This window comes from Albibacillus kandeliae (genome assembly GCF_003116585.1).
Classification (GTDB): Bacteria; Pseudomonadota; Alphaproteobacteria; order Rhodobacterales; family Rhodobacteraceae; genus Albibacillus; species Albibacillus kandeliae.
In genome coordinates, this window is sequence record NZ_QEHM01000012.1 from 1 (window position 1) to 112,973 (window position 112,973).

The window sequence follows — 112,973 nt, forward strand, 5'->3', positions numbered from 1 at the left end:
CCCGCCGAGCGCTTGAGCAGCTTGAGGGCTCCGCGCCCGGCGAGCTTGCGCCAGATCGGGAACCAGAATACCCAAACCCAACCTGCAGACTCTCGTTATGAATGAGGGACCGGCAGGGGGCAGGTCAAGCTCAGCGTCAAAGCCATAACATGCGGCTAATCCAGCGATTGCTTGGCAGGCTTGGATTGGCAGGTGTCCCGCACTTGCGATTTGCGGGACACTTCTCCCATAAAAATATGGCCGAATAGCACAAACCGCACTTCAGGATCGCCCACCACTTCTCCTTCTGCAAGAGCGAATGACATCCCTCCGGTGCTTCCGGATTACGCGGTTTGCACCCCCGCCGCTACCGGGGCGCGAAGGCCATGACCTTGTTGCTGTAGGCCTTGTTTCCACTGACATCTTCGCCGAACCAGTCCGGCGCGACAAAGGCGTGGGCGGCGGCCTCGTCCTCGAACTCCACCTCGACCACGGTCAGCGGCGCATGCGGTGCCTCGAAGACATCGAGCTCGAACACGGTGCCATCGGCGAGGCGGCCGGTCCAGCGGGTCTTTTCGATGCGTCCGGTCGCGGCGGGCCAGAGCCGGTCGAAGGCTTCGCGCGGGACCTCGGTCTCGTATTCGCCGCGCACCATGCCCTCGCCGGTCTTGATGGTGACGAAGAAGGCCGCCCCCTTCTGCCGCAGACGGACCTCGATCGAATCTTCGGGGCGGGTCACGTAGCCCTGCCGAATCTCGGTGGCTTTGGCGTCGGTGAGGTCAGGCATCCGCGCGACCAGGAACTTGCGTTCGATTTCGGTGTTCTTGGCCATCAGATCCTCTTGATCACTTCGACCGCGAGCCGGTCATAGGCCCGGGCCGCGTCATGGGTTCCGGCGAAGACGCCGACCGGGGTGCGATGCACGCCCATCTTCTCGACATCGGTCGAGAACGGCACCACCACGTCGAGCATGCGCCGGGCATGGGTCTTGCGCATCCGCTTGATCGTCTCGCCGTGCAGCTTCTTGGTGGCCTGCGCCATCGAGAAGAACCCGAGGATCTTCTTTCGCGCCAGCCCGTGCTCCTTGAAGAACTCCCCGAGCTGTTCGAAGGTCCGCTCGGAGAGCGTTGTGGGGATCACCGGAACAACGACGGCGTCGGCCGACCGGAAGACGTTCTCGGACAGGGTCGAGATGTTGGGCGGGCAGTCCAGCACGATGTAGTCGTAATCGCCCTTCACGCTCTTCAGCGCCTTCTTGAGCCGTGACTGGCTGTTCTTCATGCGCGCGAGGAAGACGTCGAAGTCGCGGAAGGTCATGTTGGCCGGGAGGATGTCGAGATCGTCGAAATCGCTGCCCCGGATCGCATCGGTAAAGCGCGTGACGTCGGTGAAGAACCTGTCGCCCTTCAGCTTCTTCGAGGGTTTCACCCGGAAATAGAAACCCGATGCCCCCTGCGGGTCGAGATCGCAGAGCAGCACCCGGTGCCCCTGTTGCGCGAGGCAATAGGCGATGTTCACGGCGCTCGCGGTCTTTCCCACCCCGCCCTTGTTCGAATAGCTGGCGATGATCTTCATGCGTCGGGCTCCTCCGAGTGGAACAGCGCGCGGAAGCTCTCCCGGGTCTTCTCCGAGTCGAAACGGGCAAAGCTGGCCTCCACCCTTGCGCGTTCTTCCTGTTGTTTGCGGTCCAGCACGGTGACCAGCGCGCCGAGGCTCGTCGCGATCTCGAGCGCGTCGCGCGTGTTGGCCCTGAGCCCTGTCAGGAGGTCGCCCAGCGCCGCCTGCTGCACCGCGTAGTCGTTGAACTTGCCAAGGTTGTCCTGAAGCTTCTTCAGGCGCTTGATCAGGGCACCGACATCGGCCGCGTCGAAAAGCGGCGCGAAGAATTCCATCAGGTAGCGCAGCTTCTTGCACTGGATCCGCAGCGCGTGGACCTGCTCGTCGGGCGTTGTGCTGTCGATCCCGGCGGCGATCTTGCAGACCTTGCGGTACCGCTTCCAGATCACCCGGCGGGCATAGTCGAGCGCATGGCTTTCGGCGTCCGGGCCCTCGGCCAGTTGTCCCGGATCCTCGAAGAGCCGCAGCAGCGCCGCCATCTCCTGACGGTATCCGGGGCTCTGCAACCACGCTGCTAGGTCCCTGTGGGCGTCGCCCCTCTCGCGCGCCAGCCGGTCGAACAGCTTTTCCACGCCGCGCCGACGCGCGGGCGGCACCAGCGCCACGTAGTCCTCTCGCTCGATCAGGTAGACATCGAGATCGCGCAGCCTGCCGGTGGGTGACATGACCGCGTCGAACCGCTGTTTCAGCTCGTCGCTCTGCTCGGCCTCGAAAACGCCACGGAACAGCGAGATCACCGAACGGACACGGCGCAGGGCGACGCGGTACTCGTGCAGGAACTCGGAATCGAGATCGGCGAGAATGCCCGCCTCCTGCCGTACCGCGGCAGCGACCTGCGCCCGCACGAAGACGACCGTGGCCTCGAAGGCGGTTTCCTCGGCGGTCATCTCGATCTCGACCTTGCCGATGGTCCCGGGGTTCACGCCCCTGAGGTCCGCTCCGAGATCGAAGGCCGTCTCGCAGAGGCGCGCGCCGGTGGTGTCGATCTGATGCACGAGGCGCTGCAGGGCCTTGTCGTACCCCCGAAGCGGGTTCAGCCGCAGCACCGTGACCGGCGCCGCATTCCCCGACCTCAGCTGCCAGGACTCGCCGCGCACCTCGGTCTTGTCGAAGTCGTCGACCACCTTCCAGCGCTGGCGAACCAGTTCGCCCTTGGCCACGGGCATCAGCGTCCGCAGAGGCGAGACCACGCCGGCCAGCCAGTCGGTGACCCGCCCTTCCGGCATGTCCTGAACGAAGGCAGGCGCGCATCTGGACTGGTCGAGCACCTCCCCCTCCGACAGCAGGAACAGGCCCTCTTCCGTTTCCAGCAGAAGGCGGTCCTTGGCCGCGACCTGCCCGTCGAAGGTATCGACAAGGGCAAAGCTGCCGACGAAGCCGTCGCCGTCGCGGACCAACCGGCTCTTGCCGAGGTCCATTCCTCCGGCGCAGAGCTGTCCGCCCTCGCGGACAAAGATCATCTGGGCTTCAGGCCGGGTCATGGCCCGCTTTCGGAAAGGGTTGCAACCTGTGTCCTCTGTGTCCTTTTCCCGTGGCAAGCGTTCCACGGATGCGCGTCCACCGGAACCAGCCATTTGTCACAGGAACGCGACGTTCGACAAGATTTACGACGATTTCACGGGAAAGACATTGAGACAGGTCATGGTGTCCGTCCTCGCGGCACCATCCCGGCTCAGGCCCGGCGCGCCAGCCAGTCGACGATGTTGTCGCGGCTGCTGCCGTGGAACTCGGCGTGGTCCAGCATCTGCGAGCAGTCCTCGGCCTTTCGAATCATGCGCGGCCCCCGCTGGCCGGCCCGCCAGAGCCAGACCCATTCAATGCGCCCCGTTTCGTCGGTTTCCGCAACGAATACCTTCTTCACGTCTTACGTATCCCCATGGTCATCCCGAGTGATGTCACGACACAAAATCGACAACTCGCCGATTTGTCTAGCACGTCACCCATCATCCAGCCCGCCGTCATGGCGCCGGGTGCCCTACCCTGCCCCCTTGGCCGGATCAACAAGATGTCCAGGTTACGCCGGGTCGCTCAGTTTTGCGCGCGGCCGCCCCTGGCCTGGGCGCTGACCCAGGCGCGGATGTCGTCCTCGGCGGCGCCGTGGAACTGTGCGCGCGCCAGGTCGCTGGCCGAGATGCTGCGCGCGTCGGCCGGTCGCGCGGCCTTCCAGGCTGGCCGTTTGGCCCAGACCCAGGCCACCCGGCCCTGTGTATCCGTTTCCGCGATGAACGTGAGTTTTTGCATGTCAGACCCCCCGGTGCTGCAGGCAGAACCCTAGCAGACAACCCCGCCACGGGGAGAGCAGGTTTTGCACTTTCGCGCCCCGGAGCCGGGATCGCCGGGCAACTGCCCGAGTCCGAGGCATCGGGGCCGCCCCGGGCACCGGGCCTGCGGCACTGTCACACGGGCAAGCGGCTCGTCCCGGGTCGCCGGGAATGGTAACACCGGGGCCAAGGAAACCGGATTGCAGGCGGTGCGAGCCCCATGGATCAGGCCACAGACGCCCCGACGCGGCGGACAACCCACGCCACGCTGGCGCAGGCGCGGGTGATTGCCCCGGTCCGCCGGGAGCTGCGTCACGCCGGGGTGCTCTCCGTTCTCGCCGGGCTGCTCTGGCCGGTGCAGGCCGCCGCCATCGCCTGGTGCATCGCGGGCTGGGCCAATGGCGCCCCGGCGCTAGAGCGCGCCGCTGTGGCCGGGCTGGTCTTTGCCCTCTGCGCCGCTCTGCGGGCGCTGCTGGACCATCGGGCCGGTGCGCTGTTCTTCGCGGCAGCCGACCAAACCCTGTCACGCGAACGCGCGGCGCTGGTCCGGCGCGAGGCCCGCGCGCCCTCGGCCACCGGTTCTGCCGCCATCGCCGCGCTTGCAGTCCAGAAGCTGCCGCTGCTCCAGCCGTGGATCACCCGCTACCATGCGGCAATGATGCGGGTGGTGGTGCTGCCGCCCGTTCTGCTGATCCTCGCCTTTTCGCAGTCCTGGGTCGTGGGGCTGACCCTGCTTGTCGCCGGGCCACTGATCCCGGTGATGATGGCGCTGGTCGGGATGGCGGCGGAGGAGGCCTCGCGCCGCCAGATGGACGAAATCGGCGACATGAACCAGATGCTGATGGAGCGTCTCGCCGCCCTGCTCGACATCCGCCTGCTGGGCGCGGGCGAGGCATCGGCGGTGGCTTTCGGAGCAAGGGCCGAAGCGCTGCGCGAACGCAGCATGGCCGTGCTGCGCATCGCGTTCCTGTCGTCCACAGTGCTGGAGCTGTTCGCCGCGCTCGGTGTCGCCCTCGTGGCGGTCTTCGTCGGCTTCATGCTGCTGGGCGAGATCGGCTTTGGCACCTGGGGCACCCCGCTGACGCTGGGCCAGGGCGTGTTCCTGCTGCTGATCGCGCCCGAGTTCTTCCAGCCCCTGCGAGACCTTGCCGCCGCATGGCACGACCGCGCGGCGGGGTTCTCGGTGGTCGCAGAGCTTGACGAACTGGACCGGGCCGAGCGGGTCGAACCGCTGGGAACCGGCGCCGCCGCGGCCCCCCTGCCCGGGGCGCTGTCGGTGCAGGTACGGGGTGCGGAGGCCATGGTGCCGGGAGGCCGGGTGCCCCTTCCCGACGTCTCCCTCGCGGCCGGGGAAACGCTCGCCCTCACCGGGCCGAGCGGCTGCGGCAAGAGCACGATGCTGGCCGCGCTGGCCGGGCTGGCCCCTCTGGCCTCCGGGCGGATCGACGTCTGCGGCGAGCCGCTCGATGACCAAACGGCAGATGCATGGCGCGCGTGCATCGCGCTGGTGCCCCAGCGGCCGCACTTCGCCGACACCACGCTCGGCGACTGGCTCGACCCGAAGGGCGCCGGAACCGACCCCTGGCCCGCCTTGCACCTCGCCGATGCCGCGCGGGTGGTCGAAGGGCTGCCCGAGGGGCTTGCCACCCGCCTCGGCGCGACCGGGGGCGGGGTATCCGGCGGCGAGGCGCGGCGGCTGATGCTGGCCCGCGCGGTGCTGCAGCGAGGCGACCTCATTCTGGCGGACGAGCCGACCGCCGACCTAGACCCCGAAACGGCACAGCGGGTGATCGCCGCGCTGGAGCGGCTGCGCGCGAGCGGGCGGGCGGTGATCGTCGCCACCCACGACCCGGTGCTCGCCGCCGCCATGCAACGGCAGGTGGAGATCGGCGCATGAGGCCGGTCCTGCATATCCTGCGCCTGCTGCTGACCAGCGCCCCGGGTGCGATGGCGCGCGGCGCCGCGCTCTCGGTGCTCGTGCTGCTGATGGGGGCGGCTCTGCTCGGGCTCTCGGGCTGGTTCGTCACCGCGACCGGGCTTGCCGGGCTCGGCGGGATCGGCATCGCCTTCGACGTGTTCCGCCCCTCTGCGGGCGTCCGGTTCCTTGCGCTGGGGCGCACCGCCGCCCGCTATGGCGAGCGGCTGCTGACCCACGACGCCACACTGCGCGCCCTTGCCGCGCTGCGGGTCGATCTGCTGCGGCGGCTGGCGCGGCTCGACGGGCGGGCCCTGTCGCGGTTGCGGGGCGAGCAGGTGCTGACCCGCATCGTCGCCGACGTCGACGCGCTCGACGGGCTGGTGCTGCGGCTGCTGCTGCCGGGCACGGCGGCGCTCGCCGCGCACCTGCTGATCTTCGCCGCGCTGGCATGGCTGCTGGGCTGGCCGGTTGCACTCGCGATCCTCGCCGGAACCCTGCCCGCCGCCGCGCTGATCCTCTGGCGCCTTGCCCGGCGGGGGCTGCGGCCTTCGACCGATGCCGAGAACGAGGCCCAGGCCCTGCGGCGTGGGCTCATCGACACCATCCGCGACCGCGAGGCGGTGATCCTGTCGGGGCGGCTGTCAGAACAGGAGGAGCGTCTGCTGGCCCATGATGCCGCCGCGCGGGGGGCGATGGCCGCGCTCGACCGGGCCGAACGGGACGCCGGGCGCGCGCTCTCGCTCCTCGTGGCGCTGGTGGCGGCGGCCGCATTGGTGGCCGGGGGTTGGTTGCTGTCGCGCGGGGTGCTCGACCCGGCCAAGGCCGCCATCGGGTTCTTCGTGGCCGTCGCACTGGCCGAGGCGGTCTGGCCGCTCCGGCGCGGCGTTGCCGACCTCGGGCGCATGGTCGGGGCCGCCCGCCTCCTCGCTCCGGCCCCCGATGCTGCGCCCCGCCCTGCCCCGGTGGCATCCAATCCCGACGCCCCCTTGCTGCGGATTGCCGTTCCGGGGCTCGACCTGACGCTGGCCCCCGGCGAGGCCGTTGCGCTGACCGGACCCTCCGGCGCGGGCAAGACCGAGCTGCTGCTGCGGATCGCCGGGCTGGGGCCGGGTCAGGGGCTGGAACTCTACGGAAAACACCCCGACCGTTGGCAGGAGGACGCGCTGAGATCGGTCGTGTCCATGCTGCCGCAGCGCAGTGCCCTCGTCGCCGGAACGTTCCGCGACAACCTGTCGCTGAATGGCGAGGCGGACGAGGACACGCTCTGGGCCGCTCTGGAGGCCGTTGCCCTGGCCGATGTCGTCCGCGAGCGCGGCGGGCTGGAGGCGCGACTGGGCGAAGCCGGGGCCGGCCTCTCCGGCGGGCAGGCCCGGCGCCTTGCCCTTGCGCGCAACCTCCTGAAAAAGCCTGCGCTTCTGCTGCTGGACGAACCCACCGAGGGGCTGGATGCGGCAACCGCCGACAAGGTGCTGCGCGGCCTGCGCGCTTTCCTGCCCCGCGCGACGATCATTGCCGCCATGCATCGGGGCGCAACTCACGAAATCTTCAATCGAACCGCGACCTTAGGTGTCAGCCCTGCGGCGTTGTCACAGGGCGAGAGCAGTCTAGTATTGCGGTAGGGATAAGCCAGCCACGGGCGAGTCGCCCGCTGACGGTGCCTACAACCTGCAGGGGAACCGCGCATGGAACTCGATATCGTCGAGCTGTCACGTCTCCAGTTTGCCATGACAGCGCTTTACCACTTTCTCTTCGTGCCATTGACACTCGGCCTGTCGATCATCGTCGCGATCATGGAGACGGTCTACGTGATGACCGCCCGCCCGATCTGGCGGCAGATCACCAAGTTCTGGGCCACGCTCTTCGGCATCAACTTCGTTCTCGGCGTGGCGACGGGCATCACCATGGAATTCCAGTTCGGCATGAACTGGTCCTACTACTCGCACTACGTCGGCGATGTGTTCGGGGCGCCACTCGCCATCGAGGGGCTGATGGCCTTCTTCCTCGAAGCCACCTTTGTCGGGCTGTTCTTCTTCGGCTGGGAAAAACTCAGCCGGGTGCAGCACCTCGTGGTCGCCTGGCTGGTCGCCATCGGGTCGAACTTCTCGGCGCTCTGGATCCTCATCGCCAACGGCTGGATGCAGAACCCCGTGGGGGCCGAGTTCAACCCCGACACCATGCGGATGGAGATGACCTCGTTCTTCGAGGTGGTGTTCAACGGCGTGGCGCAGGCCAAGTTCGTGCATACGGTCTCGGCCGGTTATGTCACCGCCTCGGTCTTCGTTCTCGGCGTCTCCGCCTGGTACCTGCTCAAGGGGCGGCACATCGAACTGGCGCGGCGGTCGATCACCGTGGCGGCCTCCTTCGGGCTGGCCTCGGCGCTCTCGGTCGTGGTGTTGGGTGACGAGTCCGGCTACGAGACCTCGCACAACCAGAAAATGAAACTCGCCGCGATCGAGGGCATGTGGGAGACCGAACCCGCCCCCGCCTCCTTCACGCTGGTCGGCCTGCCGGACCAGGAGGCGCGCGAGACCCACTACGCGATCCGCATTCCCTGGGTGATGGGGCTGATCGGCACCCGGTCGCTGACCGAGGAGATCCCGGGCATCGACAAGCTGGTGGCCGAGGCCGAGACGCGGATCAAGAGCGGCATCATCGCCTATGACGCGCTGATGACCATCCGCGAACAGCGCGACGCGACCCCTGCAGAGGTACGCGCCACCTTCGAGAACCACGGCGGCGACCTCGGTTATGCCTTCCTGCTCAAGCGCTACGTCGACGATCCGCGCGACGCCGACGCGGAGCTGATCGCCTCGACCGCGTGGGACACCGTGCCAACCGTCTGGCCGCTGTTCTGGTCGTTCCGGATCATGGTCGGGCTGGGCTTCTCCTTCATCGCGCTGATGGCCTATTTCTTCTGGCGGTCGAGCTTCAAGGCACAGAGCTATCCGCGTTGGGCGCTGCGCCTTGCCGTGGTGATGATCCCTGCGCCGTGGATCGCGGCCGAACTGGGCTGGTTCGTCGCCGAGTTCGGGCGCCAGCCCTGGACGGTCGACGGCGTGCTGCCCACGGCCCTGTCGGTCAGCCACCTCAGCGTGCAGGACCTGCTGCTGACGCTGGCGGGCTTCGTCATCTTCTACACGGTCCTGTTCATCGTCGAGATCGGCCTGATGCTGAAGTACATCCGCAAGGGCCCGTTCCAGGATGTGGACCTCACCAATGACTGGGAGGCGCGCCACGAACGGCGGCTGCGCCGCCGCGAGGGCGAAAGCCCGTTTGCACCTGCGGAGTAAGCGACATGATCCTGTTCGAACTCTTCGACTACGGCCTGCTGCGGGTCATCTGGTGGCTGCTGCTGGGCGTCCTGCTGATTGCCTTCGCGATGACCGACGGCTTTGACATGGGCGTGGGTGCGCTGCTGCCCTTCGTCGGCAAGACCGACGTGGAGCGGCGGATCGCCATCAACACGGTCGGCCCGGTCTGGGAAGGTAACCAGGTGTGGTTCATCCTCGGGGGCGGCGCGATCTTCGCCGCATGGCCACCGCTCTACGCGGTGAGCTTCTCGGGTTTCTACCTTGCCATGTTCGTCATTCTTGCCGCGCTGATCCTGCGCCCCGTCGCGTTCAAGTACCGCTCCAAGCGCGACAGCGCGTCCTGGCGCAACGGCTGGGACTGGGCGCTGTTCGTAGGCGGCGCCGTGCCCGCGCTGATCTTTGGGGTGGCGGTCGGCAACGTGCTGCAGGGCGTGCCCTTCCGGCTCACGCCGGACCTGCTCTCGATCTACGAGGGCAGCTACTACGGCAAGTTCCTCGGCCTTCTGAACCCCTTTGCCCTGCTGACCGGTGTCGTCTCGCTGTCGATGCTGGTGACCCACGGCGCGGCGTGGCTGACGCTCAAGACCGAGGGGCCGGTGCAGCTGCGCGCGCGCAGCATCGGCTCGGTCACGGGGGCCATCGCCATCGTCGCCTATGCGCTGGCCGGTCTCTGGCTGGCCTTCGGGATCGACGGCTACGCCCTTGTTGCCGATCCGGTCAGGGATGGCCCGTCGAACCCGCTCTACTCCGAGGTCACCCGGGGCAGCAGCTGGCTGGCGGCCTATGGGCAGCGCCCGTGGATCGTCATCGCGCCGCTGATGGGATTTGCGGGGATGATCCTTGCCGTGCGCGGGCTGCGCGCGGGCCGCGAGGTCACGACCCTGCTGTGGTCGAAGCTCGGCATCCTCGGCACCATCTCGTCGGTCGGGCTGACGATGTTCCCCTTCATCCTGCCCTCCTCCATCGACCCAAACTCGTCGCTGACGGTCTGGGACAGCTCGTCCTCGCACCAGACGCTGTTCATCATGCTGGTGGCGACGATCATCTTCCTGCCGCTGATCCTTGCCTACACCGCCTGGGTCTACAAGGTGCTGTGGGGCAAGGTCACCGAGGACGGCGTCACCGGCCAGTCCGACACCGTGTATTGAGAAAGGAACAGGGACATGTGGTACTTTGCATGGCTGCTCGGACTTCCCCTCGCCGCGATCTTCGCCGTGGTCAACGCCATGTGGCTTGAACTGCAGCGCGACCGCAGGCTGGACGAAGAGGACGAGGCACTGGCGCGGGACGACCGGCAAGCGCGTTGACGCGGCACGGCCGGCAATGCATCTGTCGGCCGCGCACCCGTCGCACGACACTCAGGAGATTTCGCGGACGCATGGCGGTCGAGGAAGAAAGCTTTCGCACATCCATCCTGTACTGGGTGCGCGTGCTGGAGGAACGCAGCAACGTGGCCTTCGTGCAGGAAATGGGCGGCGGCAAGTCGCTGGTCGCGCGCTGGCGCACCCTGTCGATCCTGTCGGAACTGTCGGGTCTCTCGGTGAACCAGCTAACCGCCCATACACAGATCGAGCGGACGGCGCTCAGCCACCTGCTGACGCAGATGGAGCAGGAGGGACTGGTGCGGCGCGAGAGCTATCCCGGAGACCGCCGCACCATCGGGGTCTATCTGACCGACGCCGGCCGCGCGTTGTTCGAAGAGATGCTGCCGGTCCGCCGGCGCATCTTTCGCCAGGCCGCCGAGGGGCTGAGCGAGGCCGACCTGCAGGCGATGATGCGCATCACCCGGCACCTTGTCGACAACATCGGCGACCCCACGGAAGACGCGGGCAGCGGCTGAGGCGCGCGGTGGACCTGTCCGCCCTGCCCGCCCTTGCCGTCAGACCTTTTCGAGCGCCTTCTCGAAACTGAGGTCAGCATAGCCGCTGGCGGCGGCCGCCTCGCAATGCTCGCGGTACTTGTTGAAGCCGCCGACGAACATGGTCAGCCCCTCGGGCTTGCCCTTGACGTTCGACCCGACCCACCACGTCTTGGCCTTGCGCACCAGAGACCGTTCCGCAAGCGCGAGGACAAGGTTCATCCAGCGGTCCTCGGCCGCCTTGGTGACCTCTGCGCTGGCAAGGCCCTCGGCCTTCATGTGCTCGATCAGGTTGGCCACCCAGTCGACATCGTTCTCGGCGATGGTGATCAGGTTGGCAAGCGCGGCGGGCCCGTTGGGGCCGCTGGTGGCAAAGAGGTTCGGGAAACCTTCGACCATCATGCCAAGGAACGAGCGCGGACCGCTCGCCCACTTGTCGCGCAGCAGCCGCCCGTCGCGGCCCCGCAGGTCGATGGCCAGCAGCGCGCCGGTGAGCGCGTCGTAGCCCGTGGCGAGGATCAGCATGTCGAGTTCGGTCTCGCCCACCTCGGTGCGGATGCCGGTCTCGGTGATCTCGACGATCGGATCGGTCAGGCAGTCCATCAGGTGCACGTTGGGCAGGTTGTAGGTCTCGTAGTACTCGGTATCGAGGCAGGGACGGCGGGCGAAGATCGGGTAGCCGCGCGGCTTCAGCGCTTCCGCCGCCTTCGGATCCTCGACGATCTGCCCGATCTTGGCGCGCACGAAGTCGGCCACCTGGTCGTTGGCCTCCTGGTTCGAGAGCAGGTCCGAGAAACAGGCGAGGAAGGTATGACCGCCATCCTGCCACGCGTGTTCCATCACGTCCTGCCGCTGCGACGGCGGCAGCGAGAAGAAGGGCCGCGTCGAGACCGGCCGGGTGCCCCCGGTCGGGTTCATCCGCATCGCCTCGCGCATTGCCGGGTAGTGCTTCTTCATCTCGGCGATGTAATCGGGTTCGAGGTCGTGGTTGCGCATCGGCAGCGTCCAGCTGGGGGTGCGCTGGAACACGAAGAGCTCGCCCGCCTTGCGCCCGACCTCCTGCACGATCTGGATGCCGGTCGATCCGGTGCCGATGATGCCCACGCGCTTGCCCGCGAAGTCCACCGGCTCATGCGGCCATTTCTGGGCGCGCAGGAGTTGCCCCTTGAACCGGTCGAGCCCCGGGATGTCGGGATCCTTGGGGATCGACAGCGGGCCGGTCGACATCACGCAGAACGGCGCCTCGATTACCTCGCCCCGGTCGGTGGTGGCGCGCCAGAGCTTGCCTGCCTCGTCCCAGATCGCGCTGGTCACGCGGGTGTTGAAGCGGAAGCTTTTCCGCAGGTCCAGCCGGTCGGCCACGAAGTTGGCATAGGCCAGGATCTCGGGCTGTGCGGCGAACTGCTCGGACCAGCTCCATTCCTGCTGGATCTCGTCGGAGAAGCCATAGGAGTAGTCGACCGACATCAGGTCGCAGCGCGCGCCGGGGTAGCGGTTCCAGTACCACACGCCGCCGACGTCGCCGCCGGCCTCGATGCCCGTCACGTCATAGCCCATCTCGCGGAACTTGTAGACGGCGTACATGCCGCCAAAGCCCGCGCCGACGACGATCACGTCGAGCCGGGTCGGCTGGGAGGTAGTCTGCGGATTGCTCATATCAGGTCCTCACTGAAAGGTTGTTTCAAGCGGCGCGGTCTGCTCCGCGCCGGGCGCCTCATGGGCGGAAAGATCGAAGGCGTCGCCAGCGGCCCCAAAGGAGGTCCAGCCTCCATCGACGTAGAGAATGGCGCCGCTGACGTAGCTCGCCGCAGGGGAGGCGAGGTAATGGGCGGCCTGCGCGATGTCGTCCGGGCGACCCAGATCGCCCATCGGTATGCGGCGGCGGATCGCCACGGCATCGATCAGGCCCCGGGTTTCGAGGTCGGCGACGCCGGGGGTGCGGATGTAGCCCGGTGCCAGCGTCGCGGTACGAATGCCCTTGGGGCCAAGCTCGGCCGCCATGCAACGCGTCAGCATGTCGATGGCGGCCTTGGAGGCCCCGTAGGCATGGCGCGGGGCGAACGGCAGGAAGGTGTTGATCGAACCGAGGTTGATCACCACACCCTGCCCGTCGGCCATCAGCTTCAGTGCCTCGCGGGCACAGGAGAAGGCCCCGGCGAGGTTGACCGACAGCACGCGGTCCAAGTCGGCCGAGGTCTGCTCGGCCGCCGGTTTGAAGGTGTCGGAGATCGCCGCGTTGTTCACGAGGATGTCGAGATGCCCGAGATCGGCGGCGATCCGGGCAAAGCCCTCGGCCACCGAGGCATCGTCGGCCACGTCCATCGTCAGCGCGAGGTGATCCCCGCCCAGTTCGGCCGCTCGCGCGGCCAGCGAGTGCGAGTCGCGGTCGGCCAGCACGACCCGGTCGCCCCCGGCGGCAAAGCGGGCGGCGATGGCCGCGCCGATGCCGGTTCCGGCCCCGGTGACCAGCACGTTGCGGCGTCGCGCAGGCACCTCGGGGCGGGTCAGCTCATCGGCGGGCACGCCCGCGACGGGCGGATGCGCCTCGCCCGGTTGGTTGAAGGACATCCAGCCGCCATCGACCACCAGCACCGAGCCGGTGATGTAGCGCGCCTCGGGCGAGGCGAGGAACCCGATGGCCGAGGCGATTTCGTCCCCGCGGGCCAGACGCCCCATCGGGATGCGCTGCCGGACCCGGGCGAGGTCGACCTTGCCCGCCTCTTCGAGTCCCGCGACCATCGGCGTGCGCACATAGCCCGGCGCAACGGCGGTGACGCGGATGCCCCGCCCCGCCCACTCGCAGGCAAGCGACCGGGTCAGCGAGATCAACGCGGACTTGGAGGCGGCGTAGGCGTTGCGCGCCGGGTTCGAGATAATCCCGCCAAGGGACACGGTGTTGACGATGGCGCCCCCCGGTCCCATCCGCGCGGCGGCCTCGCGCGCCAGCGTGAAGGGCGCAAAGACGTTAGTGCGCAGGGCGGCGCGGATCTCGTCGGTCGGCGTCTCGGTGGTCGGGCGCATGGTCGGGCCGATGGCGGCGTTGTTGACCAGCACGTCCAGCCCCTGCCCCAGCCCGTCCACCTGCGCAAAGAGCGCCGCGATCTGGCCCTCGTCGGACAGGTCGCAGGGCAGCGCGAGGTGATCGCCGCCAAGCGCCGCCACCACCTCCTCCAGCCCGGTGCCCGGCAGGTCGACGGCCAGCACCCGGTCGCCCCGGCCCGCGAACTCGGCGACGAGGGCACGGCCGATCCCGCCGGCGGCGCCGGTGATCAGGGAGATACGTCTGCGGCTTTGGTCGGTCATCGTCTTACTCCGGGGCAATCCTGCGGAAGAATCCGTCGCGGTAGAGCAGCGCGTTGTCATCGCTGCTGGACAGGGCGACGACGCGGCCAAGGATGACCCGATGCGTGCCGCAGGGGATGTTGCTGGTCATCTCGCAGTCAAAGGCGCTGACGCAGTCGTTCAGCACCGGCGCGCCGGTCGCCAGCGTGGTCCAGGACCCAAGTTGGAGCCGGGTCTCGCCCGCCAGCCCCCGGGTCGAGAAGACGCGCGCCAGTTCGGACTGCTCGTCGCTGAGGAAGTTCACGGCAAAGCGCCCCGATTCCTCGATCAGCCGCAGCGCCCTCGCCTCGTTGTTGACGCAGACCAGCAGGGTCGGAGGCTCGGTGGTCGCCGAGCAGATCGCCGTGACCGTCAGGCCATTGCGTTCCGTGCCCGAGACCGAGGTGATCACTGCCACGGGCGAGATCACCCGGCGCATGGCCAGACGGTACTCGGCCTCCGAGACGCCGTCGGCGCCCGCCGGTGCGACCGCGCTGGCGGTCCGGCCCTGGTGTGGTGTTTCCCCCGTCATGCGGGCGGCCCGTCGGTGGAGTTGCCGATGCGATAGACCGGGTCATCGGGAAAGGCCCCGCCAATCGGCGTGCGCGGGCCGAAGCGTTCGGCCTCGCTGCCCTCCGGCACCTCCTGCGGATCGACCCAGTCGTAGGCGACGGTGCGGCTCGCCACGCGCCATTCGTCGCCGCGCTTTTCGAACAGGTCGCAGTAGCGCCCGGCCAGCATCACCTGCCGCTCCACCCCGTCCGGCCCCTTGCCGCGCTGCAACGCGAGGAAGTAGCTCTCGACCGCCGCACGGTCTGCGCCCCGGAACTCGATCAGGATATTGCTGACCGCGTGGACGTTGCGCGCCCCGCTGGCCCAGACCTTGCGGGCCATCTCGACAAAGCCCGAGACCGGACCGGCATAGGCACCGTGGTTGTCATAGGCGTCCGGCCAGTAGGACGAGACCAGCGCCGCCTCGTCGGCCCGGTCGATGCCCCGGCAATAGCGGTAGATGCAGTCGCGGATCGCCTCGCGGTCGAGCAGTTCCTGAAGCCTTGCGTCCACCATCACGCCTCCTCCTTCATCACCAGCAGCGCGTCGAGCGCCAGCACGCCCTCGCCCTCGGGCATCACCCGGACCGGGTTCAGGTCGATGCCCTCGATCCGGTCGGCATGGGCCGCCGCGAAACGCGAGAGGTCCGACAGGAGCTGCGCCAGCGCCTCGACGTCCGCGGGTTTCGCACCGCGAGCGCCTTCGAGCATGGCAAAGCCCCGGATCTCGCGGATCATGCGCCGCGCCTCGTCGACCCCGAAGGGCGCGGCGCGGAAGGTCACGTCCTTCAGCACCTCGACGAAGATTCCGCCGAGCCCGAACATCACCACGGGTCCGAAACTCGGGTCGTCGTGCACGCCGATGATGGTTTCGACCCCACCCGCGACCATCGGGGCGACGAGGACACCTTCGATCCGGGCGCCGGGCGCGGCGGCACGGACCTTCTCCAGCATCGCATCGGTCGCCTGCCGCGCCTCTTCGGGTGTGCGGATGTTCAGCGCCACGCCGCCGATCTCGGTCTTGTGCAGGATGTCGGGCGAACAGATCTTGAGGACGATGGGAAAGCCGATGCCCTCCGCTGCCGCAGCGGCCCCAGCGCCATCCGGGACACAGACCTCCCGGGGGAAGGGAACGCCCGCCCTGCCGAGGATCGCCTTGGCCGTGGCCTCGCTGACCGCGCCCTTGGGCAGGTCGACGGGTGTCATGGGCGCAGGCTGCGCCTCGGCCTGGTCGAACCCGTGGCGGATGCGGGCCAGCGCGCCAAAGGCATTGGCAAGCTGCGCACCGTCCTGAAACACCAGGAACCCCCGGCGTTCGTAGTCGCGGATCACGTCGGTCGGGGCCGACATGGTCAGGCCAAGCAGCCTGTCCTTCTGTCCGGCGAGCCCCGCATCGAGGGCTTCGAGCAGCGGTTCGGCAAAGCTGCGGCTGGCGGGTCCGGTGCCGAGGATGGCCGAGAACATGCCATAGCCGCCCTGCTCCATCATCGCCTTCACGTAGGCGGTGAGGATCGACATGTCGCTGACCGCCTGCGCCGTCGCATCGACCGGGTTCACCGGAGAGGCATAGGGCAGCAATGCCTTCAGCTCTGCCTGCGCGGCTTCCGGCATCGGCGCCACGTCGAGCCCCGCATCGGCACAGTCGTCCGCCAGCTGGATGCCGAACCCGCCGGACATGGTGAAGATGCCGATACGGTCGTTCTCGGGGTAAGTTCCGGAGGCTGCGGCATAGGCGACGTCAAGCTGTTCCGAGGTGGTGCGGGCCCGGTGCACGCCGTACTGGCGCAGCACCGCGTCGAACACGGCGTCGGAGCCGGCAAGAGAGGCGGTGTGCGAGGCCGCCGCCTGCGCGCCGATCTCGGTCCGGCCGGTCTTGATGAAGACCACGGCCTTGCCAAGCGTCCGCGCACGCTCCAGCGCCGCGCGGAACCGGTCGCCGTCGCCGACGCCCTCGGCATAGGCCATGACCACCCGGGTTTCCGGTTGCTCCACCACGTGGGCCAGCGCCTCGGCCAGCGAGATGTCCATCTCGTTCCCGGTGGTGATCCAGCGGCTGATGCCAAGGCCGCGCTCGCGCGCGAGGTGGGCGATATGCGACCCGTAGGCCCCGCTCTGCGAGACGATGCCGACCGGGCCCGGCGCGATCAGCGCGCCGTCGAGCACGACCGAGAAGGTGCCGTACCAGCCAAGGGCCGGGTTCATCACGCCAAGGCAGTTCGGCCCCAGCAGGCGCAGCCCGCCCTCGCGGGCGACGGCGGCGATCCGGGCCTGCATCGCCTGCCCCTCCGCCCCGGTCTCGGCGAAACCTGCCGAGAAGATCACCGCAGAGGGGATGCCCTTGGCCACGCAAGCCTCGACCGCAGCGAGGGTCGCGGCGGCAGGCACCGCGAGGATGGCGGTATCGGGAACCTCGGGCAGGCTGGCGAGGTCGGCATAGGCCTTGAGGCCCTGCACGGTGTCGCGCTTGGGATTGACCGGGTAGATCCGCCCCTTGAAGCCGCTTTCGCGCATGTAGCGCAGCGGCCGTCCGCCAATGCGGGTCACATCGTCCGAAGCGCCGACGATGGCGACGCTCGCGGGGGACAGCAGGGCCGAGAAGGCATCTGGCACAGGGGCGCGGTGGAGAGTGTCAGCCATAGAGCGGCTCCGGTATTCCTGTGACCCCGAGCCCTTCCAGCGCGAAGAGATACCCGCCGTAGGGATGGCGGGAGATCGCGCGGCCGGAGCCGGAATCCTTGATTGACGTCATGTAGAGGATCGACATGTCGGGCCCGCCGAAGGTGACGCAGCTGGGCATGTCGACAGGGGCCGAGATCACCCGGTCGAGCGAACCGTCGGGCGCAAAGCGTCCGATCTTGCCCGCCTGGACGAGGGACACCCAGATGAAACCCTCGGAATCCACGGTCGCCCCGTCCGGTCCCGAGTGATAGGGCCGCGTGTCCACGTGAATACGGGGTTCGGTCAGCGGTTCGGCATCGGCGGTGTAATGGTAGGCGCGGATCGCCCGGTCGAGGCTGTCGGCAAAGTAGAACGTGCCGCCATCCGGGCTGAAGCAGATAGAGTTGGAAATGCGGATACCCGTTGCGAGGCATTCGGCGCCGCCACCGGCGGACACCCGGACAAGTTGCCCCTCCGGCTCGGCAAAGACACCCATGGTGCCGCAGACGAAGCGGCCCTGCCGGTCCACCTTGCCATCGTTGAAGCGCACCCGCGCGTTCGCGGGTTCGGGAACGTAGACCGGGTCGAGCGCACCATCGGCGAGATTCACGAGGTAGATGCCATCCGCCAGACCCGCGATCAGCTGGCCGGAGTCGCGGCAGAGCGCGATCGAGCCGATCATCGAGGGCATTTCAAGCGACTGCACCTCGTCCTTGCCGTAGTCGAGAAAGCGGATCAGGCGCGAGAAGCTGTCGACCCAGTAGAGGCGACCCAGACGGTCGTCCCAGATCGGGCTCTCACCCAGCTTGTCGGGTGACGGCGAAATGCGCGTGGCGGTGATGGTAAGGGTCATGGCAGGCGATCCTGGCAGGCAGGGAAGATCGCGGCCCGGGGGATGAAGCCGGGCCGCGCAGTCACGGCGTCACTCGGTCAGCAGCGGACACTGGCTTTCCGAGGCGGGCCGCCACACATCCTCGGCCGGGAGTGTCCCGAGGATCTTGTAGTAATCCCAGTCGTACTGGCTTTCGCTCGGCGTCTTGACCTGCACCTGCAGCATGTCCCGCATCACCACACCGTCGGCGCGGATCTCGGCATCCTTGGTGAACAGGTCATTCACCGGCATGGAGCGCATGCTGGCCATCACGTCCGGCCCGGCGTCGGAACCTGCGGCCTCGATGGCCTTGAGGTAGTGGTTCACCGCCGAGTAGGTCACGGTCTGGGACTCGTTCGGGCGACGGTCGCTGCCCATTACCGCCTCGTAACGCTTGGTAAAGGCGCGGGTTTCGTCGTTCTCGTCCCAGTAGGCGGGCGCCGAGGCGATCAGCCCCTGCATCGCTTCGAGGCCGATGCCGTGAACGTTGTTCACCTGCATCCCCAGCGGCGCGAGCTTCTGCCCGGCCTCGGCGATCCCGAACTCGCGGGCCTGTTTGATGACGTTGGCGAGGTCAGACCCGGCGTTGGCGATACCGATCACCTTTGCCCCGCTGGCCTGTGCCTGCAGCAGCTGCGACGAGAAATCGTTGGCGCCCAGCGGGTGCAGGACCGAGCCCAGAACCTTGCCGCCGTTCTCCTCGATGAAGCGGGTGGCGTCCTCCTGCCACTGCTTGCCGAAGGTGTAGTCGACGGTGATGAAATACCAGGTGTCGAGCCCCTGGGCGAGCTGCGCCATCACCGAGCCCTTGGCGAGCGTATAGGTGTCGTAAGCCCAGTTGGTGCCCATCGGCGAGCACTTGGAGTTGGTGGTGTCCGAGGTCGCGGTGCCCGCGATCAGGTAGGGCTTTTCGTGCTCTTTCATCACGTCCTGCACGGCCAGCGCGATGGAGGAGGCGGAGCAGCCCACGATGGCATCGACGCCTTCGCTCTCGACCCATTTGAGGGCCTGGGCGACGCCGATGTCGGGCTTGTTCTGGTCGTCGGCGATGACGACCTCGACCGGCACCCCGTTGATCGAGCCGCCGTGGTCCTCGATGGCGAGCTTGACCGAGGTGACCGAGCCGGCGCCGCAGTTGTCGGCATAGGGACCGGACTGGTCGTTCATCACGCCGATCCGGATCACCCCGTCCGAGATGTCGGCATGGGCCTGGGGCGCGACGAGCGCGGTGGCGGCAAGCAGGCTGGCCAGGCAGCCGGACTTCCTGATGTAGTTCATGACTTCCTCCCTTGAATGGAGACGGCCTCCTCCGGCCGCCCCGTTATCCCCGCGTCACGAGAACGCGTAGGTGATGCCTCCGTCGACAAAGAGCATGTCGCCGGTGACGAATGACGCCTCGTCCGAGGCAAGGAACACGGCCGCGTTGGCCATGTCTTCGGGTTGGCCGAGACGGCGGATCGGCACGCGCTCGCGGCGCCGTTCCCAGCCGTCCTCGGTGACCACGCGCATGGCGCCGTCGGTCTGGGTCGGGCCCGGGGCAATGGCATTGACGCGGATGTTGTCGGGGCCGAACTCGGCTGCGCCCGAACGGGTCGCGGCGGCGACGGCGGCCTTGATGGCGCTGTACATGATGCCGTGTTTCATCGCGATCACGGCCGAGGGCGAGGCGATGTTGACGATGGCCCCCTCGCCTGCTTCGCGCATCTGCGGCAGCACCGCCTGGTAGCCCCAGATCACGCCCTTGAAGCCCACGTCGATCATCCGGCCGATGGCGGTCTCGTCCTGCTCTTCGAGCGGGCCGTAGCGGTTCCACATGGCGTTGTTGACCAGCAGGGTGACCGGGCCGAACGCCTCTTTCAGCGTCTCGGCGGCGGCAAAGACCTCGTCGCGGTTGGCAACGTTACCGGCAATGGCGATGGCCTTGCCGCCTGCAGCGCGGATCGCCTCGGCGGCGGGTTCAGCCACGTCGAGGCGCAGATCCAGCACGCCGATGGCCGCGCCTTCGCGGGCATAGGCCTCGCAGATTGCGCGACCGATGCCGCGCCCGCCGCCCGTGACCAATGCGACCTTACCTTGCAGACGTCCGCCCATGATTCCTCCCTTGCCGGCGCGTGCGGACACCTCCGCGCACAGCCGGTTTGTCTTCGACAGTCAGTGATCCGGTTATCCGGCGGGGTGTCCCGAATGGCGGGACGGCCCCTGTTCTCCTCCGGCCGCGACTCCCGTTCTCCTCTGAACGGATCCCCTCGCGGCGCTGTAGCCGGAGTGTGTCACGTCGCGCTGTGCAAACAAACTTTTTTCGGTATATGTAGGCAAGTTTCACATCTCTGAAAAAGCTTATGGAGGGAGGCCGATGAGCGACGACAAGGTGAAATCCGCGGCCAGGGCCTTTGAGATCCTTGAGTATTTCCGGCTCTCGCGCCAACCGCGCTCGATGTCCGAGATCGCCACGGCCCTCGGGTATCCCCTCTCCAGCTCCACCGTGCTGCTGAAGACGCTGGTGAAGCTCGGCTACCTCAACTACGAGCGGCGCGCGCGGGTGTACTTCCCGACCACCAAGGTCACCGGACTCGGGGAATGGATCCCGCGCACCCTGTTCGGCTCCGGGCAGGTGCTGGACGCGATGAAGGACGTCCATGCCGCCACCGGCGAGGGCGTGTTCCTCGGGGCCAAGAACGATGTCTACCTGCAGTACATCCAGACAATGCCCTCGATCCACGCGCTGCGGTTCCACATCGAGGAGAGCACCATCCGGCCGATCACCCAGTCCGTGGCCGGGTTGGTGCTGCTGGCGACGCTGCCTGCCGACAAGCTGGAGAACACCGTGCGCCGCGCCAATATCGCGACCTCGCGCACGGGCGACCGGGTCAAGCTGGCGGACGTCGTCGAGAAGGTCGAGGAAATCAGGCGGCAGGGCTACGGCTATGTCGAGAACATCCCCTTCGACGGCGGCGCGACCTTCGCCATGATGCTGCCGGTGCTGGTTCAGGGGCAGCCCATCGTGCTGGCCATCGGCGGGGTGGCCGACCGGTTCCGCAAGAACCACGACAGGTACCTTCAGGCCCTGCGCAAGGCGGTCCGCTCGGTGCGCACGGACCCCGATTTCGACCAGCCGGTCCAGATCGAGCTCTGAGCGCACCGCCGGCACCCGCCTAGTCTGCCTTGCGCTCGCGCAGGCGCCGGATCAGGGCGCCTGCCTCTCCCACCACGCCCCGGCGGAAGAAGAGGATCACGAGGATCAGGATGACGCCCTGCGCGATCAGGGCCCATTCGCCGAACTTGGCGAGTTCGTCGTTCATCGCGATGACGATGGCCGCGCCGACCATCGGCCCCGACAGGGTGCCGAGCCCGCCGAGCAGGGTCATCAGGATCACCTCGCCCGAAACGGTCCAGCTGACGTCGGTCAGGGTGGCGAACTGGAACACCGTCGCCTTCATCCCGCCCGCGAGACCGGCGACGAAGGCCGAGATGGTCATCGCCATGATCTTGAAGCGCTCGGGCCGGAAGCCGAGGGATTCCACGCGATCCTCCTTGTCGCGGATGGCGCGGAGGATCTCGCCGAAGGGCGAATGTATGACACGGTAGCAGAACAGGATCGCCAGCACCGTGATCGCGAGGATCACGTAGTAGAAGCTGAAGCTGTCCGACGCGTCGATCACCCCGAACAGCTTGGAGCGCGGAATGCCCTGCATCCCGTTCTCGCCGCCGGTGAACTCCGCGCGCAGCAGGGCAAAATAGACGAACTGCGCGAAGGCGAAGGTGATCATCGCGAACTGGATGCCCGACCGGCGCACCGCGACGAAGCCGACAAAGGCGCCCAGCACGGCCGAGACCAGCGCCCCGGCGAGAATGCCCAGTTCGAGCGAAACCCCGGTGGTCTTGAGCACGTAGCCGGTCACGTAGGCGGAGAGCCCGAGGAACATGGCCTGTCCGAAGCAGAGCAGGCCGACGTACCCCAGCAGCAGGTTGAACGACGTGGCGAAGACGACGAAGCAGAGGATCGACATCAACAGCACGGGATAGACGAAGAACGGCAGAGCCAGCGCGACGACGGCGGCGATCAGGATCAGGGCCCAGCGCATCAGGATTTCTCCGTTCCGGAAAACAGCCCGCTCGGGCGGAAGATCAGGGCCAGCAGCATTATGAAGAAGATCACAAGGTTGGCGGCCTCGGGGTAGAACACTTTGGTCAGCCCCTCGACGATGCCGAGGGTGTAGCCGGTCAGGATGGCACCCGCGATCGAGCCCATCCCGCCGATCACGACGACGGCAAAGATGGTGATCATCAGGCTCGACCCCATCGAGGGCGAGACCTGATAGATCGGCGCGGCCAGCACACCGGAGAGCCCGGCGAGACCGACCCCGAACCCGTAGGTCAGGGTCATCATGCGCGGCACGTTGATGCCAAAGCTCTCGACCACCTCGGGCGATTCATTGGCCGCGCGCAGGTAGGCGCCCAGCTTGGTATGCTCGATCAGCAGCCAGGTCGCGAGGCAGGTCACGACCGAGAACACGACGACCCAGAGCCGATACCACGGCATGAACATGAACCCGAGGTTCACGCCCCCCGGCAGCGGCGAGCTGTAGGGCAGCCCGGTGGAACCGTATTGCTGGCGGATCAGCCCCTCGATCACCAGCGTCGCGGCGTAGGTGACCAACAGCGAGTAGAGGTGATCGAGGTTGGCAATCGGTTTCAGGATCAATCGCTCCATCGCGATGCCGAAGATCGCCACCACCAACGGGGCGAGGATCAGGGCGCCCCAGTAGGGAACGCCGAAGGTGCTGAGCAGGAGCCAGGCCACGAAGGCGCCCAGCATGTACTGGGCCCCGTGCGCAAAGTTCACCACGTGCATGAGGCCGAAGATGATCGCCAGCCCCATGGCGAGCATGGCGTAGAACGAGCCGTTGATGACCCCGATCAGTAGCTGCCCGAACAGGAGCTGGGGCGTGATGCCGTCGAACATTGTCACACTCCCAGGTAGGTCTTGACGCGGTCCATGTCGGCCGCGAGGTCTTCGTTGCTGAGCTGGTCCACGACCGCCCCGTGCTCGATCACCACGTGCCGGTCGGCGACCGAACGGGCAAAGTTCAGGTTCTGCTCGACCAACAGGATGGTGTAGCCCTGCGCCTTGAGCCGGCGCAGTTGGGCCCCGATCTCCTTGACGATCACCGGGGCGAGGCCCTCGCTGGGTTCGTCGAGCAGGAGGAAGCGGCAGCCGTTGCGCAGGATGCGGGCGATGGCCAGCATCTGCTGCTCGCCGCCTGACAGGCTGGTGCCCCGCGACCCGGCCCGGGCGCGCAGGTTGGGAAAGGCCTTGAGCAGTTCCTCGTCGCTCATCCCGCCGGATTTCAGGTGGGGCGGCAGGGTCAGGTTCTCGCGCACCGAGAGGGACGAGAAGATGCCCCGCTCCTCCGGGCAATAGGCCAGCCCCAGCCGGGCGATCTGAAAGGTGCGGCGACCAATCAGCTCGTTCCCCTCGAAGCGGATCGAGCCCTTGCGGTTCTTGACGATGCCCATGATCGACCGCAGCGTCGTGGTCTTGCCCGCGCCGTTGCGCCCGATCAGGGTAACCAGTTCGCCGGGGCGGACGTCGAAGGTGACCCCCTGCAGCGCCTGGCTCTCGGCGTACCAAGCGCGCAGGTCCCTGACCTCCAGCAGTGGTGCCGTGGTATCGTCAAGCATCCTCTACCCCTCCCATGTAGGCGGCGATCACCCGTTCGTCGGACGAGACCTCGCCATAGGTGCCCTCCATCAGGACCTGCCCGCCCTGCAGCACCGTGATCCGGTCCGACAGGGTCGAGACGACCGAGAGGTTGTGCTCCACGATGACGATGGTCCGCCCGGCCGAGACCTTGCGGATCAGCTGCGTGATCGGTTCGATATCCTCGTGCCCCATGCCCGCCGTCGGTTCGTCCAGCAGCATGACCTTGGGATCCAGCGCCAGCGTGGTGGCGATCTCGAGCGCCCGCTTGCGCCCGTAGGACAGTTCGGCGGCCTTCAGGTGGGGCACGTCGGCGAGCCCCACGTCGGCCAGCAGCTCCATCGCCCGCGCGTCGAGGTTGTAGATCGACGAGATCGGGCTCCAGAAACGGTAGGCATGGCCGTGCTTGGATTGCAGCGCGACGCGCACGTTCTCCAGCACCGTCATGTCGGTGAAGGTGGCCGAGATCTGGAACGACCGCACCATCCCGCGCCGCGCCACCTCGCTGGTGCGCAGTGCCGAGATGTCCTCGCCGTTCAGCAGGATCTGCCCGGTGGAAGGTTGCAGCGTCTTGGTCAGCAGGTTGAAGCAGGTGGTCTTGCCTGCCCCGTTCGGCCCGATCAGCGCGTGGATCGACCCCTGCGGGATCTTCAGATCCACGTCCTTGACCGCCCAGAACGCTCCGAACTGCTTGCCGATCCCGCGCGCTTCGAGCGCGTAGTCCCTGTTTTCGGCCATGTCTCCTCCCCTCCCGGCTGCCCGTCTCAGGACGGCAGTCCCAGAACTCCCTTGGCCAGCACTCCGCGCTGGACTTCGTTGGACCCGCCAAAGATCGCGGGGGCCCGGCTGTCGAGGTAGAGGTTCATCGCGTCTACCTCGCCCTCCGCCGTCTGCAGGTCATCCCACAGCCGCGCTTCCTCGCCCGCCACCGTCAGCATTTCCTCGGTGATCCGCTGGTAGAGCTCGGAGCAGAAGATCTTCAGCACCGAGACGTCCGGCCCGAGATCGCCCCCGGCCCGCAGCACCCGCGCGAAACGTTCGAAGGCGGAGCCGAGGTCGTAGAGGTCGAGCCGCAGCCTGGCGTAACGCGCCACGAAACCCGGATCGTCAAAGGCGCCCCGGTCCTCGGCCAGCCGCTCCAGCCGCTTGATCGCGTATTCCGGGCGCGAGGGCGCGCCGAGGAAGATGCGTTCGTGCCCGAGCACCGCCTTGGCGAGCGCCCAGCCCTGGTCGACCTCGCCCACCACATTGGCGGCGGGCACGCGGACGTTGTCGAAGAAGACCTCGCAGAAGTCCGTCTCCTGCCGCAGGTTCGGGATCGGGCGCACGGTGACGCCCGGGTCGGTCATGTCGACCAGCAGCACGGTGATCCCGTTCTGCCGCTTCGGCCCGTCGTTGCTGGTGCGGGTCAGCAACAGAATCCAGTTGGCGCAATGGGCCAGCGTGGTCCAGATCTTCTGGCCGTTGACGATGAAGTCGTCGCCCTCCCGCACCGCCGAGGTCTTGAGGCTGGCAAGGTCCGAGCCCGCGTTCGGTTCGGAGTAGCCCTGGCACCAGACATGCTCGCCCGTCAGGATGCGCGGCAGGAAGAAGTCCTTCTGCGCTTGCGTTCCGTAGCGGATCAGCAGCGGCCCGGTCAGGCCGATGCCGTGATCGGGAATGCGCGGGCAGCCGAGCCGCGCCCATTCCTCGACGTAGACGATATGCTTGGCCGCATCGAGGCCCATGCCCCCGTATTCCTGCGGCCAGACCGGCGACAGCCAGCCCTTGTCGGCGAGGCGGTGATACCAGACCGCCACCTCGTCAAAGACCGGGCGCTGCTTGCGCATGAAGCGCAGGTCGGCCGGGCAGTTCTGCTCGACCCAGTCCCGAAAGATCGCCCGGAAGTCCTCGTCGGTGAGGGCATTCCAGTCCTGCTGCTCAGGCATCACACTTCATCCGAGAAAACGGCGGGACGCTTTTCGAGGAAGGCGGCCATCGCCTCCTTGCTGTCCGCGTGGTGGGTCATCTCGACGGTCAGGTTCTGCTCGAACCGGTAGCCGTCCTTCAGGCCCATGGTCTCGACCGTGTTCAGCGCGCGCTTGGCGAGCTTGATGGCGGTCGGCGACTTGGAGGCCATGTTGCGCGCCATCTCCATGGCGGTGTCCATCAGCTCCTCGGGCTCGACGCAGGCCTCGATCAGGCCGCGGCGGTAGAGTTCCTCGGCGGGGACGCGGTAGCCGGTCAGCACCATGCGGCGGGTCAGGCCGATGGGGAACACGCGCATGGTGTGGCGCACGCCGCCCATCAGGCCGATGTCGATCTCGGGCAGGCCGAAGACCGCCTTGGTCGAGGCCACGATGATGTCCGAACAGATCGCCAGCCCCATGCCCGCGCCCAGCGCCGGGCCGTTCACGGCGGCGATGACCGGAATGTTCATCTCCATGATGACGAAGCCCACCTCGCGCGCCCGGCGCAGGTGGCGGTTGATGTCGCCCGGCGCCCATTCGCTCTGCTTCGCGCGGCCTTTGATGTCGGCCCCGGCCGAGAAGCACTTGCCGTTGCCCGTCAGCACGACGCAGCGCACGCCCTTGGTGTGGTTCAGTTCGTCGAAGACCGCGATCAGCTCTTCCATGAACTCCTTGGACTGGGCGTTCACCGGCGGCGCGTCGAGCGTGACGACCGCGATGTGATTCTCGATCTTGGTCTTGACCAGGTTGTTTTCCATGGGGAGTCCTTTCAGGCTGCGGCGCGTTCGCGCGCCACGAATTGCAGGCGCAGCTCTTCGGGCTGGCCCAGGGTTGCGTTCAGTGCCACCGCGCGCTTCATGTAGAGGCCGATGTCGCAGTCGTCGGTGAAGCCCATGGCGCCATGCAGGTGGATGGCGCGGCGGGTGATGGTCACGGCGGCATCACCAGCCCGCGCCTTGGCGGCGAGAATGGCGAGGTCGCCCGCGCGACCGCCCTCTTCCGTGCAGGTCTCGACCGCGTTCACGACCGAGGCATTGGCGAACTCGGCGTCGGACCACATGTCGACCAGCCGGTGCTGCACCACCTGGAAGGCGGCGATGGCGCGGCCGAACTGCACCCGGTCGCGGGTATAGGCCACGGTCTGCTCGATGGCGCGGGTGGCGATACCCGCCATCTCGGCGGCGAGCGCGAGGCGCGTCACCGCAATCGCCTTTTCCAATGCCGCGCTGACCGCGTTGCCACCGGCAAGCACCTTGCCCGCCGCGACCGGCGTGGCGTCAAGCACCAGCGTCCCGAGTTGTGCGCCGTCCAACGTGGGATGAAGGCTGTGCGACAGACCGGCAGCGTCGGCAGGAACGCTCAGCAGCATGTCCTCCTGCCCGGCGCGCGCCAGCACCAGAAAGTCGGTGGCAGACCCGGCGGCAGGGACAAACTCCAGCGTGCCGCTCAGGACATAACCCTCGCCCTCCGCCCGCGCCTCGACCGGCGCCGCGGCACCGTTGCGGCCCTGCCATGCGGGCGCCACGATGGCGGCGGCGCTGACCAGCCCCTCGGCCAGCCGCGTGCGCTCGGCGCTTTCCGAGGCCTCGGTCAGCAGGGTTCCGGCAAAAACCGCCAGTTGCGCCACCGGCTCGGACACCAGCGCCCGGCCCAGCGCCTCGCTCAGCACCGCCTGTTCGGGCAGGCCAAGACCCAGCCCGCCAAGGTCCTCCGGCAGCAACAGCCCCAGCCAACCGGCCTCGGCCATCGCGGTCCAGGTTGCGCGGTCCATGTCCGCGCCGGACGACCGCCGGTTGCGAAAGGTGGAGGGGCCGTCATGGCGCGCCGCAAAGCTCGCCACGCTCTCGCGCAGCAGGGCAAGCCCGCCGTCTTCGTCGTCTAGTATCAGACCAGTCATCATGTCCTCCCCGGCGCGCGTCAGGCCGTTTCCGGCAGCACGTGATCGGCAAATTGTTTGCGAAGTTCGGTTTTCTGGATTTTTCCGGTAGCGGTATGCGGGATGGCCTCGACGAAGGCGATATCGTCGGGCAGCCACCAGCGCGCGACGTGACCGGCGAGAAACTCGCGCAGGTCCTTGGGATCGGGCCTGGCCCCGGGGCGCGGAACGACAACCAGCAAGGGGCGCTCCTGCCATTTCGGGTGGAACAGCCCGATCACCGCCGCTTCGGCCACGTCGGGATGTGCCATCGCCGCGTTTTCGAGGTCGATGGAGGAAATCCACTCGCCACCGGATTTGATCACGTCCTTGGCCCGGTCAGTGATCCGCACGTAGCCGTCGCCGTCGAGCGTCGCGATATCGCCGGTGTCGAACCATCCTTCGGCGTCGAGGCTGGATGTGCCGAGCCCGTAGTAACCCGAGGTGACCCAATGCCCCCTCACCTGCAGCTCGCCCGGCGTGGTACCGTCCTGCGGCACCACCTGTCCTTCGTCGCCGAGGTGGCGCAGTTCGACGCCAAACACGGGCCGTCCGCCGACGCATTGCATCTCGGCCCGCGCCTCCGCGTCCAGATCGGCGTGCTTCGGCAGCAGGTTGCCCACCGTCGCGACCGGGCTCGTTTCGCTCATGCCCCAGGCCTGGAACCCATATACGCCGATGGCCTCGAGGCGGCGCATCAGCGAGCGCGGAGCCGACGATCCGCCGACGACGACCCGCTTCAGGTTCAGCGCCTCGGGCCGGGCCTCGGGGGTCTGTTCGATATGGTCGAGGAAGCCGAACCACACCGTCGGCACACCCAGCGAGAAGGTGCACTGTTCGGACGCCGCGAGGTCATAGAGGCTCTTGCCGTCCAGATGCGGCCCCGGAAGAACCAGCTTGGCGCCGCACATGGCCGAGGCATAGGGAAGCCCCCAGCCGTTGACGTGGAACAGCGGGACGCAGAGCAGCGTGCTGTCGTGGCTCGACAGGGCCAGCCCGTCGACCTGGCACAGCATCATCGAGTGCAGCAGGGTCGAGCGGTGCGAATAGAGCACGCCCTTGGGGTTGCCCGTGGTGCCGGAGGTATAGCAGAGCGAGGAGGCCTCGCGCTCGTCGAACTCGGGCCAGGCGTATTGGCCCGTCTCGGCGGCGAGCAGGCTTTCGTAGCAGAGGCTGCCCTCGGGCATGGCGCCCATGTGCGCCGCGTCCGTCATCGCGATCAGGGTTTCCGCGCAGGTGAGTTCGGGGCGCAGCCGGGTAACGAGGTCGCCGAAGGTCAGGTCGAACATCAGAACCCGGGCCCCGGCATGATCGAGGATGTAAGCGATCTGTTCGGGGAAGAGCCGCGGGTTCACCGTGTGCAGGACGGCCCCGATGCCGGAGACGGCGAAGTAGAGTTCGAGGTGGCGGTGGGTGTTCCACGCCAGCGTCGCGACGCGGTCGCCCGGCTTGACGCCAAGGGCCAGCAGCGCCTGCGCGATCTTCTTGGACCGTTCGGAAATCTCTCGGTAGGTATGCCGCGTCACCGGACCTTCGCAGGTCTTCGAAACCACTTCGGCGTCAGGGTGATAGTGGCTCGCATGCTCGATCAAAGACGAAATGAGCAGCGGACGGTCCTGCATCAGACCACGCATAGAAATCTCCTCCCACGTCCGGCGGGCCTCCACTCCCTCCGGTATGGCGATTTCGCTGCGTCACCCCGTTTCTGTCAAAGAAAACCCAAATATGTATCCCACTTTCACATGTGTGAAGATGCGGCTTATGCCGGACGGCGGCGGAACACTGCCGGAAGGCAGCCCGCCGACGTGCGCGGGGACCGACGGTGCCGGGCTGGCACTGCCTTCCAGACTCAGGTGATTTTTCACCGGCAGCGCAGCGCCTTAGCGCCACGCCCGCCGGGTCCGGGCGCGCGGGCAGCGCCCGCCGCCCTGCTATTTGCGCTTGATCTTCATGCGGTCCATGTCGGGCGTGATCGGGATGAATTCCGCCTCGTCTCCCGGCGGCAGACGGAAGGGACCGCCCGCAAAGTCAGCAACCTTCCACGCCTCCTTGGCCGACTCGATGCGGTCGGGCGAGGAGGACACGAAATTCCACCAGACATAGCGCGGCCCGTTCAGCGTCTCGCCTCCGAGTGCCATCAGCCGCGCGCCCTCGGGGCCGGCGACCACCGTGATCCGGTCGCCCGGACGGAAGACCATCATGCGCCCGGCCTCGAACCGTTCCCCCGCGATCTCGACGGCACCCTGGGTCACGTAGAGGCCCCGATCCTCGTGATTGTCGGGCAAGGGAAACGGCGCGCCCGGCGCGAGGGTCACGTCGGCGTAGAAGATCTCGCTCTGCATGGTCACCGGAGAGGTCTCGCCCCATGCGTTGCCAAGGATCAAACGCGCCTCGGCGCCGTTGTCGCTGAGGAAGGGCAGCGCATTCCTGGAATGGTGCTCGAAGTCCGGCGCCATCTCCTCGCGGTCCTCGGGCAGTGCCACCCAGGTCTGGATCCCGAACAGCTTGCTGGAGTGCTTGCGGGTCTCGGCGCTGGTCCGTTCGGAATGGGTCACCCCCCTGCCCGCCAGCATCCAGTTCACCTCGCCCGGATAGATCATCTGGTGTGTGCCGATGCTGTCGCGATGCTCGAACTCGCCCTGGTAGAGGTAGGTGACCGTTCCCAGCCCGATGTGGGGGTGCGGACGCACGTCGATGCCACCCTCGGTGATGAACTCCGCCGGGCCCATCTGGTCGAAGAAGATGAAGGGTCCGACCATCTGGCGCGCGGAGGACGGCAGCGCCCGGCGGACTTCGAACCCGCCGAGATCGCGGGCGCGCGGGATGATCAGTGTCTCGATGCTGTCGAGGTTGCCCGCGTCGGGGCAATCGGGGTCGAATGTCGGGTTCCAGCTCATTCTCGGATCCTCCGTGGGTCAGCCTTGTCTGACGGGGTCATGTCACCACTGGATGACGTCGGCCCAGTCCTCACGATGCTTCTCGGCCTGCGCCCGCACATAGGGACACAGTGGCACGATCCGCTGGCCCGCGGCCCGCGCATCGGCGATCAGCCGGTCGACCAGCTGTCGCGCCACGCCCATGCCGCGCATACTATCGGGGGCGAGCGTGTGATCGGCAATGATCAGGGTGGGCGAGACCTTGGAAATCGTCAGTTCGCCTTCTTCGGCGATGCCCTCGACCCGGGCGGCATAGCGCGCCTTGGAGTCGGTGTCGGTGCGGGTGATGATGACCTCGGTCATGGCGACCTCCTGTTGAGCTATGGGGCTGGGTGGCGCGGGCCACGGGGGCCCGCTCCGGTCATCTCGCGCTCAGTTGACCCGGGCGCGGCGGCGGGTCGGCATGGTGAAGAGCAGCACCGACCCCTCGGTGTTCCAGTCGAGCCGGGTTTCCTCGCCCATGGCAAGTTGCAGCCCGTCCCCGGCGCTGACCCTTTCGCCCTCGGCATGGGCGAGGCCGTCGATGATCTGCGCAAAGACCTGCTCGCCCTCGCGGGCCACCAGTTCGGTCGTCTCGCCCTCGCCGACGCGCAGCAGGCGCAGGGTGGTGTCCGAGTGCAGCCGCACCAGCGCGCCCGAGCCCTCGGGCCCTGCCAGCAGGACATCGCCGCCCTCGGGCACCTCGGCCTGATCGTAGGAGGACGCGCCCCCGGTGGCATCGGGGATCAGCCAGATCTGGAGTACGTGAGCCGTTTCGCTGTCAGACGCGTTCCACTCGGAATGCTCCACGCCATCGCCCGCGTACATGTGCTGGATCTCGCCCGCGCCAATCTCGGCGCGGTTCCCGGCGCTGTCCTCGTGGCGGATGCGCCCGCCGAGCACGAGGGTCAGGATATCCATGTCCTCATGGCGGTGCATCGGAAAGCCCGAGTTCGGGATCAGGTGATCCTCGTTGATCACGCGCAGGTTGCCGAAGCCCATGCGCGCCGGGTCGCTGAAGCTGCCGAAGGAAAAGGTATGATGGCTGTCGAGCCAGCCGGTGCGGGTGTGGCCCCGCGTGGCCTTGTCGTGAATCAGGATCATGATCTTTCTCCTTTCCTAGGCGGTCAGCAGTCGTGCCAGCGCTCCGATCTCCGGTTCGCGCAGCTCGTGCCCGCCCTCGTGAATTTCGGTCGTTACCGAGGCGCCCTGCGCCCCGAACCAGTCGATCAGCCGCTGGCTCAGCGGCCAGGGACAGATCGGGTCGCGGCGCCCTGCGGTGATCAGGACCTCGCGATGGCCCAGCCCCTCGACCGGCTCCGGTTCCCAGGGGATCAGCGGATGCAGCAGGCCCACCCGGTCGAACAGGTCGGGGTACTGTATCACCACCGAGGCGAGGATGTTCGCCCCGTTGGAGTAGCCGAAGCCGTAGACCGGCGCGTCGGGATGGGCCGCCTTGTACGCGGCCACGAAGCCCGCCATCTTGTCGGTCGCGCGGGCGAGGTCGTTCATGTCGTAGACCCCCTCGCCCGTGCGCCGGAAGAACCGGGCCGCGCCCATTTCCGAGACATCGCCGCGCGGGCTGACCACACCGGCCTCCGGGGCCACCTGGCGGACGAAGCCGAAGAACTGGTGTTCGTCCCCGCCCGTGCCGTGAAAGGCAAAGATCAGCGGCGCGGTCGGGGCCGAGGGGGCCTGAACCTGTGCGGTATATGCGTTCAGCGACATCTCCGGTCTCCTTCTTCTTTCACCGCTCAGTTGCCGATTGCGGGCAGAAGCCCCTCGATCTGGTTGCGGTAGGGTTCGTAGCGGGTCGGCAGTTTCAGGGCCTGCCCGAGGTGGGCGGTGTCCTCGTCACGGTCGAAGCCCGGTTCGTTGGTGGCCACCTCGAAGAGGATGCCGCCGGGGGTGCGGAAGTAGATCGCCCAGAAGTAGTCGCGGTCGATCACCGGTGTCACCTGATACCCGGTATCCAGCAGGGCCTTGCGCACTTCGAGTTGCCGGGCACGATCCTCGACCGCAAAGGCGATGTGGTGCACGGACCCGGCACCCTGGGTAGCGGACTTGGCCGAGGGGATGGCCTCGATGTCGATGGTATCGGCGGCGTTCCCGCCCTCGATCACATAGCGCGTCAGATCGCCCGAGGTATCGGCCTTCTGGTAGCCCATGAAGTTCAGCAGCTCACCCGTGGCAGCGGCATCGTTCAGGCGGAACCGGGCGCCCCGGAACCCGAGGATACCGTATTCCTCCGGCACGTCGCCCCCGGTCCACGGCGTACGACCGCGCGCGTCGCTCTCGACCAGCGCAAAGCTGTCGCCGTCCGGGCCGTCAAAGCTCAGCCGCGCCTCGCCGAAGGCCTCGCTCTTTTCGAGGCCAGCCACACCGGCGGCGGTCAGGCGATCCTGCCAATAGGTCAATGCGCCCGTCGGGACCGCGAACTCGGTGATGCCGACTTCGCCGGTGCCACGACGCCCCGAGGGCATCTGGCCAAAGGGAAAGTATGTCATGACCGAACCGGGCGTTCCGATCTCGTCGCCGTAGTAGAGGTGATAGACCTCGGGCGCGTCGAAGTTCACGGTTTTCTTGACCCGGCGCAGGCCGAGCACGTTGGTGAAGAAGGCGTTGTTCTCGCTCGCATCCGCAGCCATCGAGGTGACGTGGTGCAGGCCCTTGATATCCTTGATCATGATGTTGGCCTTTCAGGTCGGTGTTTCGTTGACTGGAAGTTAGGCGCTCTTTGCCTCCCGCAGAATACACGCATTGCACCATTCACTATTGCGATCAGCGCAATAATAACCGCGAAATCCAGCTGACAACGTGGAAACGGGCGCCGATACTAGGCATATGGCGCGTCAGTGGGAACGCTCAAGGGCCGGTGTGAGGGGACAGAACAGATGGCAGGACAGATCGAGCGCATCCGGGTCTTCGTGCGCGTCGCGCGTGTCAGCAGCTTTGCCGAGGCCGCGCGCGAACTGAACGTGAGCCGCTCCATCGTCACCCGCTATGTTGGCGAACTGGAGGACGAACTGGGGGTACAACTGCTGGTGCGCACGACGCGGCAGGTTTCGCTGACGGCGGCGGGCCAGATCTACCTCGAGCGGATGGAACCGCTGCTGCAGGAGCTCGACCGCGCCAGCGACCTCGTCAAGCAGCAGCAGGGCACGCTGGCCGGAGACCTGCGGATCAGCGCACCGGTCTCGTTCGGGCAGCGCTTCCTGCCCGAGATCTTCACCGAGTTCTGCACGCTCTACCCGGGGATGCGGATCCGGGCCGAGATGTCGGACCGCTTTGTCGACATCATCGGCGAGGAATTCGACATGGCGCTTCGTATCTCCGGCCCGCCGTCCGACGTCTCGACCATCTGGCGCAAGATCGCCGAGGTGCCCCGCGCGCTGGTGGCCAGCCCCGCCTACCTCGACCAGCGCGGCGCGCCGCTGCGGCCCGAGGACCTGAGAGAGCATTCGGTGCTGGGCTACAGCCATTTCGCCGGGGGCGGACACTGGCAGATGACCCATGCCGATACCGGCGAACAGGTGTCCCTGAGCCTGAGCTACCCCTTCGAGACCAACAGTGGCGAGGTGATCGTGGATATGGCGCTGCGCGGAGGCGGGATGGCACTGCTGCCGAACTTCATGCTGTCCGAGCATCTGCGGTCGGGCGCGCTGGTCGCGCTGCTGACCGACTGGCATCTGCCCGAGATCTGGCTGACCGCCTACTACCCGCCCTACGATACGCTGCCAGCCAAGGTCTCGGCCTTTTCGGGCTTCGTGGAGGAATCGGTGCTGGGAGACCCGGACCTGTTGTGCTGACTAAACGGCCCGGCGTCTGAACGCCGGGCCTTGCCGTGATTGCTCGTTATCTGCGGAGTACCACGGGGCGCCAGACGGCGCCATGCAGCGGCAATGGCCTCAGGCCGCGTCCGAGAGCGCCTCGACCTCGGCCACGCGCTCCTCGAACCACGGGAAGGCGAGGTCCTCGGCAAGGTCGCCGCCCTGCGCGTCGTGGATCAGGCGCGGGCCGACCTGCTCGGCCTTGTGCTTGACCAGCATGTCCGCCAGTTGCTCGGAGCCGTGTCCGAAGGTTTCGTAATCGCTGTCCCCCAGTCCGAAGATCGCGAAACGCAGGCCGGAGAGATCCGTGTCGGAGGCCCCCAGCGCTTCGGCGAAGGGCTTGGCCGAGGCGGGAAGTTCGCCGTCGCCGTAGCTGGAGCAGAGGAAGACGTGGAACACGGTCAGGTCCAGGTCTTCAGGCGCGACGTCGGAAAGGTTCTTGACCTCGATCTCGTGGTCGCTGCCGAACTCGCTCTCGAGGTCCTCGCTGAGCATCTCGGTATTGCCGGTCTCGGTACCGTAGAGGATGGTGATCTTCATGAAGGGGTCTCCGTTTCGTTCAGGGCCAGGGCCAGCATGTCCCGGCGGCTGCGAAGTTTGCTGCGGACGCGACCCTCGCTGACGGTCGCGCGTTCGTGTTCGTCAATGCGTTGCCATGCGGCATAGTCGGTAAGCCGGTCAAAGCGGGCCTGCAGCGCCGCCCGGCCGGGTTTGTCGCTGGCGGCAAGGCTGGCGAGATCCTCGACGATGGCAGCGGCCACCGCCTGCGAGTCGGCGCGGTTCTCGGGAATGGTGCCGCGCGGTCCGCGGCGGAACCAGCCTGCCGCGTAGAGCCCGGGTGCCAGCCTGCCGCTGTCGATATCTGTGGCCCCGGCGACAAGGTCGGCCCGTCCAAGCCGGGCATCGTCGCAAAAGCCGATGGCAGTTATCACGGTGTCGCTCGGGAGGTCCAGAGCCTCGGATCCGTCGGCCCGGGTGAAATGCGCACTGGTGAGCTTGCCCCCTGCCCCGACAAGTCGCACGGGCGACCAGCCGAAGCGGAAGGACACCGTGCAGCGGGCGTCGTCCGGGGCGATCCCGGCCAGAGTCGCGAGGGCCTGCAGGCGGGTGTTGTCGGCCTCGGCCCCGGCGCTCAGTTGCAGGTCGGCGATCTCGAAACGCAGACGGGCACTCTTGCCGATCTCCTTGACCATGACGGGGTCGAACTTGGCCATATGCGCGGGCGAGCGGCCGATGACCTCGATCCGCTCGATACCCGCCGCCGCGATGCGCTCGGCGTGATGGGTGCCGAAGTCGGAGCCTTCGAACTCGCCTTCGCCCTTGGAGAGGATGCGCACGATGTCCATCGCGACATTGCCGTTGCCGATGACCGTCACCGTCTTGCCGGTCTTGGCGGGCGGCAGGTCGTGGCTGTCGGGGTGGTCGTTCCATGCGCGGGTCAGGGCGCCCGAGCCGATCACGCCCTCAAGCTCCTCGCCCTCGATCCCCAGCTTCTGGTCGGTGGGCAGGCCGGTCGCCAGCACCACCACGTCGTACAGCTCCCGCAGCTCCGCGAGGGTGATTTCGCCCCCATGATCGCCGGTGCACACATCGAGGTTGCCGATGAAGGTCACGCCCTGCCGCTCGAACAGGCGCGCGAACTGCCGCGCCACCCCCTTGGTGCCCTGATGATCGGGCGCGACGCCGTAGCGAACCAGCCCGTAAGGCACCGGCAGGCGGTCGATGATATCGACCTCCAGCGCGTCGTCGAGCTTGAGCAGCGACTGCGCGAGGTAGCAGCCGGACGGCCCGGCCCCGAGGATGGCGATCTTGTGCGGCATGCGGATCTCCCTCAGTTGAACACGAAGCCGTGGTCGACGGGCAGCGTCTGCCCGGTCAGCGTGATGGCCGCCTCGGTCAGCAGGTAGGCGGCGACGTCGGCGACCTCTTCTGTGCCCTGCGGACCGGGAACGGCGCGCTGCGTCTCGTAGAGCGTGTGGCGCGCCTCGGGCACGTACTCGGTGCTGGGCGTGGTCAGGATGCCCGGTGCGATGGCCGCGACGCCGACCCTGTCGGGCCCGAGCTCGCGGGCGAGGCCCCGGGTCATCGCCATGACGGCCCCCTTGGACGAGATGTAGCTCATCAGGTTCGGCGCGCCCCAGAGTGCGGTGTCGGAGGCGAGGTTGACGATGCGGCCAGAGCCCGAGGCCCGAAGCTGCGGTGCCAACGCGCGGATCAGCAGCCATGTGCCACGCACGTTGACCGTCATCACCTTGTCCCAGCTCTCGATCGGGATCTCCTCGAAGCCGATACCGCCGATGCCGGTGGCGATGGCGCCATTGTTGACGAGGCCGTGCAGCGGCCCCTCGATCGACTTGCCAAAGGCCGCGATGGACTCGGGGTCGCCAAGGTCCATCACCTTCGCTTCGACCTTGCCGCCGATGGCCTCAACGGCCTTCAGTGTCTCCTGCAGGCCCTCTTCCGCGATGTCCGAGATGATCAGCTCGGCCCCGGCCCTTGCACAGGTCAGCGCGATGTTCTTGCCCAGCCCGCCGCCACCGGCCCCGGTGACGACGACGCGGCGTCCTGCAAGCGTGCTCATGCCGGAACTCCTGCCCAGGGATGCGGCTGGCCGGTCAGGTCGCAATAGATGCCCTTCTGCCGCTGCCAGACCCGCAGCCCCTCGCGCCCCTTCTCGCGGCCCATGCCGGAGGCGCCGTCGCCGCCGAAGGGGGTCGAGATCGAGAACTGCTTGTAGGTGTTGATCCAGACGGTGCCCGCCTTGATCGCGCCCGCCACGCACCATGCGCGGGGGAAATCGCGGGTCCAGATACCGCAGGCAAGGCCGTAGTCGTTGTCGTTGCCCTGCGCGATCACGTCCGCCTCGTCGTCGAAGGGAAGGACGACCAGAACGGGGCCGAAGATCTCCTCGCGGCAGGTTTTGGCGGTGTTCGGCAGGCCCGCGATGATCGTCGGTTCAATGTAGGCGCCGTTGGCGTATTGATCGCCCTCGGGACGCTTGCCACCGCAGAGGATCTCGCCGCCCTCTTCGACCGCGCCCTTGATGTAGCCCTCGACCGCGTCGCGGTGCTCGGTATTGATCAGCGGCGCGACCTGGGTGCCCTTGGCAAAGGGATCGCCCACGCGCAGCTTCTTGGTGGCGGCGACAAGCTTCTCGACGAAGGCATCATAGATCGATCGCTGCACGAAGAGGCGCGAACCTGCGATGCAGCTCTGGCCCGAGGAGGAGAAGATCCCGAAGAGGATGCCCGCGACCGCGAGGTCCTGATCGGCATCTTCGAAAACGATGGTCGGAGACTTGCCGCCGAGTTCCAGCGAGATCGGCATCAGTTTGCGCCCTGCCTGTTCGCCCAGACGGCGGCCGGTGTCGGTACCGCCGGTAAAGGCGATGCGGCCGATGTCGGCGTGTTCCACGATCAGGTTGCCCACTTCGCGGCCCGATCCCGGCAGGACCGAGAGCAGACCCTTGGGCAGCCCGGCCTCCTCGCAGATGCGGGCGAGTTCGAGTGAGACCAGCGGCGACCAGCTGGAGGGCTTCAGCACCACGGCATTGCCCGCCGCCAGCGCCGGCGCCAGCTTTTGAGCGTCCGAGGCGATGGGCGAGTTCCAGGGCGTGATCGCCCCCACGACGCCGATGGGCTCGTGCACCGACGCGGTGAGCGAGGTGCCGCGGCGGCTGGTCAGCGTCTCGTCCGAGGTTTCCAGCACGGCGGCGAAATAGCGGAAGGTGCCGACGGCGGAAGCCGCCAGCGCGGCGGTCTCGGTCAGGGTCTTGCCGGTGTCGCGCGACTGGAGGCGCGAGATGCGGTCGATGTTGGCCTCGATCCCGTCGGCGATGCGGTGCAGCAGCTTGGCGCGTTCGTGCGGCAGCATGTTGCGCCACGCGGGATCGGCCTGCGCCGCCTTGGCGCGGGCGATGGCGCGCTCGCCGTCCTCGCGGGAGGCACCGTTGAAGGTGATGTTCGCGGACCCGTCATGGGAAAAGGTCGAGGTGATCGGGGCGCCCTGGCCGTGCTCCCATGTGCCGCCGACGAATATGCGGCCATCGGGAAAGTCGTGAGTGGTGTCTTTCATAGCGTCCTCAGATCGCGACCGGTCCGGCGGCGTTCAGGATATCCCGCGCCACCGAGTAGACGGTCGACAAAGAAGTCTTCGGGTTGTCCGGCGAGGGCTTGCCCTCGAGCCGGATGGTGAAATCGAGCGCGTTGGAGCGCACGGTGTACTCGTGGACGTTGCCCGGTGCCTCGGGGTCGGCGATCATCCGGACGCGCGTGTCCTCGAAACCGGCCCCCGCAAGCGCGATGGTCGCGGCAACGTTGGCGTTCTTGGGATAGTCCGTCGCCGCCTGGCGCGCGCTTCCCTCGTAGAACACCTCGGCCTTGTCGAGCGTGGCAAGGTCCAGCTTGGCCTCGGCCGGGGTGCCGGTCCAGGCAAGCGGGGGCTTGCGGGAGGTATAGGTGACCTCCAGCCCGCCCGAGAGCCGCGCGGCGGCCAGCATGTCGATGCCACCCACGGCGCCGGGGACGATGCGCAGCAGCGCCCCGCCCTCTTTCGCCGCGGCGGTCAGCGCCGCTTCGGTCGCGGCATCGGCGAGTGCCCCGACCGAGACCAGCACGCCGTCGATCCCTGCCCGCAGGCAGGGGATCAGGCTTTCCTTGACAGCCACGTGGGTCGCGACCTCGACGACGAGGTCGGGACCGGAGGCGATAAGCTCCTCGACCGATGCGTGCACGGCGAAGGTGTCGCTGATGGCCCGCCCCTCCGGGGCAAGCTTGTCATGGGCGCGCGCCTCGGCACCGGGGCGGGCGAGCACGTCGAGACGCTCCGCCTTGAACCCCTGTCCCGCGAGGACGCCCAGCAGCGATCCTGCGATGTTTCCGTATCCGATCAGTCCGAGTTTCATGCTTAGTCTGCCTTGCCTGCTGCCCCGGCCGGAGGACCTGCGAATGCCTGCGCGAAGGGGCCGATTTCGGTCATGTCGACTTCAACCATGATCGGTCCGTCACGTTCAATCGCCTTGTCGAGCGTCGCAGCAAACTCGGCCACGTCGGTCACCTTGACGTGCGGCATACCGACCGACTGGCAGAGCACCCCGAAGTCGGGCGTGTTCAGAGCCGAGTAGTGACGGCGACCGCCGTACTGCGCGTCCTGGATGTTCTGGATCACGCCGTAGGCCGCGTCGTTCATCATCACGTAGACCAGCGGGCAGTTCTCCTGCACGGCGGTGATCAGTTCCGCGATGCCAAGCTGTGCGCCACCGTCACCGACGAGGGTGATGGTCTTGCCCTTGGCCCCGGCGAGCGAGGCGCCGACACCCATGGCGATGCCCTGACCGATGCCGCCACCCAGCGCGTGCACGCCGAGGTTGGGCGCCGCGATCTGGACGTAGCGGTTGCCGAAGGTCGAGTTCGAGATGGTCACGTCGCGCACCCAGGGGTGCGCGCCCTTGAACACGCGGTCGAGCAGCACGTCGGCGACCACGTGGTAGGGCCCGAGCCGCTGGCGCAGCGCGCCCTCGGCCAATGCCCGTGCCGTCGAGATCTCGTGGGCCAGGTTCGGGTCGGTGTCGAGCTTGGCCGGCAGACGGTCCAGCAGCCGGCGCAGCGTGTCGGCGGCATCGCCGTGCACGAAAAGCTCCACCGGGTAGTTGCGTCCACCCTGGCTGGCCTCGGCGTCGATCTGGCAGAGCGGCGGCAGGGCCATGTTGTTGTCCTTGGTCTCGTTGCCGCGCAGGCGCGAGCCGACGACGACCATCAGGTCGCAGCTCTGGTACAGCTGCTCGGCCTGCGGGGTCATGTTGAAGGCCCCGAGCGTCGCCTTGTGATCCTCGGCCACCACGGCGCGGCCGTTGGTGGAGGTCACGGCGCCGAAGCCGCGCTCGACCAGTTCGGTCGCCTCGGTGCAGGCACCGCGGGCACCGCCGCCCAGCCAGATCAGCGGGCGCTTGGCCGCGAGCACACGCTCGGCCAGAGCGTCGATCGCTGCGTCCGAGGCGATGGGCCGGGTCAGTGCCGGGGCACCGATGGTCATGGTGCCCGAGATCGCGCTGCGCTGGATATCGACCGGAATCTCGAGGCTGACCGGACCGCTCGGCGCGGACTGCGCGGCCGAGACGGCGGCCTGCAGCACACCCATCGCGGCATGTGCGTCCCAGATGCGGAAGACCTGCTTGGACATGCCCTGCAGCATCTCGCGCTGTTTCGGCACGTCGTGGATCGGCGCGCGGTCGCGGTCGGCGAACTTGAGATCCACCTGGCTGGTGATGTGCAGCAGCGGGGTCCCCGCCGTCAGCGCCTCGACCTGCCCACCGGCAGCGTTGCCCGCCGCGGTGCCGGTCGAAGTCATCACCACGCCCAGTTCACCCGACACGCGGGCATAGGCGTCGGCCATGTTCATGGCCCCGGCCTCGCCCCGGGCCGGGACAAAGCGGATGCGGCCCTGCTCGGCGATGGCGTCGAGAATGGGCATGTTGTGGATCGAGATCACACCGAAGATGGTCTTCACCCCGAGATCGGCCAGAGCGCGGGCGATCTGGTCGCCGACGTATTCCGGACGGGGGGAATTCACCTCGGTGGGTTCAAATGAATCGGGATATGCCGCCAGAGATTTCAACTTGCGCTCCTGTGATGAAGGACGCGGCCGGCGAGGCCAGATACGCGAGCAGTCGCGCAGCCTCTTCCGGTTGACCCAGACGTCCCATTGGAATGTTCTTTGTTCTTGCGAGATTTGCGTACCAGTCGTCCCGCGACTGGCTCTTGTCTTCACGGGCCTCGAAGCGGCGCTGCCACTGGTTACTGTCGATCAGGCCGACGAGGATCGAGTTCACGCGGATGGCCGGCGCGAGTTCGCGGGCCAGCGATTTCAGAAGGTTCTGCACCCCGGCGCGGGCCGAGGAGGTGCAGACCATGTGCGGTTCGGGCTGCAGCGCCAACAGCGAGTTGGTGGCGACGATGGCCCCTTCCCCGCTGGCGGCCAGCATGTCCTGAAACGCGCGGATGGGGCGGATCTGGCTGAAGTACTTCAGCTCCAGTTCCTCGCGCCATGCGTCGTCCGTGGTCTCCGCGAAGGTAGAGACACGCCCCTGCCCCGCGTTGTTCACCAGCGCCACCGCGCCGCCGAACCGGTCCTTCACCGCTGCGGCAAAGGCGGTCATGTCGCCCTCGTCCAGCACGTTGACCGGTTGCGCCAGAACACGGTCGGCACCGAAGGTCGCGGCGAACTCCGCCGCCACCTTCTCCAGCCGCTCCGCACCGCGGGCGCAGATCGCCACCCGGGCGCCTTCCTCCAGCAGCAGCCGCGCCGTGGCGAGGCCGATGCCCGAGGAGCCGCCGGTGACGACCACCGGTTTATCTGTCAGTCCAAGGTCCATGGATCACTCGGCATTGGAGGGCGGGAAGCCCGGATCGGGACGTCCCATCATGACGGCGCGCTGTGCCGGGGTCGGCGGGCCTGCGGTCATCCACTGGTCCATCTTCTCGGGCACGTCGCGCGGCCAGACCTGCGCCTCGTGGGTCATCTCGTCGATCTGCTGCACCTCGGAGGTGAACTCGATGACGAAGCCCGAAGGCGACACGAAGTAGGCGAAGGGGTTGTCGCCGGGGCCGTGACGGCCCGGGCCCCAGGACGGTACCTGACCCTTCTGCTTCATCCGGCCGATGCCGCGCATGAAGTCGTTGAGCGAGGCCATCTCGAAGGCGATGTGGTTGACGCTGGCATAGGGCGCGCGGACCAGTGCGATGCAGTGGTGATCCACCGTCTCCATATCCTGTGCCGACCGCAGAAAGACCATCTGGTCCGCCGAGTAGTCGGACACGCGGAAGCCGAGGACGTCGCAGTACCAGGCTTCGGTCGCCTCCATGTCGGGGGTGTTCAGTACGCAGTGCGTGACCTTGCGGGGATAGGCGAACTTGGCTTCCGGCTCGCGCATCGCCAGATCGGTGGTGAACCGCAGGCGGCGGAAATCCGGGTCCAGCATCTCGAACCCGTAGCCGCCGATGGCATCCGCGAATTCGGCAGGCGCGCCCAGCACGGTCTGGCCCTTGGCCACCACCTGCGCATGCAACGCGTCGATCGAGGCGCGGTCGGGCATGCCGAGGTGAATGTACTCGATGCCGTAGCTCGCGCCATCCTTCAGGGCGTAGATGAACGGCTCCTTGCCGGTTCCGGCAAGGTAGACGACACCCTCTTCTTCCTTGGCGATCTCAAGGCCCCAGTCGTTGACGTAGAAGTTCTTGGTTGCCGTCATCCCCGGCGCGCGCATCACGATGCCGCGCAGATGACCTACCCGAACCATGTCGGTGCTCATGCTAGGGTCTCCTTCTTGTTGTGGGGGCGCGGAACCGCCGACGTGCCGTTCAGGCAGGCCAGCAGGGCCGCGGAAAACTCGGCCGGAGTCTCGACATGCAGGGCATGTCCGGTCTCCGGCACTTCGATGATGTCCAGTCCGCCGAGCGCCTCGGCGGCGCGTTCGCTCTGGGTGCGCGGGGTGACCACGTCGCCGGTGCCCCAGACGATGTGCACGGGGACCGTGACCGCGCGCAGGCTGTCGGCCAGCCGACCGGAGGCCAGCATCCGCACCGCCTGCCCGTAGCCGGGCATGGTGACGGCGGCCATCGCGTCGGTGACCCGCGCGAGCGCCTCGGGCCGGGCCTCGGGCTGCGCCACGAGGCGCGGCGCCCGCTTCTCGGCAAAGGCGCGGGCCCCGAGGGTGTCCAGTTCCGCCAGCCGGGCGGCGGTCGCCTCCGACAGGGGGCTACCCGGCGCAACGCCGTGGCCCGCCGCACAGGCGCCCAGCAGCACGGTGTCGACCCGGCCGGGATGATCGGCGGCAAAGCGCGCCGCCATCAGGGTGCCCAGCGAATGGCCCAGCAGCGTGACCCGCTCAAGGCCGAGGGCGTCAAGGAAACCCAGCAGCGCCGCCGCGTAGTCGGCCTCGACCGGCCAGTCCTTGGCCAGCGGCGCAGAGGCGCCGTATCCCGGTGCGTTCCATGCGATCACGTCCCAGTCCGCCGGCAGGTGGCCCAGCATCGGAAGGAAGCTCCCGGCATTGGACCCGATGCCATGCAGGCAGACCAGGCAGCGCCCGGAGCCTTCCCGACGCCAGTACGAGATACCGGCGGCGGTGGCGTGGGTGACGGAAGGAACGGAACCGGTCATGGCTCAGTGGTCCTGGCGTTCGAGGTAGTGCAGCACACGCTTCTCGACCGCCGCGACGGCGAAGTAGAGCGCGATGCCGATCACGGTCAGCAGGATGATGGCGTTGAACACCATCGCGGTGTTGGCCTGACCCTCGCCGTAGCTGATCAGGAAGCCGAGGCCGGTGTTGCCGCCCACCAGTTCACCCACGGTCACACCGATCACGGCGAGCGTGGCGCCGATGCGCAGACCGGCAAACAGGTTCGGCAGCGAGGACGGGACCTCGATCTTGCGGAAGATGGTCAGGCGGTTCATCGAGTAGACCCGCGCGAGGTTGATCAGGTCACGGTCCACCGTCTTCATCGACTGCAGCACGTTGACGAGGATCGGGAAGAAGACGACCAGCACGGTCACCAGCAGCTTCGGGATCGAGTTGTAGCCGAACCACATGATGAACAGCGGGGCAAAGGCCACCTTGGGCGCGATCTGAAGCGCAAGGATATAAGGCGACAGAACCCGTTCCCACAGGCGCGACAGGCCCAGCAGGTACCCCGATGCCGCGCCGAGCAGACCGCCGAGGCCGAACCCGACCAGCGCCGAGATCAGCGTGGACATGAAGTGCTTGAGAAGGGCCTCGCGCTGCAGCATGTTCCCGAATTCCTCGATGCAGTTGCTGAGGGTCGGGATGATGTAGCGCGGCACATCCAGCAGCGGCGGCAGGAACTCCCAGGCCGCCAGGAAGACGACACCGACACCTATCATGGCGGCCAGTTCGATACCGGAACCGGAAATGCCCTTGCGCGTCGGTTTGCTCATCTTTTTTGCCTTCGGGTGGGGGGCACCGGAGGAAACCTCCGGTGCGCCGTCGTTGAGGGATGCGGTGGTGTCAGCCATGTTCACTCCGTGGGTGCGGCGAACTGGTTGTCGAAGTAGTCCTCGACCGGCAGGGTCTCGGTGACGATTTCGTTCTTCTTGTAGAACTCTGCCACCGCGGCCATGCGCTCGGGATCGATCATGCCCAGTTTCGTCATGTCATCGGTCGCGTAGACCAGGTTGGTGTAGCGCTTCATGATGTCTTCCAGCATCGCGGCCTTGCCTTCGAACTGGGGGATGTTCTCGGCCAGCAGCTTGGACGATCCCGCCGGGTCCTCCATCACGTCGCGCATGCCCTTCAGGGTCGCCTGCACAAAGGCCTTCACGACCTCGGGACGTTCCGCGATCATCTTGTCGGAGGCGAGGATCGCCTGCGCCATCGCCGGGAACAGGTCGTTGATCGGAACGATGGTCAGCTCGATGCCTGCGCCCTCGATCGCGGCGGCCCAGTCCGGTGTGCCCGAGATCGCGTCCAGATCACCCGAGATCATCAGCTGGACCATACCGGCGGGGCCGACGGCCTGGATGTTGGCGTCGTTCTTGGTCATCCCCTGCGAGGCCAGCGCGGCGAGCAGGTTGTAATAGGTGGTGTCCTGGAAGGCCATCACGCCGATGTCCTTGCCCTTCAGCCCGGCCACGTCGGTCGCGCCGCTGTCCTTGCGGATGACCATCTGGGTCAGGGCCTTGCCGCCCAGAACCGCCACGGCTTTCACGTCCAGCCCGTTCGGGCGGATGATGATCGGGGTGTCGCCGATGCCGCCGCCGAGGTCCGAGTTGCCTGCCGCGACCTGCTTCGCCACGTCGGCGCCGCCCTTGCCGATGGCCCAGCTCACGTCGAGCCCGGCGTCTTCATAGTAGCCCTTCACGCGGGCCACCTGGAACGGGGTGAAAGCCGGCAGGAAGTCGGGCGCCGGGAACAGGTAGCTCACCTTTTCCTGGGCATGGGACACGGCCGGCAGGGTCGCCAGCGCCGTCGCGACAGCGAAAGTTGCCGCTTTCACAAAACCAAAACGCATTGTCTTCTCCTTGTTGGTCGGCTCTCAGGCCGCTTGGTTTTCTAGGTGCAGGGTGTCGAACAGACGCTTCACGTAGACCCCTGCCTGGGGCTCGAGCGAGCGCGCCAGCGGGTCCTGCCGATTGCCGAGTTCGATGGGGAACTCGTCGACGACGGTGCCGGGACGGCCCGACATCACGACGACGCGGTCAGCCATGATCACCGCCTCGTTGAGGTCGTGGGTGATCAGCACGCAGGTCACGCCGGACTCGGCGATGGTCCGGGCGAAATGGCGTTGCAGCACCAGCTTGGTCTGCGCGTCCAGCGCCGAGAAGGGTTCGTCCAGCAGGATGATGTCGGGCTGGATGACCAGCGTCCGGGCCAGGGCCGCGCGCTGGCGCATACCGCCGGAAAGCTGGTGCGGGTACTTGTCGGCGAACTCGGCCAGCTTCATGCGCGCCAGTTCCTCCATCGCGCGCTCGCGCCGCTCTGCCCGGGTCATCTTCTTCTCTTCGAGCCCGAACTCGACGTTCTTGACGATGGTGCGCCAGGGCAGCAGCAGGTCCTTCTGCAGCATGAAGCCCACTTCGGGGCGGGTGCCGGTGACCACTTCGCCGTCGATCAGGACCTCGCCGTGGGTCGCGCCGTAGAGGCCCGAAACCATGTTGAGGATCGTCGACTTGCCACAGCCGGAGGGGCCGACGACGGCCACCAGTTCGCCCGCCTTGACCGAGAAGCTCATGTTCTCGACCGCGGTGATCGCATGGCCCGAGTTCTGGTCGGGGAAGATCTTCGTGATGTTCCGGAGTTCCAGGCTGGAGGTCATGATCTTTTCCTGTCGTTTCAGCAGATTGGTGTCAGTTCCAGAGATAGCCGTAGAGACGGATCTGGGGCGTCAGCCGCGCCAGTGTCGTGGTGCCGGCGTCGTCGAACCTGACATGCCGGAGCCACGTGCGGCCGTGAATTTCCATGCCGGTCGCGGTCACCCGCGACTTGAAGCGCGCCCCGTCGGCCCAGAGGCCGCCCAGCGCGTCGGTCTGTTCGAGGCTGACCGGCCCGGCAAAGCGGGCGGCCGCGCAGGAGAGCGAGCCGAGCACCTGGAGGTTGTCCAGGAAGGCGGTGCCGTTGATCTCGGCGCGGTCCAGCACCAGCGCCCCCCAGAACTCGGACTTGGAGAGCGCGAGGTTCCCCGCGACCGACGATCCGTCGAGCCGCAGGTCGGTACCGAAGCGCGCGCCGATGGCCGAGACGCGCGACTGGAAGGTGCAGTTGCGGAACCAGCTGATGCCCTGCGTCACGCAGCCGTCCAGCAGCACCGGCCCTTCGAACAGCGTGCCCGACAGGTCGAAACCGCAGAGCTCCCGCTCGCGCAGGTCCAGCGCACCGGTCACCCGGCGCCCCCGGAGATCGACCGCGGCCTTCGCCTCGAACGGCCGGGACACGGCGTCGAGCACCGCCTCCGGAGCGATCGGGATGAGGGCCGCGTCCATCATCAGGCCGACTGCTTGCCCGCAGCATCCTGCGCGTCGAGAGCCTTGAAGTGCTCCTTGGCGCGGCGCACCAGCATCTGACGCAGGCGCGAAACGCCGATGTCGTGCTGGTAGAGCATCTCGCGGCGGCGCGCGTCGTCGGGGATCGACTCGAGCATGGTGCGGTCCTGCTCCAGCACGTGCCAGTGCCGGTCTTCGAGGAACGCGCGGTAGAGGAAGCGCCAGCTCTCGGCCGAGACCCCCTGCACATTGCGGCAGCGCCAGAAGAAGCTGTGGTGGGTGTGTTCGTCGATCGGCGTCGCGAAACCGACGATGCGGAAGGGGCCGCCGGGGCCCGCGCCGTCCGGGTAGGGAATGTCGAGGCGGAAGTACATCATGCCTTCCTCCATCACCACTTCGGTATAGTCGAAGTTGACGCCCTGCTGCGACACGCGCTCGATCTGGAAGCCGTGCTCGCGCTTCTCCAGCTTCATGGTGTCCTGCTTGGAGCCATAGGCCAGCGTGAAGCTGCTGGCATGCAGGTAGGAGGCGTGCATCGGGTCGGCCGCGTTGTCGAGGCTGAAGCGATAGCTGCAATCCCAGTTGGTCATGCAGGGGAAGACCTGCCATTCGTCCGAGGTCAACTCGACCGGCGGTACGAACGCGGGCGCTTCGGGACGATCGGCGGACGGCATGTAGAGGAACACCGCCCCACCCGCCTCGGCGCATTCGTAGGATGTCAGCGCCTTGCGGCCCTCCAGCGCGCAGTCGGGCATCGCGGGCACGCGGACAACGGTGCCGGTGCCGTCCACGGTCACACCGTGGTACCAGCAGGCGATATTGCCGTCCTGCACGTTGCCCAGCGACAGCTTGGCGCCGCGGTGCGGGCAGAAATCCTCGACGCAGCGGACCTTGCCGGCGCCATCTCGCCACATGACGAGGTTCTCGCCCATGATCTTGCGGGCCAGGGGCTTGCCGGTTTTCAGCTGGACCGAGGTTGCCACCGGGGTCCAGAAACCGCGCACGCCGCGGCTGATGTAATCGTCGACGCGGTCACGGACGTTTTCACTCGCTTGCATGTCAGGCTCCTTCGCTGATCAGGCCCCGATGCCGTGTTCGGCATGGGCTGCGTCGTGCGACGCGTTGATGGCTTTGAGTTCGGCTTCGAGCACGTCCAGCGACCAGGCGCCGCTCTCTCCCGAGGGACGGGGCGTGCCGCGCTCGTTCAGCTTGTCGGCAACCTTCGCAAAGTCGTGCTCGCCCGTCTCGTAGATGCGCTCCAGCGCGTTGGCGAAGGCCAGTTCGCCCTCCGTCAGCTCGCGCCCCCGGGACTGGTTCTTCAACGCTGGGTCTTGCATCCCTAGCACTCCCTTTCTTGCGATTTGTTCAAATGTGAACGTATAGTTCTTATTTGCAATCATGCCGATTCGCGGTACTCTGATCAAGACAAATCGATGACACGGCCTGAAAACGCCTGAAAAATAGGAGCCGAAATGAGCGAGACGGTGATGCTGACCGTGTTCCTGAAGCACGACCAGTCCAAGAATTTGGAACAGATTCAGGCTCATCTTGGCGAGCAGGAGTGGTGGAAGGGGTTTCCGCCCGAAGGTGCTGAAATTTTAAGCTGGAACGTGGTGATGGGCATCGGCCAGGTCGTCACCCTGCGCATGCCGCCCGAGATCCTGCCCAAGGTAAACGTGGAACTGGAGCGCCGCGCCTGGGGCGTTTTCTCGACCGAGTTCTTCCCGACCTACGACTTCGTTCCGGTCCGCGAACGGCTGGCGCGGGAATGGGAAGAAAAGAAGAAGGACAAGTCAGGTGAGTGAGCCCGTCGCGATAACTTCGGCAGAGGTTCCCGGCCCGGTGCCGGGCCTCTTCTCGAACGCGGTGGTCTGCGATGGCATCGTCTATGTCTCGGGCCAGCACGCCGGCGGCCCCGACGGACCGGCCAGCGACAGCATGTACGAGCAGGCGCGCGAAGCCCTGCGCCGCGTGGTCGCCCTGGTCGAGGCCGCGGGCGGCCGCAGGGACCGCATCGTCAAGATCACGGTCCTGGTCACCGACATGTCCCGCAAGGACGAGGTCGGCCGGGCACGCCGCGAGACATTTACAGGCACGGTTCCGGCCGCCACGATGATGGAGGTCTCTGCCTTCATCGATCCGAGGCTGCTGGTGGAAATCGAAGCGGTCGCGCACCTCTGACGCCGCCGACAGGACAGTTGAGCAAGAGAACCCGAATGGCCCGGATACAGACCGAGACACCCGAGATCGCCCCTCCCCCGGCACCCGAGACCGAGGAGAAGGCCACACCCTCCTACGACGTGCCCCCGGTCACGCGGGCCATCATGCTGCTGCGCTACATCGCGGCGGGCAACCGCTGCCGCAACATCGCCAAGGCCTCGCAGGACGTGGGCATCAACCGCACCACGCTGATCCGGCTCCTGCATACGCTGGAACGCGAAGAGATGATCGACAAGGCGCCCGAGGGCGAAGGCTATGTCTTGGGCTTCGGCGTTCTCGAACTGGCCTCGAGCCTGCTGGGCAGCAGCGACATCGCACGCGCCGCACGGCCGATCCTGCACCACCTCGCCTCCGAAACCGGCCTGTCCGCGCATCTCGGGGTGCTGGCCGGGACCGATGTCATCGTGCTGGTGCGCGAGACGCCCGAGGTGCAACTGGTCTCGAACATCCGTGTCGGCAGCCGCCTGCCCGCCTATGCCACGGTGATGGGGCGCATGATCCTGTCGCACATGCCCGGAGCACAGGTGACCGCCCTGCTTTCGGGCTACACCTTTGCCGCCATCACCGACCAGACCCCGACCACCATCGAGAGCCTGTCGGTGCAACTGAAGATCGACCGCGAAGCCGGAATCGCTTGGTCGGTCGCCTTCTACGAGGAAGGGATCGGGTCGTGCTCCTGCGTGGTGCTCGACCAGAACGATCACCCCGTTGGCGCCATCAGCCTCTCGGGGCCGCAGGCGAACTTCGAGGAAGGGTCGGAAAAGCGCCTGCAGATCGCGGCGGGCGTGCGCGACGGGGCCCGGCGCCTCTCGGCGCTGATGGGCCACCTCGGGTCGGCCTGATCAGGCCTGCGCGGCGGTCCCGTCATACCCCAGCATCCGGGAGATCCGCTGCGCCGTGGCCAGCAGGTCTTCCGAAATCGCGCCGGAGGTTCTCTGTTCGGGCCGGGGCGCCTGAGCCGAGGTGAGGTTGATCGCGGCGACGACCCTGCCCGTCAGATCGCGGATCGGCGCCGCGGCAGAGGCGACACCCGCTTCGAAATCCCCAAGATGCCAGACCACTTCGGCCTTCCGGTCGCCCTTGACCTGATCGAGGATGCCCGGAAGCGACGGCCCCTTGCCCTTGGCCGCGCCGGGGCGCTCGGAGCGAAAGCGCTCGATGATCTCCGCATCGGCCAGATCCGCCAGCAGAACCCGGCCCAGCGTGATACTCCGCGCCGGCAGGCGGCTGCCCACCTGGACGATCGAGGTCCCCGCATCGCGTGCGGGCGCACGCAGGACATACAGCACCGAGGTCCCCTCCAGCACGCCCATATGCGCCGACCAGCCGGTGCGGTCGCGCAGGCGCTCGAGTTCGGGTTGGGCGATCTCGACGATCTCGCGCGTGGCGACGTAACCGTAGGTGAGCCGCAGCACCCCCGGCCCCAGCGCGTAGGTCTGAAGCCGCTCGTCGTGCAGCAGGCACCCGGTCTCGACCAGCGTGTAGACGGTGCGGAACGCGGCCGAGCGGGTCACGCCCAGCGCGTCCGCGATATCGCGCAGGCTGAGGTTGGGCCGTTCGGGCGAGAACAGCTTCAACACGTTGAGGCCCCGCATCAACCCCGGCACAAGGTATCGGTCGGTGCCGTCCTGTTCGGCGATCTCCGGCGCGGCCTGCTTCATATATAAAACGCCTCGTATTCTGCAAAACGGTCTGGGCGTAACCTTTTCTCCAGAACAGCAACGAGAATCAAGCCTCGAAAGGAGACGCACATGACCGTTCAAGACTCCACCTTCGCAACGCTCGCCGACGAGCTGAAGGCCCACACCGGCCGCTTCACCGACAAGCAGTTCGACTGGAACGCCTTCCCCTCGAACGCGGGGTTCGACGAACTGGCCCGCGCCCAGATGCGCTATATCGGTGCCGGTGGTTCGCCCAAGGTCGGCGACACCTCGACCCTCAAGCCCGACAATTTCACCGTGTCGCTGATCTACAAGGAAACCGGCAAGTACGCCGCCTGCCACAGCCACGAGATCGAAGAGAGCTTCCTGATCATCAACGGCGCCCTGATCGTCGGCTGGGAACGCGACGGTGAAGTGGTCGAAGTGAACCTCGGCCCCAAGGACATGATCCTGAACGCCCGCGAAATCGGCCATGGGTTTCGCGTGGATGGCCCCGAGCCGGTTCTGATGTCGATCTCGGTCGACGTGGGCAAGCCGCTGCCGCCGGTCTACCACTACCACCCCAAGGAACACCCGACCGAGCTGGCCCGTACCTTTGGCGCCCAGCCCGGCAAGACCCTCAAGTTCGACCCCAAGGGCGAACATCACCTGCAGCAGCTGATGTCGAAGTACGTCGTGCGCCACTCCGAGCTGGAAACCCACTGGGAAGATGCCGGCTTTACCCGCAAGATCTATTGCGGCCCCGGCGGCGTCGAGACCGATACCTGCCGCAAGGAGATGCTCGGCATCCCGTCCCGCGTCGGCGTGAAAGCCTTCTCGCGTGATGTCGAGGACGCCTTCCTCGTGCTCGACGGCGCACTGACCGTCGGCTGGGAAGAGAACGGCGAGACCGTCGAGGTCGAACTGGGCCCGCGCGACCTGGTCAAGACCCCGGCAGGCCGCAAGCACTGGTTCAAGAACAACGGCGCCGAAGCCGCGACCGTCTGGTACATCGTCGGCTCCGCCGAGCCGGAATCGGTGACCTTCGAAGCCGCCTGAGCGACCCTCAGCCAATTGCGCCCGCCCCCAGCCGGGGCGGGCCGAGCCATTTTCGAACTCAGAAAGGGATGCCTATGTCTCGATTGAACATCGCCGTGTGCGGCGGTGGGATCGGCGGGCTTTGCGCCGCCATCGCCCTCGGCAAGATGGGCCACGACGTCGAGGTCTTCGAGAAGACCCGCAGCTTCAACCGGGTCGGGGCCGACATCAACCTGACGCCCAACGCCGTGTTCGCCCTCGACGGGCTGGGCGTGGGTGAAGTGTTACGCCGGACCGCCGCCCGCCCGACCTTCCGGATCAGCCGCGATGGCGTGACCGGCGAGGAAACCTCGCGCCTGCCGCTCTCCGATGCGGCCGAAGAGAAATACGGCGCGCCACAGCTGACCATCCACCGCGCGGACCTGCTGCAGGCCCTGCTCGACAAGATCCCGGCGGATAAGGTCCACTTCGCGATGCCCGCAGAACAGGTCGAGCTGATCGACAGCGGTGCACGCCTGACCTTCGCGGATGGCAGCAGCCGCGACTTCGACCTCGTGGTCGGCGCCGACGGCATCCATTCGGCGGTTCGCACCGCGCTCTGGGGCGAGGACGACCCCAAGTTCACTGGCCTCGTCTCCTACCGCTCGGTCTTTGCCCGCGACAAGGCGACCGATCTTGCCGACCTCGACGCCTTCACCAAGTGGTGGGGCCAGACCTCGCAGAAACAGATCGTCACCTTCCCGCTGACCCGTGGCGAAGAGATCTTCGTCTTCGCGACCACCCCGCAGGAGGGTTGGACCGAAGAGGGCTGGACCCTGCCAGGCGACCCCGACGACCTGCGCGCGCAATATGCCGACTTCCACCCCGATGCCCGGCGCCTGCTGTCCTATTGCGAGGACGTGACCCGTTCGGCCCTGCACGTCCGCGAGCCGATGGCGGCATGGTCGCGCGGCAACGCCACGATCCTTGGCGATGCGGCACACCCGATGGTGCCCTTCATGGCCCAGGGCGCCTGCATGGCGATCGAGGATGCCGTGGTACTGGCCCGCAGCCTCGACGGCGTGAGCAAGGAGGGCATTCCCTCCGCCCTCGCCGCCTACGAGACCCAGCGCAAGCCGCGCACGGCCAAGATCCAGGAGAACTCGCTGGCCAACGAGTTCATGAAGGGACCCGGCAACGCCGACTGGGTTTACGGCTACGACGCCTGGGCCGTCGAACTGGCCTGATCGGACAAGCGGCGCGGGGCTCTGCCTCCGCGCCGTTTTCCTTCGTGCGGCAGGTTCAGACCTCCAGCACCTCGCACCCGCCCTCCGTCACCGACTGCCGCAGGTCGTCCGGCAGGGTGCCACCGCAGACCACCCGCTCCAGCGCTTGGATGCGCGACCAGCGGTGCGGGGCGGGCCGCCCGATCTTGGCGTGATCGACCACCAGCGTTCTCTCGCGCGCTGCACCGGTGATCGCCTGCCGTGCCCTGATCTCGTCGAGATTGAAGTCCAGCAGGTCGCCCTCCTCCGACACGCCGCCGACCGAAAAGATCGCGTGGTCAAAGCGCAGCCCCTCAAAGAACTCGCAGGACTCCGCGCCGATGAAATCGAGATCGCGCAGACGCACCTTGCCCCCGGCCAGCAGCACGGTGACCCTTTCCGCCGCCCGCAGCGCGAGGACCACGTGGATGTTGTTGGTGGCGACGGTCAGCCCCTCGTGCCCGGTCAGCGCGCGCGCGACCGCCTCGACCGTCGTGCCGGTTCCCAGCGCGACCGTGGCGCCGTTCGGGATCAGCCGCGCCACCGCGGCGCCGATCCGGTTCTTTTCGTCCCGTGACACCGCCAGCCGCGGCTGGTAGCTGATGTTCTCGCCCGCCTCGGCAAGCGTGGCACCGCCATGACGGCGGCGCACGACGCGCGATTCGTCGAGGGCGCGCAAATCTGCCCGCAGGGTCTGCACCGAGACATCCAGCATCTCGGACAGGGCCGCCGCCGAGAGTTCGCCGTAGGTGGACAGAAGGTTGACGATCCGGTCGCGCCGACGCGCGGCTTCGCTGTTCTGCATTTTCGTTCGAAATCTTGCTTGCCTGCTGCAAAGGCTAGCGGCGGTTGCCGCCCCTGTCCATGCAGCACACCCATATTCCCTATTTATTATGTTTGTCACCAAAGTGTCACGGGACTCGGTTAGGGCAGGCGCAACGAGAGTCGCAACCTCCCGAAAGGCTTTCGTTCGAAAATGAAATCCAGATCGGAGTTCCTGATGTCCCGCACCCTTATCGCCGCCGCACTCGCTCTGGCGCTGCCGTCCGTGGCCGCGGCCGAGACCCTGACGCTCTACACCTCGCAGCCCAACGAGGATGCGCAGACCACGGTCGACGCCTTCATGGCCGCGAACCCCGACATCACCGTCGAGTGGGTCCGCGACGGAACCACCAAGCTGATGGCCCGCCTGCAGGCCGAGATCGAAGCCGGCCAGCCGCAGGCCGACGTTCTGCTGATCGCCGACACCGTGACGCTGGAAGGCATGGCGCAGGCGGGCCAACTGGCCGCCTACAAGTCGCCCGAGGCCGCCGCCTATGACGACGCGCTCTACAGCGCCGACGGTTACTATTACTCGACCAAGCTGATCACCACCGGCATCGTCTACAACACCGGCGCGGCCGAGGTCCCGACCTCCTGGGCCGACCTCGCCAAGCCCGAGATGAAGGGCCTCGTCGCGATGCCCTCCCCGCTCTACTCCGGCGCCGCGCTGATCCACATGGCAACGCTCACCGGCACCGATGGCCTGGGCTGGGACTACTACACCAAGCTGGCCGAGAACGAGACCCGTGCCGAAGGCGGCAACGGCGGCACCTTCAAGGCCGTGGCCGCAGGTGAAAAGCCCTACGGCGTTCTCGTCGACTTCATGGCGATCCGCGCCAAGGCCGACGGCTCTCCGGTCGAGTTCGTCTTCCCCGAGGAAGGCGTGTCCTACGTGACCGAACCGGCGGCGATCCTGTCCGGGTCCCAGCACATGGCGGCCGCCGAGAAGTTCATCGACTTCCTGCTGAGCGAAGAAGGCCAGAAGCTGGTCGTCGACATGGGCTACATCCCCGCCCGCGACGGCGTTGCCAGCCCCGAGGGCTTCCCCTCGCGCGATGACGTCAAGCTGATGAGCTTCGACCCGGCCAAGGCCCTTGCCGACACCGAGGCCAACAAGGCCCGTTTCGCCGAGATCTTCGGCGTACAATGAACGCAGGCCTGTCGAGCAGTGGTGGCAGCCGGTCTCTTGACCGGCTGTTGCCTCTTATCCTGATCCCCGTCGCCCTGATCGCGCTGGGGCCGGTCGTCCGCCTGCTGCTGGAAGGTATCGGTTTCGGCGACGGCTTCACCACCGATCACCTGAGTACGGTGCTGACGCGGGACACCACCCGCACGGCGCTGCTCCACTCGCTGGCAACCGCCGGGGGCGGCACGGTTCTGTCCATCCTGATCGGCGCCAGCTTTGCCTTTCTGGTCGCGCTGACCGATATCCGCGCCAAGGGCGCGCTGGTCTTCTGCCTGATGATCCCGATGATGATCCCGCCGCAGATCACCGCGCTGGCGTGGATGCAGGTCACCGGCCCCTCCTCGGTTCTGCTCAAGACCCTAGGGATGGCGCCGCCGCTGGGCAGCCCGCAGCCGCTGCATTCCCCGGGCGGGATCGTCCTGCTGCTGGGCATCCAGCACGCTTCCATCGTCTTTCTCACCCTGCGCGCCGGTCTCCGCATGATCCCCGCGGACCTTGTCGAGGCCGCCCGCATGTCGGGCGCCGGGGCGCTGCGGGTCTGGGCGCAGACCGTCCTGCCGCTGTCGATGCCCGCGCTGATCGCGGGCGGCGCGATGGCCTTCGTCACCGCGCTCGGCAACTTCGGCATTCCCGCGATGCTCGGCATCCCGGCCGGGTACTCCACCCTCCCGACGCTGATCTATCAGCGCCTCGTCGGCATGGGCCCGAGTGTCCTGCCCGAGGTTGCCGTGCTGGCATTGCTGATCGGGGCCGTCGCGATCACGGGTGTCCTGCTGGCCCGTTTCGTGCTGGCGCGCCAGCGCTTCGGGCTGGTCGGCCTCTCCGGCACGCCGCTCTCGCTCTCGCTGGGCAAGTCTCGCCTGCCCGTCGAAACCGGGCTCTGGGTCTTCATCTTCGCCATCCTCGCGCTGCCACTGCTTGCCATGCTCGCCACGTCGCTGATCCCCGCATACGGGGTGCCGCTCTCGGCGGAGACGGCAACGCTCAAGGCATGGAAAGAGGTGCTGCTGGTCCAGCCGGTCACCCGGCGCGCCTATGTCAACTCGCTGTTCCTTGCCGTGACGGCGGCGGTGGTGCTGATGGCGATCAGCATCCCGCTGGCCTGGCTGATGGAGCGCCGCGCGAGCCGGGTCACCCGGACGCTCGACGCCCTGATCGACCTGCCCTACGCCCTGCCCGGCGTGGTGCTGTCGATCGCCTGCATCCTCACCTTCATCAACCTGCCCTTCACCGACCTGACCCTCTACGGCACCATCTGGATCATCCTAATGGCCTATCTCGCCCGGTTCTTCGTGGTGATGCTGCGCCCGATCCAGGCCAGCATCTCGCAGCTTGACCCGGCGATGGAGGAGGCGGCGGCGAGCGTCGGCGCCCGTCTCGGGTACCGGCTGCGCACCATCGTCCTGCCGCTTGCCGCGCCCTCGGCGGCGGCGGGCACCATCCTCGTCTTCCTCACGGCGGTGAACGAACTCACGGTGTCGGCGCTGCTCTGGTCCTCCGGGACCGAGACGCTGGGCGTGGTGATCTACAACCTCGAAGACAGCGGCGAGACGGTCATGGCCTCGGCCCTGGCCATGTCCATCGTACTTCTCATCGTCCTGCTGATGGGCGCGGTTCAGGCCGGCGCCCGGCGTTTCCCGAATGGAGTGATCCCGTGGCAGAGCTGACCTTTTCCAACCTGACCAAGCGCTTTGACGGCGCGCCTGCCCTCGACGGGATCGACGCGCGCATCGAGGCCGGCGAATTCGTGGCGCTGCTGGGCCCCTCGGGCTGCGGCAAGACCACGCTGCTGCGGCTGGCCGCCGGGTTCGACCAGCCCACCGAGGGAGAGATCCGCGTTGGCGGCGATGTCGTCGCCAGGCCGGGCCGCTTCGTTCCGCCCGAGGACCGCAACATCGGGATCGTGTTCCAGTCCTACGCCCTCTGGCCCCACAAGACCGTCTACGGCAACGTCGCCTATCCGCTCGAAGTGCGCCGCCTGCCCAAGGGCGAACGCGACCGCCGGGTCGCCGAGGCGCTCGACCTCACCGGGCTGCGGGACTTCGCGGACCGGATGCCCGCGCAGCTGTCCGGCGGCCAGCGCCAGCGGGTCGCCCTTGCCCGCTGCCTCGTCTTCGAACCCCGCGCGGTGCTGCTGGACGAGCCGCTGGCGAACCTCGATCTCGCGCTCAGGGCGTCGATGCAGGACGTGTTCTCGATGTTCCATCGCCGGACCGGGGCAACCATGCTCTACGTGACCCACGATCAGGGCGAGGCGCTTGCCCTCGCCGACCGCGTCGCGGTGATGGAATCCGGGCGGATCCGCCAGTTCGCGGCGCCGGAGGTGCTCTATCGCGAACCTGCGGACTGTTTCGTCGCCGGTTTTGTCGGGGACGGCGCCGTGGTCTCGGCCCAGCTTGTCGCGCCGTCCGAGGGGCACGGGCCGCGCGTCCGGGTCCTTGGCCAGGACCTGACCGCGCGCGGGCGTCGCAACGACGTGAGCCATGTCAGCATCCGCCCCGAGAACATCACCCTCTCCGACGACGCCCCCCTGCGCGCGCGGGTGACCGGCTGCACCTACCTCGGCGGCCGGTTCCGGCTGGCGCTGGAGGCCGAGGGTGAGACCCTCGTGGCCTTCTCCGGACAGCGCGCCACTCCCGGCGAAACCCTCGGGGTAACGATCCGCGAGCCCTGGGCCTTTCGCGACCCCGAGGCCGAGGTGCTGATGGCCCGGACGATGAGCCATGCGTGAGCGCGGAATGAGCCGACCGCCCTCCTCCCTCCACCGGACCGACGTGCCCTGGGCCGAGGTGCTCTCGGGCCTTGGCGAAAAGGGTCCGGCCTGCATCCGCGTCTGGACCGGGCGCGAGCTCTGGATCCTCGATGTCGGCGTCGGCCCCGAGGCGACCTCGCCCTTCGACCCGACATGGCTCGACGGGGCCGACCGGGTGTTCATCAGTCACGACCACGTTGACCACATCGGCGGGGCGGCGCATGTCATCGCGGCAGGCCTGCCCGTGCACTGCACAGCGCAGACCGCGCGCGCCCTGCCGCCGGGGGCCCTGCTGCACCTGATGCCCGAGCAGGGTGAAACCGTCGTGGAGGGCGTCACCGTCACCACCGGGCGCAACGGCCATGCCCTTGGCGGGGTCTGGTTCCACCTCGCGCTTGGCGAGGGGCTGTTCTTCTCGGGCGACTGGTCCGAAGAAAGCCGCTGGTTCGCCTTCGACCCGCCCCCGCCCGCCGCGCTGGCCCTGATCGACGCCTCCTATCACCTCGACGATATCCGGCAGGCACGGCGCCGCGACGACCTCGACCTTGCGCTGGCGCAATGCGAGGGGCGGCAACTGCTGTTCCCGGTGCCGCCCTCGGGCCGCGCGGGCGAACTCGCCCTGCACCTGATGGGCTGGGGCGATGTCAGTCTCGACGAGACCTGCCGCTATGCCGTTGCCCACGCGCTCACCACCGGCAGCCTTGCCGGCGATGCCCGGCTGCTCGCGCCCCTGCTGGAACAGCCCTTCGATCCCGGCGCGCAGTTCCTTGTCTGCGATACCCCCAACGCCGATGCGGGCATGTCGTGGAAGCTGGTGCAGGACTGGCGCGACAACGGCAGGTTGGGCAAGGACGCGGTGGTCTTCTTCACCGGCCACATGACCGCCCATGCCCGCGTCATCGCTGAACAGGGCGGGCGCTTCCTGCGCTGGAACGTGCACCCGCCGCTTTCTGACCAGATCGGCATGGTGCGCCGCCTCGGCGCGCGCCGCTATGCGCCGCTGTTCTGCAGCCAGCCGGAAAGCTACCTGATCGAGCCCCGGTTCGGGGCGGAACTGGTCCTGCACGAGAGGTGCATCCTGTGATCCTGCCCTCCAGACCCTTCGTGCTGATCCGGCACGGGCAGACCGACGCCAACCTCGACGGGATCATCGCCGGACGAACCGAGGCGCAGCTGACCGAGGCGGGACGCGCAGCCGCCCGCGCCCTGGCGTCATGGGACTGGCCGGAGCCCATCGCCATCTTCTCCAGCCCCCAGCACCGCGCACGCGAAACCGCCGCGCTGGCCTTTCCCTCGCGCAGGGCAGCCCCGATCGAGGGGTTCCGCGAAAGGGACTGGGGCCGCTTCGAGGGCCAGCCTGTCGCCGTGGCCCCGCCCCGGCACCAGACGCCCGAGGGCGGCGAAGGCTGGTCCGACATGATCGCACGGGTCGAGCGCGCCCTCGCGAGAGCCATCGAGGACGCGGGCGCAGCCCTGCCCGTCATCGTTGCCCATTCCGGCGTGATCCGCGCGGCGCGGGTCGTGACCGGCGGGCGCGACGACGGCCCCTCACCGGCCAACACCACCCCCCTGCTCTTTGCGCCGACCGGCAGCGGCTGGCGCGAGAGCCAACTGGAAAAGGAGCAGCAATGGACTGCGTGATCTTCGACATCGACGGAACGCTGGCGGAATTCGACGCGCCGCGCCTCGGGCACCTCGTGCACGGCGAGACCAAGCACTGGGAGGCCTTCCACGTCGAGATGACCGAGGCTCCGGTCATCGAGCCGGTGGCCCGGCTGGCCGCGCGGCTGAAGGCGCAGGGCGAGGCCATCGTGCTCTGCTCGGGGCGTCCCGAGGGCTGGCGCGACCGCACCTCGGCCTGGCTGGAGGCTGCGGGCATCGACCATGACGCGCTCTATCTCAGGGCCACCGACGAAGACCTCGCCTCGGACCCGGACGTCAAGCGCGCGGCGCTGGAACGCATCCGCGCCGACGGTTTCCGGCCCTGGCTTGTCGTCGATGACCGCAGCTCGGTGGTGGCCTTCTGGCGCGAGGCCGGGCTGACCTGCCTGCAATGCGCCCCGGGTGATTTCTGAGCGTTTTCTGCCGAACGCGTGGGCGGGAGCACCGCCTGCCCACGCCAATTCCAAGGCAAGTGACCGGCATTACGAAACCGTCACAAAAGCGCAGCTTAACTGTCACACCGCGCGCGTAGCGGTCGCGCCGAAATGAACTCCTGAGAGGATGAGGGACATGTTCAAGACCGCGACGACGACCATCGCATTCGCGCTGACCGCGACCACCGCGCTGGCCACCGACATCACCTGGTGGCACGGCATGGGCGGCCGCAACGGCGAAGTCATCAACGAGATTTCGCAGCAGTTCAACGAAGCTCAGAGCGCCTGCAGCCTGACGCCGATCTCCAAGGGCACCTATGAGGAAGCCCTGTCCTCCGGCATCGCCGCCTTCCGCTCGGGCGAACAGCCGAACATCCTTCAGGTGTTCGATGCCGGCGCAGCCACCATCATCGCCGCCAAGGGCGCGACCATCCCCGCCGAAGACCTGATCACCGGCGCCGGTGAGGCCTTCAACCGCGACGATTTCATCGCCGGTGTGCGTAACTTCTACGCCGACAGCGACGGCAAGTTCATCGGCATGCCGTTCAACTCCTCGGCCCCGATCCTCTATTTCAACACCGAAGCCCTCGAAAAGGCCGGTGTCGAAGCGCCCAAGACCTGGGAGGACTTCGAAGCCATCGCGCCGAAGCTGAAGGAAGCCGGGTACATCCCGATGACAGCCTCGCAGCTGACCTGGATGATGGTCGAGAACTTCAAGTCGCGGAACAACCAGCAGTTCGCCACCAACAACAACGGCTACGACGCCGTTCAGGGCACCGAGCTCATCGTCAACGACGAGAACCAGGTGATGATGTTCGAGAAGCTGAAGGCATGGGCCGATGACGGCCTCTACGGCTTCTACGGCGCTGGCTGGGCCGACAACCTGAAACCCTTCGAAGAAGGCAAGGCCGCCATGTGGATCGGCTCCTCGGGTTCCTTCGGCGGCCTGCAGAAGTCGGCCGGTTTTGACTTCTCGGCAACCTACATGCCCTACTGGGGTTCGATCGAGGGCGCTGGCACCCAGAGCTTCATCGGCGGCGCCGCCCTGTTCGCGATGGCGGGCAAATCGGACGCCGAGAACGCCTGCACCGCGTCGTTCTTCACCTTCCTGACCTCGCCGGAAACGCAGGTCTACTACCACAAGAACACCGGTTACGTGCCGATCACCGAAGCCGCCTATGAACTGGCCAAGAGCCAGGGCTACTACGACGAGAAGCCGGTGGCCGAGGTTGGCATCCAGCAGCTGATGCTGGACGGCGGCGAGTGGTCCAAGGGCTACCGCATGGGCTTCTACCCGCAGATCCGCTCGGTCATGGAACGCGAGTTCAACCGCATCTTCTCGGGTGAGACCGACGTCCAGAAGGCGTTCGACACCATCCAGGAAGAAGGCAACGCGCTGCTGGCCCGTTTCGCCAAGACCGCGAGCTGATCGCTCGACAAGCCTCTGGCGGGGTTCCGGGTTCGCGCCCGGAACCCCGTCGCACTTGGCGGGACAGGCCCCACGCCTCCCGCGCCCCCTCTGCCACAGGACCAGACTGGTGACCGACACACCCCTCCGGATCATAGAAACCGAGCGCACCCTGCTCGCCCGTTTCCGCGAATGGTGGAGCGGTGAAACCGCCAACCCGGTCAAGCGGGTCCAGTTCGACCGGCCGCTGACGCCCTGGCTCTTCATCCTGCCGCAGATGGCGGTGGTGGTGATCTTCTTCTACTGGCCCTCGGTCCAGGCGGTGACCTCGTCCTTCTACATCGAGGACCCCTTCGGCTTCGGCTCGACCTTTGTAGGGCTGGAAAACTACCAGGACGCGCTGAACAGCTCGGAGTACATGAGCACAGCTGCCTTCACCGCCTTCTTCTGCATCACCGTGACGGCGCTGGCCCTCGGCCTCGGGCTGCTTCTGGCGGTCAAGGCCGACAAGGTGATCCGTGGCGCCGAGACCTACAAGACGCTGCTGATCTCGGTCTACGCCATCGCCCCGCCGGTCGCCGGGCTGATCGGCATGATGTTCTTCGATATGCACATGGGGCCCTTCACCCAGATCGCCGGTTGGTTCGGATACGAGCTGAAGGTCGGTATCAACTACTGGGATACCGCCATCGCGCTGATCACCATCTCGGTCTGGAAACAGATCCCCTACAACTTCATCTTCTTCCTGTCGGGCCTGCAATCGGTCCCCGTCTCGGTGCGCGAAGCCGCGCTGATCGACACGAAATCCGGCTGGCGGCGGTTCAAGGACGTGACCCTGCCCCTGCTGGCGCCGACCGCCTTTTTCCTGCTGATCATCAACATCACCTACACCATGTTCGACACCTTCCCGATCATCGACGTGATCGTGAAGGACAAGCCCGCGAACAACCCGATGACGCTGGTCTACAAGGTCTATCTCGACGGGTTCAAAGGCAATGATATCGGCGGATCGTCGGCCCAGTCCGTGATCCTGATGGTGGTGGTGGCGCTGCTGACGGTGCTGCAGTTCCGCTTCCTCGAACGCCGCGTGCATTACGGGTAGGACCATGCAAAAGATCAAACCCCTCGACCACCTGATCCTGATCCTCGGCGTGCTGTTCCTCTTCGTGCCGGTCCTGATGACGCTGATGTCCTCGACCCACGGCGCGGTCGAGATCCATTCGGGCGGGCTCTACATCACCCCCGGCTCGGACGGGGCGGCGACCTATGCCAAGGTGCTGACCCATCGCGGCGGCTTTACCGGCGACGTGACCGGGCTGCTGATGCTGACCAACTCGCTCATCATGGGCCTCGGGTTCGCCATCGGAAAGATCGCGCTGTCAATGATGGCGGCCTATGCGCTGGTCTACTTCCGCTTCCGCTTTGCCACGCTGCTGTTCTGGATGATCTTCGCCACGCTGCTGCTGCCGCTGGAAGTGCGGATCATGCCCTCCTATCAGGTCATGTCGACGCTGGGGCTGCTGAACACCTACACCGGCCTGATCGTGCCGCTGCTGGCCTCGGCCACCGGCACCTTCTTCTTCCGGCAGTTCTTCAAGTCGGTGCCGGACGAACTGCTCGAGGCCGCGCGGATCGATGGCGCCGGGCCGATCAAGTTCTTCATCGACGTGCTGGTGCCGCTCTCCAAGACCATGATGGCCGCGATCTTCATCATCATGTTCATCTACGGCTGGAACCAGTACCTCTGGCCGCTGCTGATGACGACGGACGAGTCCTTCTACACCCTGATGCGCGGGATCAAGTCGATCCTGCAGGTCTGGGTCGGCAGCCAGATCCCCGACTACAACGAAGCCTTTGCCCTCGCCGTGCTGGCCATGGTCCCCCCCGTTGCGGTGGTGGTGATCTTCCAGCGCATGTTCATCAAGGGCCTGACGGAAAGCGACAAGTAATGGCACATCTTTCTCTGAAGAACGTCGGCAAGACCTATGGCGGCAGCAACCAGGCCGCCGTCGCGGGCGTCGACATCGAGATCGCCGATGGCGAATTCATCGTGCTGGTCGGCCCCTCGGGCTGTGGCAAGTCCACCCTGCTGCGGATGGTGGCGGGGCTGGAGACGGTGACCGACGGCGAGATCAGGATCGGCGACCGGGTGGTGAACCAGCTGGACCCGGCCGAGCGCGACATCGCCATGGTGTTCCAGAACTACGCGCTCTACCCGCACATGAGCGTGCGCGACAACATGGCCTACGGGCTGAAGAACCGGAAGACGCCCAAGGCCGAGATCGAGGCCCGCGTGGCCGAGGCGGCGCGGATGCTCGAACTCGGGCCCTACCTCGACCGCAAGCCGCGCGCCCTTTCGGGTGGACAGCGGCAGCGGGTCGCGATGGGCCGCGCCATCGTGCGCCAGCCTGCGGCCTTCCTGTTCGACGAGCCGCTGTCGAACCTCGACGCCAAGCTGCGGGTGACGATGCGGATGGAGATCCGCAGGCTGCAGAAGCGGCTCGGCACCACCTCGCTCTATGTCACCCACGACCAGCTGGAGGCGATGACGCTCGCCGACCGGCTCGTGGTGCTGAACGGCGGCCGGGTCGAGCAGATCGGCGCGCCGCTGGAGGTCTACCGCAAGCCCGCCTCGACCTTCGTCGCCGCCTTCATCGGCTCGCCCGCGATGAGCCTGCTGGACGCCCGGTTCGAGAACGGACAGGTGATGGTGGACGGGCACGCGCTGGCCCCGGTCGGCAATGCGCCCGGCCCGGTGACGCTGGGCCTGCGGGCCGAGGATCTGCGCATCACCAGCACCGGCGTCCCTATGCGGGTGGACTATGTCGAGGAACTGGGCGCGCACCGCATCGTGCATGGCGCCATCGGCGACCAGCCCGTCGCCGTGGTGGACAATGGCGGTGCCGCGCTGGCCGAGACGGTGCATGTCCTTGTCGATCCGGCAAAGCTGCACCTGTTCGAAACCAGCACCGGCCGCCGCATGGATACCCGTATTCAGGCCGAAGCCGTCCCCGCGCAATGATCACCGAAACCGTTGGGGACCTCCCGGTCCCGACCGAAGCGGACCTCGCCCTGCACCACCTTCCGCGCGAGATCGCGGTGCACGACGCGCATATGGCGACGGTTCCCGGCATGAACCTGGTCGAGACCGGGGGCGCGGCGTGTCCAGCGCCGCTGCCCTTCCCGATCACGGTCGGGGCGTGGAACCTCGAACGCTGCCTGTTTCCCGAGGATTCGGCACAGAAGGTCGCGTATTGCGACGTGGTGCTGGTGTCCGAGATGGACAACGGCATGGCCCGCACCGCCCAGCGCAACACGACCCGCGACATGGCCGGGCATCTGGGCATGGGCTACGCCTATGCGGTCGAGTTCCTCGAACTGGGGCTCGGTTCGCCGATCGAGCATGAATTCTGCACCGCCGACTTCAACGCGCGCGGCTACCACGGCAACGGGTTGATGGCGCGGAGCGCGCTGATCGCCCCCTTCGCCCTCAGGCTCTGGGGCCAGCGGCAGTGGTTCTCGGACGCCGAACAGCCCCGGCTGGGCGAGCGGATCGCCGTCGGCGCACGGCTCGAGACCGTGGCGGGGCCGATGATCGCGGTCTCGACCCACCTTGAGAGCGCCTGCGGTCCGGAACACCGCGAACGGCAGGTGCGCGGCCTGATCGCAGAGCTGGATGCGGCCTTTCCCGGGATGCCCGTGCTGATCGGCGGCGACCTCAACACCGGCAACCACAACAACGGGGACTGGCGTGCCGAAGGGCTCTTCGACGCGGCCCGCGCGGCTGGCTACTCGATCCATGGCGGCCCCGATGACCAACAGACCACGCGGCCCAGCCTGATCACCCGCTGGCCGGAACGCGCGATGAAACTGGACTGGTTCCTCGCGCGTGGCCTCCGGATCGGGGAGACCGCGATACGCTCCTCACTGGACGGCAACGGTCGCCCCCTGTCCGACCACGACGCGGTGGTCACCCGGGTTCTGGGGCTCGCCTAGCGGCACCCGGCGACCCTGCGGTTGCCGGTGCATCCATGCACACCGACTGTGCAAACCAGCCCGCGACAGCCCGAATTTACATGCCGAGGTCATGTATTCCGGCCCCGAAAACCCCTCGGTTTCCCGAGGTTTTCGGCGCGCGACTCGGCCCACTCACGTTTTCGTGAGCCCCGGCGAGCGAGCCGTGAGCGCAGATCATAGCTGCCATGCCGGGTGGGCTGGCCCCGTTGCGCCCCTAGGTGACCCAGCGTAGGGCGACACTATGTCGCTCTCGTTTTGCGAGAGCCATTTGCTCCCACCCACACCGGCAGGACACCGAAAAATGACCGATCTTCCAGGCTATCCCAGCCGCCGGAGCTTTCTGAAAGCCTCCGCCGCTGGCGTCGCCCTCAGCGGGCTGGCCGCCTCCGCTTCCGCCGAGGAAAAGACGCCTCCCGTTCCGCTCGACCAGTACGAACGCCAGTACCTCAATGCCGAGGAATGGGCCTTCATCATGGCCGCCACCGCGCGGCTGATCCCCTCCGAGGGCGACGGCCCCGGCGCCATCGAGGCCCGCGTGCCCGTCTTCATCGACCTGCAGCTTGCAGGCGACTACGGCACGGCGGACGACTGGTACATGGAAGGCCCGCACGATCCCACGGCAGAGCCCGCACGCGGCTGGCAGACGCCCCTGAATCCCGCCGAGGTCTACCGTCAGGCCATCCCCACCTTCAACAGCTGGTGCGAAACGACCTATTCCAAGTCCTTCGCCGACCTCGACACCGCCCAGCAGGACGAGGCGCTGACCGCGCTTCAAAAGGGCCAGGCCGTGCTTGCCCCGGAACTGCGCGACTTCTTCACCATCCTGCTCGCCAACACCAAGGAAGGCTATTTCGCCGACCCGCAGTACGGCGGCAACCACGGCATGCAGTCCTGGGTCTACATCGGCTTCCCCGGCGCGCGCGCCGCGTTCCGCGAATGGCCGGAACGCCACAACATCAAGTATCCGCTCGGGCCCGTCTCGATCAGCGGTGAAAGGGCATAACCATGGCACGTCAGGACAAGAAACGCGACGTGGTCATCGTCGGCCTCGGCTGGACCGGTTCGATCGCAGGGATCGAGCTGGCGCAGGAGGGCCTCGACATCCTCGCGCTCGAACGCGGCCACGACCAGAACACCGTCCCGAACTTCGAGTATCCGCAGCAGATCGACGAACTGAAGTACGGCGTCCGTCTCAAGATGATGCAGAAGCCGTCGCACCAGACCGTCACGGTGCGCCGCTCGGGGGACGAGACCGCGCTGCCCTACCGCTCGCTCGGCTCCTTCCTGCCCGGCAACGGCGTCGGCGGTGCCGGGACCCACTGGAACGGCCTGAACTGGCGTCCGCAGCCCGAGGAACTGCGCCTGCGCTCGCACGTCCGCGAGAACTGGGGCGAGCAGATCATCCCCGAAGGCATGAACCTGCTCGACTATCCCGTCACCTATGACGAGATGGAGCCCTTCTACACCCGGTTCGAGAAGGTCGCAGGGATCTCCGGCAAGGCCGGTAACCTGAACGGCGTGATCCAGGAGGGCGGCAACCCCTTCGAAGGCTGGCGCTCGGAAGACTACCCGATGCCGCCGCTGCCCACGACATGGGACAGCACCAAGTTTCAGGAGGCCTGCACGGCGGCGGGCCTGCACCCGTTCCACGCCCCCGCCGGGATCGCCTCCACGGCCTATGTGAACCCCTACGGGATGCAGATGGGCCCCTGCAACTTCTGCGGCTTCTGCGAGCGCTTCGGCTGCTACCAGTACTCCAAGTCCTCGCCGCAGACCGCCATCCTCGATGCGCTCAAGCGGATGCCGAACTTCGAGTACCGCACCGAGTCCGAGGTGCTGCGTGTCGAGCTTGCCGCCGATGGCAAGACCGCGACGGGCGTCACCTACTGGGACGAGAAGGCCGGCGAGGAAGTCTTCCAGCCCGCCGACATAGTGATCCTGTCGTCCTACCAGCTGAACAACGTCCACCTGATGCTGCTCTCGGGCCTCGGCGAAGCCTACGACCCGCTGACGGGCGAAGGCACGCTGGGCAAGAACTACGCCTACCAGATGAACGGCGGCGTCACGCTGTTCTTCGAGGACGACAACTTCAACCCCTTCGTCGGCCACGGCGCCAACGGCGTCTGCATCGACGACTTCTCGGTAAACCAGAACGACTTCGGCGCCCTCGGCTTCATCGGCGGCTCCTACTGGCGTTCGGGCACCTTCAACGGCCAGCCGATCCGCAGCATGCCGCTGCCCAAGGGCACGCCGGGCTGGGGCGCCGGCTGGAAGGAAGGCATCGGCAAGTGGTACGGCCACGCCATGTCGATCGGCTCGCACGGGTCGCACATGTCCTACGCCAACAACCACCTCGACCTTGATCCGACCTACACCGACCGGCATGGCCGTCCGCTGATGCGGATGACGTTCAACTGGCAGGACAACGACCTGCGGATGAACCAGTACATGAAGTCGCAGATGGAACCGCTCGCGGCCTCCATGAACCCGACCTCGATGCAGTCGGGCTTCAAGGATGTCGGCGCGCAGTATGACGTGCGTCCCTATCAGACCACGCACAACACCGGCGGCCACATCATGTCGGAGACCCCGGCCGAGGGCGCGGTGAACAAGTTCAGCCAGACCTGGAAGGCGCACAACGTCTTTGCCATGGGCGCGGGGAACTTCGTGCAGAACACCCAGTACAACCCGACCGGCATGGTGGGCGGCCTCGCCTATCACACGGTCCACGCGATCCGGACCCAGTACCTGTCCAACCCGCGGCCGCTGGTCTGAGGAGATCGACGATGAAAACCTTTCTCAAAGTGATCGCCACCCTGGTGGTTCTGGGCGTCGTCGCCCTCCTCGCCTTCATCCTCGTCCCGGTGCAGCGCAGCGCACCGACCGAGCAGCTTGCCGCCGACTGGCAGCCGCAGCCGGGCCAGGGCGAATATGTCCTGAACGCCTCCGACTGCGTCGCCTGTCATACGGCGGATGGCGGCGCGCCGCTCGCGGGCGGGCGACCGATCGAAAGCCCGATGGGCACCATCTGGTCCACCAACATCACCCCCGACCCCGAGACCGGGATCGGCAACTGGTCCTATGACGACTTTCGCGCCGCGCTGGTCGACGGGCTCGCCCCCGGCGGTCGGCACCTCTACCCGGCCATGCCCTACGAGAACTACCGCCTGATGAAGGAAGAGGACATTCGCGCCCTCTACGACTACATGATGGCCGAGGTTCCGGCGGTGAAGAACGCCGTTCAGGAGACCAGCCTCGACTTCCCGTTCAACATGCGCTTCGGCATCCGCGCGTGGAACTGGCTCGCGCTGACCCACGCGCCCGGCTTCACCCCGGCGGACAGCTCCGAGATCTCGGATCGCGGGCAGTACCTGGTCGAAGGTCCCGGCCACTGCGCGGCCTGCCACAGCCCGCGCAGCCCCTTCATGGCGCAGGACGGTGTGACCGTGGCCGACGACCACTTCCTTGCAGGTGGCGTGGTTGGCGGCTGGAACGCCCCGGCGCTGCGCGGATCGGCTTCGGAGATCGGCAAATGGAGCACCGGTGATCTAGCGACCTACCTTGCCACCGGCCGCAACAGCCACTCGACCGCCAACGGCGAAATGGGCCTCGTGGTCGAACACTCGCTGCAACACCTGACCGACGCGGACAACATCGCCATCGCGGCCTTCCTCAAGGGCATCGACGGGGATGCGGGTGAGGTGCCACAGACGCTGGCGGCCGCAGGTCCGACGGCGCTGCCCCCAGCCGAGGCCGACGCGGCAGGTGCGGACACCACCGCGATGCTGACCGAGGCCAGCCCCGAGATGCCGCTCGGCGCGCGTCTCTACCTCGACAACTGCTCGGGCTGCCACTTCGTGACCGGCAAGGGCGCGCCAGAGATCTTCCCCGAACTCGCAGGCAACTCGCTGGTGACCGGCTCGGAAACCACGCCGCTGATCTCGGTGATCCTGAACGGCGCCGAGGTGCCCTCCTCCGCCAAGCGCCCGATGGTCCTGCGGATGCAGGGGTATGGCAAGCGGCTGTCGGACAGCGAGGTCGCGGAACTCGCCACCTTCGTGCGCACCGCCTGGGGCAATGACGCGGGCGCGGTCACTGCAGCCGACGTCGCCGCCGTCAGGAAGGCCTCCGCCACGCACTGAGGCGGGCAAGTCAAAGCACCAGTGGAAAGGGCCGGTTCGCCGGCCCTTTCTCGTTCATCCGCCCCGCCCGGAGCCCGCAACGCGGATGGCGACGGAAACTCCCTCCCCGCGCGTTACATCTGTTGAGCACCTCTGCGGCAACCGTCCTTCCACCGGGCGCGCCGCACGACACCAAGACCAGAACGACCGCAATTCAGGTTTCGACAGATGACCAAGACCTCGCCCTCCCGGCCGCGCAAGCGGTTCCGCTCCACGCTTGCCTGGGGGATCGTCCTGATCGCGCTCTGCGGATTGGGCGCGTGGTACTGGTTCAGCCCGACCGAAGCGGCGACCGCCCGCTACCTGACCACATCGGTCAGCCGCGGCGACGTGCAGACCACGGTTCTGGCCACCGGCACGCTCAAACCCAGCCGCTGGGTCGCGGTCGGCGCGCAGGTCTCGGGCCAGGTCGAGTCGCTCAAGGTCGCGCTCGGCGATCATGTCAGCGCGGGCGACGTCGTGGCCGAGATCGACTCGGTGACACAGGAAAACGATCTCAGAAGCGCCGAGGCCTCGCTGCAGGACATCCGCGCGCAACTGCAGGAAAAGCAGGCCAATCAGGTCTATTACCAGAAGGTCGTCGACCGGGCGCAGGGCCTGCGCGGTGCCGGCATATCCGAGGCCGACCTCGACGAGGCCGAGATGCAGCTGGCCACCACCACCGCCCAGATGGAGGCGCTCAAGGCGCAGATCACCCAGGCCGAGGTGACGGTCAGCACGGCGCAGGCCAACCTCGATTACACCCGTATCACCTCGCCCATCGACGGCACGATCATCTCGATCGTCACGCAGGAAGGGCAGACTGTGAACGCCAGCCAGTCCGCCCCGACCATCGTGATCGTCGCGCAGCTCGACACCATGACCGTTCGCGCCGATATCGCCGAAACCGACGTGGTCAGCGTCTACCCGGGCCAGGAGGCGTGGTTCACCATCCTCGGGGACCGCAAGACCCGCTACCGCGCGCAGGTCAAGGCCATCGAACCCGCCCCCGAGGACGTGACCAGCGACAGCAGCCTCGCCTCCTCCAGTTCCTCCAGCAGCAGTTCCAGCGACGAGGCGATCTACTATGTCGGCACCTTCGACGTGCCCAACCCCGATGGCCGCCTGCTGACCTACATGACCGCCGAGGTGCACATCGTCACGGGCGAATCCCGCGACGTGCTGACCGTGCCCTCCTCCGCCGTCTCGGGACAGGGCGAGCGCTCCAACGTCACGGTCCTGAACGCCCTCGGCCAGCCCGAGGTGCGCAAGGTCACCATCGGATTGGACAACGGCACCAACGCCGAGGTGACCGAGGGGCTCCAAGAGGGCGACACCGTCGTGCTCGGCCAGTCGGGCGAGGCCACAACCTCGGGCACGCCGCGCGGCATGGGCGGCTTCGGCGGCCCGCCGATGGGCCGGAGGTGAGCACATGAACGTCCGCGCGACACCGGCAAGGGATCTGCCGCTGGAGACGACCGGCGAGGCCGTGATCGAATTCTCCGGGCTGGGCAAGCTCTACCCCGCCGGAGAGGCCGAGAACTGGGTGCTGAACGATGTGGACCTGACCATTCGCGCGGGCGAAATGGTGGCCATCGTCGGCGCGTCCGGCTCGGGAAAATCGACGCTGATGAGCCTGATCGGCTGTCTCGACAGCCCGAGCGCGGGCACCTACCGCCTGTTCGGGCAGGACGTCTCTCAACTGGACGCGGACGAACTGGCGGCGGTGCGTCGCGACCACTTCGGTTTCATCTTCCAGCGCTATCACCTGCTCGACGAACTGAGCGCGCTCGGCAACGTCGAGGTTCCGGCGATCTACGCAGGCACCGATATCGACGACCGGCGCGCCCGCGCCAAGATGCTGCTCGACCGCCTCGGGATGAGCGAGCGGACCCACCACCGCCCCGGACAGCTTTCGGGCGGCCAGCAGCAGCGGGTTTCCATCGCGCGCGCGCTGATGAACGACGGCGACGTGATCCTCGCGGACGAGCCCACCGGCGCCCTCGACAGCCACAGCGGCGAGGAAGTGCTGCGCATCCTGCGCGAGTTGCACGGCGAAGGCCGGACCATCCTGATCGTCACCCACGACATGGACATCGCCCGGCAGGCCCAGCGGATCATCGAGATCAGCGATGGCCGCATTGTCAGCGACGGGCACAACCCCGAATTCCGCCCCCTCGGTCGGCCCGGGGATGTTTCGGCGGAACGGGAGCCCGAGACGGATGGCCCCGCGCGGCTCGGCGGGATCGGCGAACGCCTGCGCGAGGCGTTCCTCATGGCGCTGCGGGCCATGAACGCACACCGGCTTCGGACCCTGCTGACCATGCTGGGCATCATCATCGGCATCGCCTCGGTGGTCTGCGTCGTGGCGCTTGGCGCCGGGTCGCGGCAGATGGTGCTGGCCAATATCTCGAGCCTTGGGACCAACACGCTGGAGATCTTCGCGGGCAAGGGGTTCGGCGACACCCGCTCGTCCCGGATCACGACACTGACCGTCGGAGATTCCGATGCGCTCTCGGCCCTTCCCTACGTTGCCGCGGTGACCCCGACAGTATCGACCTCCGGCGTCGCGCGCTTTGCCAACAAGGAAGGCAACGCGCTGATCAACGGCGTCGGCGCGGGCTACTTCGACGTCAAGGGCACCAAGCTCAGCGCAGGGCAGTTCTTTGGCGAACGGGCGGTGCGCGACTACGCGCAGGAGGTGGTGATCGACGAGAACACCCGCGATGCGCTGTTCACCCCGCTCCACGTGGACCCGGTCGGCGAGGTCATCATCCTTGGCGACGTCGCGCTCAAGGTCGTCGGCGTGGCGCAGGCCCAGACCAGCGGCTTCGGCTCGTCCAGCAACCTGCAGCTCTACGTGCCCTATACTACCGTGCAGGCGCGCTTTACCGGCTCCAACTCGCTACGGTCGATCACGGTGAGGGTGGCCGACGACGTCGATACCGACGCCGCACAGGTGGCCGTCGAAAAGCTGCTGACCCGGCGCCACGGCACCGTCGACTTCCACATCATGAACACCGACGACATCCGCGAGACCATCACCAGCACCGCCGAGACCATGACCTTCCTGATCGCCGCCATCGCGGTGATCTCGCTGGTGGTCGGCGGCATCGGCGTGATGAACATCATGCTGGTCTCGGTCTCGGAACGCGTCGCCGAGATCGGCGTGCGCATGGCGGTTGGCGCGCGGCAGGCCGACATCCTCGTGCAGTTCCTGATCGAGGCGGTGCTGGTCTGCCTGCTGGGCGGAATGATCGGGGTGATGATCGCCATGGCCGCCGGCCCGGTGATCTCGCTGATCCAGCCGAGTTTCAGCTTCGTCTACTCCCCCGCGACGATCCTCGCCGCCTTTGCCAGTTCGAACGTCATCGGCATCGTCTTCGGCTACCTGCCCGCGCGCAATGCCTCGCGGCTCGACCCGGTGGTGGCCCTGTCGAAGTGACCGGGCCCCGCCGCTAGTTCTGCAGGCAGGCCCCCGCCGGACTGGGCAGGCCATAACCAAAGACCGGGTCCTTGCCCGAGGCCCCGAGGTCGCGGGCCGAGCGGGCCATGCGGCTGCGCAGGGTCTCGGCGCTGCCGCCGCTGCCGGTGCCCGCGATCATGGCGGTCACATAGGGCGCGGCGAGCGAGGTGCCCGACAGGTACTGCCCCTGCCCCTCGAGCGTCAGGAAGATGTCCACGCCGGGCGCGGCAAAGTCGATGTGGTTGCCTCTCGGCGCCTTGTCATAGGGCCGCATCGCCGCGTCGAGCGCGGTCACGGCGATGGTCTGCGGAAAGGCCGCCGGATAGCGCGGCGGCGCCTCGGCACCGGTGTTCCCGGCGGCGGCTACGATCGTCATGCCCTTACGGTCGGCCGCCTGGATCCCCCGGTCGAGGATCTTGTTGTAGGGCCCGGCAAGGCTCATGTTCACCAGCCGCACACCCGACTCCGACAACCAGTCCAGCGCCCGCAACAGGGTGTCGACGCCGGTTGCCTCGTCCCGGCTGCCCCGCTCCGAGATCACGGCGGCATTGTAGAGCCGCGCGCCCGTCAGGCGGCCGGGGCCCGCGAGGATCTCGGCCACCGCCGTGCCGTGCTGCATCGCCGTGGGCCTGCCGCCGGTGAAATCGGTCTGCGCGATCTGCGCGCCCTGCAACGAGGGCGCCTGCAGGTCCACCGCGCCGTCGATCATCCCGATGGGCATCCGCGACGGGCATCCCCCGGGCGCCCAGTGCAGCATCTCGCCCGCGTACCGGCGCCCCGTCGGCGCGGCCTGCAGCCGGTAGGCATGGTTCACCCCCGCCGTCGTCCCCGCCTCCAGCGCCTCCAGCTCGGCAATCGCGGCGGCGGGCGTGCGCCCCTGCGGCACCCGGAACACGACCTGCTGCAGGCCAAGCCCGCCAAGGCTGTGCTGCCGTTTCACCTGGTATCCCCGCGCCTGCGCGCCCCCGATCAGGCGCCCGGCGGCGGCGCTGTCGGGCGCCAGCGCCACGATCTCGGTCGCGTCCACCACGTCACCCGCATCCCGGGCAATCTGTTCGCGCGGCGGCAACTGCAGCTCGAAGGGGGCGCAGGCGGTGGTGACCACCGCAAGGCAGATCAGCGCGACGAGGGTGCGGGGTCGGAGAAGGGTCATCGGTCGTTCCTGTTGTTCCGGTCGTTTCATGCGGGGCTACCCGGATTGGTCGCGTGACCCTAGCCAAAGGTTCACCCGAAAAGCGACCCCGAAGATTTTCGGGACGCAAACTGAACCGGTCGGCGGTGTCGTGCGACTATACTTCCGGACACTGCGGCGCTAATCATCCGCCGCGTATGGCGCAGGGAATGGTACCATGACCGAACAACCCGACCGACCCGACGACAGCACGCTGATGGCTTACGTGCGCGGCGACCTGCCTCCCGACGCGGCGGCAGAGGTCGAGCGGGCAGCACGGGAACAGCCCGCCGTCGCCGGGGACATCGCGTTGATGCGCGGCCTCGTCCGGGCCCGCGCCGCCGCCCCCTCCACCGCACCGGGCGAACTCGGCTGGGCGCGCCTCTCGCGCGCCATCGACGCCGAGGCCGCGCCGGTCCGCCAGCCCCGGCGCAACTGGCGCCCCCTGATGCAGATCGCCGCGACGGCGGTGATCGCCGTGGGCGTCTGGCAACTGGCCGTGGTGCCGATGCTGCCGGGCGGCGGTGGCGATGTCTACGTGCCCGCGACCGGCACCACCGAGGGCGCCGTGATCGTCGCCTTTGCCCCGGATGCGACCGAGGCACAAATCCGCGACCTGCTGCAGGAGATCGGTGCAACCGTCACCGACGGGCCGAGCGCGCTGGGTCTCTGGACCCTCTCCTTCGCGGACGAGGGACGCCGCACCGAGGGTCTGACGCGGCTGCAAGCCGCGACCGGCATCGTCGAAAGCGTTCAGGCCGACTGATCAGCGATAGCGCATGAAGGCCGCGAGACAGCGCTTGAGCAGCTGCTTGGCGTTCAGGATGCGCGTCTTCACGGTCCCTGAGGGCACGCCCTCGATCTCGGCGATCTCGCGGTAGGGCAGGTCCTGGAAAAAGGCCAGTTCGATGGCCGAGCGATGGGCCTCGCTCAGCCCCTCCATACAATGACGGACCTTCTCGGCATCGCTTGCCGCCTCGGCCAGCGCCTCGGGGTCCGGCGAGTCATCGGCGATGGTGTCATCCGGTTCCGAGAGGATCTCGCGCCCGCTGCGGCGCAGCCGGTCGATGGTGCGGTTGCGCGCGATCCCGTAGATCCACGTCCGGGCGCTGGAGCGCCCCTCGAACCGCCCCGCCCCGCGCCAGACCTCGAGGAAGGTCTCCTGCATCAGGTCGGCCGCCTCGAACGGGTCGCGGATACGGGTCTGCAGGAAACGGTAGAGCGCATCCGAGAGCCGGTCATAGAGAAGCTTCATCGCCGCCTTGTCGCCAGACGCGATGCGGGCAATCAGGGCTTCGTCACTTTCCGAACCGGCCGTCGCCATCGGACAACTCTCCCTAGAACGTCGAAATCCAAACAGGCCCGGCCGACAAATTCACCCGCCACCCTTACGGACCGGCCGGTGCCGACGGGCTCGGGGCGTGACTTCACAGATTTGCGCAGGTCTGGCCAGAAATTTTTTCGCGGGGCTCCCGAGAAAGAATGAACCGACCCGCGATCTGCTCCGACCAACCACTATCGGCGCCACGGTGGCGCTGCATTGATTTGAGTATGGAGACGAGAAGATGGCCAAGAAATATGTTGCCGGTACGGACGAGGCAGATGTCCTGGCAGGAGGAGCTGCAAACGAATTCATCGAAGCGTTCGACGGCGATGACGTCGTGGTGGCCGGCGACGGCAACGACACGGTTTTTGGCGGCGCCGGAGACGACGTGCTGGCCGGGGAAGACGGCAATGACGTACTGGTGGGCGACACCGGCAACGACGTGATGCTGGGCGGCGACGGCAACGACCGGATGATCTGGAACAACGGCGACGGCTCGGACATCATGGAAGGCGGCAAGGGCTACGACACCGCCGAGGCCAACGGCTCCGACACCGCGGGCGACCACTTCGTGATCGAGACCGCCGGCGACCGCGTGAACTTCGAGCGGGTCAATTTCGGGCCCTTCTCGCTGAACATCGGCAGCACCGAGCGGATGGTGGTCAACGGGCTTGGCGGCGATGACATCGTGGATGCCAGCGGCCTCGAAGCCGGTTCGATCAAGCTCAAGGCCTATGGCGGCGACGGCAACGACACCCTGATCGGCGGCGCGGGCGACGACTACCTCGACGGTGGCGACGGCGACGACCACCTCGAAGGGGAAAAGGGCAACGACGTCATGAAGGGCGGCGCCGGCAACGACGTGATGGAATGGGACAACGGTGACGGGTCCGACATCATGGACGGCGGCGAAGGCTTCGACATCGTCGAAGTCGAGGGCGCCGAAGACGACGGCGATACTTTCGCGATCACCAACGACGGACAGGATGTCACCTTTGCCCGCACCAACCTCGGGCAGTTCACGCTCGACATCAGCAACTCCGAACGGCTGGACGTCGACGGGCTGGGCGGCAATGACCACATCGACGCCAGCGCGCTCGAAGCCGGGGTCCTGGAATTCGTGGCCCACGGCGGCGACGGCAACGACACCCTGATCGGCAGCCAGGGCGACGACTACCTCTACGGCGATTACGGCAACGACGTGCTGGTCGGCGGCAAGGGCAACGACGTCATGAAGGGCGGTGCCGGCAAGGACACTATGATCTGGAACAACGGCGACGGCTCGGACGTGATGAACGGCGGCAAGGGCTATGACACCGCAGTGGCCAACGGCTCCGACACCGGCGGCGACGAGTTCGTCATCACCGGCGGCGAGGGCCATGTCGATTTCCAGCGCGTCAACTTCGGCCCCTTTTCGCTCGACATCTCGAACACCGAGCGGATGGTCGTGAACGGCCTCGGCGGCGATGACATCGTCAATGCCAGCGAACTGGAGGCAGGCACAGTCAAACTCAAGGTCTACGGCGGCGAAGGCAACGACACCATCACCGGCAGCCAGGGCGACGACTTTCTGCACGGCGGGAACGGCAACGACCTCCTGATCGGCGGCCCGGGCGCGGACGTCATGAAGGGCGGCGCAGGCAAGGACACGATGGTCTGGAACAACGGTGACGGTTCGGACGTGATGGATGGCGGCACAGGCTATGACACCGCCGTGGCCAATGGCTCCGACACCGGCGGCGACGAGTTCGTCATCACCGGCGGCGACGGCCATGTCGACTTCCAGCGCGTCAACTTCGGCCCCTTCTCGCTCGACATCTCGAACACCGAGCGGATGGTCGTGAACGGTCAGGGCGGCGATGACATCGTCGATGCCAGCGGGCTCGAGGCCGGAACGGTCAAGCTCAAGGTCTATGGCGGCGAAGGCAACGACACCATCACCGGCAGCCAGGGCGACGACCTGATCGACGGCGGCGCGGGCAATGACGTGATGACCGGCGGCGACGGCGCGGACACCTTCGTCTTCGCCCTTGGCGAAGACCGGATCACCGACTTCGAAGACGGCTACGACGTGATCCGCATCGCGGTGGATGGCGGCTATGCCGGCTACGGCGACATCGAGGACCTCGCGTCGCAGCATGGCGACGACGTGGTCATCGACTTCGGCGGCGGCAACAGCCTGACGCTGGAAAACACCAGCCTGCACGACATCGACCAGAGCGACTTCGTCTTCTGATCGGTCCCGCAGCAGTCCGGCGCCCCCCTCCCCGCGCCGGACACCCGGCCGCCGTCCATGCGGGACGGCGGCCAACCTGCGTTCCGGGCGCACTCACTTGACCGTGGTGCGCACCACGGGGCCCAGCCGCTCGGTATCGGCGTCGCTCCAGTCGTCCTGCCCGACGACACTGGCCCAGGCCCGGGCGTAGTCGCGCAGGGCGTAGTTGTGCCCGTGACCGTCGGGCATCACGGCCCCGAACTGCATGTCGATGGCGACCTGGAACAGGCTGACCACCGGGCTCCACTGGAACAGGTCCGAGATATCGGGGCCGCGCGGGGGCCGGAACCAGTCCGGCTCGACCAGCCACATGGACTCGCGGAAGTACGAGATCGCGTCGGAGGGGTTCACCACGTAGACGATCCGCAGCGGCCCCCATGCCATGTCTTCGCCCGCCTCGTCCGAATAGGGCGTCAGCACCCGCACGAGCGAACTGTCCTCGAAGACCGGCGACCATGCCGGAGAGCCCTCCGCGCGGTTCGACGCCACATTGCGCCAGATCGGGTTGCGAAAGGTCGGCCCGGCCCAGACGGCGCCCTGCACCGGGTCGCCCATGATGGAGGAGAACGAGATGCTGTTCTCGGACGCCAGAGAGCCGAGACTGAGACCGAAGAGATAGAGCGCCGGGCGCGTCGCGGGATCGAGGGTCCGCCAATGGCCATGAACGACGTTGAACAGCGCGCGGGCCGAGGTCCCGGCGCGGTCGGGTTCGAGGATCAGCGACATCGGGCTCGGCAGGTAGGAGTACTGCACCCCCACGATGGCGGTGTCGCCGTCCAGCATGACCTCCAGCGGTGCCAGCCCGTCGTTCTCCAGCCAGCCCGTCCCGGTCGGCGACGCGATGACGAGCACCCGGCGTTCAAAGGCCCCGGCCCGGATCAGTTCGTCCAGCGCCAGCCGGGCGGCGGCCTCGGGTTCATCCGAGGTGCGCAGACCCACGTAGGCGCGGATCGGCTCCTTCGCGGGCCGCCCCGTGAAGGCCGCGATCTCGGCGCCGCGCGGCCCCTCGTAGACAAAGAGCTTGCCCGCGTACCCCAGCCCGTCCCATGCTACGAACGACCCCGGCCCGCCCGAGCGGGTGGTCTCGGACGGCGGCACCGCGCCCTCCGGGTCCTCGGTGTCGATCGCCGCCTGCACCTCGTCCAGCGCGCTGATCATGCGCGAGATCAGCCAGCCATCGACCGAGGCGACCAGAAGGGCGAGGAACCCCGCGACCAGCAGGACCGAGGCATAGCGCCGCCCGATGTAGCGGCGGGACAGGCCGAGGATGAGGCCGATGGCCCGCGCCAGCAGCCAGCCGAGCGCGAGCAGCACCGCGCAGCACGCCACCGCGACGACGAACAGCAACACGTAGCTGCTCTCCTCCAACGGTGGCAGCCCGACAAGCGCGCGGGACTCGTCCTGCCAGTCCGACGAGGACCAGAAGTAATACCCAAGCCGCCCGGCGGTAATCAGCGTCACCGGCCAGAAGATCAGGTGCCGCAGCCGCTGCCCCATCACCGGCAATTCGAGGTAACGCCAGAGCAGCAGCCCCAGCATCCCGAGCCCATAGCCCGCCGCCAGCGTGGTTCCCGCCAGCAAGGCCTGAAACAGCCAAGGGCGCGGGATCATCGAGGGCGTGAAGGTCAGCGCGCAGAGCAGCCCGCCGAGATAGATGCCCAGCAGCGAAACCCGGGGCGCCCGGTTTCGCGCGCTCATTCCCCGCCCGCCCTCGGGCGGCTCTCGACCCGTTCGGCCAGCAGCATCGCAAGGAAGCGCGTCTGCGGAAAGCTGGCCAGCACGATGGAGAGGATCGCGGTCAGCGGAATGGCGAGGATCGCACCCGGAATGCCCCAGAAGGCCGACCAGAGCGACAGCGAGATCAGCACCACCAGCGGGCTGAGGTTCAACTGCCGCCCGATCAGGCGCGGCTCGACCACGTTGCCCATGATGACCTGCGCCGTCACCAGCAGCGCCGCCAGCACGATCGACAGCGAGAGCGAGCCGAACTGCGCGACCGACAGCACCACCGGAAAGGCCACGCCGATGTAGCTGCCGATATAGGGAATGTAGTTCAGCAGCCCGATCATCACCGCCCAGAACAGCGCGAAATCCACCCCCAGCGCCCAGAGCACGACCCATGACAGCGCACCCAGCACGATGTTGATCACCGTCTTGACCGTCAGGTAGTCGCTGATCCGCCGGTTGATGTCCTCCAACATCTGGATGGTGCGCCGGGCCCGCTCGGGATCGTTCGAGATCGAGAGGATCTTGCGCTGCAGCGCGTGGCGCTCGGCCATGATGAAAGCCGCGTAAAGGACGACCACGAAGACGGTGGTGCCAACCTGCGTGAAACCGCCCAGCAGCGACAGGAAGATGCGGCTGATGTCGATCCGCTCGATCGTCATCGCCCGGATCTCGTTCCAGATCTCCTGCTTGTCGAGCGAGAATTGCTGCGCGATCCGCGCCAGCAGCTGGTCGAGGTTGGCCTCGTAGGTGGGCGAGACCGCCGCGATCTCGCGCACGGTCGCCCCGATCAGGAAGGACAGGAACACGAAGGCCAGCGAGAACCCGACAAGGACGAGAAAGCGCAGCACCGTCTCGGGCAGGAGCTTGAGCAGCGGCAGGCGGGCCAGCCCCTCGGTCGCCGCCAGCATCAGGTAGACGATCAGCGTCGCGGTCACGATGGGCAGCAGGATGGCGCGACCGACAACCAGCAACCAGCCGACCGCAATCGTCAGCAGAAGGGCCAACACGACGTTCTGGAACTGCAAGCTTTTCATCGCGGCGCGCATCACCCTTTCCGTTGGCCCAAGGCAAAGGTGTCGGGCCCGGCGTGTCAAGCCCGGCAACCTCGCAGGCGCGGGATCAGGAGCGCAATGCGGTGACGACGGGCTGGCGCAGCACGACGGCGGCAGGAAGCAGCGAAAGCAGCAGCGTGACCGAGACGAAACCGGCGAGGAACTGCACCTCGCTCCAGCCGAGCGGTGCGGAGACAAGGATATCGGTCCGCGCGGTCACCACCCGCGAGAGCACCTCGGCCGCACCGGCCCCCACAAGCACCCCGCCCGCGGCCCCGGCCAGCAGCAGCGTCGCACCAAAGGACCAAACCACGGCAAAGACGAACCGCGCGGGCGCGCCCAGCGCGCGGAGCAGCGCCAACTGCCGCTGGAACAGGCGCGACAGGATGAACAGGCCCAGCAGGACCGCCGCCGCGACGAGAACCTGCGTGACCAAGGCCATCAGCGACATGATCTGCCGGACGTCGCCCAGCACCCGGTAGAGCTGTGCCAGCACGGCCCCGGGAAAGAAGGCCATTGTCTCGCGGTCGCGCTGGAACTGCGAGCGCAGCGCATAGTTCGACCAGAGTTCGGAGGCGTGGACGACAATGGCAGGCGTCCCCGGAAAGTACGCCGCATCGAAGGGCGGCCCGATCTGCCCGGCCCGCTCCGGCGCGTGGCCGTCGGCCAGACCGTGAACCTCCCAGACGGCCTCGACCGGCACAAGGATCGCCCGGTCCCAGGGGGTGCCGGTCGGCGCGAGCCGTCCGACGACATCCAGATGCGCGGCGTCGTGGGCATCGTGGTCCGCCGCGTCCCCGTGACCGTGGGCAGGGCTGAACTCCCCCCCGATCTCCAGCGGGACCAGCGCGCCGACGATGGCCTCCTCCGTGGTCTCCCACATCCGCCCCTCGATCCGTCCATCGCCAAGGTAACGCGCGAACTCCGCCGTCGTCCCGATCACCGAGGCCGCGCCGAAGCTGTCGCCAAAGGCCAAGGGCGCGGCGATCTCCACGTCCGGATGACCGGCGATCTCGTCATAGGTTGCGCCGTCGAGCAGCGGCATGTCGGAGGGTTGCAGGAAGACCGCCGCCAGCATCACCGTCAACTCGCTGCCGGGGGCCGAGACGATGAGGTCGAACTTGTCCGCCGCCTGCGCCGTGCCGCGCCGCAACCCGCGCTCCTGCGCCAGGAGGCCAATGCCCATCCCGACTGAGATGGCAATCAGCAGCACGAAGAGCGCCGAGGCACCCCGAAACCGCCAGAGGATCGCCCTGACCAGCGGCCAGGGCGCGAAGCCGCGCAGGACGAAGCCCCCGACGACCAGTGCAGGCAACAGCAGGGCCACGGTCGTCAGGATGTCCTGCCACAGCACCGGCACCATGTCCCATGCCGCGCTCATGCCGTTGCCTCCCGGTCGCCGGTCACCGCGCCATCGGTGATGGTCAGCACCCGGTCCATCCGCGCGATCAGCCGCGCATCATGGCTCACCGCGATCAGAGTGGTGCCGGTCTCGCGCGCGAGTGCGACGAGGTCGTCGACCAGCCGGTCCGCCGCCGCGCGGTCAAGGCTGGCCGTGGGCTCGTCGGCAAGGAGAACCGGCGCCTCGGCGGCCATGGCGCGCGCGATGGCGACCCGCTGCCGCTCGCCACCCGAGAAGCTCGCCACCCGGCGCCCCGCCGTCCCGCCGAGCCCCAGCCGGTCCAGCCTGTCCCGGGCTCGCGCACGCACGCCAGCCCGTTCGCCCCGCCCCCGGAACAGGGCCGAGAGCGCAGCATTGTCCACCGCGCCGAGTTCCTCGAACAGCAGGTAGTCCTGAAAGATCATGCCGATGGAGTCGGCCCGGAACCGCGCCCGCCCCTCGGCGCGGAGACTGGCAAGGTCCACCTCGCCCCAGCGGATGCTGCCCGCGACGTCCAGCAACCCGGCCAGCGCATAGAGCAGGGTCGACTTGCCCGCGCCGGAGGGACCTTCGACCCCGACCAGCGCACCGGCAGGCAACGAGAGCTCCGGCACCGAGAGCAGAACCCGCCCGCGCCCGCCCGGGACAACCAGCCCCTCGATCTTCAGCGGCAGTCCCATCCGGTCACTCGTAGCTCGAATCCATCAGCCGCACGAGACTCAGGAACCCCGTCTCATCGTCGCGATGACTGCCAAGTTCGAGCACGCCCGAGGCTGTGATCTTGCGGTTGAACGGAACCACGTCCACCACCCGCCGGGTATAGACCGCGAGGATATCCTCCGGCCATTCCGCCTCGGTCTCGCAGAACGGGCAGACCGACATCGGGATCCGGGTCAGAACGAAGAACCTGCTTTCCGCCTTCAGCGGCGGCGCCATGTAGCCCTCGACCGAGATGCGCGTCCCCTCGCTGCTCTTGGCCAGCTCGGACATCGCGTGCCGGTCATAGAGTTCGCGCAGCTTGATCGGCCCCTCCGAGGCGCGCAGCGCGGGCGCGGCAAGGGGCGTCGCGAGCGAGGCTGCCAGAAATCGGCGCCGTGTCAGCATCGGGTCTTCTCCTTCGGTCGTCGTCTCCGCTCCGCCACGTGGCGGGCGGAAACGCTGCAAGGGGCCCAAGCCGGGCCCCTTGCGATCACCTTACCGCCGCGATCACTCGGCGTTGATGGCGTAGTTCATCACGTGGAAGATCACGTTCTGCTCGATGGTCCCGTCCACCAGATGCGCCCAGGGGCCTTTGGCGTAGACGGCCACGTCTTCGCCCGAGTGGCTCTCCGACGACATCGGGATCAGCGCCTGCTGGATGTAGTCGACGTCGCGCGCCTCCTCCTCGGTCACTTCGGGGCGCGACCCGGCGTAGTCGTTCTGGCCCTCGGCCTTCACCAGCACTGAACCCGGACCGTTGAGGTAGCCGATCACCGAGTAGGGCTTGCCGTCATCGCCCAGCAGCAGCTCGTCCGAGTGCTTGATACCGGTCTTGGCAACGTCGTAGCACAGCCCGTCGATCGGGGTGCCGCGACCGCAGTAACCGTTGAAGGCGATGGCATGCTCGTGGTCGGCGGTGACGATCAGCAGCGTGTCGGCATCGTCGGTCAGCTCGTCCGCCATCGCGATGGCCTCGGCAAAGGCGACGCCGTCACGCAGGGTGCGGCCCGCGTTGCCCGCGTGGTTGCCGTGATCGACGCGGCCCGCTTCGATCTCGAGGTAGTAACCGTTCTCGTTCTGGCTCAGGAACTCGATCGCCTTCTTGGTCATGTCAGCCAGCGACGGCTCGGTCTCGGGCCGGTCGGCCTCGTAGGAGGCATGGCTGTCGGTCCACATGCCGAGGATCGGCTTGGACAGGTCGAGTGCATCGAGCTCGGCCTTGTTCGAGGCGTACTGGATGCCCGCGTCCTTGGCCTGCGCCAGCAGGTCGGTGCCGTCGGGGCGATGGCCCTTGCCGCCGTTCGGGGTCTCGGTGCCCTTGGGCACGAAGTAGCGCGAGCCGCCGCCCAGCGCGATGTCGATCATGCCCGACTGCATCGCGTCGATCATCTGCGCGGCAATGTCCTTCTGGGCGGTGCAACCCTCCGGCAGTTCGTCTTCCCAGTCGCGGCTGGCGGTCTTGGCATAGACGGCGGCGGGGGTGGCGTGGGTCAGGCGCGCGGTCGAGATCACGCCGACCGACTTGTCCATGCCGGTGACGATCTCGGCAAAGGTGGTCAGCTCGTTCCCGGCGACGGTAGAACAATCGTCGTGCACGGCGCTCTCACCAAGGTTGATCAGGTTGAACCGCTGCTTGACGCCGGTGTTCATCGCGCCCGCGGTCGGGGCGGAGTCCGGGGTCTGGGCGTTGATGTTGTAGGTCTTGACCAGCGCCGAGTGGAACTCCGGCGTTTCCTGCGGCAGCACGTGCTCTTCCCCCATCTTGCCCTGAAGCTGACCGGCAAAGACGCGGGTGGCGTAGTTGGTGCCCACACCGTTGCCGTCCGCGATCATCAGGATCACGTTCTTGGCGCGCCCGGTGTTGTTCTGGCGGTCGAGAATGGCCTGGATGGTTTCCTGGCCCGCGATGAACCATTCGCTGTTGGCCTGCGGCAGGGTGCTGTCCTGCGCGGACGCGGCAGTCGCCGCGGCGAAGGCAAGGGCAGAGATGAGGGCACGTTTCATGTTCGGCAATCCTTTGTCTGTCTCAGCGGCAAGTGCGCCGGGCTCCTTCGCCTCCCCTAGCCCGGCCTCTGTAACGTGGTCATGTCAGCCACCCCCGAGAGTCACCGACCGCCCGCGCTGTCAGGTTTCGGGCAGGTAGGCCTGCACGTCCTTGAGGCAGCGCAGGACAAAGCTTGACCGGGTGTGCCGGATGCCCCGGACCTTGTAGAGCTTTTCGCGCAGGAAACTCTCGTACCCCTTGGTGCCCGCCACCGCGACCTTGAGAAGATAGTCGAACTCGCCGGTGGTCAGATGAACCTCCAGCACCTCTGGCATCGACTGCATGGTCTTGCCGAAATCCTCCACGACCTCGTCGTCGTGACGGTCGAGGATCACGTCGATCATCACGATCTCGGACGCGCCCAGCTGCTCTTGATCGAGAATGGCAGCATAGCCCCGGATGAAGCCCTGCTCTTGCAGGCGCCGCACCCGCTGCCAGCAGGGGCTGGGCGACAGCCCCACCTTCTGCGCGAGATCGGCGTTGGAGATCCGGCCATCCGTCGTCAGCTCGCGCAGAATCTTGCGGTCGATACGATCAAGCGCGTCATAGCTCATTTGAAGAATCCTGTGCTGTCCAGGGAAAATTTGACAAAAGATACGTCTGAACAACCTTCCCGCACAACCGCATTCAAAAGAACATTCTGCGGCCACGGCGGTAGGATCGCGCCACCGGTGATCGTGACGAGGGAGGACGACGACAAATGCGGCTGATATGCAGGGATCCCCTGAATGCCTCCTGCCGGGTGCTCGACATGGCGCGGCGACTTGACCTCGAGCTTTCCGAGTTCACCTTGACTCGTACGGGCGACGGGCTGGGCCTGCTGGTTCTCGAACTGCTCGACCCCGCCCCGGCCAAGGCACGGCTCTTTGCCGAGCGTCTCGGCACCCTGCTGCACCAGCTACCGGAGCACCAGAATGTATGAGGAAGTTCCCCCCCGCCTACACGTCCCCGCCCCGGCCATCCGCCCCGGCGACGACCCTGATTTCAGCCACGTCTCGATTCCGCGCGCCGGTGCGGTGGACCGGCCCGAGCCGGACACCAAGCCCGAGGACATGCGTGACCTCGCCTTCTCGATCATCCGGGTCCTGAACCGCAAGGGCGAGGCGGTAGGCCCCTGGGCCGGAACGCTCGACGAGGAAACCCTGCTGAAGGGCCTCCGCGATATGATGAAACTGCGCATCTACGACGCGCGGATGCTGACGGCCCAGCGGCAGGGCAAATGCTCGTTCTACATGCAGCACCTCGGCGAAGAGGCGATCAGCTGCGCCTTCCAGCGGGCGCTGCGCCCCGGCGACATGAATTTCCCGACCTACCGGCAAGCCGGCCTGCTGATCGCGGCGGGCTATCCGCTGGTCAAGATGATGAACCAGGTCTACTCGAACGACGGCGACCCGGTGCGGGGCCGCCAGCTGCCGGTCTTCTACAGCTCCAAGGAACATGGGTTCTTCTCGATCTCGGGCAACCTGGCCACGCAGTACGTGCAGGCCGTGGGCTGGGCGATGGCGGCGGCGATCAAGGGCGACAAGAAGCTGTCGGCGGCATGGATCGGTGACGGCTCGACCGCCGAGAGCGACTTCCACGGGGCGCTGGTCTTTGCCTCGACCTACAAGCCGCCGGTGATCCTCAACATCGTGAACAACCAGTGGGCCATCTCGACTTTTCAGGGCATTGCGCGCGGCGGCGCGGGTACATTTGCGGCACGGGCCCACGGCTTCGGTCTCCCTGCCCTGCGGGTCGATGGCAACGACTTCCTCGCCGTTCACGCCGCCTCGCGATGGGCGGTGGAACGGGCCCGGCGCGACCTCGGGCCGACGATGATCGAATTCGTGACCTACCGCGCCGGGGGCCATTCCACCTCGGACGACCCCTCCGCCTACCGCCCCAAGGAAGAAGGCTCGGCATGGCCGCTGGGCGACCCGATCCTGCGGCTCAAGGCGCACCTGATCCACCTCGGCATCTGGTCCGAGGAGCGGCACACCCAGGCCGAGGCCGAGATCCTCGCCGAGGTGATCGCGGCCCAGAAGGAGGCCGAGGCCATCGGCACCCTGCACTCCGGCCAGCGGCCCAGCCCGCGCGACATGTTTGAGGACGTGTTCGCCGAAATGCCGCCGCACCTGGTGCGGCAGCGTCACGAGGTGGGGTACTGATCATGGCACGCATGACGATGATCGAGGCCATCCGCGACGCCCACACCGTGGCGATGGAACGCGACGACGACGTGGTCGTCCTGGGTGAGGACGTGGGCTACTTCGGCGGGGTGTTCCGCTGCACCGCCGGGCTGCAGAAACGCTTCGGGGTAGAGCGATGCTTTGACACCCCGATCAGCGAGCTGGGGATCGTGGGCACCGCCATCGGCATGGCCGCCTACGGGCTGAAACCCGTCGCCGAGATCCAGTTCGCCGACTACATGTACCCGGGCTACGACCAGATCGTGTCCGAGGCCGCGCGGCTGCGGTACCGCTCGGCGGGCGAGTTCACCTGCCCGCTGGTGATCCGCATGCCCACGGGCGGCGGTATCTTCGGCGCCCAGACCCACAGCCAGAGCCCGGAGGCGCTGTTCACCCACGTTGCGGGGCTGAAAACGGTGGTGCCGTCGAACCCGAGGGACGCCAAGGGCCTGCTGCTGGCCGCCATCGCAGACCCGGACCCGGTGATCTTTCTCGAACCCAAACGCCTCTACAACGGCCCCTTCGACGGGCATTTCGACCGGCCCTCGGTGCCCTGGTCGAAACACCCGGCAGGCGAGGTCGAGACCGACTATTTCGAGGTGCCGCTGGGCAAGGCGGCCGTGGTGCGCGAGGGGTCGGCGGCGACGCTGATCACCTATGGCACGATGGTCCACGTGGCACTGGCCGCCGTCGAGGAGAGCGGCGAGGACATCGAGGTGATCGACCTGCGCACGTTGTTGCCGCTGGACCTCGACACCATCACCGCCTCGGTCGGCAAGACGGGCCGTTGCATCGTCCTGCACGAGGCGACCCTGACCTCGGGCTACGGCGCCGAGATCGTCGCGCTCGTGCAGCGCGACTGCTTCTACAGCCTCGAAGCGCCGGTGCTGCGGGTGGCGGGCTGGGACACGCCCTACCCGCACGCGCAGGAGTGGGATTACTTCCCCGGCCCCGACCGGGTGAAGCGGGCCATCGCCACCGTGCTGGAGGGCTGAGACATGGCGGAACATACCTTCAAGCTGCCCGACATCGGGGAAGGCATCGCCGAGGCGGAGCTGAGCGATTGGCTGGTCAAGGTCGGCGACGTGGTCCGCGAGGACGACGTGATCTGCGAGGTGACGACCGACAAGGCTACGGTGGAGATCCCGGCGGCGGTCAGCGGCAAGGTCACCTGGCTCGGCGGCAAGGCGGGCGAGGTCATGGCCATCGGCAGCGACCTGATCCGCATCGAGACGGACGAGACCGTTGAGATCGTGGCACAGCCGGAACCCGAGGTGGCGACAGCACCCGAACCGGAGGCAAAGGCCGAGGCGGCCCCTGCCCCGGTCGAGCCTGCCAAACCGGCGGCGCCACGGCGCCCTGCCCCGTCTCCCGCGATTCCGCTGGCGCGCAACGCGTCGGGCCGCCCGCTGGCAGCCCCCTCGGTGCGGGGCCGCGCGCGGGAACTGGGCATCGACCTGCGCCAGCTGCGCGGCACCGGCCCGGCGGGACGCATCCTGCACGAGGATCTCGACGATTTCCTTGCCCACGGTCCCGACACGCGCGGCGGCGGCGGGCTGGTCCGGCGCACCGGCACCGAGGAAAAACGCGTCACCGGTGTGCGCCGCAAGATCGCAGAGCGCATGGCGCTGGCCAAGCAGCGGATCCCGCATTTCTCGATCATCGAGGAAGTCGAGGTCGAAGCGCTGGAAGAACTCCGCGCCAAGCTGAACCAGCGCTTTGGCGCGGACCGGGGCAAGCTGACGATGCTGCCCTTCCTGCTGCGCGCGCTGAGCGAGGCGGTGGTGGATCACCCCGAGATCAACGCCCATTACGACGACGAGGCGGGGGTGATCACCCGCTTCGAGGCGCTGCACTGCGGGATCGCCACGCAGACCGACACCGGGCTGATGGTGCCGGTGCTGGCCCATACCGAGGCGCGGACGCTGTGGGACACGGCGCGCGAGATCAAGCGCCTGTCGGACGCGGCGCGTGAACGGCGGATCGGGCCCGAGAGCCTCTCGGGCTCCACCCTCACGGTCACGTCGCTGGGCCCGCTCGGCGCGCTGGCGACCACGCCGATCATCAACCACCCCGAGGTGGCGATTGTCGGCGTCAACAAGATGGTGGTGCGCCCGGTCTGGGACGGTCAGGCCTTCGTGCCGCGCCGGATGATGAACCTGTCCTGCAGCTTCGATCACCGGGTGGTCGACGGCTATGTCGCGGCAGAGTTCGTGGCCAAGGTGAAGTCGCTGCTCGAAACCCCCGCGATGCTGTTCATGGAGTGGCGCGATGAATGAACTCAGATGCTCCCTGCTGGTCATCGGCGGCGGCCCCGGCGGCTATGTCTGCGCCTCGCGCGCGGCGCGGCTGGGGGTGGACACCATCCTCGTCGAAGGCCAGCGCGTCGGCGGGACCTGCCTGAACATCGGCTGCATCCCCTCCAAGGCGCTGATCCACGCGGCCGAGCTCTACCACAACGCGGTTCAGCAGGCGGGCACGGGGATGCAGGGCATCACCGTCTCCGCGCCCAGGCTGGACTTCGGCCAGACGCAGGAGTGGAAGACCGGCGTGGTCGACAAACTCTGCAATGGCGTCGCCGGGCTGCTGGAGCGCAGCGGGGTCAAGACGCTGAAAGGCTGGGCGCGGTTCCGGGACGGCAAGACGGTCGAGGTCGAGAGCGAGACCGGGCCGGTGCTGGTGCGGGCCGACAACGTGGTGATCGCCACCGGCTCGGTTCCCGTGGAACTGCCGGGCCTGCCCTTCGGCGGGCGCATCCTCGACTCGACGGCGGCGCTGGCCCTGCCCCAGCCGCCCAGGCGGCTGGCCGTGATCGGCGCGGGCTACATCGGGCTGGAGCTGGGCACGGCACTCGCCAAGCTCGGCTCGGAGGTCACCATGATCGAGGCCGGGCCGAACATCCTGCCCCAGTACGACGACAAGCTGACCCGCCCCGCCAAGCGACGGCTGGAGGCGCTGGGGATCGCGCTGAGACTGAACACGAAATCGACCGGCTGGGACGACGCGACCGGGGTGCTCACCCTGCAGGGCGAGGACGGCGAGGAGAGGCTGGAGGCCGATGCCGTTCTGGTCACCGTGGGGCGGCGCCCCGCGACCGACGGGCTGGGGCTGGGCGAGCTGAACCTGCGCCTGAACGGGCCGTTCATCGAGGTAGACGACCGTTGCCATACCTCCATGCGCGGTGTCTTCGCCATCGGTGACGTCACCCCGGGGCCGATGCTGGCGCACCGCGCGATGGCACAGGGCGAGATCGTGGCGGACGTGGTCGCCGGACATGCGAACGCGTGGGACAAGGCCTGCGTCCCCGCCGTCTGCTTCACCGACCCCGAGATCGCGACGGTCGGGCTGCTCCCCTCCGAAGTGCCCGAGGGCGTGGCGACGAAGGTCAGCGAATTCTCCTTCCGGGCCAATGGGCGCGCCCTGACGCTCGACGCGGCCGAGGGCTTCGTCCGCATCGTGGCGCGCGAGAGCGATCACGTGATCCTTGGCATCCAGGCCACCGGCCCCGGCGTGTCCGAGCTGGTGTCGGGCTTTGCCCTCGCCATCGAGACCGGGCTGCGGGTCGAGGACGTCGCGGGCACCATCCACGCCCATCCGACGCTGGGCGAAGCCCTGCAGGAGGCCGCACTGGCGACCGCGAGCATGGCCAACCACGGCTGAGCGGCGCGCAGCCGTCGCGGCGGCCAGCCACTTGACGGAACCGGCCCCGGTTGTCACCCTGAGGCCGACGCGTTGCGCTATGTCTGGTCCGAGGATGGTCGAACACAAAGCCCGGTCTGTACCGTTGAAGCCCCGCCGCCGCCTGCTCTCTGCCCTGCTCTGCGGTCTTTCACTCCTGCCCGTCTCCGGCATGGCACAGTCCCCCGCCATCCCCTCGTGGCTGCAAAGGCATGTCGGAACCGGCGACGGCCAGATCGCGCCGGTCATCCTCCAACGGGCGCGGACGCTCTACCTTCAGAAGGTCGCGCAAGGCGCGGTCGCCAACCCCTGCTACATGGCGATGGACGCGACCCGTCCCAGCACCTCGGGCAACGGCGCGCCGGGCGATCGGTTCTATGTCATCTGCGAGGGCAAGAAATCCTTCCGCGCGGTGTCGTCCGGCTATGGCAACGGGCGCAAGCTGAAACGCGCGGATTTCTCGAACGACCGCCAGTGCGCGCAGAACTTCAGCAACGCCGAGGGCTCCAAGCTGACCGCCGGCGGCTCCTACGTGACAGCCGAGTCCCGGACCTCCTTCAAGGGCTATTACAGCCAGTCGGGCAAGCGCGAGCCCTTCCACCGCACCTTCCTGCTCTTTGACGGCGAGGGCGAGACCGACAACGCCCGCGAGCGGGCCATCGGCGGGCACCCCGCCGTCTTCCTCAAGTGGCAGTGCCGGTTCAAGAAACCTGATAGCCCCTATGCTGATGCGCAGGGCTACGTGCCCTACGGCACGCTGGTCAACTACACCGGGGGCCGCAGCAACGGCTGCACCACATGGTCGCCCGCGGCGGCGGCTCAGATCCTCTCGCTGGCAGAAGGCAATCCGACCACGCTCTACATCTACCCCGAGGCAGGTGACATCAATTCGGTCGCCCGCGCGGTGAAGAAGGGCACCAGCCTGTCGCGCGCCGGGCTCTACTGGAACGCCTCCTGCCTGAAACAGATCGGCGCACCGAAGTTCTGGCCGAGGCAGACGCTCCAGCCGATCATCGACCAGTGGCGGGACTCGCTGCCCGACCGTCCCCAGCAGGACCTGCCGATCTGCAAGTAGGCCCGCCCGGCGACCGCAGCCGGAGCCCGGCCCGTCCATCGGCGGCACCAGGCGAGCGCGAAAATGACCGTGTTTCGGGTCCGATCCACCTTTTGCCCGACGCCCGTGTCGGGTAACCCATCGCCAGAACGAACGCCCCGCCCCGCGCGGGCGTAGAGCGTTGGCAAGGAGATCACAATGCAAGTCGGAATTATCGGTGTCGGTCTGATGGGGCATGGCATTGCCCGCAACGTGCTGTCGCGCGGCGGGTTCGCCCTGAACTACCTCGACCACCCCGGCAACCAGCCGGTGGACGAGATCGTCGGCATGGGCGCCAAGGCCTATGCGACGCCCGCCGAGGTCGCGGCGGCCTCCGACGTGGTGATCCTCTGCGTCACCGGCTCGGCCCAGGTCGAAGCCATCGTGACCGGCGAGAACGGTCTGGTCTCGGCGCTGAAGCCCGGCACCGTGATCGTCGACTGCTCGACCGCCCTGCCCGACTCCACCCTGCGCATGGGCGACGCGGTGAAGGCCGCCGGGGGCGACTACATCGACGCCCCGATGACCCGCACCGCCAAGCACGCCCACGAGGGCAAGCTGAACCTGCTGGTCGGCGGCGACGCCGCGGTGCTGGACAAGGTGCGCCCGGTGCTGGCCTCCTTCACCGAGGCGGTGGACCATGTCGGCCCGCTGGGCCACGGCCACCGGCTCAAGCTGCTGCACAACTACGTCTCCATCGGCTTCATGACCCTGCTGGCCGAGGCGGCCGCGCAGGCCGCCGATGCCGGGGTGGACCCGAAGGTCTTCGTCGACGTCCTCGCCAATGGCGGCGGCGCGAGCGCGGCCCTGCAGCGCCTTGCCCCCTTCATCACCGAGGGTGACCGCGAGGGCCTGCCCTTCTTCGTCAGCAACGCCCAGAAGGACATCGACTACTACCGCGCGATGTCGCAGGACTCGGGCGCCCAGCAGACCATCGCCGACGGCGTGTCCGAGGCCATCGCCGCGGCAGTCGACGGCGGCCACGGACAGGCGTATGTCCCGGAACTGGTCAAGCTGTTCCGCAAGGCGTCCGACAGCTGACAGACACCACGTCGGGGCCCGGATGGTCCGGGCCCCGGGTCGGGCCGGTTGCGCTTGCTAGTCACTGTTAGCTTGTGTAGCAAGGCGCCGACGCTCAGAGGGAGGATATCTATGACGTTCGCATTCCGCGGCCTGGCTGCTGCCGGCGCCTTTATTGCACTTGGTTTTCCCGCCTACGCACAGACCGAGGTCAAGATCGGTTACGCTCTTGCCCCCGAAAGCCACTACGGCGTGGCCGCCAAGAAATTCGAAGAAGTCGTGCTCGCCGAAACCGGCGATCAGTTCAAGTTCACCCACTTCCCCTCGTCCGGCCTTGGCGGCGAGCGTGAAGTGATCGAGGGCCTGCAGCTCGGCACCATCGAGGCAACCATCGTGTCTTCCGGCACGCTGGCGAACTTCGTGCCCGAAACCGGCGTCTTCGACATTCCCTTCCTGTTCCGTGACCTCGACCACGCGCGTTCCGTGCTGGACGGCCCGATCGGCCAGGACATCCTCGCCAAGTTCGACGCCGTGGGCCTGCACGCCCTCGCGTGGGGCGAGCAGGGCTTCCGCCACATCACCAACAACCGCAACGCGATCCACACCCCCGCCGACGTGCAGGGCCTGAAGATCCGGACGATGGAAAACCCCGTGCACCTCGCCGCCTTCGAGGCGATGGGCGCAGCCCCGACCCCGATGGCATGGCCCGAGGTGATCTCGTCGCTGCAGCAGGGCGTGATCGACGGCCAGGAAAACCCGCTGTCGGTGATCGTTTCGGTCAAGCTGAACGAAGTGCAGAAGTACCTGACCCTCTCCGGCCACGTCTACTCGCCGGCGATGCTGCTGGTGTCCAAGCCGTTCTGGGAAGGTCTTGACGACGACCAGAAGGCCGCCTTCGAGAAAGCCGCAACCGAGGCCGTGACCGCAATGCGCGGGTTCGTCAGCAACGTCGAGACCACCGGTGTCGAAACGCTGAAAGAGCGCGGCATGGAAGTCAACGAACTCTCGCCCGAAGAAAAGGCAGAGTTCCAGGCGTCGATCAAGTCGGCCTACGAGGGCTACTACAAGACCTATGGCCAGGAGCTTGTCGACTCGATCGTCAACTTCCAGTAACTCACGACCGCCGGCGCCCCTGGGCGCCGGCTCTGACCCAGGGGGTCCCGGCTTGAAAAGGTTGGAAAACATCTTCGTTGCGTTGAACGGCTGGGCCCTGATCCTGATGCTGTCCGCAATGGCCCTCGTTGTCGGGGCGAACATCACCCTTCGCTATCTGACCGGGCATTCACTCAGCTGGGCCGACGAGGTCGCCCGCTACCTGATGATCTGGATGACCTTCGGCGGCGCGGGCCTCGTGCTGCGCGTCGGCGGGCACGTCGCCATCACCAACCTGCAGGATGCCCTTCCCGGGCTCGGGCAGAAGCTGCTGCGCGGCGCCATCGTACTGGGCCTGCTGATCTTCTTCGGCTTCATGGTCTACGTCGGCTGGCAATACGCCCAGCGGATGCAGTTCCAGGTCACCCCTGCCCTGCGCATTCCCTTCCTCTATGTCTATGCCGCCATGCCGATCGGTTTCGCGCTGCTGATCGTGCACCTGCTGCTGATCGCGCGTCCCTTCGTCACCGCGGGAGAATACAAGCGTACCGACGACGCCGAGACCATCGCCGCGTCGCTGCCCGGTGGTGCCAATGGCTGAGATCCTCTTTCCCGCGCTGTTCATCCTGCTGGCGCTCGGCATTCCCGTGGCCTTCGCCATGGCAATCTCGGTCTTCATCGCGCTGAGCCTCGGGTCGAGCTATCCGAACCTCGTCGTGGTGAAGGAGATGTTCGCCGGGCTCGACAGCTTCCCGCTGCTGGCGGTTCCCTTCTTCATCCTCGCCGCCGAGATCATGACCGGCGGAGCGGTAACCCAGGCGCTGCTGCGTCTGGCCCAGTCACTCGTCGGCCACCTCAAGGGCGGCCTCGGCCACGCCAACGTGGTGAGTTCGGCCATGTTCGCCGGCATCTCGGGCAGTGCCCTCGCCGATGCGGCGGGTCCCGGCACGATGATGATCCGGATGATGGAAAAGGGCGGCTACGACCGCGCCTATGCCGGTGCGCTGACCATCGCGAGTTCCGTCGTCGGGCCGATCATCCCGCCCTCGATCACCATGATCATCTACGCGATGCAGGACCAGCAGGTCTCGGTCGGCTCGCTGTTCATGGCGGGCGTCCTGCCGGGCATCCTGATCACCCTGCTGGTGCTGGTGGCCAACGCGAGGGTCAGCCACGTGCGCGGCTATGCCAGCGGCGACCCGATGCCCTCGGTGGGCGAGATCGCCCGCATCGCGCTCTACGCGGTGCCTGCGCTGTTCCTCATCCTGCTGATCGTGGGCGGTATCCGGTTCGGTATCTTCACCCCCACCGAAGCCTCCGTGATCGCGGTGTTCTACGCCCTCTTCGCGGGCATGTTCATCTATCGCTCGCTCAAGCTGCGGGACCTGCCCAACATCATCCTGCGCGCCGCGCTCACCTCGGGGGCGGTGCTGCTGATCCTCGGCGCGGCCCGGGCCTTTGCCTGGGTCCTGATCATCGAGGGGATCCCGCAATACCTCGCGCAGACCATCATCGCATGGGATCTCTCGCCCATCGTCTTCCTGCTGGCGGTCAACCTGCTGCTGCTGATCTTCGGCCTTTTCATGGACCCCCTGCCCGGTGTGATGATCCTCGTTCCGATCCTCGCTCCCATCAGCCTCGCGCTGGGGATCGATCCGAACCACTTTGCCATCATCGTGATCGTCAACCTGACGCTGGGTCTGACCACGCCGCCGGTCGGCAGCCTGATCTTCGTGGTGTCCTCGACCGTGCACCTCAAGCCCTCGACCCTGATCCGCGAGATGCCACCCTTCTTCATCGCCCTCGCGGCGGCGCTGCTGCTGATCACCTTCGTCCCCTTCCTGTCGACCTGGCTGCCGCACGTCAGCGGGTTCTGACCGGAACAGACCTGAACGGGGCCCGCCCGGGCCCCGGTTCTCCCTGCGTCGGCAAGGTTTGGCCGACCACCCCGACGAGCGATTTGACCCGTCCAGAGCGGCGTTTCAGCCACCTTGTGAGCTGACGCCAGCCACCCGGCCCACCCCCTCTCGGCAGCGATCCGCTGGACCTCGGCAGGCCTCGTTGTCTTCGGGGCCCGACACTCCACATAAACCACCGTGGCCGCCACAAACCCGCACGCGGGTCCGGCGTCATGACAAGAAGCGCGCCAGATCGGCCCAGAGGTCGGCACGGCAGCCCCGAAGCGAAATCGGGGTCCAGGCTGGAACGATGAAGGACAGAAAATCCGGAACCAACCGACCGATCAAGGCGTTACACTCCTGGAACAAAGTTGAAGGTAAAATCTATGCGTAAGTACCTGTTCGCACTCGTCGCCGTGCCCTTTGCAACGCCGGCCCTCGCTGGCAGCCTCGCCGAGCCGGTGCAAGAATACACCCCCGTTGTCGTCGCGCCCCAGGCTCCGGTCTATGACTGGACAGGCTTCTACGGCGGCCTCCAGCTCGGGACGTCGGTCGACGGTTCCCTCGAGTCCGGCGGCGCCTCCGTCGATGCCGACGCAGACCTCTACGGCGTGACCCTCGGCTACCGCAAGGACTTCGGCGGCTTCGTCCTGGGTGGTGGGATCGACTACATGATGGGCGACGGCTCCATCGACGTTCCGGGCGGCGGCACCAGCGACTTCGACGTCGATCACCTGGCCCGCATCGGCGTCAAGGGCGGCAAGAGCTTCGGCCGCACCCTCGTCTACGGGACCCTCGGCTATGCCGACACCAAGCTGACCGACAGCGCCAACAACTCGGTGTCCAGCGACGGTTACTACTATGGCGTCGGGATGGACTACATGGTGTCCGAGCACTTCACCATCGGTGGTGAAGTCCTCAAGCACAAGTTCGACAGCTTCGACGACAGCCTCGCCGACGCGAACCTCGACATGGTGACGGTCGGTCTGAACCTGGCCTACAAGTTCTGATCGGATAACGTCCGATTGACTGGAACGGGCGGGTGCATCACGCACCCGCCCGTTTTCGTTTCCGATACCTCTGGGCGGCAGGCGGTAAAGGCGCTCAGCACTCTGTCGCCGGCACCATCGTCACGCTGGAATAGCGCCCGTCCGAGGTGACGATCTTGGCGCAGGCGCCGGTCTCGCTGTTGGACCACCACGTCGTCAGCCCCTGCGTCTTGGCCGGGGCATAGCCCAGTTCGCGCAGCCCGCCCTCGGCCTGTCCGGCCTTGGCGCCCTGGAACGCCGTCACATCGCTTGAACTGCCGACCGTGGGCATCGCGCCCTCTCCGGCCGTGCTGGTCGCATCATCGCCGCAGCCCGACACCAACGCGAGGCACAGCAGCGCGAGTCCGAATTTCCCGCTCTTGATCATTTCGATTTTCCTTTTTGATATGAACAGATTGAAATGTGCCGCGCCCCGAAACCCGGGGCGCGGCCTTGGCTGAAAATCTTAATCCTCCTCCACCGGCGACCAGCGGTCGTCGGGCTCGTAGGAAGTGATGCCATAGGCAATGTCGAGCGTATCCTCGCCAAGGTCCGCCTCCTGCACCACGCCCGCCTCCGAGACGATGAAGCTGTGGATCCCCGAGACGCCGTACTCGGCAGGCACCGCCAGCAGGGCGTGCCCCGCCACCATGTGCCCGTTGATCACATAGTTCATCTCCCCGCCGGGCGCGGAAGGCCCCTGCGAGGTCAGGATGCGGAAGTAATAGCCCTGGAACGGCTCGGCCTCCTGCGTCTCGCCGTCCTGCGAATAGCCGTCGAGGCTGGCCTTGGCCGCCATGTCCCCGATCAGGCTGTCCTCGCGATCGGACCAGTAAAGCCCGTCGTGACTGCCCACCGACGAGATGATGCGCGCCGCGAACGCGGGCACGCCGTCGCCATCGGGGTCCAGCGCGCGATAGTGCGCCTGGATGTCCACGTAGCCATGCATGGCATCGATCACGTCCAGCTCGTTGCGCCCGATCTCGCGGTCGATCACCTCTTCCCGTCCGGCGTCGGTGTCGAACGACCAGCCGTTCGCGGCCCGCACCAGCGGCACCGGAAAGGGCCAGTCGTCGCGGCCGAGGTCGATGATCACCGTTCCGCCCTCTCCGGGCACGAAGCGGAAACCGTCCTGGTATAGCTCGAGGAACTGCGCAATCGCCTCCGACACGCGCTCCGGGTCGGCGGCATGGACAAGGTCACCGGCCTCAGGGTCCATCGCGGCCAGCGTCGCATCGACGTCGCCCGTGGCCATCGCCGCCATCAGCGCCTCCAGCGCGTCCTGCGGGGTGGCATAGACCGGCGGGGCCGACTGGGCAAAGGCGGCAGGCACCGTGGCGAAAAGGACGGCCGTGGCAATCACGCCGACAGAAGTAGCTAATCTCATGTCCCTATCTCCGTTTCTTGCCGCCACCGGGCTTGCCGGTGCGGGCCTTGTTGCCGCGCGAGGACGATGCCTTGGCCCGCGCGCCACTGGAGTTCTTGGCGATCTTCGGCTTGCCACCGCCGGGTTTCGCCTTCGGCTTCGCGCTCGGCTTGATCGAAGGCTTGGCCGCCACCTTGGGCTGGTGCACGGCCTTCCGGTCGCCACTGTGCTGCGCCAGCGACTTGGCCCCGGCCGAACGGTCGCCCCCGCCTGCGGGACGCGCGCGGTCCGGCACCTGCGGCAGGCGGCCCTGGTCACGGCCAATGTTCGGGTTGCGGTTGGCCAGTGCCCCCGCCCCCGCCGCCGCGCCCAGCCCGGCCGCTGCCGCGGCACCGTCGCCGCCAAAGCCCTGGCCGCCGGGTCCACGGCCATTGCCGATGCCCTCCTTGCTCAGCTTATTGCGCAACTCGTCCGAGCGCGATGCCGGGCGGTCGAGCTGCATCTTGGTGCTGCCATCGGGCTTGCGATGGTTGCTGATGCGGTCGCGCGCGGCATCGGACTTGTCCTTGCTCGGCTGCCAGCCGCCATCCGGACGCCGGTCCGGGTCGATCTTCATCTTGTCGCGGTCGATCTTGACCTTGTCCCGGTCGATGTCGAGCCGGTTGCCGATATTGACGTTGCCGTCCACGTCGATGTCGATGTCCGGGTTGCGGTGGATCGGCCCGCCACCCCAGCCACCGCAGTCGCGGCAGCCCCAGTAGCCGTGCCAGTCATCGTCATCGTCAAAGATGTTGTCGATCAGCGCCACGGTCCCGAAGAACATCAGCCCGCCCGCCAGCGCATCGTTCACGCCGTTCGAGGGCTGGCTGTAGACCACCTGCGGATCATACTGCGGGACATAGACCACCTCGGGATTGGCAGGCTGGATCACCACCACGTCGCTGTCCGCCTCGTTGGTGATGACCTGCTGCGGCGTATCCGTCAGCGCGCCCGAGGCGATGGCCTCGTTGCGCTTGACCTGCACCGCGTCCATCACGTCGTCGCTTTGGGCCAGCATCGCCGCGCCCACGGCCTCGGTCCAGTCGATGTGCACCGCCATCTGCTGCAGCACCGTGGGAAAGGCCATGGCCAGAACCTCGACGCTCTCGTCGTAGTTCTCGGCCTCGACAAGGGGGCCGAGTTCGGCCTGATCGGTGCCTTCGTTATCGGTCAGCAGCCGGTCTGCCTTGATCACGTCCAGCGGTGCCGCCGCCCCGATCAGCACCTGGATCAGCAGCGTGTCGGGATAGAGGGCAACCGGCGCGACGAGCGTCTGCAACTCCTCTGGTGTCAGCAGATTCGCGTCCTGCGGGGCCCCGGTGGCGGTGGTCGCATCTCCCGCCTGCTGCGCAGAGGCCGGGATGGCCAGCGCGAGACCCGAGACCACCGCAAACAGAATCGGTACAGTAATTCTCATGTCAAAATCCTCGAAAAATGATGCTCCGGGGCAGCTGCTGCCCCAGCGCGGCGCATACCCGGAGAGCATGAAACACACGGCGAATGCGCCGTGCTCCGGGTTGGTGGCCGGCCGCCGCATACCTGTCGCGGCGATGGCCCAAAGACATTTCCGATTTTCCTCACCATGCCGCTAGTTCAGCCGCAACACAACGAAAACCCGAATAAAAACAACCGCACACACGCAAAAGGAGCATGACAAACGAAGCATAAGCGTCCAAACTCCCAGTGACTTCCGGGACTTCGGGCTGGCGCCCCTGCCTTCCGAATGTCCCCGGACAAGCAACGGGGAGCCGAAGCCCGGCACGACTCGCCGGGTCTGAGCCAAAACAATTTTGAACAAAGACTATTTAACAGATCCCGTCGCTCCCCCCGCTCGCGGTCCTTCGTACCGACTGCCGGCTGCCGGAGCATTTGCCCGGATCCTCCTGCAACCGCTTTCGCTTCTCCTGATCCTACTGGCCGCGCCCGCCGTCGCGCAGGAGGTGCCCGCCTATGTCGGCTCGCAGGTCTGCGCCGACTGTCACCGCGACGAGGCCGAAGCCTGGGCGCACTCCGATCATGCCCTCGCCTGGACCCGACCCGGCCCCGACACGGTGGTCGCCGACTTCGACGGAACCTCCTTCCACGGCAGCGGCATGGACGTGCGCTTTCGCATCGACGGAGACACCTACCGTGCCTCGGTCACCGAGTCGGACGGCAGCACGCGCGACTACGAGGTGCATTCGGTCGTCGGCATCCGCCCGCTTCAGCAGTACCTTTTCGAGACCGAACCCGGGCGGCTCCAGAGCTTTGACGTAGTCTGGGACACCGAGAAGAAGTCTTGGTTCCACCTCTACCCCGAGCAGGACCTGCCGCCGTCGGACGGCCTGCACTGGAGCGGTCCCTACAAGAACTGGAACGCGCGCTGCGCCGAGTGCCATGCCACCGGCTACAGCAAGAACTTCGATCCGGTGGCCCATACCTACGCCTCGACCCAAGCCGAGATCGGCGTCGGCTGCGAGGCCTGCCACGGGCCGGGGCAGGCGCATATCGAGTGGACAACCGGCAAGGCGCCGCAACCGCCGCTCACGCCCCATGGCTTCACCATGGACTTCGGCAAGGGTGCCGAGGCCACCATCCAGCAATGCGCCGGATGCCATTCCCGGCGCGAGGCGCAGGGCGACGGCAACCCCCTGCCCGGCACCCCCTATCACGAAGCCTACACGCTCTCGCTGTTGCAACCGGGCATGTACCATGCCGACGGGCAGATCCTGGACGAGGTCTATGTCTACGGCTCGTTCCTGCAATCCAGGATGTACGCGCGCGGCGTCAGCTGCACCAACTGCCATGACGTGCACAGCAGCGAGTTGGTGGCCGAGGGCAACGCGGTCTGCGCGCAATGCCATTCCCCGGCGGGCAATCCCGATTTCCCCACGCTGACCCTCGCCGAGTACGACAGTCCCGCGCACCATTTCCACCAGCCCGACACGGCGGGCGCCCAGTGCAAGAACTGCCACATGGTCGAACAGACCTACATGGGCAACGACCGCCGCGCCGACCATTCCTTCCGCATCCCGCGGCCGGACCTTTCGCCCGAGACCGGCGCGCCAGATGCCTGCACCACCTGTCACACGGGCCAGACGGCGGAATGGGCCGCGCGCACCATCGAGGAATGGTATCCCGACAGCACCCATCGCGGCCCCCACTACGGGCAGGTGCTGGCCGCCGGGCGTGCCAATCCCGCCCTGGCGATGGGCGACCTGATCGGCCTGTCCGAGGACCGCGCACAGGCCGACCTCGTGCGCGCCACGGCGCTCTGGCTGGCGACCGCCGCGGCCGATCCTTCGGTCGCCGAGCGGGTCGCTCCGCTGATGCAGGACCCCTCCCCGCTGGTGCGCGCCGCCGCGGTCCGGCTGCAACGCGCCGCCCCGCCGACCGAGATGGTCTCGCGCATCGTCCCGCTGCTGGCGGACCCGATGCGCACGGTCCGGATCGAAACGGTCAAGCTCTTCGTCGGCGCGCCCATCGCGCGGCTGCCCAAGACGATCGAGGCCAGCTATCGCCGCGCGATGACCGACTGGCAGACGGCGATGGGCAACCGCATGGACTTCCCCGAAACCCACCTCGTTCTCGGTGGGATCGCCCTGACGACCCGCAACTTCCCGGCCGCCGAAAACGCCTTTCGCGAGGTCACCCGGCTGGACCCGCAGCGTTCGGACGCATGGCAGATGCGGGTCCGCATCGCCAGCGCCCTGCGGGGCCCCGAGGCCGCGCGCGAGGTGCTAAAGGAAGCGAGGTCAAATCTGCCAGAAGATGTTATGCTGCAAGAATTCGAGAAAGAACTTAATCAATAGGAATAGCCAGACCATGAAGAGGCGTTTCTCTCTCCTTTCCCTACCCTTCGCCGCCGGAACGGGCGGACTTCTCGGCCTTCTCCCCGCTGCGTCGCGGGCACAGGAGGCAGCGACGCCGGAAGCCAAGATAGACCAGCTGATCGGGCTGCTGAACGACCCCGAGGTGCAGGCAGTCCTCAAGTCCCACGCCGCCACCGTGCCCGAGGGCATCGCGGCCGAAGCGCATCCGATCACCGCGTGGCTCGAACTGACCCGCAGCCACCTGCACGATGTCGGCGCTGCCGTCCTCGACGCCCCCCAGACCATCTCGCAGCTGTTCTCCGAGCTGGCCCTGCGCCTCGGCGGTTGGAACCTGCCCATCGCCATCGTGTTCCTCGCCGTGCTGGTCTTCGCCGCCTTCGCCGCCGGCAATTTCGCCGAGCGCAAGCTGCGGGCGCTCGGACAGGGCGCCGGTGCGGCCCCGCAGTACGGTGACCGCCTCGTGCTCTGGATCCTTACCTCGCTGACCGCGATCTTCACCGCCATCATCGGCTACCTGATCCTGCCCTGGCCCGAGGGCGTGGACGACCTCGTGCGGCCCTGGCTGGTGGCGGGTGTCGCGATGTTCGTCGTCATCCGCCTGACCCGGTCGCTGGAGGCCGATACCCCGACCCCGCAGGCGGCCCAGGAGGCCGCGCACTGGTGCGGGTTCACCCGCAGGATCGCGGCGGTCTTCCTTGTCGGCTGGGCCGTGGCCCAGACCCTCGTGGTGCTCGGCTCGGGCCGCGACTTTGCCCTGCTGGTGGCCTATATCTTCGGCCTCGCCCTGATCGTGATGGGCTCGCGCGCCGTTTGGACGCGCCCGGTCTCGCCCACCGTCACCCCCAGCCGCCGCATGGCCATCAGCCTCGGCTTCACCCTCGCCTTCGTGGCGCTCGGCGCCCTCTGGGTCGCCGACATGGTCATCATCCTCTGGGTCTGCATCTACCTCGTCGGCCTGCCGGTCCTCCTGCCGCTGATCACCCGCCTCGTGCGGGGCAGTGCGCAGGTACTGATCCCCGGCGACGAGGAGGACACCGCCGAAGGGACGGAAGGAAGCGAAGGGGCCGAGGCCGCCGCGCCGGTCCACAGCGGCCCGAAGCTGGTTCCCCGCGTTCCCAGCATCCGCAGCGTCATCGTCGACCGGGGCGCGCGCCTCCTCGTGCTGGCGCTGGCGATGGGCTGGCTGATGTCGGTCCTCAACTCCCACGCCGAACGCTTCATGCAGACCGAGGTCGTGACCCGTCTCATCGGCGGGGTGTTCCAGGGGATCATCGTGCTGATCGTCGCCGACTTCCTGTGGCAGCTCGCCAAGGTCGCCATCCTCCAGCGCGAGGCCGAGGCGCTCCAGTTCACCACGGACCCCGAGCAGCGCGCGCGCAACAGTCGCCTGCGCACGCTCCTGCCGATCCTGCGCCACACCGTCGCCGTGCTGATCGCCATCGTGGCAGTCCTCACCGTGCTGGCCGGGCTGGGCGTCGCCATCGGGCCGCTGATCGCCGGGGCCGGAATCTTCGGCGTGGCCATCGGCTTCGGCTCGCAGACGCTGGTCAAGGATATCATCTCGGGCGTGTTCTACCTGCTCGACGATGCCTTCCGCGTCGGCGAATACATCCAGTCGGGCAGCTACAAGGGCGTGGTCGAGGGCTTCTCGCTGCGCTCCATCCGGCTGCGCCACCACCGTGGCCCCGTCTTCACCGTGCCCTTCGGATCGCTCGGCGCGGTGCAGAACATGAGCCGCGACTGGGGCAAGGACAAGATGCTGATCACCGTGCCCTTCGACACCGACCTCGAAAAGGTCCGCAAGATCGCCAAGAAGATCGGGCAGACCATCATGGAGGATCCGGAACTCGGGCCCGCGATCATCGAGCCGGTCAAGCTCAAGGGCGTGGAACAGGTCACCGAGAACGGCCTCGTCCTCGGCCTCGGCATGATGTTCAAGCCGACCGGCGAACAGACGATGATCCGGCGCCGGGCCTACGCGATGCTGCACAAGGCCTTTGCCGAGAACGACATCGAGTTCGCCAAGCCGGTGGTCCAGGTCTCCGGCGGCGAAGAGGATCAGGCGGCGGCGGCGCGTGCAGCCCGCATGGCGGCCGAACGCAAGGCAGCGGAGGCAGGGGGCTGACAACGACCGGGCCAACCGGCACCAGAACCAAGGGACAACAGAGCAGGCAACGGAACGCAGGCAAGGAAGTGATCTGAATCAACAGAGGTATCACGGCCATGACCACTACAGTGATTGCCAGACGCCGACGTTCGGCGGTGCGTACCGAGATCGCCTCGCGATTTCGTCGGTTTCGTCCCATCGGCCTTGTTGCGGCCCTCTGCCTGCCCGGCGGGGCATTCGCCCAGGAGAACGACGGGGGGTGGCACTACAGCTTCACCCCCTATCTCTGGGGCGCCGGGATAAACGGCAACGTCGCGACGGTGCCGGGCGTCCCCGAGACAAACTTCGACGCCTCCTTCAGCGATATCCTCGACAACCTCGACTTCGGGGCCATGACGGTGTTCCGCGCCCGCAAGGACAACTTCGGCCTGTTCGGCGACCTGCTCTACATCAAGATCAGCGCGGGACAGGGCACGGCGGGTTCCGAGTACGGCGAGGCCCAGGCGGATGTGCGCAACACCATCCTGACGCTGGGCGGCGACTACGTGATCAGCAGCAACTCCAAGACGGTGATCCGCCTTGCGGGGGGCCTGCGCTACTGGGACGTCAAGACCGACCTCGGCCTGACTGCGGGCACCTCGCCCGCCGTGTCCGGCTCGGGTTCGGACCAGTGGCTCGACGCCATCGTGGGCGTGACATGGCGCAGTGATCTCGGGCCCAAGACCTACCTGACCGGCTGGGCGATGGTCGGCGGGGGCGGCTCGGACCATACCGCCGACCTCTTCGCCGGTCTTGGTTACCGCTTCAACGACAGGACCTCGCTGGTCGGGGGCTACCGCTACATCGACGTCGACCGCCGCAGCGGCGATTTCGTCTACGACGTCGAACAACAGGGCGCCATGCTGGGCGTGGCCTTTGCCTTCTGAGGGCAGGATGCCGTCCCTGTTCCGGATATGCGCCGCGGCCCTCGTCGCGGCGATATCGGTCGGCAACGCATCGGCACAGTCGATCCCCGTTGCCGAACCGACCGGCCCCGTCGATATCGACTCGGTGGGCTCCTTCGGATTTTCCCACGGATCCTTCATCGTGGCGCCGATCCCGTTCCAGAACCCGACGCTCGACGCCGGGCTGGCGCTCGGCGGCGCCTACCTCTTCGACGCCGACCCCGGCTCGGACTCCTCCTCCATCGGCCTCGGGGGCTTCAAGACCAGCAACGACAGCCGCGGCTTCGGGCTGGGCGTCAACCTGAACCTCGGCGCAAACCGCTGGCAGACCTCCTTCGTCGCAGCCGATGCGGACCTGAACTACGACCTCTACATCGGCGAGGGAACCCTGCCGGTCCGCCAGTCGGTACGCGGCGGCCGCCTCAAGTTCGGCTATGGCGTCACCGGAGAACTGACCCTCGGCGTCGGCCTGTCCTACGCCGAGACATCGCTTGAGGTGGCGACCCGGCGCGTGCTGACCGACTACGAGCGGGACGCGCGCGTCAACCTCGTCAAGGGGCTGCTCTATGCCGAACTGGACCGGCGCGACGACGGCTTCTACCCCACCACGGGCCAACTACTCTCGGCCGAGCTCTCCTTCGGTCAGCTCACCAACCAGAGAGAGCGCAGCTATGCCAAGGGCCTGCTGTCCGCCGCCGCCTATGCGCCCGTGGGCTACGAGGGTGTGCTCGCCGGGCTGGTGACGCTCTGCGCCGTTCAGGACGACGCGCCCTTCTTCGACGCCTGCGCGCTCGGCCCCTCCGACGCCTTCCGGGGCTACGCCGGGACGCAGTTCATCGACAATGCGCTGCTCTCCGTCCAGTCCGAGTACCGGGGCCGCATCGTGGGTCGACTGGGCTATGTCCTGTTCGCCGGGGCTGGAGCCGTCGGCTCCGATCTCGCCAGCGCGCTGGATGGCCCCTACCACGCCGCAGCCGGCGCCGGCCTCCGCTATCGCCTGTCAAAGAGCTTTCCGGTCGATTACGCCGTCGATGTCTCCTTCAACGACGACGGCGAGGAACTCCTCTACATCTCGGTCGGCCAGCGCTTCTGATCCGCCCCTGCCCTACTTGGGATAGAGGAAGGTCAGGTTCACTCGCGCGGCAAGCCCGTCCGGGCCGTTGGTCGGCGAATCCGCCCAATAGCGCAGGCCACCGCCGATACTGACGAGGTTCGGCCCCAGTTTGGTCACCTTCGACACAGTAAAGTTGATCGGCAGCGAGGTTTCCTCGTTGATCCAGTCGTAGGTCGCCTCGGTGTTCAGCGCGAAGGTCCATGCGTTCGCCGTCCCATAGCTGACGAAGGGCTGTGCGAAGGTCGAGCTGATGTCGGTCGCATCGCCGCCGCCGCCCACGTCCCAGAGGTGATTGCCGAGGAAACCGAAGGTCCACGGCCCCGTCTGCTTGAGCGCGACCGCCGTCACGCCCATCGCGAACTGGTCGGCTCCGTACCCATCGGACCCGGTCGGCAGCAGAAAGACGGGCCCCGCCCCCCAGATGATCCCGCCGCGCGTGGGCTGCTTGGGCGAGAAGAAGAAGCTCTGGACGATGTCGCCGTACCCGGAGTCGTCGATATCGCCACTGAACCCGTCCTGGAATATGAACGGGACGATGGTCCGCGAGATCAGGTTCCAGTTCTCACCGATCGAGATCGGGATGACCGGCTGCACGTTGATGGTATAGCGCGACCCGTTGCCATCGGGGCCATAGCCCTCGTCGTAGTTGAACTGGAACGGCACGCTGATCAGCGATGCGACCGGGTTGGCCAGCTGTTTCGCCAGTTCGTTGGCGTCATTCGCCACGGCCGGAGAAGCCAGCGCCCCGACAAGGGACGCGCCGCAAAGCGTTTTGATACTGGATTGAAACGACATCAGAATATCCTTTGACGATCCGCCGGGCCGTTGCGGCGGTCTGCCCCCGCGCCGGGATATCGGGACGCAGAGCAGCACCGGGGTCCACGGGCCGGAACGGCCTAACCTTTGGTAGTAGAGCGGGCCAAAAACACAGCCCATGAGTGCAAACTATCCCCCGGCTGCGCAGCTGTCCAATCTTTCCCGGCTCCGTTCCGCACGCGCCCCCGCCTGCCCCGGAGGCCGGGCCGAACCGGCCCGCGTGCTGCCCAATCAGTAGACAGAACGCCATTTCTTGTCCAAGATCAGGGGCATAGTTACCGAAAGACATTCAAAGGCAGGTCATGGAAATCACGCAGATCGTCAGCGGCCCACAGGGGGAAAGCCATTTCGAAGACTACACGCTGACCCTGCGATACCCGGATCACGGCTTCGAAGGATTCCCCCGCATCTCGGCCCCGATGAAATGCACCCATTGCGTGGTGGTCGAGTACCCGGCGGGCTACGAGGGGCCGCAGGAGCGTTCGACGCATCGGCAACTCGCGTTCTGCCTCTCAGGCCTGCTGCGCCTCACCTCCAGCGACGGCGGCCAACGCGAGTTCGGACCCGGCGACATGATCGTGATGGACGACCTCGACGGCAAGGGTCACATGATCACCGTCCTCGGCAACGGCCCCGCGCGGGTCGCCTCGGTCCACATGAAGGCGGATCAACCCACCGCCTGACGTCAGACCCAACGCGCACCCTGCACGAATCAGGTATGCAGATCAGCGAGTTGCGCCTAACATTCAAGCTACGGCAACCCGGCCCGCATTTCGGGGCCTCTATCAAGAATAGACTATGGCTGTACGCAATTTTAGCACGGTCAAGGAGATCATCCGCTTCGAGGGTGCGAACCGACTGATCTATTGGCGTCGCTTCGCGATGCTTCTCGCCCTTTCCGTGATCATCGCAACGATGGGTCTGCTACGCAATTCCGGCGCGGTGATTATCGCCGCCATGCTGGTCGCTCCGCTGATGACCCCGATCCTCGGCATCGCAGCGGCCATCGTGACCGGCTGGATCGAACGCGCCCTGCGACTGATCCTGATCGTGTGGTCCGCTGCCTCGGTCAGTGTCGGCATCGCCTGGGTCATCGTCTGGTTCGCCGACTACCCAAAGGGCGTCCTCCTGCCGCAAGAGGTGCTGAGCCGCACCGACCCGGGGGCCGAGGATCTCGTCATCGCGCTCGCCGCGGGACTGGCGGGGGCCTACGTGCAAATCCAGAAATCCGAACTCAGTCTCTTGCCGGGCGCCGCCATCGGCGTCTCGCTGGTGCCGCCGCTCTCCTCGGTCGGCATCCTGCTCTATTTCCACGAGTTCGACCGCGCCTACGAGGCGATGTTGCTCTTTGCCACCAACTTCGGGGCGATCATCCTCTCGGCCTGCCTCGTCTACCTCGCCACCGGCGCGGGCAAGCTGCTGCTGACCTCGACCAAGCGCCGCCGCCGGTTCTCGGTCGGGCTGGCGATGGCGGTGATCTTCCTCCTCGCCATCTTCGCCCAACTCTCCTCGACCACCTACTACCGCTATGCCGAGACGCGCTCCGAAGCCGCGCTTGCGAACCGCATCCGCGAATGGGCCGAGGACGTGCCGGTCGAGATCATCCGCGTCGATGTCCGCGCACGAGAGAAACAGGCCGAGGTCTGGGCCATCGTCGACCTGCCGCTCGACGCCACCTACCGGGTCGCGTCGCCCTCCGAGCTGCTGCCGTCCCAGCTGCGCAACACGCCCTTCCGGTCCGTCGTCAAGGAAATCCTCGGGCCCGAGTATGACCTGACCGTGCGCTATCAGCTGCGCTATGCCTGGCAGGTCGATCTGGGCACGGATGACATCGGCCCCGCCCCCCTGACCAGTGGAGGCTCGGGCAACTGACACGCCCGGTCCCGGCTCCCGCCGGACAAGGGAAGGGCCGGTGCATCTCTGCAACCGGCCCGGCATCTTGGTTCAGTCAGGGGACGGGCCCTGCCCTGTCAGGAGCGCTGCTCCGCAAAGCACTTCTTGGCCGCTTCCAGCGCCTCGGCGCTGCCGGACATGCTGACGCTGAAGCTCAGTTGCTCGTCCGGGAAAACGATCACTTCGCGCGCCACTTCCGCCCGCTGGATCACATCCTCGGCAATGCCGAGGTCCTTGGTCTGGACGTAGGCCCCGTGATAATCGGCGTTTTCCGAGTTCCAGCCGCGCAGCTTGCCCTTGAACTGCATGTCGTCGATCATCAGGACGGTATCGCCCGAGGAATGACGTGCACGCACTTCCGGAGCGACCTTCCCGAACACGCCGAGATAGGCAAACTTGTCACTCTCCGAGAGCCCGATCTGAACGATCGCATCGGTCCCGTTCGATTTCTGCATGAGGCAGGAATTGCGGGTCTTGTCGATATAGATCGACCAGCCGGCGGCATCGCCCCATTTGGTAAAGACCTCGTCCTCGGAGGGAATGACCTCATCCGCAAAGGCGGCGGAGGAAGCCAGCGACAAACCAATCAAAACAATAGATGTACGTAGAATTTTCACGATGATTCTCCCTTGCTATTCAGCGGTTTCCCATCCCTTTCAGACGGTAGCATGTCACCCGCCGAACCCGTCCTTATTTATTTGCCCTGTCGGCAAAATTCCGCCGCATTTACAATACTGTCATTCTCGAAAACAAGATGATGAAATCCGACCTCAACTCCACCCAATATATTCCCGCCAGACCACCATATAGACGACAATTAACAATTACCTTATCCATGAATTGAAAACAGTTGCCCGCCTCAATCATACATATTAGCTACTCCTTCCGGAGTATTTCCTGCATTCAGAACAGCCACCGCACCCCATTTCGGCCCAACAGAACAAGGCCCAACCCCCGCGGGAACAGTTTCCGCTTCCTTCAGCCAGTGGCTGTCCGTCACGGCCACACGCGCAGGGGCCAATCCCCTCAGGCGGCGAACCGACAAGACACAATCCCTAGTTGCGACGGCCCTCATCAAACAGACCACGCAAGATGGGACGACCGGGCCAAACTCGACTAAGCTGCAGGCGAGTCCGAAGGGTGCCGGGCCTGCCGCCACGGACCCGCACGAAGTGACCAGAACAGGAGCGCTAGGAACATGAAACAGTCACACGGGATCACCCGCCTCAACCGCAGGGGCGTCTGCACCCTGTTCTCCGGCCTGGCCGCCGGGCTGCTCTGGCGCGGCACCGCGCAGGCGCAGACGGCCACCATCGACGTGACCGTGTTCTTCCGCGAACGCATCATGCTCCCCCCGAACGCCGAGGTCCTTGTCGAACTGCTCGACGTCTCCCGGGCGGACGCTCCCTCGATCACCCTCGCGTCAAAGCAGGAACCGATCAGCGGTGTCCCCTATTCGACCCAGCTCGCCTATGATCCCGCCGACATCGACCAGCGCTTTACCTACACCGTCGCCGCCCGCATCACCGCCGGCAACCGGGTGCTGTTCCGGACGACCACCGCCTATCCCGTCCTGACCCGGGGCGCGTCGGACAAGGTCGAGGTGATGCTGCAGATGGCGGCCGATCCCGCCACCACCGCGCCCGTCGAGGATGGCATGACCGGCACGGTCTGGGAGGCGTTCGAGATCGGCGGCCGGGCCCTGATCTCGGAAACCCCGCCGACCTTCGCAATCGACGAGGCAGGCGCGGTCAGCCTTTTCGCCGGCTGCAACATGTTCGCGGGTCAGGCCGACCTCGGCGAGGGCACGATCGCCTTCCCCCGCCCCTTTGCCGGCACCATGAAGGCCTGCCCCGAAACCCTCTCAAGGCTCGAGAGCGACGTCCTCGACGCGGTCTCGAAAACCGCACGCTATACCCTGAACGGCGACCTCCTCGTCCTGTCGAACGAGAACGACCTCGCGCTCGTCCGCTTCCGGCGTCAGGCCGAGTGAGCCGCACCGGGCCGCAAGATAAGGGGCATAGAAGCCTCACTTGCCGGGTATGTGCCCGAATTTCTTCGCAGATCACGCATTCTGCTGTAATCCTGAAGCCGGGCGGTCCGCCGTCCGGAATTTTCACGCTCTTCCGCGCCCGATATCGAGACGCGGTTCCGGCACACTGCTTTTGACCTAACGAAGTTCGACAATGAAGAAGATGCTGCTGTTTATCTGCCTCGCGCTTGTCATTGCCTATGTCGGCCTCAAGCTGCTCTTCCCGCTTCCTGACGAGAATTTCGCGTCACGAACCACCCATCAGGGCCCCGACTGGGAGGGCCCGCTGGGCCGTGCCGTCGCCCCGGCGCTCGCCCTCCACGACGGGCTGAACGGGTTCCGTCCGCTGGCGGACGGGCGGGCCGCCTTTGCCGCCCGCGCCATCCTCATACGCGAGGCCAACACCTCGATCGACGCCCAGTACTACATCTGGCAGGACGACACGACGGGGCTGATGCTGCTGGAAGAACTCCGCGCCGCCGCCGAACGCGGCGTCCGGGTGCGGCTGCTGCTTGATGACAACGGCATTCCCGGCCTCGACGGGCTGGTGGCCGAGTTGAACGCGCTGCCGACCGCGCAGGTCCGCATCTTCAACCCCTTCACCCTGCGCCGCCCCAAGCTGCTGTCCTATCTCTTCGATTTCCGCCGCCTGAACCGGCGGATGCACAACAAGTCGTTGACCGTGGACGGCATCGCAACCGTGGTCGGCGGGCGCAACATCGGCGACATCTACTTCGCCTACGGCGAGGGCACCCATTACTTCGACGTGGACACCATCGCCGTGGGGCCCATCGTCGAGGATGTCTCGGACGCCTTCGATGCCTACTGGAACAGCGGCTCGGCCTATGCCGCCGAGCGCGTGATCGGCGAGGATGTCCCCGACGACCCGCAGATCGCGTCGCTGGCCGCCACCGCGCGCGACTCCGAGACGGGCCGGGATTATCAGAAGGCCGTGCACGACACGGACCTCGCGCAACGGATCGCCGCCCGCGACCTGCCCTTCGAATGGGGCGCGGCGACCCTTTTCGTCGACGACCCGATCAAGGGGCTGGGCCTGGCCACCGACGAGCAGATCATCGTGGACAAGCTGATCGCGGCGGCGGAAGAGAGCGAACGGTCGCTCGACCTCGTCTCGGCCTACTTCATCCCCGGCGAGAACGGCACCGAGGTCCTGACCCGGCTGGCCATCTCCGGCGTCGCCGTCCGCGTCCTGACCAACGCGCTCGATGCGACCGACGTGCTGCCGGTGCATTCGGCCTATGCGCGCTACCGGGGCCGGCTGGTCGACGGTGGGGTCGATGTCTACGAACTGCGCGCCATGCGCGAGGACCGGCCCGAGCGCAGCCTGCCGGAGTACCTTGCCGGTTCGGCCTCGGGCCTGCACGCCAAGGTCTTTTCCTTCGACCGCAAGCGCATCTTCATCGGCTCCTACAACCTCGATCCCCGCTCGGCCCGGCTCAACACCGAGATGGGCCTGATGATCGATTGCCCCGGCATCGCCAATACCTTCTCCGACACGCTCGACAATTCCGGCTTTGCCTACCGCGTTGACCGGGACGACAACGGGCGGCTGGAGTGGATCGAGAGAAACGCCAACGGCGCGGTGGTCGCCCGCTATTCGAAGGACCCGCATGTGGGGATCGTCAAGCGGGCGCTGGTGATGATCATCGGCTGGCTGCCGATCGAGTGGATCCTCTGAGCCGCAGCGAAGGCCGGATCAGCCCTCGCCCTCGCGCAGCGATTTGAAGACATAGACCGGCAGCAGGAAGCTGGCGATCAGGCTGCCGATCCAGATCAGCAGGGTCGCCGCCAGCCAGTTGGCCAGCCCGCCGATCTCCATGTCGGTGACCAGCAGCGAAGTGATCCAGATCCCCAGAAAGATGGTGATGAGGCTGATACCGCCCATCAGCTGCGGCGCGTTCTTGGCAGAGACCTTCTTGAGCATCGGCTCCGCCACGGCCTGAACCGCGCAGAAGATCACCACCGCGACGATGAACGCCGCG

General features: G+C 67.1%; 108 protein-coding genes (1 of these 108 running past the window's edge). 50 read left to right on the forward strand and 58 right to left on the reverse strand.

What is annotated here, in order from left to right:
- Window positions 1-346 precede the first annotated feature (346 nt).
- From DDT93_RS23130 to DDT93_RS23150, 5 genes are all read right to left on the reverse strand, one after another.
- Window positions 347-811, reverse strand: a complete 465-nt coding sequence (locus DDT93_RS23130; protein ID WP_109468286.1) for a CYTH domain-containing protein — start codon at window positions 809-811, stop codon at window positions 347-349.
- Window positions 811-1,554 (reverse strand): ParA family protein, encoded by a 744-nt coding sequence (locus DDT93_RS23135; protein ID WP_109468287.1) that lies wholly within the window; start codon window positions 1,552-1,554, stop codon window positions 811-813. The genes DDT93_RS23130 and DDT93_RS23135 overlap by 1 nt, the downstream gene beginning before the upstream one ends.
- Entirely contained in the window at window positions 1,551-3,077 is a 1,527-nt protein-coding gene (locus DDT93_RS23140) for a CHAD domain-containing protein (RefSeq protein ID WP_157960266.1), read from the reverse strand. Before DDT93_RS23140 ends, DDT93_RS23135 begins: the two co-directional genes overlap by 4 nt.
- 191 nt (window positions 3,078-3,268) lie before the next feature.
- Complete coding sequence (locus DDT93_RS23145) at window positions 3,269-3,457, reverse strand: hypothetical protein (RefSeq protein WP_109468289.1); 189 nt, start codon at window positions 3,455-3,457, stop codon at window positions 3,269-3,271.
- A 167-nt stretch (window positions 3,458-3,624) separates the two neighbouring features.
- Window positions 3,625-3,837, reverse strand: a complete 213-nt coding sequence (locus DDT93_RS23150; RefSeq protein WP_109468290.1) for a hypothetical protein — start codon at window positions 3,835-3,837, stop codon at window positions 3,625-3,627.
- 240 nt (window positions 3,838-4,077) lie between these two features.
- Here DDT93_RS23150 and DDT93_RS23155 point away from each other — a divergent pair, with 240 nt between their 5' ends.
- From DDT93_RS23155 to DDT93_RS23180, 6 genes are all read left to right on the forward strand, one after another.
- On the forward strand, window positions 4,078-5,754 hold the full coding sequence (locus DDT93_RS23155; protein ID WP_109468291.1) for an ABC transporter ATP-binding protein/permease: 1,677 nt from the start codon (window positions 4,078-4,080) through the stop codon (window positions 5,752-5,754).
- Complete coding sequence (locus DDT93_RS23160) at window positions 5,751-7,394, forward strand: amino acid ABC transporter ATP-binding/permease protein (RefSeq protein WP_109468292.1); 1,644 nt, start codon at window positions 5,751-5,753, stop codon at window positions 7,392-7,394. Before DDT93_RS23155 ends, DDT93_RS23160 begins: the two co-directional genes overlap by 4 nt.
- A gap of 63 nt (window positions 7,395-7,457) precedes the next feature.
- Complete coding sequence (locus DDT93_RS23165) at window positions 7,458-9,065, forward strand: cytochrome ubiquinol oxidase subunit I (RefSeq protein WP_109468293.1); 1,608 nt, start codon at window positions 7,458-7,460, stop codon at window positions 9,063-9,065.
- A 5-nt stretch (window positions 9,066-9,070) separates the two neighbouring features.
- On the forward strand, window positions 9,071-10,234 hold the full coding sequence (gene cydB / locus DDT93_RS23170) for a cytochrome d ubiquinol oxidase subunit II (protein WP_109468294.1): 1,164 nt from the start codon (window positions 9,071-9,073) through the stop codon (window positions 10,232-10,234).
- Window positions 10,235-10,249: 15 nt separating this feature from the next.
- Window positions 10,250-10,393 carry a cytochrome bd-I oxidase subunit CydX gene (gene cydX / locus DDT93_RS23175; RefSeq protein ID WP_109468295.1) on the forward strand — a complete coding sequence of 48 codons (144 nt, stop codon included), beginning with the start codon at window positions 10,250-10,252 and terminating at the stop codon, window positions 10,391-10,393.
- 71 nt (window positions 10,394-10,464) lie between these two features.
- Window positions 10,465-10,926 carry a MarR family winged helix-turn-helix transcriptional regulator gene (locus DDT93_RS23180; RefSeq protein ID WP_109468296.1) on the forward strand — a complete coding sequence of 154 codons (462 nt, stop codon included), beginning with the start codon at window positions 10,465-10,467 and terminating at the stop codon, window positions 10,924-10,926.
- 39 nt (window positions 10,927-10,965) lie between these two features.
- Here the strand turns inward: DDT93_RS23180 and DDT93_RS23185 are convergent, their stop codons facing one another.
- From DDT93_RS23185 to DDT93_RS23220, 8 genes are all read right to left on the reverse strand, one after another.
- Window positions 10,966-12,600: a flavin-containing monooxygenase gene (locus DDT93_RS23185; protein ID WP_109468297.1), complete on the reverse strand. Its 1,635-nt coding sequence runs from the start codon at window positions 12,598-12,600 to the stop codon at window positions 10,966-10,968.
- A gap of 9 nt (window positions 12,601-12,609) precedes the next feature.
- Window positions 12,610-14,247 carry an SDR family oxidoreductase gene (locus tag DDT93_RS23190; RefSeq protein WP_109468298.1) on the reverse strand — a complete coding sequence of 546 codons (1,638 nt, stop codon included), beginning with the start codon at window positions 14,245-14,247 and terminating at the stop codon, window positions 12,610-12,612.
- A gap of 4 nt (window positions 14,248-14,251) precedes the next feature.
- Window positions 14,252-14,797 carry a flavin reductase family protein gene (locus DDT93_RS23195; RefSeq protein ID WP_109468299.1) on the reverse strand — a complete coding sequence of 182 codons (546 nt, stop codon included), beginning with the start codon at window positions 14,795-14,797 and terminating at the stop codon, window positions 14,252-14,254.
- Window positions 14,794-15,333: a nuclear transport factor 2 family protein gene (locus DDT93_RS23200; RefSeq protein WP_109468300.1), complete on the reverse strand. Its 540-nt coding sequence runs from the start codon at window positions 15,331-15,333 to the stop codon at window positions 14,794-14,796. Before DDT93_RS23200 ends, DDT93_RS23195 begins: the two co-directional genes overlap by 4 nt.
- Window positions 15,333-17,453: an acetate--CoA ligase family protein gene (locus DDT93_RS23205; protein ID WP_109468301.1), complete on the reverse strand. Its 2,121-nt coding sequence runs from the start codon at window positions 17,451-17,453 to the stop codon at window positions 15,333-15,335. Before DDT93_RS23205 ends, DDT93_RS23200 begins: the two co-directional genes overlap by 1 nt.
- The gene (locus DDT93_RS23210) at window positions 17,446-18,327 is read right to left on the reverse strand and encodes an SMP-30/gluconolactonase/LRE family protein (protein WP_109468302.1); all 882 of its coding nucleotides are present in this window, start codon (window positions 18,325-18,327) and stop codon (window positions 17,446-17,448) included. Before DDT93_RS23210 ends, DDT93_RS23205 begins: the two co-directional genes overlap by 8 nt.
- Before the next feature lie 69 nt (window positions 18,328-18,396).
- Window positions 18,397-19,623, reverse strand: coding sequence for an ABC transporter substrate-binding protein (locus DDT93_RS23215; protein ID WP_109468303.1), 1,227 nt, complete (start codon window positions 19,621-19,623; stop codon window positions 18,397-18,399).
- Window positions 19,624-19,677: 54 nt separating this feature from the next.
- Entirely contained in the window at window positions 19,678-20,436 is a 759-nt protein-coding gene (locus DDT93_RS23220) for an SDR family NAD(P)-dependent oxidoreductase (RefSeq protein WP_109468304.1), read from the reverse strand.
- Window positions 20,437-20,698: 262 nt separating this feature from the next.
- On the opposite strand from DDT93_RS23220, the gene DDT93_RS23225 reads away from it, so the two are divergent.
- Window positions 20,699-21,478, forward strand: coding sequence for an IclR family transcriptional regulator (locus DDT93_RS23225; protein WP_109468305.1), 780 nt, complete (start codon window positions 20,699-20,701; stop codon window positions 21,476-21,478).
- Between the two features lie 19 nt (window positions 21,479-21,497).
- On the opposite strand, the gene DDT93_RS23230 is transcribed toward DDT93_RS23225, so the two are convergent.
- From DDT93_RS23230 to DDT93_RS23290, 13 genes are all read right to left on the reverse strand, one after another.
- Window positions 21,498-22,427 (reverse strand): branched-chain amino acid ABC transporter permease, encoded by a 930-nt coding sequence (locus tag DDT93_RS23230; RefSeq protein ID WP_109468306.1) that lies wholly within the window; start codon window positions 22,425-22,427, stop codon window positions 21,498-21,500.
- Window positions 22,427-23,308: a branched-chain amino acid ABC transporter permease gene (locus DDT93_RS23235; protein ID WP_109468307.1), complete on the reverse strand. Its 882-nt coding sequence runs from the start codon at window positions 23,306-23,308 to the stop codon at window positions 22,427-22,429. Before DDT93_RS23235 ends, DDT93_RS23230 begins: the two co-directional genes overlap by 1 nt.
- Window positions 23,309-23,310: 2 nt before the next feature.
- Entirely contained in the window at window positions 23,311-24,027 is a 717-nt protein-coding gene (locus tag DDT93_RS23240; RefSeq protein WP_109468308.1) for an ABC transporter ATP-binding protein, read from the reverse strand.
- Window positions 24,020-24,784: an ABC transporter ATP-binding protein gene (locus DDT93_RS23245; RefSeq protein WP_109468309.1), complete on the reverse strand. Its 765-nt coding sequence runs from the start codon at window positions 24,782-24,784 to the stop codon at window positions 24,020-24,022. Before DDT93_RS23245 ends, DDT93_RS23240 begins: the two co-directional genes overlap by 8 nt.
- Window positions 24,785-24,810: 26 nt before the next feature.
- Window positions 24,811-25,974, reverse strand: a complete 1,164-nt coding sequence (locus DDT93_RS23250; protein ID WP_109468310.1) for an acyl-CoA dehydrogenase family protein — start codon at window positions 25,972-25,974, stop codon at window positions 24,811-24,813.
- Window positions 25,974-26,753, reverse strand: a complete 780-nt coding sequence (locus tag DDT93_RS23255; RefSeq protein ID WP_109468311.1) for an enoyl-CoA hydratase/isomerase family protein — start codon at window positions 26,751-26,753, stop codon at window positions 25,974-25,976. The genes DDT93_RS23250 and DDT93_RS23255 overlap by 1 nt, the downstream gene beginning before the upstream one ends.
- A gap of 11 nt (window positions 26,754-26,764) precedes the next feature.
- Window positions 26,765-27,892, reverse strand: a complete 1,128-nt coding sequence (locus tag DDT93_RS23260) for an acyl-CoA dehydrogenase family protein (RefSeq protein WP_109468428.1) — start codon at window positions 27,890-27,892, stop codon at window positions 26,765-26,767.
- Window positions 27,893-27,912: 20 nt separating this feature from the next.
- On the reverse strand, window positions 27,913-29,544 hold the full coding sequence (locus DDT93_RS23265; RefSeq protein ID WP_109468312.1) for a long-chain fatty acid--CoA ligase: 1,632 nt from the start codon (window positions 29,542-29,544) through the stop codon (window positions 27,913-27,915).
- 297 nt (window positions 29,545-29,841) lie between these two features.
- The gene (locus DDT93_RS23270; RefSeq protein WP_109468313.1) at window positions 29,842-30,807 is read right to left on the reverse strand and encodes a pirin family protein; all 966 of its coding nucleotides are present in this window, start codon (window positions 30,805-30,807) and stop codon (window positions 29,842-29,844) included.
- A gap of 42 nt (window positions 30,808-30,849) precedes the next feature.
- Window positions 30,850-31,149 (reverse strand): GNAT family N-acetyltransferase, encoded by a 300-nt coding sequence (locus tag DDT93_RS23275; protein WP_109468314.1) that lies wholly within the window; start codon window positions 31,147-31,149, stop codon window positions 30,850-30,852.
- Between the two features lie 69 nt (window positions 31,150-31,218).
- Entirely contained in the window at window positions 31,219-31,929 is a 711-nt protein-coding gene (locus DDT93_RS23280; RefSeq protein ID WP_109468315.1) for a pirin family protein, read from the reverse strand.
- Window positions 31,930-31,944: 15 nt separating this feature from the next.
- A complete protein-coding gene (locus DDT93_RS23285) occupies window positions 31,945-32,553 on the reverse strand; it encodes an alpha/beta hydrolase (RefSeq protein WP_109468316.1) in 609 nt (202 codons plus the stop codon).
- 26 nt (window positions 32,554-32,579) lie between these two features.
- Window positions 32,580-33,512 carry a VOC family protein gene (locus DDT93_RS23290; RefSeq protein ID WP_109468317.1) on the reverse strand — a complete coding sequence of 311 codons (933 nt, stop codon included), beginning with the start codon at window positions 33,510-33,512 and terminating at the stop codon, window positions 32,580-32,582.
- 207 nt (window positions 33,513-33,719) lie between these two features.
- Here DDT93_RS23290 and DDT93_RS23295 point away from each other — a divergent pair, with 207 nt between their 5' ends.
- Complete coding sequence (locus DDT93_RS23295; RefSeq protein WP_109468318.1) at window positions 33,720-34,634, forward strand: LysR family transcriptional regulator; 915 nt, start codon at window positions 33,720-33,722, stop codon at window positions 34,632-34,634.
- 99 nt (window positions 34,635-34,733) lie between these two features.
- Here DDT93_RS23295 and DDT93_RS23300 read toward each other — a convergent pair whose 3' ends face one another.
- The 15 genes from DDT93_RS23300 to DDT93_RS23370 form a co-directional block, all read right to left on the reverse strand.
- Entirely contained in the window at window positions 34,734-35,195 is a 462-nt protein-coding gene (locus DDT93_RS23300) for a flavodoxin domain-containing protein (RefSeq protein ID WP_109468319.1), read from the reverse strand.
- The gene (locus DDT93_RS23305; protein WP_109468320.1) at window positions 35,192-36,475 is read right to left on the reverse strand and encodes an FAD-dependent oxidoreductase; all 1,284 of its coding nucleotides are present in this window, start codon (window positions 36,473-36,475) and stop codon (window positions 35,192-35,194) included. The genes DDT93_RS23300 and DDT93_RS23305 overlap by 4 nt, the downstream gene beginning before the upstream one ends.
- A gap of 11 nt (window positions 36,476-36,486) precedes the next feature.
- On the reverse strand, window positions 36,487-37,236 hold the full coding sequence (locus DDT93_RS23310; RefSeq protein WP_109468321.1) for an SDR family oxidoreductase: 750 nt from the start codon (window positions 37,234-37,236) through the stop codon (window positions 36,487-36,489).
- The gene (locus DDT93_RS23315) at window positions 37,233-38,729 is read right to left on the reverse strand and encodes an aldehyde dehydrogenase (protein ID WP_109468322.1); all 1,497 of its coding nucleotides are present in this window, start codon (window positions 38,727-38,729) and stop codon (window positions 37,233-37,235) included. The genes DDT93_RS23310 and DDT93_RS23315 overlap by 4 nt, the downstream gene beginning before the upstream one ends.
- A gap of 7 nt (window positions 38,730-38,736) precedes the next feature.
- Window positions 38,737-39,558 carry an aspartate dehydrogenase gene (locus DDT93_RS23320; RefSeq protein WP_109468323.1) on the reverse strand — a complete coding sequence of 274 codons (822 nt, stop codon included), beginning with the start codon at window positions 39,556-39,558 and terminating at the stop codon, window positions 38,737-38,739.
- A gap of 2 nt (window positions 39,559-39,560) precedes the next feature.
- A complete protein-coding gene (locus DDT93_RS23325; protein ID WP_109468324.1) occupies window positions 39,561-41,267 on the reverse strand; it encodes a thiamine pyrophosphate-binding protein in 1,707 nt (568 codons plus the stop codon).
- Window positions 41,233-42,024 (reverse strand): SDR family oxidoreductase, encoded by a 792-nt coding sequence (locus tag DDT93_RS23330; RefSeq protein WP_109468325.1) that lies wholly within the window; start codon window positions 42,022-42,024, stop codon window positions 41,233-41,235. The genes DDT93_RS23325 and DDT93_RS23330 overlap by 35 nt, the downstream gene beginning before the upstream one ends.
- 3 nt (window positions 42,025-42,027) lie before the next feature.
- Window positions 42,028-42,960, reverse strand: a complete 933-nt coding sequence (locus DDT93_RS23335) for a VOC family protein (RefSeq protein WP_198654949.1) — start codon at window positions 42,958-42,960, stop codon at window positions 42,028-42,030.
- Complete coding sequence (locus DDT93_RS23340) at window positions 42,957-43,811, reverse strand: alpha/beta fold hydrolase (RefSeq protein ID WP_109468326.1); 855 nt, start codon at window positions 43,809-43,811, stop codon at window positions 42,957-42,959. Before DDT93_RS23340 ends, DDT93_RS23335 begins: the two co-directional genes overlap by 4 nt.
- Before the next feature lie 3 nt (window positions 43,812-43,814).
- The gene (locus DDT93_RS23345; RefSeq protein ID WP_109468430.1) at window positions 43,815-44,606 is read right to left on the reverse strand and encodes an ABC transporter permease; all 792 of its coding nucleotides are present in this window, start codon (window positions 44,604-44,606) and stop codon (window positions 43,815-43,817) included.
- Between the two features lie 80 nt (window positions 44,607-44,686).
- Window positions 44,687-45,679: an ABC transporter substrate-binding protein gene (locus tag DDT93_RS23350; RefSeq protein WP_109468327.1), complete on the reverse strand. Its 993-nt coding sequence runs from the start codon at window positions 45,677-45,679 to the stop codon at window positions 44,687-44,689.
- A 24-nt stretch (window positions 45,680-45,703) separates the two neighbouring features.
- Window positions 45,704-46,483, reverse strand: coding sequence for an ABC transporter ATP-binding protein (locus DDT93_RS23355; RefSeq protein WP_109468328.1), 780 nt, complete (start codon window positions 46,481-46,483; stop codon window positions 45,704-45,706).
- 31 nt (window positions 46,484-46,514) lie between these two features.
- Complete coding sequence (locus DDT93_RS23360) at window positions 46,515-47,150, reverse strand: pentapeptide repeat-containing protein (protein WP_109468329.1); 636 nt, start codon at window positions 47,148-47,150, stop codon at window positions 46,515-46,517.
- Complete coding sequence (locus DDT93_RS23365) at window positions 47,150-48,205, reverse strand: aromatic ring-hydroxylating oxygenase subunit alpha (protein ID WP_109468330.1); 1,056 nt, start codon at window positions 48,203-48,205, stop codon at window positions 47,150-47,152. Before DDT93_RS23365 ends, DDT93_RS23360 begins: the two co-directional genes overlap by 1 nt.
- A gap of 18 nt (window positions 48,206-48,223) precedes the next feature.
- The gene (locus DDT93_RS23370) at window positions 48,224-48,484 is read right to left on the reverse strand and encodes a recombinase-like helix-turn-helix domain-containing protein (protein ID WP_157960267.1); all 261 of its coding nucleotides are present in this window, start codon (window positions 48,482-48,484) and stop codon (window positions 48,224-48,226) included.
- A gap of 135 nt (window positions 48,485-48,619) precedes the next feature.
- Between DDT93_RS23370 and DDT93_RS26805 the strand changes: the two genes are divergently transcribed.
- From DDT93_RS26805 to DDT93_RS23380, 3 genes are read left to right on the forward strand one after another with little or no spacing between them, the layout of a single operon-like run.
- Window positions 48,620-48,952 (forward strand): hypothetical protein, encoded by a 333-nt coding sequence (locus DDT93_RS26805; protein ID WP_198654950.1) that lies wholly within the window; start codon window positions 48,620-48,622, stop codon window positions 48,950-48,952.
- Window positions 48,945-49,328 (forward strand): RidA family protein, encoded by a 384-nt coding sequence (locus tag DDT93_RS26810; protein ID WP_198654951.1) that lies wholly within the window; start codon window positions 48,945-48,947, stop codon window positions 49,326-49,328. Before DDT93_RS26805 ends, DDT93_RS26810 begins: the two co-directional genes overlap by 8 nt.
- 35 nt (window positions 49,329-49,363) lie before the next feature.
- Complete coding sequence (locus tag DDT93_RS23380) at window positions 49,364-50,209, forward strand: IclR family transcriptional regulator (RefSeq protein WP_109468332.1); 846 nt, start codon at window positions 49,364-49,366, stop codon at window positions 50,207-50,209.
- Here the strand turns inward: DDT93_RS23380 and DDT93_RS23385 are convergent, their stop codons facing one another.
- Window positions 50,210-51,028: an IclR family transcriptional regulator gene (locus DDT93_RS23385; RefSeq protein WP_109468333.1), complete on the reverse strand. Its 819-nt coding sequence runs from the start codon at window positions 51,026-51,028 to the stop codon at window positions 50,210-50,212.
- A 90-nt stretch (window positions 51,029-51,118) separates the two neighbouring features.
- On the opposite strand from DDT93_RS23385, the gene DDT93_RS23390 reads away from it, so the two are divergent.
- Together DDT93_RS23390 and DDT93_RS23395 are read left to right on the forward strand one after the other, a co-directional pair.
- Window positions 51,119-52,066: a cupin domain-containing protein gene (locus DDT93_RS23390; RefSeq protein WP_109468334.1), complete on the forward strand. Its 948-nt coding sequence runs from the start codon at window positions 51,119-51,121 to the stop codon at window positions 52,064-52,066.
- A 74-nt stretch (window positions 52,067-52,140) separates the two neighbouring features.
- A complete protein-coding gene (locus DDT93_RS23395) occupies window positions 52,141-53,271 on the forward strand; it encodes an FAD-dependent monooxygenase (RefSeq protein WP_198654952.1) in 1,131 nt (376 codons plus the stop codon).
- Window positions 53,272-53,326: 55 nt separating this feature from the next.
- Here DDT93_RS23395 and DDT93_RS23400 read toward each other — a convergent pair whose 3' ends face one another.
- Window positions 53,327-54,094, reverse strand: coding sequence for a DeoR/GlpR family DNA-binding transcription regulator (locus DDT93_RS23400; protein ID WP_109468336.1), 768 nt, complete (start codon window positions 54,092-54,094; stop codon window positions 53,327-53,329).
- A 195-nt stretch (window positions 54,095-54,289) separates the two neighbouring features.
- Here DDT93_RS23400 and DDT93_RS23405 point away from each other — a divergent pair, with 195 nt between their 5' ends.
- From DDT93_RS23405 to DDT93_RS23475, 16 genes are all read left to right on the forward strand, one after another.
- A complete protein-coding gene (locus DDT93_RS23405) occupies window positions 54,290-55,261 on the forward strand; it encodes an ABC transporter substrate-binding protein (RefSeq protein ID WP_109468337.1) in 972 nt (323 codons plus the stop codon).
- Window positions 55,258-56,964: an ABC transporter permease gene (locus tag DDT93_RS23410; protein ID WP_109468338.1), complete on the forward strand. Its 1,707-nt coding sequence runs from the start codon at window positions 55,258-55,260 to the stop codon at window positions 56,962-56,964. The genes DDT93_RS23405 and DDT93_RS23410 overlap by 4 nt, the downstream gene beginning before the upstream one ends.
- Entirely contained in the window at window positions 56,952-58,028 is a 1,077-nt protein-coding gene (locus DDT93_RS23415) for an ABC transporter ATP-binding protein (RefSeq protein WP_109468339.1), read from the forward strand. Before DDT93_RS23410 ends, DDT93_RS23415 begins: the two co-directional genes overlap by 13 nt.
- A gap of 7 nt (window positions 58,029-58,035) precedes the next feature.
- Entirely contained in the window at window positions 58,036-59,133 is a 1,098-nt protein-coding gene (locus DDT93_RS23420; RefSeq protein WP_109468340.1) for an MBL fold metallo-hydrolase, read from the forward strand.
- A complete protein-coding gene (locus DDT93_RS26990; RefSeq protein WP_232825549.1) occupies window positions 59,130-59,690 on the forward strand; it encodes a histidine phosphatase family protein in 561 nt (186 codons plus the stop codon). Before DDT93_RS23420 ends, DDT93_RS26990 begins: the two co-directional genes overlap by 4 nt.
- Entirely contained in the window at window positions 59,678-60,124 is a 447-nt protein-coding gene (locus DDT93_RS26995) for a phosphatase domain-containing protein (protein ID WP_232825550.1), read from the forward strand. The genes DDT93_RS26990 and DDT93_RS26995 overlap by 13 nt, the downstream gene beginning before the upstream one ends.
- A gap of 157 nt (window positions 60,125-60,281) precedes the next feature.
- Window positions 60,282-61,574, forward strand: coding sequence for an extracellular solute-binding protein (locus DDT93_RS23430; RefSeq protein WP_109468342.1), 1,293 nt, complete (start codon window positions 60,282-60,284; stop codon window positions 61,572-61,574).
- A 109-nt stretch (window positions 61,575-61,683) separates the two neighbouring features.
- Window positions 61,684-62,655, forward strand: coding sequence for an ABC transporter permease subunit (locus DDT93_RS23435; RefSeq protein ID WP_109468343.1), 972 nt, complete (start codon window positions 61,684-61,686; stop codon window positions 62,653-62,655).
- Window positions 62,656-62,659: 4 nt separating this feature from the next.
- Entirely contained in the window at window positions 62,660-63,502 is an 843-nt protein-coding gene (ugpE, locus tag DDT93_RS23440; RefSeq protein ID WP_109468344.1) for a sn-glycerol-3-phosphate ABC transporter permease UgpE, read from the forward strand.
- Complete coding sequence (locus tag DDT93_RS23445; protein WP_109468345.1) at window positions 63,502-64,575, forward strand: sn-glycerol-3-phosphate import ATP-binding protein UgpC; 1,074 nt, start codon at window positions 63,502-63,504, stop codon at window positions 64,573-64,575. Before ugpE ends, DDT93_RS23445 begins: the two co-directional genes overlap by 1 nt.
- A complete protein-coding gene (locus DDT93_RS23450) occupies window positions 64,572-65,549 on the forward strand; it encodes an endonuclease/exonuclease/phosphatase family protein (RefSeq protein WP_109468346.1) in 978 nt (325 codons plus the stop codon). Before DDT93_RS23445 ends, DDT93_RS23450 begins: the two co-directional genes overlap by 4 nt.
- Before the next feature lie 322 nt (window positions 65,550-65,871).
- The gene (locus DDT93_RS23455; protein WP_109468347.1) at window positions 65,872-66,573 is read left to right on the forward strand and encodes a gluconate 2-dehydrogenase subunit 3 family protein; all 702 of its coding nucleotides are present in this window, start codon (window positions 65,872-65,874) and stop codon (window positions 66,571-66,573) included.
- Between the two features lie 2 nt (window positions 66,574-66,575).
- Window positions 66,576-68,345 carry a GMC family oxidoreductase gene (locus DDT93_RS23460; protein ID WP_109468348.1) on the forward strand — a complete coding sequence of 590 codons (1,770 nt, stop codon included), beginning with the start codon at window positions 66,576-66,578 and terminating at the stop codon, window positions 68,343-68,345.
- Window positions 68,346-68,356: 11 nt separating this feature from the next.
- A complete protein-coding gene (locus DDT93_RS23465; RefSeq protein WP_109468349.1) occupies window positions 68,357-69,712 on the forward strand; it encodes a cytochrome c in 1,356 nt (451 codons plus the stop codon).
- Between the two features lie 207 nt (window positions 69,713-69,919).
- Window positions 69,920-71,158 (forward strand): efflux RND transporter periplasmic adaptor subunit, encoded by a 1,239-nt coding sequence (locus DDT93_RS23470; protein WP_109468350.1) that lies wholly within the window; start codon window positions 69,920-69,922, stop codon window positions 71,156-71,158.
- Window positions 71,159-71,162: 4 nt separating this feature from the next.
- A complete protein-coding gene (locus DDT93_RS23475) occupies window positions 71,163-73,175 on the forward strand; it encodes a MacB family efflux pump subunit (RefSeq protein ID WP_109468351.1) in 2,013 nt (670 codons plus the stop codon).
- 13 nt (window positions 73,176-73,188) lie between these two features.
- Here DDT93_RS23475 and DDT93_RS23480 read toward each other — a convergent pair whose 3' ends face one another.
- Window positions 73,189-74,349 carry a S8 family serine peptidase gene (locus DDT93_RS23480; protein ID WP_109468352.1) on the reverse strand — a complete coding sequence of 387 codons (1,161 nt, stop codon included), beginning with the start codon at window positions 74,347-74,349 and terminating at the stop codon, window positions 73,189-73,191.
- A gap of 196 nt (window positions 74,350-74,545) precedes the next feature.
- Here DDT93_RS23480 and DDT93_RS23485 point away from each other — a divergent pair, with 196 nt between their 5' ends.
- Entirely contained in the window at window positions 74,546-75,133 is a 588-nt protein-coding gene (locus DDT93_RS23485; RefSeq protein ID WP_109468353.1) for a hypothetical protein, read from the forward strand.
- Here DDT93_RS23485 and DDT93_RS23490 read toward each other — a convergent pair whose 3' ends face one another.
- Window positions 75,134-75,691, reverse strand: a complete 558-nt coding sequence (locus DDT93_RS23490) for an RNA polymerase sigma factor (RefSeq protein WP_109468354.1) — start codon at window positions 75,689-75,691, stop codon at window positions 75,134-75,136.
- A 241-nt stretch (window positions 75,692-75,932) separates the two neighbouring features.
- Between DDT93_RS23490 and DDT93_RS23495 the strand changes: the two genes are divergently transcribed.
- Window positions 75,933-77,927 (forward strand): calcium-binding protein, encoded by a 1,995-nt coding sequence (locus DDT93_RS23495; RefSeq protein WP_109468355.1) that lies wholly within the window; start codon window positions 75,933-75,935, stop codon window positions 77,925-77,927.
- Between the two features lie 93 nt (window positions 77,928-78,020).
- Here the strand turns inward: DDT93_RS23495 and DDT93_RS23500 are convergent, their stop codons facing one another.
- The 7 genes from DDT93_RS23500 to DDT93_RS23530 all read right to left on the reverse strand — a co-directional run bounded on the left by DDT93_RS23500 (window position 78,021) and on the right by DDT93_RS23530 (window position 85,424).
- Window positions 78,021-79,664, reverse strand: coding sequence for an alpha/beta hydrolase (locus DDT93_RS23500; protein ID WP_109468356.1), 1,644 nt, complete (start codon window positions 79,662-79,664; stop codon window positions 78,021-78,023).
- Window positions 79,661-80,740, reverse strand: a complete 1,080-nt coding sequence (locus DDT93_RS23505) for an AI-2E family transporter (RefSeq protein WP_109468357.1) — start codon at window positions 80,738-80,740, stop codon at window positions 79,661-79,663. Before DDT93_RS23505 ends, DDT93_RS23500 begins: the two co-directional genes overlap by 4 nt.
- Window positions 80,741-80,813: 73 nt before the next feature.
- On the reverse strand, window positions 80,814-82,127 hold the full coding sequence (locus tag DDT93_RS23510) for an ABC transporter permease family protein (protein ID WP_109468358.1): 1,314 nt from the start codon (window positions 82,125-82,127) through the stop codon (window positions 80,814-80,816).
- Window positions 82,124-82,807, reverse strand: coding sequence for an ABC transporter ATP-binding protein (locus DDT93_RS23515; protein WP_109468359.1), 684 nt, complete (start codon window positions 82,805-82,807; stop codon window positions 82,124-82,126). The genes DDT93_RS23510 and DDT93_RS23515 overlap by 4 nt, the downstream gene beginning before the upstream one ends.
- Before the next feature lie 4 nt (window positions 82,808-82,811).
- Window positions 82,812-83,231 (reverse strand): hypothetical protein, encoded by a 420-nt coding sequence (locus tag DDT93_RS23520; protein WP_109468360.1) that lies wholly within the window; start codon window positions 83,229-83,231, stop codon window positions 82,812-82,814.
- 102 nt (window positions 83,232-83,333) lie between these two features.
- A complete protein-coding gene (locus DDT93_RS23525) occupies window positions 83,334-84,830 on the reverse strand; it encodes an alkaline phosphatase (protein ID WP_109468361.1) in 1,497 nt (498 codons plus the stop codon).
- 120 nt (window positions 84,831-84,950) lie between these two features.
- Window positions 84,951-85,424 (reverse strand): Lrp/AsnC family transcriptional regulator, encoded by a 474-nt coding sequence (locus tag DDT93_RS23530; RefSeq protein ID WP_109468362.1) that lies wholly within the window; start codon window positions 85,422-85,424, stop codon window positions 84,951-84,953.
- A gap of 146 nt (window positions 85,425-85,570) precedes the next feature.
- Between DDT93_RS23530 and DDT93_RS23535 the strand changes: the two genes are divergently transcribed.
- The 11 genes from DDT93_RS23535 (at window position 85,571) to DDT93_RS23585 (ending at window position 96,829) form a co-directional block, all read left to right on the forward strand.
- On the forward strand, window positions 85,571-85,792 hold the full coding sequence (locus DDT93_RS23535; RefSeq protein WP_109468363.1) for a hypothetical protein: 222 nt from the start codon (window positions 85,571-85,573) through the stop codon (window positions 85,790-85,792).
- Window positions 85,785-87,017 carry a thiamine pyrophosphate-dependent enzyme gene (locus tag DDT93_RS23540; protein WP_109468364.1) on the forward strand — a complete coding sequence of 411 codons (1,233 nt, stop codon included), beginning with the start codon at window positions 85,785-85,787 and terminating at the stop codon, window positions 87,015-87,017. Before DDT93_RS23535 ends, DDT93_RS23540 begins: the two co-directional genes overlap by 8 nt.
- Before the next feature lie 2 nt (window positions 87,018-87,019).
- On the forward strand, window positions 87,020-88,033 hold the full coding sequence (locus tag DDT93_RS23545; RefSeq protein WP_109468365.1) for an alpha-ketoacid dehydrogenase subunit beta: 1,014 nt from the start codon (window positions 87,020-87,022) through the stop codon (window positions 88,031-88,033).
- Between the two features lie 3 nt (window positions 88,034-88,036).
- Complete coding sequence (locus tag DDT93_RS23550; RefSeq protein ID WP_109468366.1) at window positions 88,037-89,317, forward strand: dihydrolipoamide acetyltransferase family protein; 1,281 nt, start codon at window positions 88,037-88,039, stop codon at window positions 89,315-89,317.
- Window positions 89,310-90,698: a dihydrolipoyl dehydrogenase gene (lpdA, locus tag DDT93_RS23555; protein WP_109468367.1), complete on the forward strand. Its 1,389-nt coding sequence runs from the start codon at window positions 89,310-89,312 to the stop codon at window positions 90,696-90,698. The genes DDT93_RS23550 and lpdA overlap by 8 nt, the downstream gene beginning before the upstream one ends.
- A 190-nt stretch (window positions 90,699-90,888) precedes the next feature.
- A complete protein-coding gene (locus tag DDT93_RS23560; RefSeq protein WP_198654953.1) occupies window positions 90,889-91,791 on the forward strand; it encodes a hypothetical protein in 903 nt (300 codons plus the stop codon).
- A gap of 177 nt (window positions 91,792-91,968) precedes the next feature.
- Complete coding sequence (locus tag DDT93_RS23565) at window positions 91,969-92,850, forward strand: NAD(P)-dependent oxidoreductase (RefSeq protein ID WP_109468369.1); 882 nt, start codon at window positions 91,969-91,971, stop codon at window positions 92,848-92,850.
- Window positions 92,851-92,961: 111 nt separating this feature from the next.
- Complete coding sequence (locus DDT93_RS23570; protein ID WP_109468370.1) at window positions 92,962-93,942, forward strand: TRAP transporter substrate-binding protein; 981 nt, start codon at window positions 92,962-92,964, stop codon at window positions 93,940-93,942.
- Window positions 93,943-93,994: 52 nt separating this feature from the next.
- Window positions 93,995-94,522 (forward strand): TRAP transporter small permease, encoded by a 528-nt coding sequence (locus tag DDT93_RS23575; RefSeq protein WP_109468371.1) that lies wholly within the window; start codon window positions 93,995-93,997, stop codon window positions 94,520-94,522.
- Window positions 94,515-95,798, forward strand: a complete 1,284-nt coding sequence (locus tag DDT93_RS23580) for a TRAP transporter large permease (protein WP_109468372.1) — start codon at window positions 94,515-94,517, stop codon at window positions 95,796-95,798. Before DDT93_RS23575 ends, DDT93_RS23580 begins: the two co-directional genes overlap by 8 nt.
- Window positions 95,799-96,205: 407 nt before the next feature.
- A complete protein-coding gene (locus DDT93_RS23585; RefSeq protein WP_109468373.1) occupies window positions 96,206-96,829 on the forward strand; it encodes an outer membrane protein in 624 nt (207 codons plus the stop codon).
- A gap of 94 nt (window positions 96,830-96,923) precedes the next feature.
- Here the strand turns inward: DDT93_RS23585 and DDT93_RS23590 are convergent, their stop codons facing one another.
- From DDT93_RS23590 to DDT93_RS23600, 3 genes are all read right to left on the reverse strand, one after another.
- Window positions 96,924-97,235: a hypothetical protein gene (locus DDT93_RS23590; RefSeq protein WP_109468374.1), complete on the reverse strand. Its 312-nt coding sequence runs from the start codon at window positions 97,233-97,235 to the stop codon at window positions 96,924-96,926.
- A 78-nt stretch (window positions 97,236-97,313) separates the two neighbouring features.
- Window positions 97,314-98,234: a DUF2950 family protein gene (locus DDT93_RS23595; protein WP_157960269.1), complete on the reverse strand. Its 921-nt coding sequence runs from the start codon at window positions 98,232-98,234 to the stop codon at window positions 97,314-97,316.
- Window positions 98,235-98,238: 4 nt separating this feature from the next.
- Window positions 98,239-99,669 carry a DUF3300 domain-containing protein gene (locus tag DDT93_RS23600; RefSeq protein ID WP_198654954.1) on the reverse strand — a complete coding sequence of 477 codons (1,431 nt, stop codon included), beginning with the start codon at window positions 99,667-99,669 and terminating at the stop codon, window positions 98,239-98,241.
- A gap of 523 nt (window positions 99,670-100,192) precedes the next feature.
- Here DDT93_RS23600 and DDT93_RS23605 point away from each other — a divergent pair.
- From DDT93_RS23605 to DDT93_RS23620, 4 genes are all read left to right on the forward strand, one after another.
- Window positions 100,193-102,043, forward strand: coding sequence for a multiheme c-type cytochrome (locus DDT93_RS23605; RefSeq protein WP_232825551.1), 1,851 nt, complete (start codon window positions 100,193-100,195; stop codon window positions 102,041-102,043).
- A 13-nt stretch (window positions 102,044-102,056) separates the two neighbouring features.
- Entirely contained in the window at window positions 102,057-104,189 is a 2,133-nt protein-coding gene (locus DDT93_RS23610) for a mechanosensitive ion channel family protein (RefSeq protein WP_109468377.1), read from the forward strand.
- A 98-nt stretch (window positions 104,190-104,287) separates the two neighbouring features.
- Window positions 104,288-105,097, forward strand: a complete 810-nt coding sequence (locus tag DDT93_RS23615; protein ID WP_157960270.1) for a porin family protein — start codon at window positions 104,288-104,290, stop codon at window positions 105,095-105,097.
- 7 nt (window positions 105,098-105,104) lie between these two features.
- Window positions 105,105-106,208, forward strand: coding sequence for a BamA/TamA family outer membrane protein (locus DDT93_RS23620; protein WP_109468379.1), 1,104 nt, complete (start codon window positions 105,105-105,107; stop codon window positions 106,206-106,208).
- A 12-nt stretch (window positions 106,209-106,220) separates the two neighbouring features.
- Here the strand turns inward: DDT93_RS23620 and DDT93_RS27000 are convergent, their stop codons facing one another.
- Window positions 106,221-107,024: a hypothetical protein gene (locus DDT93_RS27000; RefSeq protein WP_109468380.1), complete on the reverse strand. Its 804-nt coding sequence runs from the start codon at window positions 107,022-107,024 to the stop codon at window positions 106,221-106,223.
- Between the two features lie 323 nt (window positions 107,025-107,347).
- Here DDT93_RS27000 and DDT93_RS23630 point away from each other — a divergent pair, with 323 nt between their 5' ends.
- Window positions 107,348-107,728, forward strand: coding sequence for a cupin domain-containing protein (locus DDT93_RS23630; RefSeq protein ID WP_109468381.1), 381 nt, complete (start codon window positions 107,348-107,350; stop codon window positions 107,726-107,728).
- A gap of 115 nt (window positions 107,729-107,843) precedes the next feature.
- Complete coding sequence (locus DDT93_RS23635) at window positions 107,844-108,917, forward strand: DUF389 domain-containing protein (protein WP_109468382.1); 1,074 nt, start codon at window positions 107,844-107,846, stop codon at window positions 108,915-108,917.
- A gap of 98 nt (window positions 108,918-109,015) precedes the next feature.
- Here the strand turns inward: DDT93_RS23635 and DDT93_RS23640 are convergent, their stop codons facing one another.
- Window positions 109,016-109,555: a hypothetical protein gene (locus tag DDT93_RS23640; RefSeq protein ID WP_157960271.1), complete on the reverse strand. Its 540-nt coding sequence runs from the start codon at window positions 109,553-109,555 to the stop codon at window positions 109,016-109,018.
- 581 nt (window positions 109,556-110,136) lie between these two features.
- On the opposite strand from DDT93_RS23640, the gene DDT93_RS23645 reads away from it, so the two are divergent.
- Both DDT93_RS23645 and DDT93_RS23650 read left to right on the forward strand, forming a co-directional pair.
- On the forward strand, window positions 110,137-110,931 hold the full coding sequence (locus DDT93_RS23645) for a YbaY family lipoprotein (protein ID WP_109468384.1): 795 nt from the start codon (window positions 110,137-110,139) through the stop codon (window positions 110,929-110,931).
- 193 nt (window positions 110,932-111,124) lie between these two features.
- Entirely contained in the window at window positions 111,125-112,669 is a 1,545-nt protein-coding gene (locus DDT93_RS23650; protein ID WP_109468385.1) for a phospholipase D family protein, read from the forward strand.
- A gap of 18 nt (window positions 112,670-112,687) precedes the next feature.
- Here the strand turns inward: DDT93_RS23650 and DDT93_RS23655 are convergent, their stop codons facing one another.
- Window positions 112,688-112,973 carry the 3' portion of a phage holin family protein gene (locus DDT93_RS23655; protein ID WP_109468386.1) on the reverse strand. It continues 95 nt past the right edge of the window, so only the last 286 of its 381 coding nucleotides appear in the window; its start codon lies off the right edge, out of view; its stop codon occupies window positions 112,688-112,690.

Bases quoted from the DNA above. Each gene is read 5' to 3' on its own strand.
- DDT93_RS23130 (WP_109468286.1), bottom strand. From the start codon at position 811: ATGGCCAAGAACACCGAAATCGAACGCAAGTTCCTGGTCGCGCGGATG.
- DDT93_RS23135 (WP_109468287.1), bottom strand. From the start codon at position 1,554: ATGAAGATCATCGCCAGCTATTCGAACAAGGGCGGGGTGGGAAAGACC.
- DDT93_RS23140 (WP_157960266.1), bottom strand. From the start codon at position 3,077: ATGACCCGGCCTGAAGCCCAGATGATCTTTGTCCGCGAGGGCGGACAG.
- DDT93_RS23150 (WP_109468290.1), bottom strand. From the start codon at position 3,837: ATGCAAAAACTCACGTTCATCGCGGAAACGGATACACAGGGCCGGGTG.
- DDT93_RS23155 (WP_109468291.1), top strand. From the start codon at position 4,078: ATGGATCAGGCCACAGACGCCCCGACGCGGCGGACAACCCACGCCACG.
- DDT93_RS23160 (WP_109468292.1), top strand. From the start codon at position 5,751: ATGAGGCCGGTCCTGCATATCCTGCGCCTGCTGCTGACCAGCGCCCCG.
- DDT93_RS23165 (WP_109468293.1), top strand. From the start codon at position 7,458: ATGGAACTCGATATCGTCGAGCTGTCACGTCTCCAGTTTGCCATGACA.
- cydB (WP_109468294.1), top strand. From the start codon at position 9,071: ATGATCCTGTTCGAACTCTTCGACTACGGCCTGCTGCGGGTCATCTGG.
- cydX (WP_109468295.1), top strand. From the start codon at position 10,250: ATGTGGTACTTTGCATGGCTGCTCGGACTTCCCCTCGCCGCGATCTTC.
- DDT93_RS23180 (WP_109468296.1), top strand. From the start codon at position 10,465: ATGGCGGTCGAGGAAGAAAGCTTTCGCACATCCATCCTGTACTGGGTG.
- DDT93_RS23185 (WP_109468297.1), bottom strand. From the start codon at position 12,600: ATGAGCAATCCGCAGACTACCTCCCAGCCGACCCGGCTCGACGTGATC.
- DDT93_RS23190 (WP_109468298.1), bottom strand. From the start codon at position 14,247: ATGACCGACCAAAGCCGCAGACGTATCTCCCTGATCACCGGCGCCGCC.
- DDT93_RS23195 (WP_109468299.1), bottom strand. From the start codon at position 14,797: ATGACGGGGGAAACACCACACCAGGGCCGGACCGCCAGCGCGGTCGCA.
- DDT93_RS23200 (WP_109468300.1), bottom strand. From the start codon at position 15,333: ATGGTGGACGCAAGGCTTCAGGAACTGCTCGACCGCGAGGCGATCCGC.
- DDT93_RS23205 (WP_109468301.1), bottom strand. From the start codon at position 17,453: ATGGCTGACACTCTCCACCGCGCCCCTGTGCCAGATGCCTTCTCGGCC.
- DDT93_RS23210 (WP_109468302.1), bottom strand. From the start codon at position 18,327: ATGACCCTTACCATCACCGCCACGCGCATTTCGCCGTCACCCGACAAG.
- DDT93_RS23215 (WP_109468303.1), bottom strand. From the start codon at position 19,623: ATGAACTACATCAGGAAGTCCGGCTGCCTGGCCAGCCTGCTTGCCGCC.
- DDT93_RS23220 (WP_109468304.1), bottom strand. From the start codon at position 20,436: ATGGGCGGACGTCTGCAAGGTAAGGTCGCATTGGTCACGGGCGGCGGG.
- DDT93_RS23225 (WP_109468305.1), top strand. From the start codon at position 20,699: ATGAGCGACGACAAGGTGAAATCCGCGGCCAGGGCCTTTGAGATCCTT.
- DDT93_RS23230 (WP_109468306.1), bottom strand. From the start codon at position 22,427: ATGCGCTGGGCCCTGATCCTGATCGCCGCCGTCGTCGCGCTGGCTCTG.
- DDT93_RS23235 (WP_109468307.1), bottom strand. From the start codon at position 23,308: ATGTTCGACGGCATCACGCCCCAGCTCCTGTTCGGGCAGCTACTGATC.
- DDT93_RS23240 (WP_109468308.1), bottom strand. From the start codon at position 24,027: ATGCTTGACGATACCACGGCACCACTGCTGGAGGTCAGGGACCTGCGC.
- DDT93_RS23245 (WP_109468309.1), bottom strand. From the start codon at position 24,784: ATGGCCGAAAACAGGGACTACGCGCTCGAAGCGCGCGGGATCGGCAAG.
- DDT93_RS23250 (WP_109468310.1), bottom strand. From the start codon at position 25,974: ATGCCTGAGCAGCAGGACTGGAATGCCCTCACCGACGAGGACTTCCGG.
- DDT93_RS23255 (WP_109468311.1), bottom strand. From the start codon at position 26,753: ATGGAAAACAACCTGGTCAAGACCAAGATCGAGAATCACATCGCGGTC.
- DDT93_RS23260 (WP_109468428.1), bottom strand. From the start codon at position 27,892: ATGACTGGTCTGATACTAGACGACGAAGACGGCGGGCTTGCCCTGCTG.
- DDT93_RS23265 (WP_109468312.1), bottom strand. From the start codon at position 29,544: ATGCGTGGTCTGATGCAGGACCGTCCGCTGCTCATTTCGTCTTTGATC.
- DDT93_RS23270 (WP_109468313.1), bottom strand. From the start codon at position 30,807: ATGAGCTGGAACCCGACATTCGACCCCGATTGCCCCGACGCGGGCAAC.
- DDT93_RS23275 (WP_109468314.1), bottom strand. From the start codon at position 31,149: ATGACCGAGGTCATCATCACCCGCACCGACACCGACTCCAAGGCGCGC.
- DDT93_RS23280 (WP_109468315.1), bottom strand. From the start codon at position 31,929: ATGATCCTGATTCACGACAAGGCCACGCGGGGCCACACCCGCACCGGC.
- DDT93_RS23285 (WP_109468316.1), bottom strand. From the start codon at position 32,553: ATGTCGCTGAACGCATATACCGCACAGGTTCAGGCCCCCTCGGCCCCG.
- DDT93_RS23290 (WP_109468317.1), bottom strand. From the start codon at position 33,512: ATGATCAAGGATATCAAGGGCCTGCACCACGTCACCTCGATGGCTGCG.
- DDT93_RS23295 (WP_109468318.1), top strand. From the start codon at position 33,720: ATGGCAGGACAGATCGAGCGCATCCGGGTCTTCGTGCGCGTCGCGCGT.
- DDT93_RS23300 (WP_109468319.1), bottom strand. From the start codon at position 35,195: ATGAAGATCACCATCCTCTACGGTACCGAGACCGGCAATACCGAGATG.
- DDT93_RS23305 (WP_109468320.1), bottom strand. From the start codon at position 36,475: ATGCCGCACAAGATCGCCATCCTCGGGGCCGGGCCGTCCGGCTGCTAC.
- DDT93_RS23310 (WP_109468321.1), bottom strand. From the start codon at position 37,236: ATGAGCACGCTTGCAGGACGCCGCGTCGTCGTCACCGGGGCCGGTGGC.
- DDT93_RS23315 (WP_109468322.1), bottom strand. From the start codon at position 38,729: ATGAAAGACACCACTCACGACTTTCCCGATGGCCGCATATTCGTCGGC.
- DDT93_RS23320 (WP_109468323.1), bottom strand. From the start codon at position 39,558: ATGAAACTCGGACTGATCGGATACGGAAACATCGCAGGATCGCTGCTG.
- DDT93_RS23330 (WP_109468325.1), bottom strand. From the start codon at position 42,024: ATGGACCTTGGACTGACAGATAAACCGGTGGTCGTCACCGGCGGCTCC.
- DDT93_RS23335 (WP_198654949.1), bottom strand. From the start codon at position 42,960: ATGAGCACCGACATGGTTCGGGTAGGTCATCTGCGCGGCATCGTGATG.
- DDT93_RS23340 (WP_109468326.1), bottom strand. From the start codon at position 43,811: ATGACCGGTTCCGTTCCTTCCGTCACCCACGCCACCGCCGCCGGTATC.
- DDT93_RS23345 (WP_109468430.1), bottom strand. From the start codon at position 44,606: ATGAGCAAACCGACGCGCAAGGGCATTTCCGGTTCCGGTATCGAACTG.
- DDT93_RS23350 (WP_109468327.1), bottom strand. From the start codon at position 45,679: ATGCGTTTTGGTTTTGTGAAAGCGGCAACTTTCGCTGTCGCGACGGCG.
- DDT93_RS23355 (WP_109468328.1), bottom strand. From the start codon at position 46,483: ATGACCTCCAGCCTGGAACTCCGGAACATCACGAAGATCTTCCCCGAC.
- DDT93_RS23360 (WP_109468329.1), bottom strand. From the start codon at position 47,150: ATGATGGACGCGGCCCTCATCCCGATCGCTCCGGAGGCGGTGCTCGAC.
- DDT93_RS23365 (WP_109468330.1), bottom strand. From the start codon at position 48,205: ATGCAAGCGAGTGAAAACGTCCGTGACCGCGTCGACGATTACATCAGC.
- DDT93_RS23370 (WP_157960267.1), bottom strand. From the start codon at position 48,484: ATGCAAGACCCAGCGTTGAAGAACCAGTCCCGGGGGCGCGAGCTGACG.
- DDT93_RS26805 (WP_198654950.1), top strand. From the start codon at position 48,620: ATGAGCGAGACGGTGATGCTGACCGTGTTCCTGAAGCACGACCAGTCC.
- DDT93_RS23380 (WP_109468332.1), top strand. From the start codon at position 49,364: ATGGCCCGGATACAGACCGAGACACCCGAGATCGCCCCTCCCCCGGCA.
- DDT93_RS23385 (WP_109468333.1), bottom strand. From the start codon at position 51,028: ATGAAGCAGGCCGCGCCGGAGATCGCCGAACAGGACGGCACCGACCGA.
- DDT93_RS23390 (WP_109468334.1), top strand. From the start codon at position 51,119: ATGACCGTTCAAGACTCCACCTTCGCAACGCTCGCCGACGAGCTGAAG.
- DDT93_RS23395 (WP_198654952.1), top strand. From the start codon at position 52,141: ATGTCTCGATTGAACATCGCCGTGTGCGGCGGTGGGATCGGCGGGCTT.
- DDT93_RS23400 (WP_109468336.1), bottom strand. From the start codon at position 54,094: ATGCAGAACAGCGAAGCCGCGCGTCGGCGCGACCGGATCGTCAACCTT.
- DDT93_RS23405 (WP_109468337.1), top strand. From the start codon at position 54,290: ATGTCCCGCACCCTTATCGCCGCCGCACTCGCTCTGGCGCTGCCGTCC.
- DDT93_RS23410 (WP_109468338.1), top strand. From the start codon at position 55,258: ATGAACGCAGGCCTGTCGAGCAGTGGTGGCAGCCGGTCTCTTGACCGG.
- DDT93_RS23420 (WP_109468340.1), top strand. From the start codon at position 58,036: ATGAGCCGACCGCCCTCCTCCCTCCACCGGACCGACGTGCCCTGGGCC.
- DDT93_RS26995 (WP_232825550.1), top strand. From the start codon at position 59,678: ATGGACTGCGTGATCTTCGACATCGACGGAACGCTGGCGGAATTCGAC.
- DDT93_RS23430 (WP_109468342.1), top strand. From the start codon at position 60,282: ATGTTCAAGACCGCGACGACGACCATCGCATTCGCGCTGACCGCGACC.
- ugpE (WP_109468344.1), top strand. From the start codon at position 62,660: ATGCAAAAGATCAAACCCCTCGACCACCTGATCCTGATCCTCGGCGTG.
- DDT93_RS23445 (WP_109468345.1), top strand. From the start codon at position 63,502: ATGGCACATCTTTCTCTGAAGAACGTCGGCAAGACCTATGGCGGCAGC.
- DDT93_RS23450 (WP_109468346.1), top strand. From the start codon at position 64,572: ATGATCACCGAAACCGTTGGGGACCTCCCGGTCCCGACCGAAGCGGAC.
- DDT93_RS23455 (WP_109468347.1), top strand. From the start codon at position 65,872: ATGACCGATCTTCCAGGCTATCCCAGCCGCCGGAGCTTTCTGAAAGCC.
- DDT93_RS23460 (WP_109468348.1), top strand. From the start codon at position 66,576: ATGGCACGTCAGGACAAGAAACGCGACGTGGTCATCGTCGGCCTCGGC.
- DDT93_RS23465 (WP_109468349.1), top strand. From the start codon at position 68,357: ATGAAAACCTTTCTCAAAGTGATCGCCACCCTGGTGGTTCTGGGCGTC.
- DDT93_RS23470 (WP_109468350.1), top strand. From the start codon at position 69,920: ATGACCAAGACCTCGCCCTCCCGGCCGCGCAAGCGGTTCCGCTCCACG.
- DDT93_RS23475 (WP_109468351.1), top strand. From the start codon at position 71,163: ATGAACGTCCGCGCGACACCGGCAAGGGATCTGCCGCTGGAGACGACC.
- DDT93_RS23480 (WP_109468352.1), bottom strand. From the start codon at position 74,349: ATGACCCTTCTCCGACCCCGCACCCTCGTCGCGCTGATCTGCCTTGCG.
- DDT93_RS23485 (WP_109468353.1), top strand. From the start codon at position 74,546: ATGACCGAACAACCCGACCGACCCGACGACAGCACGCTGATGGCTTAC.
- DDT93_RS23490 (WP_109468354.1), bottom strand. From the start codon at position 75,691: ATGGCGACGGCCGGTTCGGAAAGTGACGAAGCCCTGATTGCCCGCATC.
- DDT93_RS23495 (WP_109468355.1), top strand. From the start codon at position 75,933: ATGGCCAAGAAATATGTTGCCGGTACGGACGAGGCAGATGTCCTGGCA.
- DDT93_RS23500 (WP_109468356.1), bottom strand. From the start codon at position 79,664: ATGAGCGCGCGAAACCGGGCGCCCCGGGTTTCGCTGCTGGGCATCTAT.
- DDT93_RS23505 (WP_109468357.1), bottom strand. From the start codon at position 80,740: ATGCGCGCCGCGATGAAAAGCTTGCAGTTCCAGAACGTCGTGTTGGCC.
- DDT93_RS23510 (WP_109468358.1), bottom strand. From the start codon at position 82,127: ATGAGCGCGGCATGGGACATGGTGCCGGTGCTGTGGCAGGACATCCTG.
- DDT93_RS23515 (WP_109468359.1), bottom strand. From the start codon at position 82,807: ATGGGACTGCCGCTGAAGATCGAGGGGCTGGTTGTCCCGGGCGGGCGC.
- DDT93_RS23520 (WP_109468360.1), bottom strand. From the start codon at position 83,231: ATGCTGACACGGCGCCGATTTCTGGCAGCCTCGCTCGCGACGCCCCTT.
- DDT93_RS23525 (WP_109468361.1), bottom strand. From the start codon at position 84,830: ATGAAACGTGCCCTCATCTCTGCCCTTGCCTTCGCCGCGGCGACTGCC.
- DDT93_RS23530 (WP_109468362.1), bottom strand. From the start codon at position 85,424: ATGAGCTATGACGCGCTTGATCGTATCGACCGCAAGATTCTGCGCGAG.
- DDT93_RS23535 (WP_109468363.1), top strand. From the start codon at position 85,571: ATGCGGCTGATATGCAGGGATCCCCTGAATGCCTCCTGCCGGGTGCTC.
- DDT93_RS23540 (WP_109468364.1), top strand. From the start codon at position 85,785: ATGTATGAGGAAGTTCCCCCCCGCCTACACGTCCCCGCCCCGGCCATC.
- DDT93_RS23545 (WP_109468365.1), top strand. From the start codon at position 87,020: ATGGCACGCATGACGATGATCGAGGCCATCCGCGACGCCCACACCGTG.
- DDT93_RS23550 (WP_109468366.1), top strand. From the start codon at position 88,037: ATGGCGGAACATACCTTCAAGCTGCCCGACATCGGGGAAGGCATCGCC.
- lpdA (WP_109468367.1), top strand. From the start codon at position 89,310: ATGAATGAACTCAGATGCTCCCTGCTGGTCATCGGCGGCGGCCCCGGC.
- DDT93_RS23560 (WP_198654953.1), top strand. From the start codon at position 90,889: ATGGCACAGTCCCCCGCCATCCCCTCGTGGCTGCAAAGGCATGTCGGA.
- DDT93_RS23565 (WP_109468369.1), top strand. From the start codon at position 91,969: ATGCAAGTCGGAATTATCGGTGTCGGTCTGATGGGGCATGGCATTGCC.
- DDT93_RS23570 (WP_109468370.1), top strand. From the start codon at position 92,962: ATGACGTTCGCATTCCGCGGCCTGGCTGCTGCCGGCGCCTTTATTGCA.
- DDT93_RS23580 (WP_109468372.1), top strand. From the start codon at position 94,515: ATGGCTGAGATCCTCTTTCCCGCGCTGTTCATCCTGCTGGCGCTCGGC.
- DDT93_RS23585 (WP_109468373.1), top strand. From the start codon at position 96,206: ATGCGTAAGTACCTGTTCGCACTCGTCGCCGTGCCCTTTGCAACGCCG.
- DDT93_RS23590 (WP_109468374.1), bottom strand. From the start codon at position 97,235: ATGATCAAGAGCGGGAAATTCGGACTCGCGCTGCTGTGCCTCGCGTTG.
- DDT93_RS23595 (WP_157960269.1), bottom strand. From the start codon at position 98,234: ATGAGATTAGCTACTTCTGTCGGCGTGATTGCCACGGCCGTCCTTTTC.
- DDT93_RS23600 (WP_198654954.1), bottom strand. From the start codon at position 99,669: ATGAGAATTACTGTACCGATTCTGTTTGCGGTGGTCTCGGGTCTCGCG.
- DDT93_RS23610 (WP_109468377.1), top strand. From the start codon at position 102,057: ATGAAGAGGCGTTTCTCTCTCCTTTCCCTACCCTTCGCCGCCGGAACG.
- DDT93_RS23615 (WP_157960270.1), top strand. From the start codon at position 104,288: ATGACCACTACAGTGATTGCCAGACGCCGACGTTCGGCGGTGCGTACC.
- DDT93_RS23620 (WP_109468379.1), top strand. From the start codon at position 105,105: ATGCCGTCCCTGTTCCGGATATGCGCCGCGGCCCTCGTCGCGGCGATA.
- DDT93_RS27000 (WP_109468380.1), bottom strand. From the start codon at position 107,024: ATGTCGTTTCAATCCAGTATCAAAACGCTTTGCGGCGCGTCCCTTGTC.
- DDT93_RS23630 (WP_109468381.1), top strand. From the start codon at position 107,348: ATGGAAATCACGCAGATCGTCAGCGGCCCACAGGGGGAAAGCCATTTC.
- DDT93_RS23635 (WP_109468382.1), top strand. From the start codon at position 107,844: ATGGCTGTACGCAATTTTAGCACGGTCAAGGAGATCATCCGCTTCGAG.
- DDT93_RS23645 (WP_109468384.1), top strand. From the start codon at position 110,137: ATGAAACAGTCACACGGGATCACCCGCCTCAACCGCAGGGGCGTCTGC.
- DDT93_RS23650 (WP_109468385.1), top strand. From the start codon at position 111,125: ATGAAGAAGATGCTGCTGTTTATCTGCCTCGCGCTTGTCATTGCCTAT.